The organism is Chitinophaga hostae (assembly GCF_018224885.1).
Taxonomy (GTDB): domain Bacteria; phylum Bacteroidota; class Bacteroidia; order Chitinophagales; family Chitinophagaceae; genus Chitinophaga; species Chitinophaga hostae.
Genome location: NZ_JAGTXB010000017.1, coordinates 57,672 through 173,014, shown reverse-complemented (window position 1 = coordinate 173,014; position 115,343 = coordinate 57,672). Strand labels below are relative to the sequence as shown.

At 46.9% G+C, this 115,343-nt stretch carries 104 protein-coding genes and 2 tRNA genes (1 of these 106 only partly in view); 62 read left to right on the top strand and 44 right to left on the bottom strand.

Going from position 1 to position 115,343, the window contains the following annotated elements; translation table 11 throughout:
* Positions 1–48: 48 nt before the first annotated feature.
* Both KE626_RS26215 and KE626_RS26210 read right to left on the bottom strand, forming a co-directional pair.
* On the bottom strand, positions 49–798 hold the full coding sequence (locus tag KE626_RS26215) for an XRE family transcriptional regulator (protein WP_211975985.1): 750 nt from the start codon (positions 796–798) through the stop codon (positions 49–51).
* 62 nt (positions 799–860) lie between these two features.
* Positions 861–2,006, bottom strand: a complete 1,146-nt coding sequence (locus tag KE626_RS26210; protein ID WP_211975984.1) for a TlpA disulfide reductase family protein — start codon at positions 2,004–2,006, stop codon at positions 861–863.
* Between the two features lie 85 nt (positions 2,007–2,091).
* Here KE626_RS26210 and KE626_RS26205 point away from each other — a divergent pair, with 85 nt between their 5' ends.
* From KE626_RS26205 to KE626_RS26155, 11 genes are all read left to right on the top strand, one after another.
* Positions 2,092–2,394 carry a hypothetical protein gene (locus KE626_RS26205; RefSeq protein WP_211975983.1) on the top strand — a complete coding sequence of 101 codons (303 nt, stop codon included), beginning with the start codon at positions 2,092–2,094 and terminating at the stop codon, positions 2,392–2,394.
* 69 nt (positions 2,395–2,463) lie between these two features.
* The gene (locus KE626_RS26200) at positions 2,464–3,252 is read left to right on the top strand and encodes a LuxR C-terminal-related transcriptional regulator (protein ID WP_211975982.1); all 789 of its coding nucleotides are present in this window, start codon (positions 2,464–2,466) and stop codon (positions 3,250–3,252) included.
* 358 nt (positions 3,253–3,610) lie between these two features.
* Entirely contained in the window at positions 3,611–4,219 is a 609-nt protein-coding gene (locus KE626_RS26195; RefSeq protein WP_211975981.1) for an RNA polymerase sigma-70 factor, read from the top strand.
* A gap of 94 nt (positions 4,220–4,313) precedes the next feature.
* Positions 4,314–5,327 (top strand): FecR family protein, encoded by a 1,014-nt coding sequence (locus KE626_RS26190; RefSeq protein WP_211975980.1) that lies wholly within the window; start codon positions 4,314–4,316, stop codon positions 5,325–5,327.
* Between the two features lie 42 nt (positions 5,328–5,369).
* Positions 5,370–8,852: a TonB-dependent receptor gene (locus tag KE626_RS26185; protein WP_211975979.1), complete on the top strand. Its 3,483-nt coding sequence runs from the start codon at positions 5,370–5,372 to the stop codon at positions 8,850–8,852.
* 19 nt (positions 8,853–8,871) lie between these two features.
* The gene (locus tag KE626_RS26180; RefSeq protein WP_211975978.1) at positions 8,872–10,479 is read left to right on the top strand and encodes a RagB/SusD family nutrient uptake outer membrane protein; all 1,608 of its coding nucleotides are present in this window, start codon (positions 8,872–8,874) and stop codon (positions 10,477–10,479) included.
* Positions 10,480–10,505: 26 nt separating this feature from the next.
* Positions 10,506–11,627 carry a SusE domain-containing protein gene (locus KE626_RS26175; RefSeq protein ID WP_211975977.1) on the top strand — a complete coding sequence of 374 codons (1,122 nt, stop codon included), beginning with the start codon at positions 10,506–10,508 and terminating at the stop codon, positions 11,625–11,627.
* A gap of 6 nt (positions 11,628–11,633) precedes the next feature.
* A complete protein-coding gene (locus KE626_RS26170; RefSeq protein WP_211975976.1) occupies positions 11,634–12,779 on the top strand; it encodes a glycoside hydrolase family 76 protein in 1,146 nt (381 codons plus the stop codon).
* 9 nt (positions 12,780–12,788) lie between these two features.
* Positions 12,789–13,859 carry a glycoside hydrolase family 76 protein gene (locus KE626_RS26165; RefSeq protein WP_211975975.1) on the top strand — a complete coding sequence of 357 codons (1,071 nt, stop codon included), beginning with the start codon at positions 12,789–12,791 and terminating at the stop codon, positions 13,857–13,859.
* A gap of 196 nt (positions 13,860–14,055) precedes the next feature.
* Positions 14,056–14,460 carry a carbohydrate-binding protein gene (locus KE626_RS26160; RefSeq protein WP_211975974.1) on the top strand — a complete coding sequence of 135 codons (405 nt, stop codon included), beginning with the start codon at positions 14,056–14,058 and terminating at the stop codon, positions 14,458–14,460.
* Positions 14,461–14,543: 83 nt separating this feature from the next.
* Positions 14,544–14,627: transfer RNA gene (locus tag KE626_RS26155), tRNA-Leu, on the top strand.
* Positions 14,628–14,765: 138 nt separating this feature from the next.
* Here the strand turns inward: KE626_RS26155 and KE626_RS26150 are convergent.
* On the bottom strand, positions 14,766–15,692 hold the full coding sequence (locus tag KE626_RS26150) for a helix-turn-helix domain-containing protein (protein ID WP_211975973.1): 927 nt from the start codon (positions 15,690–15,692) through the stop codon (positions 14,766–14,768).
* A 65-nt stretch (positions 15,693–15,757) separates the two neighbouring features.
* Positions 15,758–16,585: an SDR family NAD(P)-dependent oxidoreductase gene (locus KE626_RS26145; protein ID WP_211975972.1), complete on the bottom strand. Its 828-nt coding sequence runs from the start codon at positions 16,583–16,585 to the stop codon at positions 15,758–15,760.
* Between the two features lie 299 nt (positions 16,586–16,884).
* Here KE626_RS26145 and KE626_RS26140 point away from each other — a divergent pair, with 299 nt between their 5' ends.
* Entirely contained in the window at positions 16,885–17,577 is a 693-nt protein-coding gene (locus KE626_RS26140) for a helix-turn-helix transcriptional regulator (RefSeq protein WP_211975971.1), read from the top strand.
* An 80-nt stretch (positions 17,578–17,657) separates the two neighbouring features.
* Positions 17,658–18,050: a RidA family protein gene (locus KE626_RS26135; RefSeq protein ID WP_211975970.1), complete on the top strand. Its 393-nt coding sequence runs from the start codon at positions 17,658–17,660 to the stop codon at positions 18,048–18,050.
* Between the two features lie 334 nt (positions 18,051–18,384).
* Here the strand turns inward: KE626_RS26135 and KE626_RS26130 are convergent, their stop codons facing one another.
* Positions 18,385–18,774 (bottom strand): YybH family protein, encoded by a 390-nt coding sequence (locus tag KE626_RS26130; protein ID WP_211975969.1) that lies wholly within the window; start codon positions 18,772–18,774, stop codon positions 18,385–18,387.
* 145 nt (positions 18,775–18,919) lie between these two features.
* On the opposite strand from KE626_RS26130, the gene KE626_RS26125 reads away from it, so the two are divergent.
* Complete coding sequence (locus KE626_RS26125) at positions 18,920–19,270, top strand: winged helix-turn-helix transcriptional regulator (protein ID WP_211975968.1); 351 nt, start codon at positions 18,920–18,922, stop codon at positions 19,268–19,270.
* 502 nt (positions 19,271–19,772) lie between these two features.
* Here KE626_RS26125 and KE626_RS26115 read toward each other — a convergent pair.
* The 7 genes from KE626_RS26115 to KE626_RS26085 form a co-directional block, all read right to left on the bottom strand.
* Positions 19,773–21,170: an aspartate kinase gene (locus tag KE626_RS26115; protein ID WP_283093179.1), complete on the bottom strand. Its 1,398-nt coding sequence runs from the start codon at positions 21,168–21,170 to the stop codon at positions 19,773–19,775.
* Positions 21,171–21,341: 171 nt separating this feature from the next.
* The gene (locus tag KE626_RS26110) at positions 21,342–21,875 is read right to left on the bottom strand and encodes a hypothetical protein (RefSeq protein WP_211975965.1); all 534 of its coding nucleotides are present in this window, start codon (positions 21,873–21,875) and stop codon (positions 21,342–21,344) included.
* Between the two features lie 97 nt (positions 21,876–21,972).
* On the bottom strand, positions 21,973–23,058 hold the full coding sequence (locus KE626_RS26105) for an efflux RND transporter periplasmic adaptor subunit (protein WP_211975964.1): 1,086 nt from the start codon (positions 23,056–23,058) through the stop codon (positions 21,973–21,975).
* Positions 23,059–23,074: 16 nt separating this feature from the next.
* A complete protein-coding gene (locus tag KE626_RS26100) occupies positions 23,075–26,221 on the bottom strand; it encodes an efflux RND transporter permease subunit (RefSeq protein ID WP_211975963.1) in 3,147 nt (1,048 codons plus the stop codon).
* A 17-nt stretch (positions 26,222–26,238) separates the two neighbouring features.
* The gene (locus tag KE626_RS26095; protein WP_211975962.1) at positions 26,239–27,618 is read right to left on the bottom strand and encodes a TolC family protein; all 1,380 of its coding nucleotides are present in this window, start codon (positions 27,616–27,618) and stop codon (positions 26,239–26,241) included.
* A 28-nt stretch (positions 27,619–27,646) separates the two neighbouring features.
* Positions 27,647–28,825: a chromate transporter gene (locus tag KE626_RS26090; protein WP_211975961.1), complete on the bottom strand. Its 1,179-nt coding sequence runs from the start codon at positions 28,823–28,825 to the stop codon at positions 27,647–27,649.
* A 141-nt stretch (positions 28,826–28,966) separates the two neighbouring features.
* Entirely contained in the window at positions 28,967–29,809 is an 843-nt protein-coding gene (locus KE626_RS26085) for a chromate resistance protein ChrB domain-containing protein (RefSeq protein ID WP_211975960.1), read from the bottom strand.
* Positions 29,810–29,927: 118 nt separating this feature from the next.
* Here KE626_RS26085 and KE626_RS26080 point away from each other — a divergent pair, with 118 nt between their 5' ends.
* Together KE626_RS26080 and KE626_RS26075 are read left to right on the top strand one after the other, a co-directional pair.
* Positions 29,928–30,248 (top strand): hypothetical protein, encoded by a 321-nt coding sequence (locus KE626_RS26080; protein ID WP_211975959.1) that lies wholly within the window; start codon positions 29,928–29,930, stop codon positions 30,246–30,248.
* Between the two features lie 39 nt (positions 30,249–30,287).
* Positions 30,288–30,812, top strand: a complete 525-nt coding sequence (locus tag KE626_RS26075) for a hypothetical protein (protein WP_211975958.1) — start codon at positions 30,288–30,290, stop codon at positions 30,810–30,812.
* Between the two features lie 11 nt (positions 30,813–30,823).
* On the opposite strand, the gene KE626_RS26070 is transcribed toward KE626_RS26075, so the two are convergent.
* From KE626_RS26070 to KE626_RS26050, 5 genes are all read right to left on the bottom strand, one after another.
* The gene (locus KE626_RS26070; RefSeq protein ID WP_211975957.1) at positions 30,824–31,954 is read right to left on the bottom strand and encodes a TlpA family protein disulfide reductase; all 1,131 of its coding nucleotides are present in this window, start codon (positions 31,952–31,954) and stop codon (positions 30,824–30,826) included.
* A 110-nt stretch (positions 31,955–32,064) separates the two neighbouring features.
* Positions 32,065–34,416, bottom strand: coding sequence for an FdhF/YdeP family oxidoreductase (locus KE626_RS26065; protein WP_211975956.1), 2,352 nt, complete (start codon positions 34,414–34,416; stop codon positions 32,065–32,067).
* Positions 34,417–34,462: 46 nt separating this feature from the next.
* Complete coding sequence (locus KE626_RS26060) at positions 34,463–34,789, bottom strand: ArsR/SmtB family transcription factor (RefSeq protein WP_211975955.1); 327 nt, start codon at positions 34,787–34,789, stop codon at positions 34,463–34,465.
* Positions 34,770–35,222, bottom strand: a complete 453-nt coding sequence (locus KE626_RS26055; protein ID WP_211975954.1) for an SRPBCC family protein — start codon at positions 35,220–35,222, stop codon at positions 34,770–34,772. The genes KE626_RS26060 and KE626_RS26055 overlap by 20 nt, the downstream gene beginning before the upstream one ends.
* A gap of 100 nt (positions 35,223–35,322) precedes the next feature.
* Positions 35,323–36,399, bottom strand: coding sequence for a hypothetical protein (locus tag KE626_RS26050; RefSeq protein WP_211975953.1), 1,077 nt, complete (start codon positions 36,397–36,399; stop codon positions 35,323–35,325).
* Positions 36,400–36,666: 267 nt separating this feature from the next.
* Between KE626_RS26050 and KE626_RS26045 the strand changes: the two genes are divergently transcribed.
* Positions 36,667–38,280 (top strand): right-handed parallel beta-helix repeat-containing protein, encoded by a 1,614-nt coding sequence (locus KE626_RS26045; protein ID WP_211975952.1) that lies wholly within the window; start codon positions 36,667–36,669, stop codon positions 38,278–38,280.
* Positions 38,281–38,282: 2 nt separating this feature from the next.
* On the opposite strand, the gene KE626_RS26040 is transcribed toward KE626_RS26045, so the two are convergent.
* Positions 38,283–38,495, bottom strand: a complete 213-nt coding sequence (locus KE626_RS26040; protein WP_211975951.1) for a hypothetical protein — start codon at positions 38,493–38,495, stop codon at positions 38,283–38,285.
* A gap of 374 nt (positions 38,496–38,869) precedes the next feature.
* Between KE626_RS26040 and KE626_RS26035 the strand changes: the two genes are divergently transcribed.
* From KE626_RS26035 to KE626_RS25985, 11 genes are read left to right on the top strand one after another with little or no spacing between them, the layout of a single operon-like run.
* A complete protein-coding gene (locus tag KE626_RS26035; RefSeq protein ID WP_211975950.1) occupies positions 38,870–39,631 on the top strand; it encodes a polysaccharide biosynthesis/export family protein in 762 nt (253 codons plus the stop codon).
* Positions 39,632–39,643: 12 nt separating this feature from the next.
* Positions 39,644–42,010, top strand: coding sequence for a GumC family protein (locus KE626_RS26030; protein ID WP_211975949.1), 2,367 nt, complete (start codon positions 39,644–39,646; stop codon positions 42,008–42,010).
* A 1-nt stretch (position 42,011) separates the two neighbouring features.
* Positions 42,012–43,355 (top strand): flippase, encoded by a 1,344-nt coding sequence (locus KE626_RS26025; RefSeq protein WP_346344485.1) that lies wholly within the window; start codon positions 42,012–42,014, stop codon positions 43,353–43,355.
* On the top strand, positions 43,348–44,040 hold the full coding sequence (locus KE626_RS26020; RefSeq protein ID WP_211975947.1) for an FkbM family methyltransferase: 693 nt from the start codon (positions 43,348–43,350) through the stop codon (positions 44,038–44,040). Before KE626_RS26025 ends, KE626_RS26020 begins: the two co-directional genes overlap by 8 nt.
* 1 nt (position 44,041) lies before the next feature.
* Positions 44,042–44,689, top strand: coding sequence for a class I SAM-dependent methyltransferase (locus KE626_RS26015; RefSeq protein WP_211975946.1), 648 nt, complete (start codon positions 44,042–44,044; stop codon positions 44,687–44,689).
* On the top strand, positions 44,686–45,609 hold the full coding sequence (locus tag KE626_RS26010; RefSeq protein WP_211975945.1) for a glycosyltransferase family 2 protein: 924 nt from the start codon (positions 44,686–44,688) through the stop codon (positions 45,607–45,609). Before KE626_RS26015 ends, KE626_RS26010 begins: the two co-directional genes overlap by 4 nt.
* A gap of 13 nt (positions 45,610–45,622) precedes the next feature.
* Positions 45,623–47,023 carry a hypothetical protein gene (locus KE626_RS26005; protein ID WP_211975944.1) on the top strand — a complete coding sequence of 467 codons (1,401 nt, stop codon included), beginning with the start codon at positions 45,623–45,625 and terminating at the stop codon, positions 47,021–47,023.
* A gap of 24 nt (positions 47,024–47,047) precedes the next feature.
* Complete coding sequence (locus KE626_RS26000; protein WP_211975943.1) at positions 47,048–48,151, top strand: glycosyltransferase family 4 protein; 1,104 nt, start codon at positions 47,048–47,050, stop codon at positions 48,149–48,151.
* Positions 48,148–48,885: an FkbM family methyltransferase gene (locus KE626_RS25995; RefSeq protein ID WP_211975942.1), complete on the top strand. Its 738-nt coding sequence runs from the start codon at positions 48,148–48,150 to the stop codon at positions 48,883–48,885. The genes KE626_RS26000 and KE626_RS25995 overlap by 4 nt, the downstream gene beginning before the upstream one ends.
* Before the next feature lie 35 nt (positions 48,886–48,920).
* Entirely contained in the window at positions 48,921–50,318 is a 1,398-nt protein-coding gene (locus tag KE626_RS25990; RefSeq protein ID WP_211975941.1) for an undecaprenyl-phosphate glucose phosphotransferase, read from the top strand.
* Positions 50,319–51,566 (top strand): WcaI family glycosyltransferase, encoded by a 1,248-nt coding sequence (locus tag KE626_RS25985; protein ID WP_211975940.1) that lies wholly within the window; start codon positions 50,319–50,321, stop codon positions 51,564–51,566.
* Here KE626_RS25985 and KE626_RS25980 read toward each other — a convergent pair.
* The 3 genes from KE626_RS25980 to KE626_RS25970 all read right to left on the bottom strand — a co-directional run bounded on the left by KE626_RS25980 (position 51,561) and on the right by KE626_RS25970 (position 55,207).
* A complete protein-coding gene (locus KE626_RS25980) occupies positions 51,561–52,367 on the bottom strand; it encodes an FkbM family methyltransferase (RefSeq protein ID WP_211975939.1) in 807 nt (268 codons plus the stop codon). The two genes, KE626_RS25985 and KE626_RS25980, sit on opposite strands and share 6 nt — an antisense overlap.
* A gap of 130 nt (positions 52,368–52,497) precedes the next feature.
* Positions 52,498–53,856, bottom strand: coding sequence for an SMI1/KNR4 family protein (locus KE626_RS25975; protein ID WP_211975938.1), 1,359 nt, complete (start codon positions 53,854–53,856; stop codon positions 52,498–52,500).
* A gap of 64 nt (positions 53,857–53,920) precedes the next feature.
* Positions 53,921–55,207, bottom strand: a complete 1,287-nt coding sequence (locus tag KE626_RS25970; protein WP_211975937.1) for an LA_2272 family surface repeat-containing protein — start codon at positions 55,205–55,207, stop codon at positions 53,921–53,923.
* A gap of 11 nt (positions 55,208–55,218) precedes the next feature.
* Between KE626_RS25970 and KE626_RS25965 the strand changes: the two genes are divergently transcribed.
* Complete coding sequence (locus KE626_RS25965; RefSeq protein ID WP_211975936.1) at positions 55,219–55,854, top strand: 4'-phosphopantetheinyl transferase family protein; 636 nt, start codon at positions 55,219–55,221, stop codon at positions 55,852–55,854.
* A gap of 28 nt (positions 55,855–55,882) precedes the next feature.
* Here the strand turns inward: KE626_RS25965 and KE626_RS25960 are convergent, their stop codons facing one another.
* Positions 55,883–56,389: a DinB family protein gene (locus tag KE626_RS25960; RefSeq protein WP_211975935.1), complete on the bottom strand. Its 507-nt coding sequence runs from the start codon at positions 56,387–56,389 to the stop codon at positions 55,883–55,885.
* Between the two features lie 81 nt (positions 56,390–56,470).
* Here KE626_RS25960 and KE626_RS25955 point away from each other — a divergent pair, with 81 nt between their 5' ends.
* Genes KE626_RS25955 through KE626_RS25945 form a run of 3 tightly spaced genes read left to right on the top strand, consistent with a single transcriptional unit; the run spans position 56,471 to position 59,905 of the window.
* Positions 56,471–57,028: a GNAT family N-acetyltransferase gene (locus KE626_RS25955; RefSeq protein WP_211975934.1), complete on the top strand. Its 558-nt coding sequence runs from the start codon at positions 56,471–56,473 to the stop codon at positions 57,026–57,028.
* Between the two features lie 40 nt (positions 57,029–57,068).
* Entirely contained in the window at positions 57,069–57,866 is a 798-nt protein-coding gene (locus KE626_RS25950; RefSeq protein ID WP_211975933.1) for a helix-turn-helix domain-containing protein, read from the top strand.
* Positions 57,867–57,916: 50 nt separating this feature from the next.
* Positions 57,917–59,905 carry a M1 family aminopeptidase gene (locus KE626_RS25945; protein WP_211975932.1) on the top strand — a complete coding sequence of 663 codons (1,989 nt, stop codon included), beginning with the start codon at positions 57,917–57,919 and terminating at the stop codon, positions 59,903–59,905.
* A 103-nt stretch (positions 59,906–60,008) separates the two neighbouring features.
* Here the strand turns inward: KE626_RS25945 and KE626_RS25940 are convergent, their stop codons facing one another.
* The 3 genes from KE626_RS25940 to KE626_RS25930 form a co-directional block, all read right to left on the bottom strand.
* A complete protein-coding gene (locus KE626_RS25940; protein WP_211975931.1) occupies positions 60,009–60,494 on the bottom strand; it encodes a hypothetical protein in 486 nt (161 codons plus the stop codon).
* Positions 60,495–60,556: 62 nt separating this feature from the next.
* Positions 60,557–61,261: a LytR/AlgR family response regulator transcription factor gene (locus KE626_RS25935; RefSeq protein ID WP_211975930.1), complete on the bottom strand. Its 705-nt coding sequence runs from the start codon at positions 61,259–61,261 to the stop codon at positions 60,557–60,559.
* A complete protein-coding gene (locus KE626_RS25930) occupies positions 61,258–62,256 on the bottom strand; it encodes a sensor histidine kinase (protein WP_211975929.1) in 999 nt (332 codons plus the stop codon). The genes KE626_RS25935 and KE626_RS25930 overlap by 4 nt, the downstream gene beginning before the upstream one ends.
* Before the next feature lie 302 nt (positions 62,257–62,558).
* Between KE626_RS25930 and KE626_RS25925 the strand changes: the two genes are divergently transcribed.
* Together KE626_RS25925 and KE626_RS25920 are read left to right on the top strand one after the other, a co-directional pair.
* Entirely contained in the window at positions 62,559–63,380 is an 822-nt protein-coding gene (locus KE626_RS25925; protein WP_211975928.1) for a DUF3108 domain-containing protein, read from the top strand.
* A gap of 213 nt (positions 63,381–63,593) precedes the next feature.
* Positions 63,594–64,937 carry an MBL fold metallo-hydrolase gene (locus tag KE626_RS25920; protein WP_211975927.1) on the top strand — a complete coding sequence of 448 codons (1,344 nt, stop codon included), beginning with the start codon at positions 63,594–63,596 and terminating at the stop codon, positions 64,935–64,937.
* On the opposite strand, the gene KE626_RS25915 is transcribed toward KE626_RS25920, so the two are convergent.
* Positions 64,924–65,292: a winged helix-turn-helix transcriptional regulator gene (locus tag KE626_RS25915; protein WP_211975926.1), complete on the bottom strand. Its 369-nt coding sequence runs from the start codon at positions 65,290–65,292 to the stop codon at positions 64,924–64,926. The genes KE626_RS25920 and KE626_RS25915 overlap by 14 nt on opposite strands.
* A gap of 105 nt (positions 65,293–65,397) precedes the next feature.
* Between KE626_RS25915 and KE626_RS25910 the strand changes: the two genes are divergently transcribed.
* The 8 genes from KE626_RS25910 to KE626_RS25875 all read left to right on the top strand — a co-directional run bounded on the left by KE626_RS25910 (position 65,398) and on the right by KE626_RS25875 (position 72,695).
* Positions 65,398–65,865 carry a hypothetical protein gene (locus KE626_RS25910; protein ID WP_211975925.1) on the top strand — a complete coding sequence of 156 codons (468 nt, stop codon included), beginning with the start codon at positions 65,398–65,400 and terminating at the stop codon, positions 65,863–65,865.
* 138 nt (positions 65,866–66,003) lie between these two features.
* On the top strand, positions 66,004–66,384 hold the full coding sequence (locus tag KE626_RS25905; protein WP_211975924.1) for a VOC family protein: 381 nt from the start codon (positions 66,004–66,006) through the stop codon (positions 66,382–66,384).
* A 192-nt stretch (positions 66,385–66,576) separates the two neighbouring features.
* On the top strand, positions 66,577–67,245 hold the full coding sequence (locus tag KE626_RS25900) for a DUF1266 domain-containing protein (RefSeq protein WP_211975923.1): 669 nt from the start codon (positions 66,577–66,579) through the stop codon (positions 67,243–67,245).
* 51 nt (positions 67,246–67,296) lie between these two features.
* Positions 67,297–67,515, top strand: a complete 219-nt coding sequence (locus tag KE626_RS25895; RefSeq protein WP_211975922.1) for a CDGSH iron-sulfur domain-containing protein — start codon at positions 67,297–67,299, stop codon at positions 67,513–67,515.
* 169 nt (positions 67,516–67,684) lie between these two features.
* Positions 67,685–68,470 carry a PhzF family phenazine biosynthesis protein gene (locus KE626_RS25890; RefSeq protein WP_211975921.1) on the top strand — a complete coding sequence of 262 codons (786 nt, stop codon included), beginning with the start codon at positions 67,685–67,687 and terminating at the stop codon, positions 68,468–68,470.
* A 29-nt stretch (positions 68,471–68,499) separates the two neighbouring features.
* Entirely contained in the window at positions 68,500–69,264 is a 765-nt protein-coding gene (locus KE626_RS25885; protein WP_211975920.1) for an isocitrate lyase/PEP mutase family protein, read from the top strand.
* Between the two features lie 235 nt (positions 69,265–69,499).
* The gene (locus KE626_RS25880; protein ID WP_211975919.1) at positions 69,500–70,738 is read left to right on the top strand and encodes an outer membrane protein assembly factor BamB family protein; all 1,239 of its coding nucleotides are present in this window, start codon (positions 69,500–69,502) and stop codon (positions 70,736–70,738) included.
* A 52-nt stretch (positions 70,739–70,790) separates the two neighbouring features.
* Positions 70,791–72,695, top strand: coding sequence for a TonB-dependent receptor plug domain-containing protein (locus KE626_RS25875; RefSeq protein WP_211975918.1), 1,905 nt, complete (start codon positions 70,791–70,793; stop codon positions 72,693–72,695).
* 241 nt (positions 72,696–72,936) lie between these two features.
* On the opposite strand, the gene KE626_RS25870 is transcribed toward KE626_RS25875, so the two are convergent.
* From KE626_RS25870 to KE626_RS25850, 5 genes are all read right to left on the bottom strand, one after another.
* Entirely contained in the window at positions 72,937–73,716 is a 780-nt protein-coding gene (locus KE626_RS25870; RefSeq protein WP_211975917.1) for a DUF4397 domain-containing protein, read from the bottom strand.
* A gap of 18 nt (positions 73,717–73,734) precedes the next feature.
* The gene (locus tag KE626_RS25865) at positions 73,735–76,290 is read right to left on the bottom strand and encodes a TonB-dependent receptor plug domain-containing protein (protein WP_211975916.1); all 2,556 of its coding nucleotides are present in this window, start codon (positions 76,288–76,290) and stop codon (positions 73,735–73,737) included.
* Between the two features lie 20 nt (positions 76,291–76,310).
* Complete coding sequence (locus tag KE626_RS25860; RefSeq protein WP_249207693.1) at positions 76,311–77,300, bottom strand: cytochrome-c peroxidase; 990 nt, start codon at positions 77,298–77,300, stop codon at positions 76,311–76,313.
* Positions 77,301–77,469: 169 nt separating this feature from the next.
* Positions 77,470–78,114 carry a YceI family protein gene (locus KE626_RS25855; protein ID WP_211975915.1) on the bottom strand — a complete coding sequence of 215 codons (645 nt, stop codon included), beginning with the start codon at positions 78,112–78,114 and terminating at the stop codon, positions 77,470–77,472.
* A gap of 80 nt (positions 78,115–78,194) precedes the next feature.
* Positions 78,195–79,451, bottom strand: a complete 1,257-nt coding sequence (locus KE626_RS25850) for a peroxiredoxin family protein (RefSeq protein WP_211975914.1) — start codon at positions 79,449–79,451, stop codon at positions 78,195–78,197.
* Between the two features lie 534 nt (positions 79,452–79,985).
* Here KE626_RS25850 and KE626_RS25845 point away from each other — a divergent pair.
* From KE626_RS25845 to KE626_RS25810, 8 genes are all read left to right on the top strand, one after another.
* The gene (locus KE626_RS25845; RefSeq protein WP_211975913.1) at positions 79,986–82,187 is read left to right on the top strand and encodes a B12-binding domain-containing radical SAM protein; all 2,202 of its coding nucleotides are present in this window, start codon (positions 79,986–79,988) and stop codon (positions 82,185–82,187) included.
* A gap of 301 nt (positions 82,188–82,488) precedes the next feature.
* The gene (locus tag KE626_RS25840) at positions 82,489–83,031 is read left to right on the top strand and encodes a hypothetical protein (protein WP_211975912.1); all 543 of its coding nucleotides are present in this window, start codon (positions 82,489–82,491) and stop codon (positions 83,029–83,031) included.
* A gap of 31 nt (positions 83,032–83,062) precedes the next feature.
* Positions 83,063–83,701: a hypothetical protein gene (locus tag KE626_RS25835; RefSeq protein ID WP_211975911.1), complete on the top strand. Its 639-nt coding sequence runs from the start codon at positions 83,063–83,065 to the stop codon at positions 83,699–83,701.
* The gene (locus KE626_RS25830) at positions 83,671–84,450 is read left to right on the top strand and encodes a sensor histidine kinase (RefSeq protein WP_211975910.1); all 780 of its coding nucleotides are present in this window, start codon (positions 83,671–83,673) and stop codon (positions 84,448–84,450) included. Before KE626_RS25835 ends, KE626_RS25830 begins: the two co-directional genes overlap by 31 nt.
* Before the next feature lie 6 nt (positions 84,451–84,456).
* Entirely contained in the window at positions 84,457–85,092 is a 636-nt protein-coding gene (locus KE626_RS25825) for a response regulator transcription factor (RefSeq protein ID WP_211975909.1), read from the top strand.
* A 134-nt stretch (positions 85,093–85,226) separates the two neighbouring features.
* On the top strand, positions 85,227–87,581 hold the full coding sequence (locus tag KE626_RS25820) for an ABC transporter permease (protein WP_211975908.1): 2,355 nt from the start codon (positions 85,227–85,229) through the stop codon (positions 87,579–87,581).
* Positions 87,582–87,712: 131 nt separating this feature from the next.
* Complete coding sequence (locus KE626_RS25815; protein WP_249207692.1) at positions 87,713–88,501, top strand: ABC transporter ATP-binding protein; 789 nt, start codon at positions 87,713–87,715, stop codon at positions 88,499–88,501.
* Between the two features lie 15 nt (positions 88,502–88,516).
* Positions 88,517–89,266, top strand: a complete 750-nt coding sequence (locus tag KE626_RS25810; RefSeq protein WP_211975907.1) for an ABC transporter permease — start codon at positions 88,517–88,519, stop codon at positions 89,264–89,266.
* A 57-nt stretch (positions 89,267–89,323) separates the two neighbouring features.
* On the opposite strand, the gene KE626_RS25805 is transcribed toward KE626_RS25810, so the two are convergent.
* Positions 89,324–90,826 carry an arylsulfatase gene (locus KE626_RS25805; RefSeq protein ID WP_211975906.1) on the bottom strand — a complete coding sequence of 501 codons (1,503 nt, stop codon included), beginning with the start codon at positions 90,824–90,826 and terminating at the stop codon, positions 89,324–89,326.
* Between the two features lie 190 nt (positions 90,827–91,016).
* Between KE626_RS25805 and KE626_RS25800 the strand changes: the two genes are divergently transcribed.
* The 10 genes from KE626_RS25800 to KE626_RS25755 all read left to right on the top strand — a co-directional run bounded on the left by KE626_RS25800 (position 91,017) and on the right by KE626_RS25755 (position 100,172).
* Positions 91,017–91,100 (top strand) — tRNA-Leu (locus KE626_RS25800).
* A gap of 207 nt (positions 91,101–91,307) precedes the next feature.
* On the top strand, positions 91,308–91,610 hold the full coding sequence (locus KE626_RS25795; protein ID WP_211975905.1) for a hypothetical protein: 303 nt from the start codon (positions 91,308–91,310) through the stop codon (positions 91,608–91,610).
* A 656-nt stretch (positions 91,611–92,266) separates the two neighbouring features.
* Positions 92,267–93,376, top strand: a complete 1,110-nt coding sequence (locus tag KE626_RS25790; RefSeq protein ID WP_211975904.1) for an alpha/beta hydrolase — start codon at positions 92,267–92,269, stop codon at positions 93,374–93,376.
* Positions 93,377–93,388: 12 nt separating this feature from the next.
* A complete protein-coding gene (locus KE626_RS25785; RefSeq protein WP_211975903.1) occupies positions 93,389–94,258 on the top strand; it encodes a sialate O-acetylesterase in 870 nt (289 codons plus the stop codon).
* Positions 94,259–94,419: 161 nt separating this feature from the next.
* Positions 94,420–96,114, top strand: a complete 1,695-nt coding sequence (locus KE626_RS25780; protein WP_211975902.1) for an RICIN domain-containing protein — start codon at positions 94,420–94,422, stop codon at positions 96,112–96,114.
* Positions 96,115–96,571: 457 nt separating this feature from the next.
* Positions 96,572–97,393 (top strand): alpha/beta fold hydrolase, encoded by an 822-nt coding sequence (locus KE626_RS25775; RefSeq protein WP_211975901.1) that lies wholly within the window; start codon positions 96,572–96,574, stop codon positions 97,391–97,393.
* A 161-nt stretch (positions 97,394–97,554) separates the two neighbouring features.
* Complete coding sequence (locus KE626_RS25770; protein WP_211975900.1) at positions 97,555–98,280, top strand: pirin family protein; 726 nt, start codon at positions 97,555–97,557, stop codon at positions 98,278–98,280.
* A gap of 9 nt (positions 98,281–98,289) precedes the next feature.
* On the top strand, positions 98,290–98,601 hold the full coding sequence (locus KE626_RS25765) for a hypothetical protein (RefSeq protein ID WP_211975899.1): 312 nt from the start codon (positions 98,290–98,292) through the stop codon (positions 98,599–98,601).
* Positions 98,602–98,611: 10 nt separating this feature from the next.
* Positions 98,612–99,547 (top strand): ring-cleaving dioxygenase, encoded by a 936-nt coding sequence (locus KE626_RS25760; protein ID WP_211975898.1) that lies wholly within the window; start codon positions 98,612–98,614, stop codon positions 99,545–99,547.
* A 7-nt stretch (positions 99,548–99,554) separates the two neighbouring features.
* The gene (locus tag KE626_RS25755) at positions 99,555–100,172 is read left to right on the top strand and encodes an alpha/beta hydrolase (protein ID WP_211975897.1); all 618 of its coding nucleotides are present in this window, start codon (positions 99,555–99,557) and stop codon (positions 100,170–100,172) included.
* Positions 100,173–100,174: 2 nt separating this feature from the next.
* Here KE626_RS25755 and KE626_RS25750 read toward each other — a convergent pair whose 3' ends face one another.
* The gene (locus KE626_RS25750; protein ID WP_211975896.1) at positions 100,175–100,756 is read right to left on the bottom strand and encodes a Crp/Fnr family transcriptional regulator; all 582 of its coding nucleotides are present in this window, start codon (positions 100,754–100,756) and stop codon (positions 100,175–100,177) included.
* A 185-nt stretch (positions 100,757–100,941) separates the two neighbouring features.
* On the opposite strand from KE626_RS25750, the gene KE626_RS25745 reads away from it, so the two are divergent.
* Positions 100,942–102,552, top strand: a complete 1,611-nt coding sequence (locus KE626_RS25745; protein WP_211975895.1) for a sigma-54-dependent Fis family transcriptional regulator — start codon at positions 100,942–100,944, stop codon at positions 102,550–102,552.
* Here the strand turns inward: KE626_RS25745 and KE626_RS25740 are convergent.
* The 10 genes from KE626_RS25740 to KE626_RS25695 form a co-directional block, all read right to left on the bottom strand.
* Positions 102,549–103,184 carry a TMEM175 family protein gene (locus KE626_RS25740; protein ID WP_211975894.1) on the bottom strand — a complete coding sequence of 212 codons (636 nt, stop codon included), beginning with the start codon at positions 103,182–103,184 and terminating at the stop codon, positions 102,549–102,551. The genes KE626_RS25745 and KE626_RS25740 overlap by 4 nt on opposite strands.
* A gap of 8 nt (positions 103,185–103,192) precedes the next feature.
* Positions 103,193–104,557, bottom strand: coding sequence for a sigma-54-dependent transcriptional regulator (locus KE626_RS25735; protein ID WP_211975893.1), 1,365 nt, complete (start codon positions 104,555–104,557; stop codon positions 103,193–103,195).
* A 4-nt stretch (positions 104,558–104,561) separates the two neighbouring features.
* Positions 104,562–106,805: a tetratricopeptide repeat-containing sensor histidine kinase gene (locus KE626_RS25730; RefSeq protein WP_211975892.1), complete on the bottom strand. Its 2,244-nt coding sequence runs from the start codon at positions 106,803–106,805 to the stop codon at positions 104,562–104,564.
* Positions 106,806–106,821: 16 nt separating this feature from the next.
* Positions 106,822–107,517 (bottom strand): YoaK family protein, encoded by a 696-nt coding sequence (locus tag KE626_RS25725; protein ID WP_211975891.1) that lies wholly within the window; start codon positions 107,515–107,517, stop codon positions 106,822–106,824.
* A 26-nt stretch (positions 107,518–107,543) separates the two neighbouring features.
* The gene (locus KE626_RS25720) at positions 107,544–108,017 is read right to left on the bottom strand and encodes a Dps family protein (protein WP_211975890.1); all 474 of its coding nucleotides are present in this window, start codon (positions 108,015–108,017) and stop codon (positions 107,544–107,546) included.
* Positions 108,018–108,026: 9 nt separating this feature from the next.
* On the bottom strand, positions 108,027–108,458 hold the full coding sequence (locus KE626_RS25715; RefSeq protein ID WP_211975889.1) for a DoxX family protein: 432 nt from the start codon (positions 108,456–108,458) through the stop codon (positions 108,027–108,029).
* Positions 108,459–108,468: 10 nt separating this feature from the next.
* The gene (locus KE626_RS25710; protein WP_211975888.1) at positions 108,469–110,346 is read right to left on the bottom strand and encodes an amidohydrolase; all 1,878 of its coding nucleotides are present in this window, start codon (positions 110,344–110,346) and stop codon (positions 108,469–108,471) included.
* Positions 110,339–111,106: a M17 family peptidase N-terminal domain-containing protein gene (locus tag KE626_RS25705; RefSeq protein ID WP_211975887.1), complete on the bottom strand. Its 768-nt coding sequence runs from the start codon at positions 111,104–111,106 to the stop codon at positions 110,339–110,341. The genes KE626_RS25710 and KE626_RS25705 overlap by 8 nt, the downstream gene beginning before the upstream one ends.
* Before the next feature lie 18 nt (positions 111,107–111,124).
* Entirely contained in the window at positions 111,125–112,417 is a 1,293-nt protein-coding gene (locus tag KE626_RS25700; RefSeq protein ID WP_211975886.1) for an alginate export family protein, read from the bottom strand.
* Between the two features lie 122 nt (positions 112,418–112,539).
* Positions 112,540–113,172: an isochorismatase family protein gene (locus KE626_RS25695; RefSeq protein ID WP_211975885.1), complete on the bottom strand. Its 633-nt coding sequence runs from the start codon at positions 113,170–113,172 to the stop codon at positions 112,540–112,542.
* 346 nt (positions 113,173–113,518) lie between these two features.
* On the opposite strand from KE626_RS25695, the gene KE626_RS25690 reads away from it, so the two are divergent.
* Complete coding sequence (locus tag KE626_RS25690; RefSeq protein ID WP_211975884.1) at positions 113,519–115,048, top strand: serine hydrolase domain-containing protein; 1,530 nt, start codon at positions 113,519–113,521, stop codon at positions 115,046–115,048.
* 29 nt (positions 115,049–115,077) lie between these two features.
* Here the strand turns inward: KE626_RS25690 and KE626_RS25685 are convergent, their stop codons facing one another.
* On the bottom strand, positions 115,078–115,343 hold the 3' portion of the coding sequence (locus KE626_RS25685; RefSeq protein ID WP_211975883.1) for an SRPBCC family protein. 226 nt of this gene lie beyond the right edge of the window; the window shows 266 of its 492 coding nt (coding positions 227–492); its start codon lies beyond the right edge, outside the window; its stop codon occupies positions 115,078–115,080.

Here is a 115,343-nt window from a genome sequence, read left to right as displayed (position 1 = left end):
AATCAGTCTAATCCTGGGCAAAAAAAATTCCGCTGCATTGACTAAAAGCTAACCGCTAACGGCTGGCAGCTCCTTACTGATATACCCCACGAAGGTCCATATCTCCAGTACCTCCTCAATGTTTACGATCATGGTTTCGTAGTAGCTGTTCAGGGAATGCAACACCAGTGTTCCGTGTTGCTTAATTTGATTCTCTACTATTTTAAAAACAATTTCTTCTTCTCCGCCTTTCAATACCAGGATGCAGGCCGTGTTATTTTTTAAGTGGTGCCAGTCCTGCAGGTATTGGGCGATGATATGACTGCCATCGGGGATGGGATGCATAGAATCGCCGCTGATAGGAAACATGCGGATTGTTTTTCCTCGCGGCAGATCGGGCAGACTGAATTTCGGCAGCGCTGCAATAAAGCCAGGATCACTAAACCCGCTCCGGTAGCCTGCTCTGGCCCGGGCAGGCACATATTCCATATTCTCTTCGTTGCTGTTGTTGACCGTAATCGGTAAAATGCGTATATGCCTGCCCGTGAGGTCAACCGCTTTGCCGGCTTCCAGCTCTTCGAGTTGCGTTTCCGGGATCTGCGAAAGGTCTGTTTTGATCAGGATGTCCATATCGATTTTGAAAAAACCGGCAATCAGTACCAGGTCTTCCATGCGGGGATTGCGTGTTTTACCACTTTCCTGGGCGGTGATTTTGTTCCTGTTTAATCCCAGTAAACCGGATAAATGTTGCTGTGATATCTTTTTCCTTGTCCGTAATAATTTAAGATTAGCGGCCCAGTAAAGGGGCTGTTTGTCCATTCTTTATATATTTATAATATATTATATTTATAGTTAACAAGGACAAATGTAGGGCTTTTTACTCATTCTTTATGGAGTAAAAGGCTATTGAGTTGTTGCTGGAGCGATTCTCCGTGAAGGTCTTTATTAAAGATCATGCCGGTGGAATCGATCAGGTAATTCTGTGGGAGGAGTTTTATGCTGTAGGCTTTCGCGGCCTGGTTTTTATCAGTGGCAGGATCGGCGAGGTTGGTCCATACAAGGCTATCTTCCCGGATGGCCTGTATCAGGTAGGAGCGGTCGGCAGGAGGATCCAGTGCGATGCTGATCACGGTGAAGTTTTTATCCTTGAACTGTTTATAGGCTTCGCGTACATACTGATGTTGCCGTCTGCAAGGCTCACACCAGGAGGCCCAGAAGTCGAGTAATACGGTTTTACCCTTGAAATCGGACAGGCGTACGGGTTTGCCATTCATATCGGGAACCTCAAAATCGGGGGCGTCTGAGCCAACGGCAAGACTGCGTATCCGGTTCATTTCTTCGGCAAAGGACTTGCCTTCGGCGCTGTTGCGTACTTCGGCCGACAGTTTTTGAAAAAGGGGTTCAATCTGGTCAGGGTTTATTTGTACGCCTGCAACGTCTTCCAGGGCGAGCAGACTGAAATAGGAGTTCGGGTTTTCCGCGATATATTTTTGCAACAATAGTTTTTTGGCTTCGAAGGCAACCGCATATCGTTGATTTAATTTTTGCTGGAAATCCTTTTGAGCTTTTATGGAGGCAGGTGTTTTATTGTAGCTTTTCGTGATCTGGTCAATGGATTTGTTCACCGACCTCAGGGCCTCATCATACCCGGCTTCCAGCTCATTGGTAGGAGAAGTGATCCGGGCCTTGCTGATGTGTTCCCGGGCCTGCACTTTGATGGTGCCTTTTTCGAGGTAAAAGAGGCGGGTATCTGCATTTGCCGGCAGCTGCACGAAATCCGATATGCCCCCATGGGTATCCAGGATCAGCATGGCACGCATTGGTCCATCCAGGGTACCTTCAAAGCGGAACAGGCCATTATGTACTTCCGCGGAGTCTACTACCAGCTCCCTGTTGATGACTTTGTTCAGATACACTTTTGCGGGACCATCCAGTTTGGAGATTCTGCCGGTCACAATGTAAGTGCCGGGCTGTGCCTTAATAAATACCGGGCAGCATAACAGGGCTAAGATTGTTATTTTTTTCATAAGATACATATCTGCAACCGAATCTATGGACTAAATTTCTTCAATTCGTGTTCCAATCATTTGTTAATCAGTAATAACAAAATTTATGGCTAATCATAGCAAATCGCCACATATACTGAATACCTCCACCAACCTCCTGGGCTTTTGCCTGATTGTACTGACCTCCATAAAAGTGGCCGGTTTTAACCATGCCACCATTATTGATGATTGCACCGGGATAGCCGCTTTATTACTGATGGCGAGTTGCCTGTTATCATTTTTATCTTTAAAAAGTAAAAATGATAGCCGAAGCGAACGACTGGAGCAGATCGCAGATTATACCTTCCTCATTGCATTAATCTGCGTAAGTATTACAATTGTTTTTGTATCTTTTAACTTATTGACCTGACAACCCGGTTGCTTGTTATTGCATTGACAGGATATGGTGGTGTTCCTGCCGTGGTTTATTTATCTGTATATGTTGAATATCCAATTATACGAAGAGGCCAGAAAGATCTGGAAGGTAATGGCTGAAAGTAAGGACCCACCGGACCTTGCCATGGAGCCCGAAATCCAAAAGAAAGTGCTCCGTTTTTTCCAGGTCGGCGACTTTTATTACTTTATTTTTAACGCAGTAAGAGGAGAGTTTGAATATGTACATCCCGGTGTTTACGATATGCTGGGATATAACGCCAACGAATGTACGGTGGCAGGAATGATCAGTTGTATTCACCCGGAAGATATGGGATGTTTCCTCGATTTTGAGAACGCCGCCGTTGAATTCTTTGCCGCATTGCCGCCGGAAAAAATATTGAAGTATAAAGTACGTTACGACCTCCGGATAAAGAAAGCCAACGGAGAATATATCCGTATACTGCAACAGGTAACCCCTTTGCAACACAATATGGAGGGCGAGCTGCTCCGCACACTCGGCGTTCACACAGATATTACACATCTTAAACCATCCGGCCTCCCCGTACTTTCCTTCATAGGACTCGACGGTGAACCGTCGTACCTGGATGTTGCGGTAAAAACAGCATTCATCCCCACCAGGGAAATACTTACCAAAAGGGAAAAAGAAGTGCTCCGCTGTATGCTGGACGGCATGCCCAGCCGGGAAATAGCCACACATTTGAATATAAGTAAACAAACGGTAGATAAACACCGCAAGAATATGCTCAAAAAAACGGGTATCAAATCATCCGCGGAAATGATGGTGAGGGCCGTAAAGGAAGGATGGAGAACGGAACCGGATTTTAAGCGTTAGTTTGTTTTGCCCAGGATTAAACTGATTATGACGATTTACAGGATTTTTTCTTTTTTGATTTTATAAGATTAAAAAAGATACAAGCGAATTCTTGCCTATATTCTTTAATCTTTTAAAATCAAATTGTAATCACAATAAAAAAATCCTGTAAATCGTCATAATCAGTTTAATCCTGGGCAAGACAAACTTCCGGGCAGGGCAAAATCCCCCGGTTTGTTTTTGTAAATCCTTTTCTCTATTATTGTCTTTGTAAAAAGGGATCGGTCAGGTATACTCCCTTGTAGTCAACAACCAAATCGAAGCGGCAGTTTTCTTTTTTTTGTCCATAAAGCAAAAACGATTTAGCCAACACATGAGCATGGATGAGATTCGTGAATGGCAGATGCAAATAGCGCGTTATGATGATGAGCAGGCTTTTGCCCGCTTGTTTCGTCATATGTACGACCGTTTATTGCATTTTTGCACCAGGTATGTACACGTAAAAGAAGCGGCGGAGGAAATTGTATCAGACGTTTTTGTGAAACTCTGGAACCGTCGCGCCGAGCTGGAACGGGTAGCCAATCTGCAGGTATACCTTTTTGTAGCGGTGAAAAACCATTCCCTCAACTACCTCGAACAATACTCCCATCTCCGCATAGTACCGCTTTCCGGTTCAGACACGGCTGATCTGCGTAACAGCATCGACCTGGAACGCGACCTGGAATGGAAGGAGATGCGTTTTAAAATGGACCAGGTGGTGTCGGCGCTCCCGGCACAGTGCCGCCGTATCTTCCAGCTGATTAAAGAAGATGGCTTTAAATATAAGGAAGTAGCCGAAATTCTCGGGATCTCGCCCCGGACGGTGGAAACACAGCTTTTCCGGGCTATGCGCCGCCTGAACGAAGAGCTGGGCGCCATTGGCAGGAGCAAAAATGTGCTGCCCCCGCTCATTCTCTTGCTGGCATTGTCGTTTCCCGGGTTTTACTGATACCCATCTTTTCTTGCCCAAAAAAATATTTTTCCCCGCTGTAAGTAATTCTGTCTCCGCTGCCTGTCCTTCTTCCTGAACACGATTCCATTTTATGATAAACGAAGAACATTTCGTCTTACTGGTGACCCGTAAACTGGCCGGGTCGGCTACTCCCGCAGAACTGGCAGAGCTGGAAGCCCTGTTGGAACAGCACCCGGTATTAAAAGAACGCTACCATTATCTGTATCATTACGTGGAAGATACCCCGCACCTGGCGGCAGAAAATACCGAGCAGGCCCTGCAACGTACGCTGTCGAAGATAAAATCACAGCAAACGGCGATCACTTCTCCCGAAACAAAAATCAGGAAAATGAAATGGTGGAAATGGGCCGCCGCAGCAGCTGTATTGGTACTGGGCACCACCTTCTTCTACCTTAATAAAGGGAATCATGCTCCGCTGGCAGTCAGTCAGAAATGGGTGAAACGCAGTAATGGTAAGGCTACCCGGTCGTTTATAGAACTGGCGGATGGCAGCAAAATATGGCTGAACGCCGAAAGTATGCTAACCTATCCGGAGAAATTTAAAGGCGACAGCCGTGAGATCTTCCTGGAAGGGGAAGCCTTTTTCGATGTAGCCACCAATGCCAAACGCCCTTTTATTATACACCTGAAAAAAGGAACGATCAAAGTACTGGGCACCTCCTTTAATATCCGCGCCTATGAGAATGAACCGGTGCAAACGGCCGTGGTAACAGGTAAAGTAGCATTTATACCACGCTACGAAGGCGCCAAAAAGATCAGCGATACCATCCTGGTAACACCGGATGTAAAAGTAACCTATACTGCCAGCAGCGGCACATTGATCAAAGGCAATACCATCGGCGCGGAAGACAAGGCCTGGACGGAAGGCCGCCTGATATTCAGAAATGCCACGCTGGAAGAAATCGGCGCCAGTTTACAACGCAATTTTAACAAACAGGTGGAGTTCGAAGCCAATGCACCAAAACAATATCGTCTTACCGGCTCTTTCCATAATAATACGCTGGAAGACATCATGTACTACCTGAGTAAGTCAAAAGCATTCCACTACCGTATCACGGATTCAACATTAGTTATCGGAGAATAAAGCCAACACCAATATTAATTCATTTTTAATCACCACTACGTTATGAGAAAGGAACTATACAAGTCTTCTTTTCGTTCGCCTTTCGGGTCGCTGATAATCTGTTTATCGCTACTGAGCGTGCTGGACCTGCATGCGCAGGTGGCATACGCAGCAGGAACGCGGCGACAGGTACAGCACCAGCCGGCGAAAGAAAAGGAAAGACCGCCATCTCTCAATTACCTCGTCAGCTTGCAGGTAGAAAATGCAAGTCTCGCGCAGGTACTGGACAAAATCGAAGCACAAACCTCCCTCGTATTTGTATATTCAAATGATGATATAAAAGCTGCACAGAAAATATCCCTGAGTGTAAAGGAAAACAAACTGGATGATGTGCTGCAGATGATCCTGCTGCCGTTGGAAATCAACTACGAGCTGATCGCGAACAAAATTATCCTGAAGCGTATGGGCGTTTCCGTTATAGGGGAGCAGCAACAGGAAATCGTCATCACCGGCCGTGTAGTGGATAGTCAGGGAGAGCCTGTCCCCGGTGCTAATATCCGCCTGAAAGGACAAAGCATCGGGACTGTCAGCACAGCAGATGGTACCTATACGTTGAAAATTCCGGCCAACGCCGCCAACGGTGTACTGATATATTCTTCCGTAGGATATGTGCCTTCTGAAATATCTATCGCGGGCAGAACCAATATTGTTACCATGCTCAAGGTAGACTCCAAAGACCTTGGAGAGGTAGTGATAACAGCCTATGGTCAGCAGAAAAAAGGCCAGGTAACCGCCGCCATCAGCACTGTAAGTTCAAAGGATATTACCAGCAGACCATCGGTAAATATGTTCCAGGCCTTACAGGGACAAGCCCCCAACCTTATTATGCAACAGGGTACCGCGGAACCGGGCGCCGCTATGACCATGAACATCCGCGGGGTAGGCAGCTTAACCGGCAACGCACCACTGGTGATCATTGATGGTATACAGGCCGGCACTGCCGGTTTGCAGAACCTGAACCCTTATGATGTGGAAACGATCTCCGTATTGAAAGACGCAGCATCTGCCGCCATTTATGGCTCGCAGGCGGCTAACGGTGTTGTATATATTACCACCAAAAAAGGTAAGAAAGATGAACGCCCTTCCGTACAATACAATGGGATGTATGGCTGGCAAACACCCACTACGCTGCCACGGAATATGGAAGCATGGCAGTATATGACGCTGAAAAACGAAGCGCTTGTAAACTCCGGTAAAACGCCGCAGTATACGCCGGAAAATATTAAATACTGGCACGACCGCGGTTCAGAGCCATCGATGCTCTCAGAAATGATCCGTAAATATACGCCTCAGCAAAACCATAGCCTGAGCTTAACAGGCGGCGGTAAAAGCAGCAGCTACCTGTTTTCCATGGGCTACCTCGACCAGGGAAACATGCTGCAGAATAAATATGTACCGCAGGATTTCTTCTATAAAAGATATAATGCCCGTTTAAACGTATCCGTTGACGTTAGTAAGTATGTAAAAGTAAATGCCAACGCAGCCTATACCCGTTCCAACTTCCGTACGCAGGTAGCCGATATCGGCTTCCTGATCCGCGACGCCATGCGCGTGCCGCGTACCAATGCAGTAAAGGATTCCCTGGGAAACTGGGTAGTGCCTAACCTGACAAGTAACAGCGTTATTGCGCTGCTGGCCAACGGCGGTTATAATCTGAAAACCATCGATAACCTCATGGGCGGACTGGATGTGGTGATTACACCGGTAGATCATTTCAAGATCAACCTGAATGCTTCCGGCGTGTATAATATCGAGAACTCGTTTATCCGCACCAATAAATTTACCTACGCGCCTTACTATACTACGGCTACACCGCCCATGTATAACCAAACCAAACAGGAAGAATACAAGGATCTTACCACCAACGTATATGCTACCGCGGAGTATGAAAATACTTTTGGTAAACATTATGTAAAAGGACAGGTAGGTGTGCGCAGCGATGCCGTGGACGAACACTATGGCTTCCGCGCAGAGCGTTACGGCACCACCAACCTGGACCCGGACTGGTCTATCGGCGGCGGCTATATTCCCAAACCCGATGGCACTTACGACTATAAAGATATAGGCACCTATAATGATCTGACAAATCCCAACCTGTATGCGTTGAACTCTTTGTTTGGCCGTTTGAACTATGCCTATAACGATAAATACCTGGCAGAAATCACCTGGCGTTATGATGGATCTTCCAAGCTGGCGCCCGGCCACCGCTGGCAGTTTTTTCCCGCCTTCTCCCTGGGCTGGCGGCTCACAGAAGAAGCCTTCATGCAGGAGATTAAAGACAGGATAGGTAATTTTAAACTGCGTTACTCCTGGGGACAAGTGGGTAACTCCAATATTGGCGGATTCAACTACCTGTCCAGGGTATCTATCAACGGTGCTAACTATTCCTTTAATAATTCCATTGCACCCGGTAATACTTTTTCTACTTATAATGATCTGTTGAAATGGGAAATCTCTACCATGAGTAACTATGGTATTGATGCCGATTTCTTTAAAGGCAGGCTGACCGCCTCTTTCGATTATTTTAGTAAGATGACCGATGGTATTTACCTGTTCCAGACAGTACCAGGAACTGCAGGTACAGCGGCTCCGCTGGAAAACGTAGGTAAGGTAAATAACAAAGGCTGGGAACTGGCATTGTCGTATCGGGCTACCACCGGCGCTTTCCACCATACCTTCGGTTTTAACCTGGCCGACAACCTGAACAAGGTGATTAAATTCGGACAGGAATCCGTTCGCGGATCAGATGTGACCTTTATTGTAAAAGAAGGCTACCCGATTGCTTCTTACTATGGTTATAAATCTGACGGGTTATACCAGAACCTGGATGATATAAAGAACGCACCTAAAGTACCGTTTGCCTATAACCAACAGGTGATGCCGGGAGATGTGCGGTATATAGACCGGAACAAAGATGGGGTGATCGATGAAAACGACCGTTACATTTTTGGTAATCCTTTCCCGCGTTATACGTTTGGCTTTAACTACAGCGTAAGCTGGAAAAACTTCGACCTGAGCATGTTCTGGCAGGGAGTGGGTAAGAGAACCCAGTTCCTCCGCGGCGATATCGTAGAAGCATTCCATAATAACGAAGACCATGCAATGGTGCAGCACCTGGACCGCTGGACGCCCACCAATCCGAATGCTTCCTATCCGCGGGTAACCATCGGATCTGCCGATGCCAACAATTTTGCGTATTCCGACTACTGGCTGTTTGATACTAAATACCTGCGTCTGAAAAATTTCCAGGTAGGTTACAACCTGCCCCAATCATTGATGAGACGCGTGGGCATGCAGGGAGTACGGGTATATTTCACCAGTCAGAACCTGATCACGATTACGCCTAAACGTTTCCGCGAACTGGGCGTAGATCCTGAGTTTACGCAGTTTGATGATAAGCTGAGCATGACTAATTACAACGCCATTGCCGGGCGTAATTATCCTAATGCCGCTACGTTTGCCTTTGGTTTGGATGTAAAGTTTTGATGCCTAAACAATCACTTGTATGAAGAAATTACTTTTATCAATAGTAGTAGCCGCCGGGTTGTTTGGCTGTCGTAAGCTGGATCAGCCCATTACGCGGGAGTTTACAGAAACGGCTTACTGGCGCGATGCACAGGATGCCTTAGATGCCCTGACCGCTTGTTATGAACATCTTTCAAAAGATGATTATTTCTTTGGAGATGAAGCGCTGAGTGATAACGCCTATAACAGCGGGGTAGGTCTGCTGAATGTAAATGCAGTGTCAAACGGTGGCTATGATGGTGCCAATGGCCGTGTGGTAGATACCTGGCCTTATTATTACACTACGATCCGTCGTTGTAATACCGTTACCACCAATATAGACAGGGTGCCCAATATGGATGCCACGTTAAAGCGCCGCATCCTGGCAGAAGCTCGTTTTATCCGTGCCTATGCCTATTTCCAGCTGAGTGCCTGGTATGGCGATGTACCTTTTTATACGGATCTTATTTCTATAGAGCAGTCACGTACCATTACGCGCACCGATAAAAATACCGTACAACAGTTTGTATTGTCAGAGCTGGCCGATATTCAGAAAGACCTGCCCACCAACCAGCAGCAGGCGCAGAACGACCGTGGCCGCATTACCCGCGGCGCCGCAATAGCGCTCAGCGCACGCGTACACCTGTTCCGCAGCGAATGGCAGGCAGTAGTAACAGATTGTGAGCAGCTGATCAACAAAACCGATAACGGCGCCTATTCGTTGTTTGGCAGCTATAGCAACCTGTTTACCGTAGCCAATGAGTACAACAGCGAGGTAATCCTGGATCTGCAATATGGCGGGGCCAGAACCTACGACAAGCAACGGCAGTTTATGCCGCAAACCATCGCTGCGCTGAGAAGCGTGCTGGTGCCTACACAGGACCTGGTAAACGATTACATCATGACCAACGGTAAGGCCATTGGGGAAGCCGGTTCCGGTTATGATGAAAGTAATCCCTACGTGAACAGGGACCCCCGTTTTGAAGCGACCATCCTGCATCATGGTTCCAAAGTGACCGATTTCAGCGGAGCGGTGCAAACCATTCTTACGCAACCCGGATCCATACCCGCCACCAATACCGTGGATGACCAGGGCGCGTCTCCCACCGGCTACTACTTCTACAAGTACTACGATCGCGCGGCCACCAACTACTCCTCCGGTTTAAACCTTATTCTCATCCGTTACGCCGATGTGTTGCTGATGTATGCAGAAGCAAAGAATGAACTGGGGCAGATGAATGCCGCCGTGTGGAATCAGACTATACAGCCTTTGCGCGTTCGCGCCGGGTTTAATGATGCCGGCGCTACCCAGTTTAACACTGCGCTGAGCAAAGAACAACTGCAAACGGTGATACGCCGTGAAAGAAGAGCCGAGCTGGCCTTTGAAGGATTGCGTATCCTGGATATCCGCCGCTGGAAAACGGCTGATGTGGTGATGAACAGACCTGTAAGAGGTATTAAAGTAACGTCCGGCGCCTTTAACAAGGATCCTAACGGATATATTATTGTAGAGAACAGGTTATTTACAAATCCCAGGCATTACCTGTGGCCAGTGCCAACGATTGAACGCGATCAGAATAAAAATCTTTCACAAAATCAAGACTGGTAAACCTTCCACTTTAAAACTGTAATCACATGCAAAAATATTTAATCATCTTACTGAGTGTTGTATTATTTAGTTGCAAAAAAGACTACACGCTCAATACCAATATACAACCGGTAGCGAAGCTCACAGCTCCGCTGGATAATAAATACATTAAGCTGCAACCCACTACCAGTGCTACTGTCAGTTTTGAGTGGGATCAGGCCCGTGCGGAAGACGGTTCGCTGGTGATCTATGAAGTAGCTTTTGACAAGGAGAATGGTGATTTTTCAGCCCCGGTCGCAAAATTTTCATCTGATGGCGGGGGCGTACAAAACAAGCTCACGTTATCACATAAAGACCTGAACAGCATTGCTGGTAAGGCTGGTATCGCTTCGCTGGCTACCGGCAAATTGAAATGGACGGTGCTGGCAGCCAAAGGATATAATATCCAGAAAGCAGCAGAAACCAAAACCATTGAAGTAGAAAGACCTAATGGCTTTGCAGAAATTCCGACGGATGTATTCCTGACGGGCGAAGCAACAGAAGCCGGCGCTGATCTGTCGAAAGCGCTGAAGCTGAAGTCCACCGCGCCGGGGGTGTATGAAATTTATACATCTCTCAAAAATGGCAAATATCACTTTACAAACAGGAATACAGGAACACCAAGCGTTTACTCTCTATTGGGCACCGCTGTGAAGGAAGGGGGAGAAAGCCAGCAAACAGCCGGTACCAAAGTATATCGTTTACGACTGGATTTCAATAATGCTGCGGCTTCTGTAACAGAGTTGACATCCATAGGGCTGTGGTTTGCGCCTTTGAATAAGTTCCTGTTTGAAATTAATTACGCCGGCAACGGAACCTGGAGTATCAAAAATCAATTGATCACTTTTAAACAGGAATCGTGGGGCCGCGACGAGCGTTATAAATTCCGTTTAGCCGTTAAGGATAGTGACGGCGCTGCCGGTGAAGAGTGGTTTGGCAGCTCGAATGCGGATAATAATCGTCCTACTGCCACTACGCCGCTCAGCTTCTGGGAGCTGAAGTCTATTGCCGGTAACGACCAGTGGGGCTACTGCTATAAGTTCGCCACCGAAGCAGATAATAAGAACTGCGACATCAATGTATACTTTACCACCGACAAGAATTACACGCACGAAATCATTGTCAAATAAACAACTATGAAGATTTTACGCTTCTCTATATTGATACTGGCCCTGGGCTTCACTGCATGTTTGAAGGAACCTGTAGATGACGGCCCGGGTCCGGGCGCGGGCAAAGCACGTAACGTATACAACTGGCCGCAGATTGCCGACTCTTCTTTCCAGGGGCTGGTAAGCAATTTCTGGAACCAGGAAAAATACTTTAACCAGAACAGTGCAGGCGGCACTACTTTTAACTATTGGCCTAATGCGCATGCGCTGGACGTACTCACGGATGCGTATATACGTAAAAGTGATCCCGCCATCAAAGCGCGGATGGATGATTTACTGGCCGGCATGAAAGTAAAGAATGGTGGTACCTATATCAATCATTTTTATGATGACATGGAATGGATGAACCTGGCCTGTTTGCGCGCCTTTGAAGCTACCGGCGATACCCGCTACAAAGATGTGGCCGTGATATTATGGAACGACATCAAAGGTGGATGGGATGACGTATGGGGTGGTGGTATCCATTGGAACAAGGACAAGTCCAAAAACTATAAGAATACGCCGGCCAATGCGCCCGCCTGTATTATTGCCTGCCGGATGTACGGGATAACCCAGAACCCGGATGATATTGCCTGGGCTAAGAAAATATACGACTGGCAAAAAAGCACCCTGGTAGATCCGGTAACCGGCCTGGTATGGGATGGTATTAACCAGGACGGCAGCGGGCAGGTGACCAAAAACTGGAACTTCACTTATAACCAGGGCGTTTTTATAGGCGCCGGGGTTGAGCTGTATAAGCTCACCGGACAGAACATTTATATCAATGATGCGCTGAAAACGGCCAACAACGCGCTGGGTGGCACTTTTACCAATGCCAATATCCTGAAGGACGAAGGCGCCGGCGACGGGGGCCTATTTAAGGGTGTATTGATACGTTACCTCATGTTATTGATTACAGATGGAAGTATCAGCAGCACGGATGTTGCGAAGTACGCCGGTTTCCTGCAGCTGAATGCAGAAACATTGTGGCGGAAGGGAACTACCCGGCCGCAGGTATTATTTAATAAAGACTGGACCACGGTTGCCGCCAGCAGTGATCTGACTACGCAGCTGAGTGGCGCGATGCTGATGGAAGCTGCTGCCAGGTTAAAGAGTATGGGATTGCTTAAGTAACCAAAAGAGATGAAGGGGAGAAGAAGAACGATTGCTACCTTATGCTGTTTGCTGGCTGCCGGCGCTGTATTTGCCCAGCGCAACCGGCAAAGAGCGGAGGCGTTGCAAAGGGCGATCGATAAATATTTGTATGAGCGAAAAAGTGGGTTGTACATTCAAACCAGCGACCGTGCCATGAATCATAACCCCCACGCAGATCTGTGGGGCCTTTGCGGGATGGTACAGGCAGCGAATGAAATGGAGAAAATACATCCCGGGAAGATATATATGCAACCGGTGGTTGCAGCCATTAACCAGTATTATGATCCGATTCCGCCTGCGCCGGGTTATGCGTCTTATGTAGTAAAGGAAAGGCGGGAGGACCGCTACTACGACGATAATCAATGGATCGGTATTGCTTACCTCGACGCCTATACGCGCACGCGGAGGTATTGGTACCTGCAGAAAGGCGAGGAGATCTGGCGTTTTATGATGACGGGTTATGATACGGTGAGTGGTGGAGGCTTGTATTGGAAGGAAGGTGACAAAACAACCAAGAACACCTGTTCCAATGCGCCGGCCGTATTACTGGCGTTGCAGTTGTATGATGTTACGCGCAGGAAATCGTATCTCGACACCGCTATGCTGCTGTATAACTGGGTGAACAGGCATCTCCGTGATACCGATGGGGTGTACTGGGATGCCTTGAAGCCGGAGGAGAACAACCGTATTGATTCCGCGGCGTATACCTATAACACGGGCGCCATGCTGGAGGCAAATGTGAAGTTATATCGTATTACCAAAAACGCGCACTACCTGGAAGAGGCGAAACATATTGCAGCAGGAGGGTATCAGCGGTTTTTCAGTAACGGGCGGTTTCGTTCGTCGTACTGGTTTAATGCGGTGTTGCTGAGAGGCTATGTCGCTTTGTACAAAGCAGACAATAACAAAAAGTATATTAACGCTATGCAGGAATACGCGGATAAAGTGTGGGAGCACGACCGGGACGGCAATACCAATTTACTGGGTAATCGCCCTGAAAAGGAATTGCTTGGACAGGCGGGGATGATGGAAATATACGCGCGACTTGCCGGTATTTAATATTTAACGCTACACGAAGAGCCTGCAACGTTCCCGTTGCGGGCTTTTTTTTGTGCTGATTTTGGGAGGGACTGTTATTATTTTGCTATGATATTACATAATTCCTTAATTTTATGGTATTTATTATTAATTTATTGGCGGGAATAGTTATTCCTGTTAGTATATAAAATAGAAGAAGATAACCTATCCTATCCTTATGAGGCTGATGTTATTGCTGTTTTTTGTCGTCGTGTCGCTGCCTGTTTATGGGCAGACTGCTGCGCCGGCTGCAAAAAAAGGCAATAGGTCTACCGAGTTCCAGATGAAGGAGGGGAGTTACCTGAGTTTTGCGCAGGTGAATTTAAGTTTGGGTGAAATTGGCTTTCGGGTGGAAGTGGCATCGGAGCATAAAAAGAGTAATGCGCGGCTGGAGTTCCGGATCGACAAGCCCAAAGGAAAGATTATTGGTACGCTTGAAATTCCCTATACCGGCGACAGCACCTATGCGTTGAAGCTGACCGGTAACCTAAGGCATGCCGAAGGCGTGCATGACTTGTATCTTGTAGCAAAGGGCGCCCTGCCTTTCAGCATTACTTCTTTCGGGTTTATTTACAATTATTAATATAGTCGTTTACGTTATAGCAATATTTTTTTGGAAAGATGAAATAGGTGTGTATATTTGCAACCCCTGACACGATATCAGCTGCCCAGATGGCGAAATTGGTAGACGCACTGTGTTCAGGTCGCAGCGCCTGCAAGGGTGTGCTGGTTCGAATCCAGTTCTGGGCACTAGAAGCCTCTGTAAGTCTACGATTTACAGAGGCTTTTTCTTTTGTTAAAATCCCACTTTTTGCCGGTCATTGTCGTTCATTCCCTATTCAGTTAACCGGCGGCCGAAACTGCAGATGAACGCTCTCATTGGCCCCACTAGTTGCCGCAGAAAGATTTCCTGAATTCAAGTGGGGAAAGTTTGGTTTTGGTTTTAAATAATTTGCTGAATGATTGGGGATGTTCAAATCCTAAAGCGTAGGCTACTTCACTTACCGAGAGGCTGGTTGTAGAGAGTTTTTCTTTTGCTTTTTCAATGAGCCGATCATGAATGTGCTGTTGGGCGCTTTGGCCGGTTAGCGTGCGTAACATATCACTCAGGTAGTTCCGCGAAAGGTTAAGTTTTTCGGCAAGAAAAGCTACAGTAGGAATACCCTGACTTAAAGACAGCTCATCTTTAAAGTATGCCTCCAGAATTTCCTCTAGTCTTTCAAGTACACCGATGCTAGCTGCTTTTCGAGTCAGGAACTGCCGCTTATGGAAACGGTTGGCATAACTGAGAAGTAACTCGATCTGGGATACCATTACGTCCTGGCTAAAGTCATCAATGCGGCTGTTTAGTTCCGTTTCCATAAAGCTGAAAATAGCGAGAATAGTATTTTTTTCTTCTTCCGACAGGTGCAGTGTTTCATTGGTCTTGTAGGAGAAAAACCCGTATTGTTTTATCTTTTTGGCCAGTGCATAAGCTAAAAAGAAATCAGGATGAATGAGCAACGTGTATTGCGAGCATACCGCCCCGTCATGATCATTTCCGCCAATGATCTGTCCCGGAGCCGCGAATAATAAGCCTCCCTCATCAAAATCATAATACCCCTGGCCATATTTTAATTTACCGCTGAGCTTGGGTTTGTAAGCTATTTTGTAATAGGCGAGAACATGCTGACCGGGAAGTTTGATACCTTCAAGTGGCGCATGGGCCCCGTTGATGAGACTGATAAGCGGATGTTTGGGCTGGGGCAGGCCAAATAGCCGGTGTGCGTCTGTAAGTGAATCCAGTTTCAGTGGCTGGTTATCTTCCCTTTTCATAAATGCTAAATTAGGTTATAACCGGCCATTTAAAAAGCCTGACCGGTTATAAGGATTGATTAATTTCACTGAGCCAAACGAGAGACTTCGTCCCAGGCTTCCCAGGCGGCTATTCTGTCGGCATAGGCGGCTTTTAAACCCGGCAAATTATTACTGCCGAGATTAAAGCGAAGCGGTGGATTTTCGGCATCAACTATTTTAAATAGTGCCTGCGGTGTAGCTGTAGGGTTGCCTTTTTCCATACCTTTCATTCCCTCCATAAATTTTGCTATGAAATCTTTATAGGCTTCCATCCCGGTCAAAAACTTTGATAATTCCAGGCTGCCAAATTCGGTAGCGTAGGCTCCTGGTTCAATAATGGTTACCTTGAGGCCAAATTGTGCAATCTCTGCAGCCAGGCTTTCATGAATAGCTTCGAAAGCCCATTTCGAGGAGCAGTAATAGCCGAGGATCGGCAAAGTCAAATGGCCAAGGTTACTGGAAGTACCGAGGATATGGCCGAAACCCTGCTTGCGAAGCAGCGGTAAAGCTGCCTGAATAACGGTAACCGGGCCGATTACATTAGTTTCATACAGGGCGCGTATATCATCCGTATTGGCCTCCTCTATGGTGCTGATCAGCGGATAGCCCGCATTATTCAATACAATATCCAACCGGCCAAAATGAGCATGCGCTTTGGCTACAGCATCTTTTACCATTTCAGGGCTGGTGACATCAAGTTCCAGGGTTAACACCTGATTACCATACTTATCGTTAAGTGCAGCAATGTTGTTGAATGTACGGGCTGTTGCAACGACTTTATCACCACGTTCCAATGCCGCTTCTGTCCATATCCTTCCTAAACCGCGCGAAGCGCCGGTGATGAACCATACTTTATTTGTTTGCTTTGTCATAATGTTTTTTTATTGAAGCAAAGTTCAGAAAGAAGTATTTCGCTCTTGTAGCCTAATCATGGGTATTTGTAGGCTAATTACGGGTTTTACCCGACGCAATTGCTTTCAAACTTCAACTGCTAGAGATGTCCGAGGAATTGGATAATTGCTTCAGAATCAACAAAAACGGGCTCGATAATGTTCCCTTAGTGGGCACTTGGAAAAGGTTGTAGGTCATAGACTTGCAACCTTTTTTTATTTTTGCATTTTCTTCGCTTCCTGCTATCTATGAAACTGTCTTTGTACAAAACAGCATTAACATGAATGAAAACGATACCAACCGACTTTCACGGCTAACCGCTATCTTAACACAATTGCAGACAAAGCGATTGTTGACGGCGACCAGCCTTGCTGAAAAATTTAATGTCAATGTAAGAACCATCTACAGAGATATCAGGGCATTGGAACAGGCTGGAGTACCTATTCTTACAGAAGAAGGAAAAGGGTATACGCTGATGGAAGGCTATAAAATTCCGCCCGTGATGTTTTCTGAAAGCCAGGCCAATGCGCTTATTCTGGCGGAGCAACTGGTGCTGAAAAATAAAGACACTTCTTTTGTAAAAGATTACACCGAGGCTATCGATAAAATAAAAGCAGTGCTAAGGCAGCCGGAAAAAGACAAAGCCAACTTACTCGCTGACCGTACCCGTTTTGAGCAGAATATAAACAGGAAAAGAAACAGTAATAATATATCGCAGCTACAAAATGCGCTGACTAATTTTCGCCTGATAAAAGTGAAATACAGCAACGAACGAAATAAAGCCTCAGACAGGATCCTTGAGCCTTTTGCCCTGATCAGCACCAATGAAAATTGGCTGCTGATAGCCTGGTGCCGCCTGCGTAAAGCGTTCAGGTATTTCCGCCTGGATAGGATTACCAAACTTGAAATTCTTTCCGAAAACTTCCACCCGCATAAAATGACACTGCAGGAGTATTTTGATAAATATTACTAATTTTTTTTACCCCTGACATAAGGCTGTCGCAACCCCGTTTTAGGTTTGCACTATCAATAACAAATTAATAGTCAACAAAAATGGAAAAGCAGACTTTCGACCCTTGGGCATGGGGTAAAAACACTAATTCAGTACAAGCAATAGAAGTTAAAAATGTAGCAGGAACACTCTATTGTTCCGGACAGGTAGCGATAGATGCCAATGGCGTACCAAGCGGTGCGGACATGCGTTCACAGCTTATTCAAACTATTCAGAACCTGGAACAGCTAATCAGCGAATCAGGTTATGAGTGCAAGAACATTGCAAGACTGAACGTGTATACTACCTCTACACAGGAATTTTTTACAACCTGCATGGATGTGTATGTACCTTTTATCGAAAAGTACAGTATCCGGCAAGCCACTACCTTATTGGGTGTGAAAGAATTATTTGCTACGCTGACGGTAGAACTGGAGGCAACAGTAGTAAGATAAGCATTGGGTTAACATCTTAGAATAAAAGCCGGAGATCATCTCCGGCTTTTATTCTAAGATGTTGATGCTGGTTGTTTTAATGCATATGCATCATGTGGCAGACATATCCTCGGCATACTTCGATCAGGTTGATATCGCCAGGATCTTTAACTATTCTGATAATTCATTGCCTATTGGGTCAATTGCTTTTGAATAACCTGGTTTTGCAATACTATGTCGGGGGAACACGTAAAATGGGAGAAGATTCTTTGAATCCAGTTCTGGGCACTACAATGGACAAACCAGACAGATGCTGGTTTGTCCATTGTCTTTTTTGGAGCGATCCGTTTGTTGCCTATTTTATATTGTGTGGGTTGTCAATTACACAACGCCATATTCCATCTGTTCCTTTACGGACCACGTCTGTTGAAGTTCCTGAATATCTCGAAGGGTTTCCCGTCTCATCTGTATAGTCAACTGCCCAGTCAAGCACAAGCAGTGCAATATCTCCATTTATTAAGGTATGCCTTGTTGCCCCCGATATTTTTCCATTTAAAGCAAAATACGGTTCCAACGCGCTCTTCAATGCTGCTCCCCGGGCAATTTTACCCGGGCTTCCGGCGATAACAGCATCTTGCTCATAATAAGCGTTTATCAAATTGTCAACATTACCCAGGTTGTAGTAATGAATAAAAACCTCAGTTGTTTTATCCGGAGTTGTTGCTTTCGGCGTTTCCTGTATCATTGTATTTTTAATTATTAGTGAATAGATTTGGTATTATTTGAATAATATTGCTGAGGCCTCAATACATCAAAACTACTTACTTTTACTTTACATAATATAGTACTTTCCCAAAGTATAGTGTCTTTTTAAACTAAAATTTAAATATATGAAAGAAGCTTCAATAGAAGAATGTACACGCTCTATTCTCTCCATCAGGGATGTGTTGGATATTTTAAGCGGCAAATGGAAGCTGCCGATTCTTATGCTGCTGATGTTTGAAAAAAGAAGATTCAAAGATTTGCAAAATCATATTCCCGGCATTACTCCCAAAATGCTTGTCAAGGAATTACGTGACCTTGAAATAAACCAATTAGTAAATCGTACAGTTTACGATGCCTCACCTGTTTATATTGAATATGCTATAACTCCCTATGGAAGAACGCTCAAAAAAATAATCCTTGAAATGGAAGACTGGGGTAAAAAACACAGGAAAAGAATAATGGCGAAAACATCTTAGGAAATACATCTTATAAGGAGCAATGGAAGGATTGTGAGATGTGCGAGGTATTGGGAGACAGGTAATGCTATATCGCAGCAAGAGCAGGATCAGGGATGGGGATCCAAAGTAGTCATGAGAAACTTTGCAATTGCATGGCCTAAGTTGTCTGTTTTGAGCGACCACGATATGGAAAAAATTATGAATACAATTTGCAGCAGCCTGCTGCAAAATTACCATGGTTTCATATCTGTACGCTTCTTGATAAAGTGAAAAATCAAACGGAGCGGAATTTCTATGTATTGAAATAGTTGTAAGCAACTTCGATTAAAGCCCTTTCAGACCTTGGTTCACCAGGCGGGCTTTCGCTTTTCTTGACACAGGCATAGTACGATCAAGGCGATAGCAACAAATAGAGTGCCTCTCATAGTACCAGTTTGGGTTTAGTGTTATGGGCAGCAAACATTGTTATGGCTACTCGCGGTATCATAAATTACAAAACGATTTGGTGAAGTGAAATTTCCTACTGCCCCTGTTGCTCATCCCCGTTACCCACCGCTTTGTTTAGCGCAACGATAGCTGATCTGAAATGTTCCCGGGTAATAACGAACTGGAAATTGACCCTTCTTAAAGCTACTCCAACACTTAAAATATTAATATCGGCTTTAGCCAGAGCGGCAGTAGCTTTGGCTAATAATCCCTGCTGATCCATGTTAGAGCCCAGCAGGCAGACCATTGCAATAGGTTCAACGGTCACATGTTCATATTTTTCTTTCAGTTCCTTCAGTAACTGGTGATTCAAATCATTTTCCCAAATAACGATACTAATGCTGTTGGCGCTGGTCGCCTTAAAGGTATAGCTGATACCATAACGGGAAAATACCTGCATGATATCCAGATCGCTTCCTACTGCGCCTACCATTAGCGGGTCGTAGATATCTATGAGTAGCTGTTGGTCCGAGCCGGTAATAACCTCCACTCTCTTATGTTCGGAAACATAATTTTTGGTGATCAGCGTACCGGGGTGTTCCGGTTCAAAGGTGTTTTTGATACGAAGATTGATACGTGCTATCTCCAGCGGTTTTGCGGCTTTAGGATGAATCGCTTCCATGCCTACATCAGCCAGCTGGTCGGCGATATCGTAGTTGGTATAACCAACAGGTTGTACGTTTTCTATGCCCACCAATGCCGGATCGGCGGTTGACAGATGATATTCTTTATGGATAATAGCTTCTTCAGGTTGGAGCAGTTCAGCTATCCTGCTGAAGGTTACCTCGGAATAACCACGGTCAAATTCTCTCATGATCCCTTCCGTTCCCTTTACATATCCTGTTGCAATACACAGGCAGTTTTTAAGATCGATGGCCTCGAATTCCTCTTTGATACGCTCGTCGATTGTCAGTGAACGTCCATCTTCCAGTCCGCTCAGGTCTGCCAACGCAGCGTTAAGTGATTTGTTCCGCAGGATGTTTGTCAGTACAAAGGCGGAGTGACTTTCGCCTACTGAAGCCAGAATCTCCCGAACAGCCAGCAGAATGCCCTCATTGAGGTACCCCGAGGCCAGCATCGTATTGGCGCTATCGAGATAGGTGAGCACCCGGTTAATAATACCATCCGTTACTTCGTCGGCATGGGTAACATCCAGCCCGAGTGGTCCGTAATATGCATTCAGCTGTTTAAGGTGAAGTCTTACAGATTCAAGTGCCTTATGGTAGTCATTTCCCGTTGCGAACTGATGATAGGCGCCAGGGGCTTTCGTTTTTTTATTTTCCAGCAACAGGTTGGTAACCCCGGAAAAAGCAGAAACAACGAAAACGCGGTTGTATAGCCCATCACCGGAACGACCGTAATAAATGACATTGTCGATTACATCTTTTAGTGCACTCATGGACGTGCCGCCGATTTTTTCCACTGTTAGCATGCTGCGAAGCTATATAATTTATGAATGTAATAAAAGAGGTTGGTTGTCATCGCCGGTTCCATACTCCGGCCGGCCATTAAGCTGGCGGTAAATAATATGTAAAATAACGTGTTGATGGCTTCCGGGGAGTGGTATTTACTTATTGGGAGATTACGGGCCTGAATCGGAGGGCTATCGTTGCATATTACCCTGCACCGGGGAATATGCCGGGGCGTAAAAAGGAGAATAGCCGTTATAATTGCTTCTGCCAACGCCAACGCTACCGGAAATGGAGAATGTTTTGTCATTGCTGATATACATTACACCTATTTTTGCATCCGACCAGGCGGCAAAGTTGTTAGTCTGCATGAAGCCATTACCCTTGTTAATCGCAGGTTGATAGGGCATGTTGTAACGGAAAACAGCGGGTGTCATCGATACGCCTCCGAAGGCGAACAGGTTATTGGTCAATTGACGGTTTACCTGCAATGCCAAAGGTACCGACAGGAAGGAACTACTGCCTCCTCTAAATGCCACAAAGCCGGTGGAAACGCCGGCATATTTTGTAACAAACCATTTCTTATGGATATTGCCGGTATCGCTTACCTGCTGAGGATATCTGAAGGCAGGTTCTGCACCGTTCACAGCTCCGAAAGAGGGAGCTGTTTGTGCCTTTACAGCCATACCCGACATTAAAACAGCCGCAAAAAAGATTGTCCGTAACATAGGAATAAAGATAAGGATCCTTTTTTTATTTAAATGCTAACGGAATCACAATATGTAAAATAGTGGACCGGCGGCGAAGCTACCGGCGCCAATGGTGCTATTTTTTCAGGGTCCACAGGCCGGTACTGCCCGGCTTTCTCTCATCTGTTGCTTTTCTTAATAAAGTATCTCCGGCAGCGATATTGCCGAATATTTCCACTCCGGCATCAACGGTCATGCCCTGGCGAATATCCACCCATTCTGCTTTTCCTCCTTTAACACGGATAACAAATTTCTTTTCCTGTGTGGTAGCAACCGAGGAGAAGGGAACAATGAATGACGGTGTTTCCCGTGTCAGCGGAATTTTTACGTAACAAAACACGCCTGCTTTTAACCGGTGGCCGCTGTTGTCTACCTTAAACTCCCATAGTTCGGTACGGGTAGCGGGATCTATGGTTTCGGACTTGCGGGTAAGTGCGGCATTGAAATGTTCTGTAGGATATGCATCTACGCTGAATTCAATATTTTTAAGTCCGCTGGCGGCTGCTACGTATATCTCGGGAACGGCTACACGCAAACGCAACGTATGATTGTTTTGTACTGTCAGCAACATGGCATTGGTGCCGACCAGCGCCCCGGGATCGGCTTTACGGGTGGTCACCACACCATCAAAAGGAGCAATGATATAGAGATACCCGGATACCGCTTTGTAAGACTGCGCCTGCCTGCCGGCGGCCACAAAGGTGGCGCTGTCGGCCTGCATCTGGTTGCGGCTGCGCTCCAGGTCTACCGGGGCAACAATACCAGGTGTATTGGCCTGTGATGCGCGGTACAATCTTTCATAATTATCTTTACTGGATGCCCATTTCGATCTGGCGGCCTGCAGGGCAGCTTCAGATTCGGCCAGCCTGCTGTTAACTTCCGGGGCCTCGATCACTGCCAGCACCTGGCCTTTCTTTACACGGTCACCCATATCTGCTCTCATTTCTTTAACAAAACCCTGGACTTTGGCAAACAGTTCGGCATTTTCGTAGGGTAGCAGTTCGGCGGTAAAGGCTGCATTTTTTTTCAGTGTGTCCTGTTTCAGGATGAATACAGGCACGGTGTCTGCAGCCGGGGTATCGGTACCGGGAGCCTGCGTCTGTGATTGATTACCACAGGCGGAAACAATGAGCAGCAAAGAGAGGGAAGCGATTATCCGCATATGATTATTTGATATTTTATGATTGTTTGTCATAGTAAGCACTTTTTTCATCATCAGGATCGAGCGAAACATATTTGTACGGTTTTCTTCCAATCACCCACTGGTAAACATGCGGAAGAAAGAATAGTACACTGACGGAAGAGAATAATAAACCTCCTATTACTGCAATGCCAAGGGGTGCAGTTTGGTCGCCGCCTTCCGACAGGCCTGCCGCCATAGGGATCATGCCGGCGATCATCGCAGCGCTGGTCATCAGGATAGGGCGGAGACGATGCTCTGCAGCATGCAGCTGCGGGTTATTGTCGCCGTTTTTCCGGTGGAACTCAGCATTGGTAATGAAGAGTACAGCATTGGCAATGGCTACACCCACGGCCATAATCGTTCCCATGTAGGATTGTATATTTAAAGAGTTACCGGTAAGATATAAAAATAGCAGCGAACCGGCTACTACCGCGGGGATGATAGCAAGCGTGGTAAAGGCAATGCGGAACGATTGAAAGTACACAGCCATCACCAGCAGGATGGCCACGATGGCAATCAATAACCCAAACTGCAAACTGGTAAGGGTTTCCTGCAGTAGGGAAGGCTGACCGCGCAAAATGATTTTAGCGCCGTTGGGCAGTTGACCCATGCTGGCTATTTTTTCTTTAACCTGTTTAAATACGGTACCCGGATCCTGTTTGTGAATGTTGGCGGTGATGGTAATATAACGCTGTTGATTCAGCCTGTCATATTCCCCCGGCATGGTTACCCGCTTCCAGCTGGCAACCTCACTCAGGTAGTGCGTAGTACCATTGCCGCCGGAAACAGGTATGGCTTCCAGTTGGCTGGTGCTGTTCATTTTAAATTCAGGATACTGCACCTGTACCTGGTAAGCTGTACCCGTGGCTTTGTCCAGCCAATAATTGGGAGTGGTAAAACGACTGGAAGAAGTAGCGGCAACGGTAGACCGCGCAATCTGTTCAATGGTGAGCCCCAGCTGTCCTGCTTTTACGCGGTCCACTTCTAACCTGATGGCCGGATAGTCCATCGGGGTGGCTATTTGAAGATCGCGCAGGGAGGACATCGCAGACAATTTCCCCACGAGTTGTTCCGCCGTTTTTTTACCCTCTGCCAGGTTTTTGTTGACTACCGCAATTTCTATCGGATTGCTGCTGCCGAGGTTTAATACCTGCTCCACGATATCGCCGGGTTCGAAAGACAGCTTTACACCGGGGATCGATGCAATTGCCGCTGCTCTCAGCTGTTCCCGGAAGGTGGCGATCCGCATTACACCTCGTTTGAGCTTTATTTTCAGTACCGCTTCATGTGGTCCGCTGGTCCACAGATGAATGTAGTTTACAGGATAACTCGATGGCTGGGTGCCTATAAAAGCAGAAGTGATTTCCACATTGCCGTTTCCCGCAATACTGTCCGTCAGAGACAACAATTTCCTGGTGGCGTCCTCTGTTCTTTCAAAGCGGGTGCCAACGGGTAAACGCAGACGTACCTGCGCTTGTCCGCTATCGGTTTGTGGGAAAAGTTCGGTGCCGGTAAATATAAAAAGCAGTATCACCAGGCCCGCAGAAACGAGAAAAAATAACACGGTATCTAACCTGAAGCTGGCCTGCCGGCGCTCTCCGGCCGAAACATAACGCCGCTTTAACTTATCGAAAAACCCATCTTCCTTTCTTTCCTTTTCGGGTAATGATGGTTTGAATAACCAGTTGGCTGCTACAGGTACAAATGTTTGTGATAAAATAAAGGATGCGATCATCGCAAAACCTACAGCGAGCGACAAGGGCATAAACATCGCCCGGGGAACTCCATTCATGAACATGGCGGGAACAAACACCGCGAGGATACTCAGGAGTATTAATAGTTTTGGCCCCGCTATTTCTATGCTGGCATCGGCGATGGCGCGGGCTTTATTTTTTCCTGCTTCCATATGCCGGTGAATATTTTCTATTGTAACAGTGGCCTCATCTACTAAAATACCAACAGATAACGCCAGGCCGCCCAATGTCATAATGTTGATGGTTTGTCCTGTAAGATAGAGGAGGATGGCCGATGAGAGCAGCGCCAGCGGGATAGTCATAATAACGATGAGCGCACTGCGCCTGTCGCCAAGGAAAAGTAACACCATCAAACCGGTAAGGATGGCGCCCAGTCCACCTTCAAACAACAGGCTTTTTAATGAATTGATAACATAACCCGATTGATCGAATGCGTAGGTAACTTTTATATCTGATGGTATCGCCGCCTGCATATCGGGCAACGCGGCTTTTACCCGCTGCACCACGTCCCAGGTGGAAGCATCGGCTCTTTTAGTAACAGGAATATACACCGAACGCTTACCATTGACCAATGCATAACTGGTGGTAACATCGGCGCCCAGGCTTACATTGGCAATGTCTTTCACATAAACGGAAGGGCCGGCGCCCGTTTGCAGGGGCGTATTCTGAAGATCCTGCAATGATTCAATAACACTGTTTTGCGGCGTAATGTAGGTGGAGTCGCCAATGCGCACATTGCCGGCAGGTGCTATGGCGTTTGATTTTGCGATGGCTTGCACTACCTGGTCGGGGGCCAGGTTATAACTGCGCAGTTTATCCGGATCAAGGGTAATGAGGACTGTTTTCTGGTTGCCGCCAAAAGGTGGCGGCGCTGATACTCCCGGTAATGTAGCGAACATAGGACGAACGCGGAACAGGGCAAGATCAGATATTTCACTTAGTGAACGGCTGTCGGAACTAAATACCAGCTGGCCCACGGGAACACTGCCTGCATCAAAACGGGTAATGAAAGGCGGCACGGTACCGGGTGGCATGAACGCCCTGGCACGGTTTACATAACCCACTACTTCCGCCATCGCCTGGCTCATATCAGTGCCTTCATTAAATTCAATCTTAATGATGGCGGCGCCCTGTATGTTCCGGGAGTCGACCGATTTAACGCCGGTGATATAGAGGAAATGATATTCGTAGTAAGAGGTAACAAAACCTTCCATTTGTTCCGGTGACAGGCCCCCATAAGGCTGTGCCACGTAGACTACCGGTAAACCGAGACGTGGAAAAATATCCACCTTCGCCTGCCGGATAGAAAGGTAAGAGAAGAATACAATGGCAAATACAGCGACCAGTATAGTAACAGGATGTTGTAATGCCGAACGGATTAGCTTCATAGTGCTTGCTTATATCGTTATTTCAGGTTGTCTGTAAATGTTGTCAGCCGGCCATTTGCTATGGCAATATCCAACAGCGCCCGCCATGTCTGCAGATATGCAGCTGCTTCTCCTGTTTCCGCCTTCAGCAGATCGTACTGCCCCTGTATTAACCGCGTAAAGTCGATCAGCCCGCTGGCATAACTTAATGTCAGCCCATCATAGGCAAAACGGGCAGCCTGCGACTGTATCACCGCTTGTTTTGTTATCAGGATATTTTGATCGAAACTGTACCGGGCGGTTTCTTTCTGTTTTTGCAGGTTTAACCTCACCTGGTCCAGCTGTGCCTCATCTGCTTTGAGCATGGCGCTGTATTGCCTTTTTTTCAGTTGCACTTCTGAAAATTGCAGAATAGGAAAACTGATCTGCACACCGGCGCCATAATTTTTGCGGGAAAGAGACCAGCCATCGGCTTTATCAACGCTGCCGTCGGCGCCTACCCCGGAACCCCGGGCATAGGCATTGGCCCAGAGGTCCAGCTTGGGTCTCCATATACGGTTTACTTCTTTCAATGATGTTTCCGTTACTTCTTTTTTCACCTGGTAGTACTGGTAAACAGGATTGGCGGATGGGCCGGCAGTAGTGTCGGCCACCTGTGGTAACTGGCTAAGCAGTGTGGTATCTGCCAGCAACAGGTTTTCCGGCAGGTCGGGCAATCCTGTTAACCTGCTGAGTTCAGCAAGCTGCGCATAATATTGTCGCTGTACAATCAAGAGGTCTGTCTTCGCCTGGGCCAGTGCCGACTGAAATTGGGTGGTGTCTATTCCGGGGCGCAATCCTTCCCGGGTAAACACCAGTGATTGCTGTAAGCCGGTAGTTGTCCGCTTAATATTAGCCTGGTAGGTTTGCATCAGCTTTTGCAGGTATATGGCATCCAGGTAAACAGATATGGTGGCATACTGTTGACGGAACAACGCATCGTTGTAGGTACTGTTGGCCAGTTTATATTGTGCGGTGGCTTTTTCAATAGCAGCACTCCTTTGACCGAAAGTAAGCGGATTCCACTTTACAATGGCGCCGGCAGCGGTACCGGGCACCGGATCATAGATATTGCCGGCGGAGGGAGGACCACTGATAGGTAACATGAAACCGGGATAGCTCATGCCGGTAATATTATTGTAGGTAGCGTATCCTGCCTGGTACCCGATGTTCAGATCCGGCAACAGGGTATTTTTTGCCAGCTTTACATTATACTGACTGCTTTTCGCCTGTTCTTCATACGCCTTCATTTGGGGCAGGGAGGATTGCACAAGGGTAAGTACGTCTTTTATATGCAATGGTTTTTGTTGTGCATATGCGCTTAGAGAGCATATTCCGATACCACCAATGATTAATATCTTTCTATAACAAGCATTCATTCATCAGGTATTTATTACAAAACTAAATTTATGTATTTAAAAACGCTTTCAGTAGTAATCCTGCACCAGCCCCGATTACGATGATAACGGGTTCCGGTATTTTCCTGAATCTCCACAATATAAAGACTGTTAAGACTGCGAGACCGATTGTATATACATCTGTGAGCGAGCGTTTTGCCAATACAATCACAGCACCGGAAATGGCGCCAATAGCTGCAGCCGTGACACCGTCCACGAAAGCCTTGATACCAGGGTGTTTACCATATTTCCTGAAATAAGGTGCAGGCAATATAGTAAAGAGATAGCAAGGGAAGAAAGTGCCGAAGGCTGCTACGCAGGCGCCGGAAAAGCCAGCGGTCAGGAACCCGATAAACCCTACTGTAATTACCACCGGGCCAGGTGTAATCATTGCCACTGCCACCGCATCCAGAAACTGTTGCTCATTCAACCAGCCGTATTCCTTTACTACACCGCCATAGAGAAACGGTACAATGGCGAGTCCACTGCCAAACACAAAGGCCCCGGCTTTTGTAAAATACAAAAGTATTTGCCAAAGTGTTTTCCCGGAAGCAGCAGTGCTGATATTTAATATCAGGGGATGGATGAATAATTTAGATATTGTAGTTCCTTTATGCGGAAATGATAATTTGGTGGTGGTGGCTTTTAAAAGCCAGTAAAGTATTCCCGCGCCAAGAAACAACCCGATATTTTCGTTCTCCTGCCATACTGTGTAAACTGCAGCAATGATGTAAATAGCCATCAGCACTTTATTGCTGCCAATGGATTTACGGGTCAGTTTCCAGGCGCTTGTTCCGATAATGCCGATGACGGCGGCACCAACGCCGTAGAACACTGCCTGCATCCAGGGAATCCCCTGCCAGTGCACATACATAAACCCAAGTCCCAGCACCATGAGAAAGGAGGGTAGGACAAATGCCAGCCCTGCCAATGTGGCCCCCGGCAGGCGGTAATGAACATATCCCATGTATATTCCAAGTTGAGCCGCCAATGGCCCGGGGGCTAGTTGTGCCAGCGCCAGACCTTCTTTGTAATCTTCTTCACTGATCCATTGTTTATCTTCAACAAGATCGCGGTGCATATAACCGGCAAGGGCTACAGGGCCTCCGAAGCCCCAGGTGCCGAGTTTCAAAAAATAGATAACCAGGTCCCGCAGGCTATATGGCACTTGTGCTTTACTGCTGTTCATTTTCGGATAATGTTTGGCTCCATGTGTATTTTTTTCATTGCTGCTCGCAGCTAATTGATTGTATCGTATTGGATTTATAACTGCAAGTTGATACTATGGATATCCAAAAAATAGAACGAAAAATAAGGTTTGGTCTCTTTTTTACTTTTTTATTAATTCTTTTTTATAGATAGAAGGACTTTTGCCGGTATATTTCTTAAAAATCCTGGTAAAATGACTCTGATCTGAAAACCCGGTGAGATAGGCGATTTCAGTCAGGGAATGGCCGGTACCGGTTAGTAGTTGCACCGCTTTATCTATCCGGAGTTTACGGATATAATCACCAAAAGATAAATCATCAAAATACTTCGAAAACTCCCGGGATAAGTACGCAGGATGTACCTGGAGGGTTTCTGATAATCCTTTCAGGCTTAAGTTGAGATTAGTATCTATCTGATCCTGGATAATTTCTTTGAGTTCTTTGGCCCAGCCTGGTATTTTCCGGCTGTCTTTTTCCTGCTGAAGGAATTTTTTGAAAATATCGATCAGCTGGTCCTCAAAAGGTTGCTGGGTATGTTTTATATGCCGGAGATATTTAGCCCAGCTGTAAAGGGCGTCGTAGAGCATCATGCCTCTTTCCAGTAATGCCTGGTCATCGGGTTCGTTGTAAGCCAGGCCGGCGGAAATCGCCCATAGCCCGGCTGCCTGGCTTGCCAGGTCGTGACGGTCAGTATCCGCTCCACGTACAATAGGAGCCATTATCAGCACAGCAGGATCATCTATGTGGTGCTTTTTGATAATATAGTCAAAGGTGCACTGATCTTCGTAGTGGGTGTACTCAACGTCTACAATATCAAAAGGAATAGCGCCTTCGGCCTCCGCTCGTGGAATCACCTGCTCAAAGGGTACGTAAATAAACGTTGCATCCTTGTCCACAAATCTTTTTATTAACCATGGACAGGCGATCCTGTCGATCTTTGGGCGTTCACGGGTGATCCATTTCATAATAGCTGGTAATGATAAAGGACTGTAATTTAGTGTTGTTTCGGGAATTTACCTGCGGCAGGTGCTCTGCGGCCAACAGATATATCAATGCTTATAAGTACATTCGCCTCCCGGGGAGATGCAGCCTGCGGCTTCAGCCGCCGCCAGGTCCGCAGGACTTGCTGCTGCTTCGGCATTTACGCATCCCTTTAAAGATGTACGCCAGGCCGAACATATATTGGGCCCGGCTGCTTATGCTGCGTTAGCCCTGGAGTTATACGATATTGGAGATCAAAAAACCGGGGATGGTGAAGTTGCATGGGCCATTGAAAATGTAAATAATGAAACAGCAGGTTTGCTGGATAAAATGCCCGCACGTGAAAGCGGGAATAAAAGAATCGTGCAGTTACTGTTTCACCTGGATAATGGAATAAGGGAAAAATACAAACTACAGGATTAATGAACAGATAATTACAAGCTAAAATAAATCTTTATTGCTATGGATAGTAAAACTATTGTTACCGAACGTATCCGGAAGAAGTTGTCTGCTTCAAGAGCGAGCATAAGGTATTGGATACCTGGCACGTTGTTGTTGGGACTGATCCTTTGCGGGGGAAGCTATTTTCGCTACACACAAACAGGTATGCAGCCGGTTGGTTGGGTGGTAGGTGTTGGCATTGCGCTTTTGATCATCCCTCTTGCGCTGCTGGGTGTTGCTTTCAGAAGCAGGAACGATAAGCAATTGCTGGAGTTGGTAAACACACCGGAAAGGGTTGTATGGATTTATCAGCATATACTGAGAATGAATGGGGTGCCACAGGAAAGTATGATGATAGGAGATGACGCCGGTAAACTATACCAACTGCCCGTGAAGCGCAGGAATGGCGAAGATCCGTTGATGGACGCGCTGGTAGACGTATTTCCGGACGCCGTGCTGGGATTTTCGTATGAATTAAAAAAATTGTTTGGGAAAAATCCACAGCAATTCAGACAAGCAGTACAGCAACATAATGACCGGCGTTGATTGGGTAAGGTTTACTTACCCAATCGTTCAGAAAGTATTTCCCTCAATAGTATGAAATCGACGTCCCTTGTGATGGTATTGTTGTAAATAGTATGCCCGGTTTTATCCACCAGGTAGAGTTGTGGAATAGGATAAAATGCAAGCGCTTCCCCAAGGCGATTATCTCCAAATATTTGTGTCCAGTTCATGGAATGTTTTTCGAGCGCCTTTCGGAATGCACTGGAATCTTTATCGAGACTAAACGAAATTAACGTGAAGTCTGCACCGTTATATTTATCATTGATGGCTTTCAATCCAGGCATCTCTTGTACACAAGGGCTGCACCAGGATGCCCAAAGTTGTACCAATACGTACTTGCCACCGAGTTTAGACAGTTCAATTTTGTTGTTGTTGATATCCGTAACAGAGAAATCGGGAAATTTGCCATTGCTGCTAACGTTTATCTTATTTTGAATAATATTATGAAGATGAATGGCTGCTTTACTGTCTTTATAATCGGCTGATACAACATCCTTATATAACTGCATAAGACTGTCTGGTTTTAAAAAAATTGAGTGAACCGATTCAGTCAGCAAAGTCCAGAATGAGATGTATAAATCCGGGTATTGCCTGATAAATGCTATCTTCTTATAGCCTATTGAATCACCCAGTGCAAATGCTTTTTGCAAAGTATCCTGGTTGCTTCCAAATATATTTTTGTTTCTGAAGTAAAATGCAAAAAAGGCCTCTTCTTTTTCTTTTATAAATGATTGGAACATCTCTCCTCCCATTTCTTTATAGGGGATAGTATTGATGGATGTTTTTTCATCAATGGTATAATATTCCTTTATATCGGATAGAGGGCTGAGGTGCACTTCCGTACTTCCTTTCCTGAAGAAAGCGTATCTCATGATAGAACTGGTGTCGCTGGTTTTATATCCTATTGCAATATATCCGAATGGCGCAAATAATTCACCACGCCAGGAAAGGGTATCGGGGTTTATTTTGTGTTCCAGAATGCCGTCATGGACTGTAATGGAAAAGCCGTTTGATTTTAATGGTGCGGTAAAGGCGAATTTAATATATACTGAATCATTTGCTGCCGCAGAAAGACTTACCAGCAGAAAGAGTATACCTGCAGTGTGTTGTAGAAAATGCTTCATTTGTTAATAAATTAGTGTTATCAATAATTTACCGTACAAATATGAAGATTATCGGAATGCAGAAAATGTTAAAGTCAAATCAAGACAATAATAAGTTTCGACAATTATATTTATAACTGTTTTATCAGGTGATATATTTCGGGATTGTGTTTTTTGATTTTTATTTTAACGAATTTTGACGCCGGCATGTTACTTCCTTCAACCACATTATTGATAGCGACCAGCACATTTGTTTCCGGAAAATAGGTAACCGTGTTCCGCTCCGGTATGGCATAGGCAACGATGATAAACAGTGGCGCAATCCGCTCAATGCCGTTGTCATAGTTGAAGAGGTCTACTTTTTCGCCTGGCACAAATCCCGCTTCTTCGATGTCTTTTTGGTTCATGAATATAACCCGGCGCTCGTTTTTTATACCGCGGTACCTGTCATCCAAACCATATATGGTGGTGTTGAACTGGTCATGCGTACGGGTGGTGGCCATCATGTATTCATCCGGGGCAAGCGTGTTGTCGGGTATAGTCGTTAAGGTAAACGGAGCCCGGTCGCCGAATTCTTTCGTGATGAACTGGCCATCCCTGGCGGCATTTGGCAGATAAAATCCTCCCTTGCGCCGCACTTTGTTATTGTAGTCGTCAAAACCAGGGATACATTTTTCAATATCATCTCTTACAGCATCATAGCTCCCGGCATACCGTTGCCAGTTAACAACGGACCGGCTTCCCAATGTTGCCATTGCCATACGGCATACGATTTGCGTTTCGTTGATGAGATGGCGGGATACCGGCTCCAGTACCCCTTTTGATGATTGTACTACGCCCATTGAGTTTTCGGTGCTCACAAACTGGTGTACGCCGTTCACCATGTCGATATCGCTCCGGGAGTAGGTGGGGAGTATCAGCGCTTCCTGCCCGTGTACGAGGTGGCTTCGGTTTAGTTTAGTGGAAACACAAACCGTTAGTTTAAGCTTCCTCAGCGCTTCGGCGGTATAAGTGGTATCTGGTGTTGCGGATAAAAAATTGCCACCCATACTAAAAAAGACTTTCACTTTTTCTTCGTGCATTGCTTTAATCACCCGCACCACGTCGTATCCATGTTTACGGGGAGGTTCGAAGCCATAAAAGTCGCGTATAAGATCTAACTGTTCGTCGGTGGGCTTTTCATTAATCAGCATGGTCCGGTTACCCTGAACGTTACTATGTCCGCGGACCGGGCAAACACCTGCACCGGGCTTGCCAATACTTCCTTTGAGCAGCAATAAATTTACAATTTCCCTGATCATAGCTACCCCGTTGGGTTGCTGTGTGAGTCCCATCCCCCAGCAGAAGATGATCCGTTTTTTAAATGCCATCATCTGTGCTGCTTCATAAATGGCAGATTGCGGTATGCCGGATGCTGCTGCCAGATCTTCCAGTTTGTAATTGTCGAATTGCCTGGCAAAGGCATCGTATCCAACGGTCTTATCCAGGATGAATTGTTGATCAAGTACTTCTCCCGGTGATTTTTTTTCAAAATCAATCAGCAGGAGTGCTATGGCTTTTAAAAGTGCCATATCGCCGTTGATTTTTACAGGCAGGTAAAGATCCGCGAGTTTAACGCCACCGCCAATAATACCGCTTATTTGTTGTGGGTTGTGAAACCCCATTAACCCTGCCTCGGGCAGCGGATTAATGGCAATGATCTTCGCCCCGTTTTGTTTGCCTTTTTCCAGTGCGCTCATCATACGGGGGGCGTTGGTACCTGGGTTTTGCCCAATGATCACAATCACATCGGTATCGTAGAAATCCTCTAATGTAACCGTACCCTTTCCAATCCCGATCGTTGGCAACAGTGCCGTCCCGGATGTTTCATGACACATATTGGAGCAGTCGGGCATATTATTCGTCCCAAATTCTTTTGCAAAAAGCTGGTATACAAATGATGCCTCATTGCTTGTTCTGCCGGAAGTGTAAAATGCTGCTTCATCCGGTGTTTCCAGCGCATTCAGGTGACCGGCGATTTTTTTGAATGCTTCCTCCCAGCTGATGGGTTGATAATGCGTGCCGTTTTTCGGCATATACATGGGATCGGTCAGTCGTCCCATACGGCCTATCTGGAAGTCAGTTAACCTGGCAAGATCGCAGACCGCATTTTTTTTGAAGAATGCGGCAGTTACTTTTTTTGTAGTGGCTTCTTCTGCCAGCGCTTTGGCCCCGTTTTCACAATACTCGCCCAAAGGAGAACGCTCATCATCCGGATCAGGCCAGGCGCAGCTCGGGCAATCAAAGCCGTTTTTTTGATTCATCCTGAATAACGCCTTCATTCCCCTGACGGGAACACCCTCTTCAAAGAGATCACTGAAAGCAGCCATTACAGCTGGCACACCGGCAGCCCATTTTTCTACCTTGGTTAATTTCAGGTCTGATAGTTTATAGGGGTTTTCTGCGGAAGGCTCGTTTCTGTTTTTATCTTTTTCTTTTTCCATACCATTTACTTTATTGGTGAGTGGATGATGAAAATAAACAGTCGATTTATTTTTTTGCAGCCTTGTTATTTAACAGCGTTTCCAACTTCTTCATTTTCGATGCCCAGAATTTATCGTAATAGGAGAGCCACTCCTGCAATTCTTTGAATGCATCCTGCTTTAGTGTACAGTACCTTTCTCTGCCCATATCCTGGATAGAAATAAATCCTGCCGAATACAATATTTTGATATGCTTTGAAACGGCAGGGCGGCTCATGTCGAAGTTCTCCGCCAGGCTATTGATGGTTAAGCTGTCTTTTGAAAGTAGTCTTAACATCTCCCTTCTGCTCGGGTCAGCAATCACCTGGAATATGTCAAGTGTTGGTTGTGCCATTGGTTGCAGCATTTAAGCGTTCAGCGATCTTATGCAGTTTCTCGAGCCAGCCATCTATCAGCGCATTGTAGAGGTTGAGGTTTTCCGGTTGCGAAAAACCGTTATGCTCGAGGAAAACCTCAGTACCATTGTCTTTTGGTACCAGTCTCCATACAACAATAGACTCAAGCGTTATTTTACCATCTCCTGGTCCGCTTTTCCAGGAATAGGAAAGTCTTTTGAAAGGCACAATCTCCAGCACCCGGCAATAAAAAATCCCGTCGAAATCCAGGCTGGGTATAGGACCGGTTCTGAATTGAAAATCATATCCTATAATAGGCAGGAAATCGTTTTTCATCAGCCATTGTTCCATTAATTCAGGCTTTGTCAGGTAATCCCAAACCGCTTCGGGAGAATGAGAAAAGAAAAACTGGTGCTTGATGCTTTTTGTCATGATGTGTAACCCTTAAGTTACCCAAAGATATACGTAACTTTTGTGTTACAGAAATATATTTTGAAGAGAAGGGAATATTATTGGAAGAAGAAAAAACAGGTTAACTGATGCGGTAAGTGCTGACACTTTTGTCATCGGTAACATATAGCAAATCGCTTGCCTCCGCATAGCCGTTTATCTTCAGGTTTGCATCGCTGAATAATAACCGGCCATCAGTCGATACCAGGACTACGCCGGCATTTCCGCCAAACAGCAGGATAGCGTCCAGGTGTTTGAGGTAGTGCATATTCGCCTGCAAAATATCCGGCCCGGGTATTTTAATTTTTCTCGCGGGTTCATCAGCGTCACTATCTACGTTGTAAAAATGGATTTCCCAGGGATCATCTTTAGCAGCGCCTTCTTCGTCATCGCTGTAAGGATGATAGGTCACTGCAACGGTGGCGTTATCTATCCAGCAAACGCCGCGGTTATTATGTTCCCAATAGTTGACACGCTTATCCCTGATGCGGGGATTGCTGATAAAATCCGCTACCTCATATACATTATACAGGTCGCTGGAACCCCAAACCCATCCTGCACTGAGGAACCGGCTATTGTTGGGCGACATATACAGCTTTCCGAAGAAGTAATCATAGGCAGAAGGCCAGGGGAGCTTATTAGCTTCTTCCACTGTTTTATAGAATTCGATATGACTTTCCTCCGCAAATTCTTTTATCAATGATTTGGCTGCGGTAACGACCTGTCGTGTATCCAGGTTCATGATTTGCAGGTGGTTCCAGGCTACTGCATAAACAATATATGGCACATTCAGCTGATCGCGGAACAGCGCCACAGGAAAGCGTGATATGCTTGCATGGTAGTCTTCCCGCCATAGATGAAGGCCGGTATATTTACCGGGATAGTGTACGTAGCCATGTCTTTTGTAATCATTCACCACAACTACTATATCGTCCATTGTATAAATGGTGCTGGGGGCAGCGATATCAAACCCGCCATCCTGGTATCCCATGCTGCTTTCAACGGAAAAAAGGTGCTTTGCTGCTGTTTCCCCGGCTTTTTGCCTCACTACATTGCCGGAACTCAAGAGCAGTACGTATTCATCCGGCGCTGATAAGCTGGCGGCAACAATGCTGGCATCGGATGTTGATATTATCTCCTGGATGAACGCTAATTTCATTTACTTTAGTTATTACCGTGGCGAAGCTATAGGAAATTTGACAATTTGCCCGTTGTAATCATTTGCCTGTTCTCCATCTTTCCCGACACAAAATTGACATAACCCGTTAGAGGGATTCCCCATATTCGCCGTTTTAATAGCAGTACCTATTTGCTGAACTTCGCCTGCATCACACTATTGGAGGAAAGTAAACCATATCCCTGTACCTGTCTTTATTATCCTTATGCCTTTAAATGATCATCATCAAGTTTAACCAAATCTAATCTTATGAAAAACCTGAAATCCCTGGTACGTTTTATTGTTCCCATTTGTCTGGTAGTGGTAATCGTCGCTGTTCTGGCTCCGGGTTGCAAAAGGCCCGGAGGCAATGATTCGCCGCACCATGAACCGGATGGTGCGGCTGGCAATGGCTGGCCATCGCAGCCGCCTGTCAGGATCTGCGGGAATACCAAACTCCTTACCGGGCCCGCTTCGCCGCCGGCAGGCGCTGTGGTGGTACCGGCGGGGAATAACAGTAAATTTAATTTCAGCCGTGCCGGTGTTACTTTCTGGTTTGCTACGGGCATACATACACTGGGTACGGAAGCGTTCAGCCAGATTATACCGGCTAATAATTCCACCTTTATCGGAGGTCCCGATGCCATCCTGGATGGCCAGCATAAAAACAATTATGCTTTTACTCAGAGAGCCACCAATGTCATCATCCGTTACCTTACCATACGCAATTTCGTAGCGCCGTTGGATCAGGGAGTGGTGAATCATGACGCGGGTAATAAATGGACAATTGAGTATAACACGATTCATAACAACGAAGGAGCAGGCCTGATGGCCGGTCCTAATAATATTTATCGCTACAACTGCATAAAGGACAATGGTCAGTATGGTATTAACTCCTGTTGCGGCACCGAAACCCACGAGGTGGAAAATTTTGTGCTGGATCACAATGAAATTGTTGGGAACAATACGGGCGACTGGGAAAAGAAAATTGATGGCTGCGGCTGTACGGGTGGTGTCAAATTCTGGATTAACAAGAACGTGACCGTTACCAATAACTGGGTGCATGATAATCGGGGTACCGGGCTATGGCTTGATAACAACAATCGCGGCTTTATCATTGAAAGTAACTACATCAGCGGCAACGATGGGTTCGGGCTAATGATAGAAGCAGGGTACGATGCCAGGGTACGCTTTAATAACTTTCAGAAAAATGCGATCGTTTTTGGTCGTGAAAGCGCCGCTAAGGGCGATAACTTCCCCGTACCCGCCATATATATTTCCGAGGCGGGCAGTCCCCCGGGCTACGCCTTAAAAACCTCGCCCATGCTGATCAGTAATAATAATTTTGAGAACAACTGGGGTGGGGTAGTATTATGGGAAGATGCTAACCGCTACAGTGGCTCTTCCGGCAATACGCATGTGGCAGGGACTATAAAAATGAGAAGCCTGTACGATGATTCACCCTGTAAATCCGGTCGCCCCGATGTGATCCCCGGGGGCGTGGCGGATAAATTCATCTGCCGGTGGTCAACCGAAAACATCGTGGTAGAAAAGAATGAGTTCAGGATCGATAAGGCCGTTATCGGATGCGCCGGCGGCAATTATTGCGGGATCAACGGTATCTTTTCAGAATATGGTACCTATCCTGAGTTTAGCGGGTACCAGATTCCCTGGCGCATTACTTTTCAGCAGAAAAATATCTTCCGCAACAACCATTATTACGGTGACTGGCGGTTTGCAGGCTTCGAAACATCAAAGCCGGATGGCTCCCGGGTAACATGGGCCGAGTGGACAGCCCCGGCGCCCCCGGTGCCCAAAGAGTTTACAGATGATAACCGCCCTAATACTTTTGGGCAAGACCAGGGAAGTACTTATAGGAAATAATTTCAAATCGGCGGCCTGTCATGGCCGCCGGTTTTAGATGACTTATCTGCCGACAGCGCTTCCCAGCCACTCCAAATTTCCTCCCAAACTACTCCAAAAAACAGCTCCGCCTGGCTGGACGCACTCAATAATTGTGTTGCCACATTGAAAGCGCTAAACATAGCTGTTATTCCCGTATAACCCCCACGGATACACACTTTTACCTGTCTGTTCATTTTGTTCATTTTATTTTACGGGTATTCATTTTATCCTTTCGTTATTCATCGCATTTCCATGCTCATTTTGTTGTTAACTTTCTCATACTGAAAATCTAAGACGAGCTATTTAAGAATAATTTTTGAGAATTAATATCCAATGGAACACCCTGAACGCTATCTGTGATTATCTGAGAAAACCATTTGGCATACAGACCTGCAGCACCGTCCTTGAAAAACCAGTTTAAATCAAAGAAGAAGTACTTCAACCAAACAACGCCGGGATTATATGAGGAATATATTAATACTGATCATCCCGCCCCATTTTTATAGTCACAACGCTATAAGCGGTATTACATTAAAAACCTTATCAGCATAGCTAAATATTATTTGGTATGGGATATAAGCTCCAGTTTAGGATCATGCTGCTGTTGTTGCTATTGTCAGCGTGTTCGGCTACAAAAAAGATTACCTATTTTAATGACATCGCCGCCAGCAGTGGCATAGATTCGGTCAACCGCTACCCGCAACTCAAAATACAGCCGGGCGACGTTTTACAGATCACTATCACCACCCTTGATAAAGACATTTCCCTGGTGCTGAACCCCAATCCGGGGAACGCCGCCGGTACCAGCGGCGGATTAACAGAACAGGGCTACCTGGTCGACAGCGCCGGCAATATCACCCTGCCCATCGCCGGAACGCTGAATGTAAAAGACAAAACCACCGCCGTCATTAACAGCGAAGTAGGAGCGATACTCGGGAAAACCATCCGCAACGCCTACGTTTCTACCCGCCTGGTTAATTTCAAGGTATCCGTACTGGGAGATGTGGCGCATCCCGGATCATTCCGTATACCGGCAGAAAGAGTGTCCCTGCTCGACGCCCTGAGCATGGCCGGTGATATGAACGCCACCGCCCTCAGAAACGATGTTATGGTGATCCGTGAAGTGAATGGAATAAAGCGTTATACATCTCTCAACCTGAACGACAGCAAAACACTTTCTTCTCCCTACTATTATCTGGCAAATAATGATGTCATCTATGTAAAACCAGGACCTAACAGATTGTTCCCGTCGTCCCGTACGGTGCAGTTACTACCAGCTATTATCAGTGCAATTTCACTGGTAACGACTATCATCCTTCTCAGTAAATGATAAATCGACAACATGAGCCTACATAAAGCAAATAATAACAGGAATAATATTATTGATCTGGACGACTTGTTCCGGAAGATAATATTTCATTGGCCGTTATACCTCATCGTTGTAGCACTGGCCGTTTCCGCCGGATTGCTTTATCTCCGGTACAAGCAACCGATCTATATGTCCAGCGCACGGCTTTACCTGAAAGATGAAAAGAAAGGAGGCGGCAGCGATGAAATGGACGCCCTCAAATCATTGTCGCTTTTTAACAGCGGCAAGAATATGGAAAACGAAATGGAAGTCCTGCAATCCCCCATACTACTGGAGAAGGTGATCAGCAACAATAACTTCAACATTCGCTACTACATAAAAAGAAGCATCCGGAACGAAGAGAAATACGGGAACGCTCCATTGGAATTACACGCCGTTTCCGGAAACCCGACAGTCGGTAATTATACATTCCATATCACCATGAAAGATGCCCGGCTGGATATTAAAGCCATGCCCGGCAATATCGACTCCACCGTCAAACTCTCCGTTGCCGCCGGCACTCCCTTTGGCATAGGGAAGGATACCTTCGTTATCAATACCCGCCCCGATATCCGCCTCGCCGCTACTGATATGGTAGAAATCAAGGTAGACTCCGTGATGGAAATGGCCTATAAAGTAGCCGAAGATATCAGCGCCGCCCTCGTCAACAGGGATGCTACCGTGGTAATGGTCACCTATAAAGATCCGGTGGCAGAAAGAACGGCAGATTTCCTCAACGCCCTGCTTAATAACTATAACGAATATACGCTGAACGATAAGAACAAAGTGGCCATCAAAACCATCCAGTTCCTCACCACCAGGATCGACTCGCTCAAGGAAGAACTGGGGCTGCTCGAAAGACAGGAAGAAACCTTTAAGGTGCAACGCGGTATCACCGATATTGACGCTGGCTCCAAACTGGCGCTGGAACAGGTAAAAGAAGCAGATATACATCTGAACGAAGCCAACCTCCAACTATCTGTGGTAGACCAGGTGGAGAATTACATTAATAACCCCGCCAGCGGCTATCCCTTTGCCCCGGTTACCACCAGCGTAGACCAGACATTGACTTCCATGATCAACCGCTACGAGGAATCGCTGCGGGAGAAAAAGCGCCTCTCCCTGTCGCTGCTCCCCACCAGCGAAATTATGCAGAACCTCGACGGGCAAATAAATGACGCCAAAAACACGATCAAAAACTATATCAACGGATACCGCCGCAATGCCGGCATTGTACAACAGAAAACACAGGCAAAAGTAAACGAGATCCAGGGAAAGATCGCCAATATTCCCGCCTACGCAAGAGAATATATCAATATCAAAAGACAACAAGGTGTTAAGGAAAATCTTTACCTGTACCTCCTGAAGAAAAAGGAAGAAGCGGCCGTGACCTACGCCGGTAACGTTACAGACAATAAAATCATCGCGCCGGCCTTTATTCCCGATAAACCGATTTCGCCAAAAAAACCGTTTATATTCATCAGCTTTATCGCCATCGCTGTTGTTGCCGCCAGCGTGTATGTATACGTAAAATATTTCCTGAACCCCAGGATCCTGAGCAGGAAAGAAATTGAACAGGTGTTCGACCTGCCGGTGATCGCAGAAATATACCAGCAGACGGAAGGTCTCGCCGATTTTTCACTCAGCAACAAATCTGTGCTGACAGAACAGATCTTCAACCTGCGTACCAACCTCAAATTCCTGCTATCAGATCATAAAGGCCCTTCCACTATTATGCTTACCTCCAGTTTATCCGGTGAGGGTAAAACATTTCTTTCCGCCCACCTCGCCAATTCACTGACGGTGAGTAACAAGAAAGTGGTACTGGTAGAAATGGACCTCCGCAAGCCCAAGCTCTCCGGGTTCCTGGGCATGGACTACCGTACAGGGATCACCAATTATATTGTTGGAAATAAAACGGTAGACGAAATTATCCGCCCCGTACCAGGTACTGAAGGACTGTTCCTGGTGTCTTCCGGCTCTATTCCTCCCAATCCTATTGAAATGATCGAAGGGCAGCGGATGCTCACGCTGCTGAATATCCTGAAAGAGAAATTCGATTATGTGATCATCGATACTTCGCCCGTGGGCATTGTTTCGGATGCCAAGAGCATTGCACCTTACACCGATTGTACCCTTTTTGTGGTACGGTACAATTTTACATTGAAGTCAAAATTAATGATGGTTGCTGAGAGCCTGAATGGTGGCCTTTTCCGGAAGAAGGGAATTATATTCAACGGTATAGAACAGGACTCTTTCTATCCTTATTACTATTACGACCAATATTCTTACGATTCAAACAATGCCAGGAAAAATACCTGGATTTCTATCGTCAAAAAAACTGCCAGGAGAATTGCATAACGTGTTTGAAAATAGCGTTTGGCTGCTCGCTGATAAGCTCAGTAAGCTGTTTCCGGGTATCCTTGTACTGGCCCTGCTGGCCAGGCACCTGGGACCGCAGGAGTTTGGCATATGGAGCTATGCCGTTGCATTAACAACGATTATAGGAACGGTAGCGATACTCGGAATGGATAAGATAGCGGTAAAAGAACTGATCACCGGGCAAAGCTCTCAGCCCGTTACGGTGTCTACTGTCATCTTCATGCGTATCATGGCTGCCTTGTGCTGTATGCTCATTAGTATACTGATAGTGGTGCTCACCCGGCCACAACAGCCGGTATACCTGTATTGTACGTTCTTTTCTTCTTTTACAATATTGTTCCAGTCTTTCGATGTACTGGATTATTTCTACCAGGTAAAAAACAGTATCAGAACAGTGATCATTCCTAAAGTGTCCGTATTTATCCTGTTTTGCCTTATCAAAACTATCCTGATCCTGCTGGGTGGCTCGCTGCCGGCTTTTTTATGGGTATCGGTACTGGAACTGCTGGTCACCTATTCCATCATCCTGTGGAAATATCACCGGCAATATGCATCCGCGGCGTTTTCAAAAATAAACTTTCATTTAGCTGCCAGGTTGCTGAAACAATGTTCCCCGCTCATTTACTCCAGTGTATTGGTAGTATTATTTATAAAAATAGACCTGTTGCTGCTGGATTATATGAGCAGTGCCACGGCGCTGGGTAACTACGTGGTGGCTGCCAGGATATCTGAACTCTGGTATGCGCTGCCAACCGTGATAGCTACAGCCATGCTGCCCGGATTGATCCGGAAAAAGGAAGAAAATCCTGCTGCATACCGGGAGAGCCTGGAAACATGGATTCGCTTATCCTGCTGGCTGAGCATAGGCATTGCTGTCTTTATAACGTTATCATCTCCCTTTATCATTGGGCTGCTGTATGGTCCGGCCTATGTATCGGCGCCGCGGATACTGCGGATACACATCTGGGCCTGCATACCGGTATTTATCGCAGCAGTAGTGGTACAGTATCTTTTTGTGGAGGGCAGGTACCACCTGTTTGTATATGGCAATGCCGCCGGGTTACTGGTGAATGTTGCTGTTAATTTATGGCTGATTCCCGCCATGGCGGGAACCGGCGCCGCCATTGCCACCGTAGCGGCTTACACCACCGTTTACAGCGTGATGGTATGCCTGGATAAAAGCAGGGAGAGCTGGAAGCTTACCAGGAAAATGCTCCATCCGGGGCATTTATACGATGATGCAAAAAAGGTGCTCAGGGGTCTGAAACATTTCCTGGGAGGGGTTTTATCATTTCAGTCAAGTAATCCGCTGCCCAATGAATAAACTGAAAAATATCGTGAAAAATGTTGCCGGCCGGCTGTTCCCTCAGTTCCGGTATGGCGTGCTGGCATATAGTTCTGAAGGGGAGGACCTGATTTTGCGGAGAATATTTGATGACAAGAAAAATGGTGTGTATGTAGACGTGGGGGCGCATCATCCCTTCCGTTTTTCCAACACCTATCTTTTTTATAAGATGAACTGGAGAGGTATCAACATTGATCCAAGCCCGGGGTTCCGGGTTTTGTTTAATCGCTACAGACCTCATGATATTAACCTGGAAATGGGCGTGTCACTGGAGAAACAGGAGCTGTGCTACAGCATTTTCAATGAACCCGCGCTGAATACTTTTTCTGCCGATAAAGTGAAGGAATACACACAGGTGATGAGATATAAGGTGATTGATGAGAAGAAAGTAGCCACGTGGCCATTATCCGAGATCCTGGACAAATACCTGTCAGACGCCACCGCCATTGATTTCCTCACCATAGATGCAGAAGGACTTGACATCGATGTGCTGCGGTCCAACAATTGGGACAAATACCGCCCTGCCTATGTGCTGGTGGAATCAAAACCTTTTGAACTGGCGCCGGACAGCGGTAACGAAATATCTGCATTCATGCAGGATGTTGGTTATCGCATTTTCGCGAAAACGTATTATACCTATTTCTTTAAAAGAACGGAGTCGTAAGATGACGCAGTCAAAATTATATGTACAATATGGGAGCGGTCCTTTTTCAGCGCCTGAAGGCTGGAAAAACTTCGATTCGTCGCCCACACTGATGTTGCAGCAGTTGCCCGTGGTGGGTAAATTGTTGAGACGGAAAATGCATGTGGCCTTTCACCGCGATACCCTGCAGGGAGATATTCTGAAAGGGTTGCCCGGTATAGAGCCGAACTCCTGCGACGGAATCTACTGCTGCCATGTGCTGGAGCATTTGTCCCGCAGGGATTGTATCCTGGCCATTAAAAACAGCTATCAGCTGCTGAAGCCGGGCGGCTGTTTCCGCTGTGTGGTGCCGGACCTGGAAAGCGCTGCGAGGAATTACCTGGATGGTCTTGGACAGCAGGACCATACCGCTAATGTGAAGTTTATGGAAGAAACCCTGCTGGGCAGGGAAGAACGTCCCCGTGGCGTGAAGCAGTTGGTGCAGCTGGCATTTGGAAATAAGGAACACCTGTATATGTGGGATGCCGTGTCACTCACGCATGCCTTCCGGGCTGCCGGGTTTAAAGATATCCGGCAATGCAGTTTCAACGACAGCCATGATCAGATGTTCGTGCGGGTAGAGGAAGCAACCAGATTTGATAACGCCGTAGCATTAGAGGCAACAAAATGATGTTACAGACACCTATCCTATTATTGGTTTTTAACCGGCCGGAGCAAGCCCTCAGCGTACTGGAACAGATCAGACAGCAACGGCCGGAACGGCTCTTTATCGCGGCCGACGGACCCCGGCCGGGCAAAGCAGGAGAGGAACATCTCTGCAGGGAAACAAGGAAGGCACTGCTGGAAGGAGTAGACTGGTCCTGTGACGTGCAAACGCTTTTCCGCCCAAAGAACCTTGGTTGCGGCAAGGCGGTAAGCAGCGCGGTGAGCTGGTTTTTTGAATGTGTGGAAGAGGGGATCATACTGGAAGATGATTGTGTTCCTGACCCTACCTTTTTTTCGTTTTGTGAAGAGATGCTGGCGCATTACAGAACAGACCCTGATGTGATGCATATCAACGGCAGCAACTACCAGGAAGGGAAAAAAAGGGGAAAGGGATCCTACTATTTTTCAAGGTATGCGCATGTATGGGGTTGGGCCAGCTGGCGCAGGGCATGGAAACAATATGATTTTACATTGGAACGGTATAAAGACCGGCCCACCGCAGGCCTTAATCCCATGTTGCAGCAGGAGTTCCGGCTTATGCTGGAGAAGAGAATAGATACCTGGGATATACAATGGTTTATGGCCGTATGGTTTTCGGAAGGATGGGTGATTACGCCAAATGTATGCCTGGTGAAGAATACGGGCTACGGGAGAGGGGCTACACATACCAGCCATCCCCCTGGATGGTTTAAGAAGATAGTGTATGGTGCCATGCCGGTTATCACGCACCCGGCAAAAAAGAAGATCGATACGGCGGCAGACAAGTTTGTGGCTGATACAGTATACGCAGGCAGTGGCATGTATGTTTATTTAAAAAAAATAATAAGAAGCCACCCATTGCTTTACAAAATATGTAAACGAATAGCAGTGGCGCTTCCCATTTGAAAAAAAATGTTAAATGGAAACAGGATATAGCATCCTTCAAAGCTCAAATTTTTTCGTGGAATGCTTCAGGGAGCTGATGCCCCTGGTCGTTGCCGCTACTTTGCTATACCTGTACTATAAAAAGAAGATCACCATCATAGATGCCCTGTTGTATGCTTTTGCTACGGAAGCCTATACGATGTTGTATATAGGGCCTACTTTCACCGCCACATTATTTGTCAGCGTATTTATCCTGGTAGAACAGGCGCACCTGCTGGTTACAGGACGCCAGCAAATCAAAAGGGAATACCTGTTTATCCTTCTGCTGCCGTTTCTTTCCCAGATAGCGGTCATGCTGCTGACCCAGTTATACAAGGATCCCTTTTATTATCCTAATGGCAGTAACGCCGCCTTCTATACACGTCCCCTTTATTTTTACCTGAAAACCTATCTTCCGCTGTTTGCTATCGGGGCAAAGATTGTACAGGATAAGGACGCACTTTCTTTCGAAAGCTTCCTGTCTACCATGAAGCGGATTGCCAGGATCTCGTGTTTTATTGCCCTGGTACAGATCGCCGTGCAGGTGATTTTCAGAAATGCGGAGCTGAGTGAATTGCTGGGATTGCAGCACCGGTACCTGATTGCGGGTATTAACGGTCCTTTGGATGTAAGGGTGCAGGCATTATTTTCGGAGCCAAAAACTTTCAGCGCATTTCTATCACTGGCTATTCCCATCTTCATGAGGGACCGCAATTACCGGATGACCTTTTTCGCGTTTGTGATGGCGGTGCTTACTTCATCACAAACATTCTGGGTGAATATATTGGCCGCTTCATTGTTGTTTACCGCTTTCGGGAAAATTTCCGCTGTGCGGATAAAAATAGTCGGAACGCTGGGTATCATCGTCGGCTTATTCATGGCCATTGCATCTTCCAAAGAATTACTGTTAAAGCATTACATGAGTAACCGCAACGACCCGGTTTACAGGGCGATTTTTGAAAGATCCGCTTATCGTTATGATAATGAAATATGGCAGAAGAATAATATCATTATGGGTATTCCGCTGCAACGCGATATGGAACTCCCCGTTGTTGATTTTTTGAAAGATGAGCCTTACTTACTGTGGACGGGCTATGGCGCGGGTAACAGTACATTTATCCCTACCAGGTATTTTTTCGGACAGTTGACTTATCAGAACCGTGTAGCGGGTGTGGGAGGCCATAACCTCAATATGCGATGGTTCTTTATCCTGGCGGAGTTTGGCGCCATATCGCTGTTGTTTTTCTTTTTTATTCTCACAAAAACAGACAAACATATTACCCTATTCAATAAGAATTACCTGGCTTATGTAGCCACGTGTTTTTTCTTTAGTCAGATTGATCTGTTTTTTTTAATTGTTGCCCTGTTAAGTGCTTATGGCGATAAAGAGGAATGAGCCATGTGGTATTAATTATGAATGATGGAGTTATATCTTGATAATATCGTGTTTACCATCCAGAAAGCTGGCGGCGTATCTGTGTACTGGTACGAGCTGATAAAAGGCATTCATGACAGTGGTCTTGATGTACATTTTTTGAATACCCGGTCATCTTCTCCCAACATTTTTGAGCAGAAGATCAACTATAATAATTTTCGTTGTATCAGGGAAAGCAGCATTCCTTCCCGCTGTTTGCGATATCTGCCGTTGCAACGGAAATTGCCTGAAGCGGCTGTTTTTCATAGCGGTTACCTGCGGGTATCGCCGCAGCAGAATGTGGTGAATATTTTAACGGTGCATGATTTTGCACATGAACGAAAGCTGGCAACGCCTTTCCCGCGCGGATTGGCCAATACCACCCAGAAAGCTTACGGCCTCAAAAGAGCCGATGGTATTATCTGTATTTCGGAGAGTACCCGGAAAGAGCTGTTGCATTTTTACCCGGCAACGGCAGATAAAAAGATCAAAGTCATCCATCACGGAATAGCGGATGATTTTTATCCGGCAGATAAAAGCCGGCCGCCGGTATGCACGCTTCCGCTGGATCTGCAGCAAACCTATATTTTATATGTAGGGGCAAGAAACAAGTACAAGAATTTCAAGGTGGCGATAGCCACTATGCAGCAGTTGCCGGAACACTACCGGTTGGTAGTAGTAGGAGGGGAACCATGGGGTATGCAGGAAACGGAACAGCTGGAAACCTTGCTCCCCGGCCGCTACCAGCTGTTGCCGGTTGTTTCTTCGGCCGACCTGAACGTGTTGTATAACTACGCTTTCTGCATGCTGTATCCATCCGTATATGAAGGATTTGGGTTTCCCCCGGGAGAGGCCATGAAAGCAGGTTGCGTGGTAGTGTCTTCCAATTTTACGGCTATTCCCGAAGTAGTAGGACAGGCAGGTGTGCTGGTGGATCGCGCAGAACCTGCCGCATTTGCCGGCGGCATCCGGAAACTTGAAAATGCGCAGTACAAACAACAAATGATCGATAAAGGATTGAAACAGGCAGAAATGTTTACCTGGCAAAAAACGGTACAGGAAACACTGGCATTCTACCAGGATTGTTGGAACCACAAATTTTTGAAATGAATATATTTTTCAGAATTGCCGATGCAGCCAAAGTAATTTTTCATACACGAAAAGGAATTTCCTTTATCATGAAAAATGGCGCTTCCATCGCGTCTACCCAGGTGCTTCATAATTGCAGGCATTATATACCTGAGCTGAAAACGGTGTTGGACGTGGGCGCTAATAAAGGACAGTTTGCACTGGCTACTGCCTGGCAATACCCGGCAGCAAAAATATATGCTTTCGAACCGGTGCCGGGTACCTTCAAAACACTGCAGCATAACACACGCAGGGTCCCCGCCGTACAAGCCTTTAATTATGCGCTCGGAAGTGACGACGGTGTGATCGACTTTTTCTCCAACGCCTATTCCCATGCCAGTTCTGCACTGCAGGTATCGGCCTTGCAACGGGAACTGGTACCGCGTACAGCAGATACCTTTTCTATAAAAGTAGTGGTGCGACAAATGGACAACGTGCTGAAAGATCTTTCCCTTACCTCTCCAACCTTGCTAAAGCTGGATGTACAGGGATTTGAGAAAGAAGTATTACTCGGTGCAGCACATAGTCTGCAGCATATCGATTACCTGCTGTTCGAAACCTCTTTTGTGGCTATGTACGACGGAGAACCCTTATTTGATGAAATGCATGACTATGTAAAGAAGCTGGGCTTTGAATTTATCGCACCTGTCAGTTTTTTACAATCGGGAACCCTACAGATCCTGCAAATGGATCTGCTGTATAAAAGAAAATCGTAGACGGTTATAATACTAACGTTTGCAAATTGATCTATATGAAAACGCCTTTGAATTATGCGGGAATACTACGGATAGCAGCCGACTGGCTGGTATTGGCAGCGGCTTATCTGCTGGCTTATGAGTTCATCAGTATGCGTTATGGCGTACCTTTTGATACCCTCACTGTGCAGATATTATTTATCGACATGCTGGTATGGCTGGTGGTAGGCTTTTATCTCCATCTGTATGATGATTTCAGGTCCAGGCCATTCTCCTTTGAGTTTGTGGCGATCCTCAAAACCCTCCTCCTCAACACCGGTATACTTACGTTCGTGTTCTTCTATGGGTACAAGTACTTTCCCTATTCCAGGACATTTGTATTCATTTACACTGCGAATATTTTTATCGGGATGACCATAGCAAAATTCCTGGTCAAAAAATTTATGCTGAAAATCTGGTCCCATGGCTATAATTCGAAGAATATCCTGATTGTGGGCACAGGAGAAGCCGGTCTTAATTTTCATCAAACCATTACGCAAAATGATCATTTCGGCTACCGGTGCATTGGGTTTGTAGATGATCATTCGCATCCTTCGCTGAACGGTAATTACCTGGGCCGGTTGTCCGAAATAGAACATATACTGGATGCGCATGAAATCGATGAAGTAGTAGTGGCGCTGTCTGACCAGTCAAAAGAACAAACGGAGAGCATCATCCTGGCAAGCGAAAAGGCTACCAAGCGGGTAAAAATCATCGCCAGTTTCTATCAGCATTGCACTTCTACAGTGAGTATGAGTTTGTTTGGGCCGTTTCCGCTCATCACGATCCGTTCTTCCCCGCTCGACGAACCAAGGCATCAACTGATCAAACGGGTATTTGATATTTGTTTTACGCTGGTATTGCTGATCACCTTTTCCTGGCTGTTTGTGCTGATCGCTTTGCTCATCAAACTCACTTCACCCGGACCTGTTATTTATAAACAGGAGCGATGGGGATTGAAAAAAAGCAGGTTAACCTGTTATAAATTCCGTACTATGAGATCAGATGCTGCTGCCAGTGAGGGAGGCGCTTTCGCCGCTACCATGCCCGGCGATCCAAGGGTAACACGGTTGGGCAGTTTCCTCAGGAGAACCAGCCTGGATGAACTGCCGCAGTTTATTAATGTGCTGAAAGGAGATATGTCGTTTGTAGGCCCGCGGCCCCATGCTACGCTGATGCACCTGGAACTGAAAGATACCATCCAGCATTATATGCTGCGGCACCTGGTGAAACCCGGTATTACAGGCTGGGCCCAGGTAAACGGCTGCAGGGGCGAGAACCATAAAGCCGGGCAGATGCAGCGGCGTATCAACTTTGACCTCTGGTATATTGAAAATTACAGCTTCTGGCTCGACTGCCAGATCATTTCACAAACGTTGGTCAACCTCGTCAAAGGAGACAAAAATGCGTATTAAATGAGGCGGCGGCTACTTTTAATCACCGGTAATTTTTCCCCCGAATTGAACGGCATAGGGAAGTATAACGGGGAAATGATCCGCTGGCTGGCAGCAAAAGGGTACGAATGTACCGTGATCACCTCTTATCCTTACTACCCCCAATGGCGGGTTCAATCTCCTTATAACAATAAAAAATACAGGTATACCCGTGAAAAATGGATAGATGGTGAAGGGCCCATTGACTTTGTCACCATTTACAGGTGTCCCCAATATATTCCTATATCACCTTCGGGTGCAAGAAGGGTACTGCAGGACATGAGCTTCTTTTTTTCTTCCGGATGGAAATTATTGCAGGTACTGTTTTCCAGGAAATTTGATGTGGTCATGACGGTATCTCCATCGTTCCAGCTGGGATTGCTGGGTGCTTTTTATAAGCGCGTAGGTCGGGCTAAATTTATATATCACATACAGGACCTGCAGATTGAGGCCGCCCGTAATTTGAATATGATACGATCGAAATGGCTGATCAGGCGGCTGTTCGGGGTAGAAAAATTTATACTGACGAGGGCAGACGTGGTAACCAGTATTTCCGAAGGAATGATCAGGATGATAAAAGAGAAGGCCGGCAAAGATATCAGCTCGTTTCCCAATTGGGTAGATCTGCAGCGATTTTACCCGGTTATCGACAGGGCCGCCTTAAAGATAAAATCCGGTTTTGGGAAAGACGATAAGCTGATACTTTACTCCGGTGCGTTGGGCGAGAAACAGGGGCTTGAATCTATTTTATATGCAGCAGCCGTATTAAAACACCAGTCTTCCATTAAGTTTCTTATCTGTGGCTCCGGCCCGCACAGGGGCCGGTTACAGGCACTGGCCGAAAGCCTGGAACTCCCTAATGTGTACTTTCTCCCATTACAGCCTGTGGAACATTTCAACGATTTTCTCAATATGGCAGATATACACCTGGTGATCCAGAAAAATGAGGCGAGCGAACTGGTGATGCCATCAAAACTGACAACCATTATGGCGGTGGGCGGAATTGCCATCATTACGGCGAATGAAGGCAGCTCCCTGTATGAACTGGTAAAGCAACATGAAATGGGACTGTTGATTAACAGCGGTGATGATGCGGCATTGGCTGCGGCTATTGACCGGGCCGTAACAACGGACCTTTCCGGTTTGGCAAGGAACGCGAGGAATTATGCTGCTACCTGTTTGTCGAAGGAGGAGATCATGACCAGGTTTGAAGCGGTGTTGAGATCATGACATTTTTTTTATTGCCACGATGTTCTGAAAGGAGAAGATTTCAAAATGGGTGGATTTATAAGTGCCTAAAGCTTTCAGCCCGTCGGGCAGTAACCTGTAGAAATCATATCCCGGGAGGAGGTCTACAATATCTTTAAAAAAAGTTTTGGAGATGACATTCATCTCGTTGAATTCTATTTGTATAATTTCCGCCAACCCGCGCTGAATGGTTTGTTTTGCCCCTTTTAGTACGGAGAGTTCATGCCCTTCGGTATCAATTTTTAACAGGGCAATCCTGGAAATATTTTCGAGTGCTACAAATTCATCAATAGTTGTTATTTCTATGGGCAGTTCTTCTGCTTCGCCATGGTGGAGTTGTTCAATCACTTCCCGGTACATGCTGGCGTGTTCGGAACCGCCGTTGCCGGAGTAATCATAGATCATAGCGCTGGATGAAACTTCCCCGGCGCCTTTAAACACAGGTGTGAACTGGTATTCAATAGCGGCCAGTTCCAGTTTTTTGAACGCTACCGGATGTGGCTCAAACGCAAACAGGGGCAGGGAAATGCCGTTTTTCCTGAGCATCACCGAATAGTCGCCTACGTTGGCGCCGATGTCGAGGATGGCTCCCGACAATAATTTTTTCCGGGAGATAAGATACCTGAGAAATGCTTTTTCTCCGGATACCGTACTGTTTTCATGATTCCTGATACCAAGGCCAAACATGCTCAGTTTGTAAACAAACAAATGCATCGGATAAAGCGCCTTACGGACGAATAAAAAAACATAGACTCTTTTTAAACCACGGCCGAGTTTTTTCATGATGGAGCTTGATGTTTAGGGCTGGATAACACGTAGGGTACCGGATAATAGCGACGCTAATAAAGATAGGGAGAAAACATGGCTGGTGGGCTGTTCATTTTATTCATTCCGATGTGTTCAGGCAGCTAAGTTATTCTCCTGGTAGCTGTTTTCTCAATTCAGGAATGGTGAGCCCCATCTCCGCCAGCCGTTGGCCGAGATTCGATAGTATATAATCCTGCTCTGTGGGGAATCTTTCCAACAGTTTTTTATACGCCGGCAGCAATCTATTATCTGTTATGCCATGGAGTGCCTGCAGCGCCATCAGTATTACGTGAGGGGAGCTGTCATCCAAACCACTGATGAAATCGCTGAGGTAAGCGGCTTTGTGCGGTAGCTGACCAAGCGTATAGAACGCGGTGGCCCTGATGGATTCATTGTCGTTTTTTGTCGCAGGACTAACCAGGGGCCCGTAATCTGCCGGGGCAGCTACCAGCAGGTAGGTACAAAACCGGAATGTTTCTCCGTCAGAGATATGAGCAATATTCTTTTCAATGATGTCCCGCCATTCGATGCTTTTATCTTTGGCATACCAGTAAATAAACTGGAAAACGGCTAACAGGTCAACGTCGCAATACGCTGCCAGGTAGGGTTTGGCCAGTTGATAATTATGGCGTGTCAGCATTTGAAGCAATAGCTTTTTGCACCCGCCGGTGGCCAACTGGTATTCTTTTTCAAGCAGGCGAATGATCCCGTCAGGAATGTTTTGTTTGGTGAGCATGGCGCTCAGGCAATGTTGCCTGGTGTTGTCGTCATTGGCCGACTGGTATTTTTCCAACAAACCTGTTACGCTTCCTCCCATGGTATATCCAAACCAGCTGGGGGTATCCAGGATAAGGTCGCCCGAAATAATTTCATCCAGCCAGCGTTCATACCAATCCAGGAAAGTATCTTCAAAGGTGAAAGAGGGACGCTGCCGGTCCATATCAATGTTGACCACCTTCCCGCTATGGGGGCCATTAAGGACCAGTCCGTGCAGGTAGGTGCATCCTTGTGAGCCCAGTGGAAGGATACCTGCATAAATTTCGCCCGTGGCGGTGTCGAATTCCTCGTCGGACATATCATCGTTTTCAAAAGGGATGATCATCTCCGTCCAGGTACCGGCAGTAAGTCCCGGGTATATTTTTACGGGTTCGCGGAGGTATTTTTCGGGATGGCTGGTTAATTCATCGGTTCTTTCCCCCAATGGATAAATGCCATAAAAAGGCCCCGCTGCCGAATCTGCATAGGATTTCCCGCCATTGCCGAATTGAAGGAGGAATGCGCTGAAACTACCGGGAACGGATATATGATATTTTTCTTCGAAGGCGGTGAGCTCTTGTTGGGTCAGTGGTTTATTGATGATGTACCGGTGCGAATCGGCGCCGAATACTTTTCGTCGCCGGTCTTTTTTCCTGGCGGCAACAAACTTTTCTTTGATCCTTTTTACCTGTTCCTCATATTGTTGCATATGCTAAGCTATTGTAAGTCTTCCTGCCAAAATTAAATTTTTTTGATCAAAAGCAGTGATTCAACTACCCGCCGGTTTTATGCCTGCTGGTAAACTGCCAGTTAATAAAAGGCAGGGAACGCCGTTCATTCACATTCCATAATCCCAGCTGAATGCCCCTGAGCCTTGTAGCTTTGTTGTAAATGCCTACCTGTATACCTCTGGCCACAGTGGCCCTGTTACGGATAAGCGAAAATTGCAGACCATCTGCAACGTAGGCGAAGTTATTAAAGCCGGTAATGCAGATGCCACTCATTTGGTCAACAACCGTGGTGATGCCGCCCACACTGATTCCACGAACACGATAATTGCCTACAGTAGCCAATACCCCCACATTTATCCCGTTGAGCGTGGTGCTGTAATTGTTTTCAATAGCGGTGTGGTAGTAGCCAAGGCTATCGGGGTAGCCTGCATTCCATGCACCGCGTATCAGCACAAAAAGCATGATGGGATTTATTTCGAGGTTAATGCCGTTTACTTTCAGGCTGTCTCGCTCATTAATGTCATCGCCCTTCATACTTTCTGCCCAGGCTCCTAAGGCAAGTCCGTTTATTTCATCAACACTATTGGGGGTAAACCAGGCAATATTCTTTTTTTTGTACGGATGGCGTAACATGCCCACTTCTTTTTTGGGAGCCGCGGGTGCGCCTTCATACCAGTAAAGTTTTCCGTTTTCTTCATATACCCAGGCCGCCCCGCTGAGTGCATAGTAAGGAGTTAGCTCATACGAGGCTGAATCGTTGGTATGAAGCTTTGCAAATTTCGCAGGAACAACGCGCGGTGTGGCGGCGCTTTCAAAAATGCCTTCGTAGTCTTCAAAATGGAGGATGTTGCGTTCTCCTGCGCTCATCAGTTTAAGATTGGTATAGGGAACAGCTATCGTATCCAGCGTGCTGAAATTTTTGGCGGCGATGTGCTCATTCAGGAAATTGGTAAAGAGGAGCGTATCTCTTTTTACGCTGAGCAGGCGGCCATTTATCGTTATTTTATTCTTCAGCAAAATATGATAGATACAGTTTTCATAGAGGTAGAATCCCGTGGCGCTGAAAGAAAACATATCCTGTTTGAGTTCAACCGGGTGTCCTTTCTTCAGCAATAAAAGTGTCCAGGAGCTGTGCTGCCGGCCGGTGGCGGGCTGCATCAATATCAATGTCAGAAAAAGCGGGATAATACTTTTGTAAAACAAGCGCAGAACAGGCATAGGTAACGATTGAATATCGAATGTAATGAATATCGGGCAGCATTTATCTTCCAGGAACCGGTAGCAGCCCCGGGGATTCCGGGAGGTTTTTAAAATTAACGGTATTTGCATATTTTTAACGGGTGTCTATCTATATCTGTTATACAAGTTTTGAAAATCAGCTGCCTCACGATAGGTTTGCTGCGTTGTTAGCCGCCGTACCGGCAGATGTCAGCCGCAAAGTCCGTGCATATCGGCGCTGGCAGGACGCGCATGCATCCTTGCTGGGGAAGCACCTGTTAATAAAGGCGATGTCGCATTTCAGCAAATCTGCATTGCTGGATAAGCTGCAATATACCGCTACCGGCCGCCCTTACCTGGATGGCGCTTTGGATTTTAATATTTCGCATGCCGGTAACCTCGTTGTTTGTGCGGTGAGTTCCGATGACCGCATCGGAATTGATCTGGAAGAAGTGAAGCCCGTGGAGTTTTCGGATTTCAACGGCCTGTTTACAGGGAAGGAGTGGGAGGATATCCGTTCCGCTGCCGATCCGCTGGCGCAGTTTTACCACTATTGGACCATCAAGGAAGCAGTGGTGAAAGCGGATGGTGTTGGTATTTCAGAACTCAACACTTTAACCGTTCTCAATCACGAAACGGCGCAATTGCTGGACACCACCTGGTATCTGAAAAATATTCCCCTGGCAGCGAAATATGTCTGCCACCTGGCCACCGCAGTGGCCGCACCGGATATAACCATCGAAGAAATAAGCCTGTAAATGAAAAGCAGGCATAGCATGCCGCTGTTTACCCCGTAATTTCCCGGATATCGGCCAGGTGATGATCATCGTGTTCCGCAACAAAATATGCCAGGTCAATAATCCGCATGGGCGTTTTTAACCGCGGGTGCAGTGCCGTTCTCTCCAATGCTTCTTCCGGCAACTGGCGCAGCTGTTTTACCAGTTGCTCACGCTGCTCCCTGAACCGTTGCCATAATACGGCAATATCGGTGGCATTATGATTGGCGGTATGGGTTTGCTGATTGGTTAAATCGGCCACCCGGAGTTCGGGTAACCCGTTTACGAAATCGTCGAATCGGCCGGACCACAGGGGTTCCATATCTCCCAGGTGTCCTACCTGTTCTTTAACCGACCATTTATCATTTAGTTGTTGGGTTTGCAGGGTTGGCGCCAGTAACCGGGTCATCTCTTCCACGCGTGCCGGGGTACCACTTAAACGCTCAATGATGGTGGGCATCCGGCCGTTATCTGCTATCGCAGGAAATACTCTTTCAAACCAGGCGGTTCTTTTCATGGTGAATCGTTTTTACCGATGCTAAGGTATTGGTTTTTGACATATGTTTGCAGGAGACAAAAGGCAATAACGGCATCGCTTATGAAGACATTTACAGCATCGGTATTATCTCCGGATGGGATTGAACATTTACTGGCATTGCAAAAAAATAACCTGGTTCAGCACATCACTGAGCAAACAGCGAGGACGCAGGGTTTTCTTACATTTGAATATACCGAACCTATCCTCCAAAGAATGATGGCCGACATGCCGCAACCGGTGCTGCTCGACGGCAGCGTACTCGCCGGTTACGCACTGGCTACATCAACCGGCGCAGGAGAGGAGATCACGCTGATGCGCCCATTGGTGGTGATGACACAGGACCTGGAACTAAACGGACGCCCGCTGTCGCAGCTGCGCCATTATTTTATGGGACAGATATGTGTGCGGGAGGGCTATCGCGGTCACGGTTTGTTTGACGCGTTATATAACAGCCATAAAGACCTGTTCGCCAACGACTATGATTGTATTGTTACTGAAATTGCGGCCGATAATCTCCGTTCCCAGGCAGCCCATGCCAGGGTGGGGTTTCAAACGATTCATACCTATAACGACGGCGCCACTACCTGGCATGTGGTAGCGTGGGACTGGCGGCAGTAGTGTTGGTACAGCATGGCACATCGTTATAAATTATTCAGGTATGGGCATTATTCTATCACCGGGTCATTACTTTGGAAAGGAACAGCAGTTTAACGAGAATGCCTCGTTTAAACTGAATATTACTGCTTACCAGCCAGGGGTACATATCGCCGACCACTACCATGAAAATGCCTACCTGAGTTTGTTGATCAATGGTCATTATGAAGAAGTAAATAAAAAATCCAACGCGGAAATAATGCCGGGGGAAGTATTGTTCCGGCCCGCCGGGTATCGCCATGCCAATCACTTCCAACAAAGCGGAGGGCGTTGCCTGAACATTGAATTCAAACAAACGGGGTGGCAGGAAGTAGAATGGCGCACGGTAATGCCTGCTGCGATGACCGTTTACAAAGCTGGTACATTCGACTATTTATACCGCCTGTTATATTTTTTTTCGCAGGATCCGGAAATGAGCCTGTCGGAAGAATATATTTTCAGCTGGTTGTCGGCGCATTCCGATAGTCATATACCACTTCGTTTACCCTGGTTGCCACAGGTAAAGGCTATCCTGGAAAATGAATTTGATACGCATCATACCATTAAATCCATTGCGGCCAGGGTATTTGTACACCCCATTTACCTGGCGCGTGCTTTTAAAGAAAGAGAGGGAATGACCATTGGCGAATACCAGTTGAAGATGCGGGTACGGAAAGCCATGGCTTTGCTTTTTACCACTACGCTTCCTGTTACGGACATTGCGTTTGCCGCGGGTTTCACAGATTCGTCGCACCTGGTCAGGTCGTTCCGCTTTTTTTACCTGACTACTCCCCACCGTTTCCGGGCATTACTAAAAAGTTAATCCGGTACCATTTTTATTAACACCGGCGCTGTTACTTTGTATAAAAAAACATGCGTCGTTTCATCGCCTATATATGCCTTCTTTGTCCCCTGTTTTTATCCGCCCAGCGTCACGTAGATTATCAGCTGCAGGTGCATGCCGACTTGCAGAAAAAGACCTTCGCCGTGCAGGGCGGACTTTCGTTTGAAACCGAAGCCGGATCGGCCGATTCTGTTGAAATCACCCTCAGTAAAGGTGTGGGGCCGGTGAAGCTGGCATTACAGGGGGCCAGCGGCCGTATGGATACCAGCCTGAATGCCGGCGGAGATATTGTTTACTGCTGGCGGTTTGAGCGCCCTCTGCCCGCCGGAACGCCGCTGCAATTTACGTATGCCTATGACCGTGGGAGCGCGCCCACTTTTCAATATTATCTCGACAGCAACTTCTGTATGGCAGGCGGCTATGGATCTTCCTGGTATCCGCAGGTAGTGTCGCACGATGCCGACAGCAGCGGAAGTACGGCCCGCGCCACCGGTACCATTACGGTAACTACCGCGGCCAATCTGATGGCGGTAATGGCTGCCAGTACAGCAACGATTACTAAAGCAGCAGGCGCTAACACCTGCCGGTTCCAGTATAGCCAGCCTGACATTTTTTCCCTGTACATCGGAAATTATTCAAGACAGGAGTACAAAGGCAACCGCTCATTTTATACGTATAGTCTCAGTAAAGCGATCGATGGCGATGACCTGTCTCGCAAATCCTCGACAGTGCTCGATTTCCTGACCACGCAATTTGGTCCCTTGTCTATCCCCAATTTTTCTGTCATTGAGTTCCCGGACTATGTTTCAGAACTCACCGGTATTGGCGGCGCCAGTATCCTGGGCGGTGTGGTGATGCCTACCGGTGCGCTGCGGCAGTTTAACTATGCACTCTTTGGCCACGAAATTGGCCACCAGTGGTGGGGCAACAAAGTGCGATCCAGGGGCAACAGGGGAGAAGCCATGTTGTCTGAAGGACTGGCCCAGTATGGCTCGCTGCAAACGGTTTATCATTTCGACAGCACCCATGCGATGGACTATCGCAAAACAGGCTACCCCGGCTATATCCGGGAGCAATGCGGGCTGGGCTACCTGAAAAATCTTGCAGCGGGAAACGACCAGCCGCTTTCCGCCCTCTCCGACGAAAATGGTCATATTATCGGCGACAGCAAAGGGTTCCTGGTACTGGATCTGCTGTCGGCCACCATTGGGAAACCCGCATTTAATAAAGCACTGCAAACCATTGGAGAAAAATATAGCCATGAAGGTGTTACCTGGGAAGATTTTTTGCAGGAGATGGAAAACGCACATGGCCGGTCTTTGCAGTGGTTTTATCAGCAATGGTTCGAAAGACAGGGAGCTCCTTCCTGGCAAAGCAGCTGGACACAGCAGGCCGGCAAACTACAGCTCAGTATTACGCAAAAAGACAGCAGTTACCGGTTGCCACTCGAGGTATTGATCACTTATACCAATGGCACTACTTCATTGCAGCATATCGATATTCATGATCGTACCAGCCAGGTTCAACTGCCGGTAAACGGCACTGTTACTGCTGTTCAGCTTGATCCGTATTTTAAGGTGCTGCATTGGGATGATGAACTCGCACCCATTGCAATGGCCCAGGCCAAAGTAGTGAAAGTAGTCAACCTGCGTATACAACAGAAAAATACGGAGGCCATTGCACTCGCGCAATCTTATTTAAAAGCAGGTATTCCCGATGATGTTTATGGCGTAGAATTTACCCTGTTATACCAGCTGGGGCGCATAGCTGCTGTGCAAAATAAACCGGATGATGCGCTGGCATATTACCAGCGGTCTTTACAGTGTGCATCACGTGCGACGGACCTGTTGGCCTATACTTATTATCGCATTGCGCAGCTTGCCGCCGCAAAGAAGGATACCGTGCTACTGCAATGGGCCTGCACCAATGCAGTAAAGGCCGACAGGCTCAATAATAAAACCGACGGTATGGAAGCAAAAGTGGCGCAACTGCTGGCTACTGCTGCTGTAAAAGCCTGATGCAGCGAATAGATCCCGTAAAGGCGATAACGCAAAGCAGCCATATTCCGCCACCGATGTCTCAAATACCATAATGATACCGTTTAGGTCATCTTTCCCGCTGTTAGTGGTTGGTACTGTGATACCGCAGCTCCACATGATAAACGCCATTCCTGTATTTACGGGTATAGATGCCGGTAATGTTACGATACGCTGCAGCGCCGCCGGTAATAGGAAAGTCGTGATCTGGGGCAATGGTGTCGCCCGGGGTGAGGTTGAACACACCGGTAGCGGTAATGGTACCATCGGGGAACCGGAATACCGTAGTGGTAACGCAATCGTATTGACCGCTCCCGAGGTTTAAATACATACTGGAGAATACGTCCTGCGTGACGGAATCTTTTCCGCTGCCATGGCAGATGGCCAGCGCCTGCTCTATAAAGCCTTTATATACGCCGGGACTGGCCTGCTGGTAATTATACAGGGTGTCGAATTGCTTCTGGATATCAGCTTGCTGGTAGTTCAATGAAATGACAGTCGGACCGGCAGGATGGTGTGGTCCGCAGGCCGCGAAAAGCAGGAGGAGACTCAGGCTGGAAATGGTTTTCATAGCTGATGGTATAACACAATAATTTTCTTCTAAAGATATCAATTTCCCTTCATCCCTCCCCGTTATAAAAACCGCTGCCGGATAAGTTCCATAAAAGCTCCCCGGAATTTTTCGCTGAGCGGAATGCGTTTACCGGCAATAAAGAGGTGATTCTCCTCCACCTTGTCAATCCGGCTGGTGTTGACAATATAAGAATTATGCACCCTGATAAAGGGTGGCCCCATCTGCGCGGCTATATCCTTCAAGCGTTTGTACGCAAGGGTTTCTCCCTTAGTCGTTACTACCCGTACATATTCTTTTTCGCCTTCAAAATACAGCAGTTCCTGCAGGCGTACCTGTTGTAATGTTTTTCCTGATTTTACAAAGAAGTAGTCTTTCTCCGCTGCAGGTGTCTCCTCTGCACGGGAATGCATAAACGCTGCATTTATTTTTTGCTGCGCGGCAAGGAAACGTTTGAGCGTGATAGGCTTGAGGAGATAGTCGATGGTTTGGAAGTTGTAACTGGCAGCGGCATGTTCCGTGTAGGCGGTGGTAAATACAATTTTCAGGTCCTTTGGCAACAGGGACGCCAGCTCCATGCCGTCGAGCTGGGGCATGTTGATGTCCAGGAATATGAGGTCTGCTTTACCGGTTTTCAGGAAAGCCAGCGCCTCGAGCGCGTTGTAGCACTTGGCGAGCAGCTGCCAGTCGGTGGTTTGAGTGATGTGCAGCTCCAGCAGGTTCACTGCATTGGGTTCATCATCAACTATGATACATTTCAAACTCATAAGGGAACAGATAAGTGAGCTGTAAAATGAGTGGTGGTCCTGTTGGTCTGCAGCGTATAGTCGTTGCCGTACAACAGGGTAAGCCTTTTCCGTAGATTGTCGATACCGGAGCCATGGGGCGGGATGGCGGAAGCATGTTCCGGTAAACTGTTGGTGGTAGTGAACAGCAAGCGGTTATCCTGCTGGGTCAGCGATATGTCGATCACATTCTCCCGGCTCGTTTTGTCTATGCCATGTTTAAATATATTCTCTACAAAAGTCATCAGTAACATGGGTGGGATACTGTAGGTGCCGGGAATGTTCTGCGTAAAGCGAAGCAGGATGTCGTGCCGGATGCGGATCTTCTCCAGTGCAATATAGTTTTCGAGAAAATTTATTTCGGCGGATAGATTTACCTGGTCTTTAGGGCTTTCATCTACAAAATACCGCATGATCTCAGAGAGGCGCTCTATCAGTATCGCCGTTTGCGGCGCCTCCCGGTAGGCTTCATAGTAGATGTTGTTGAGCGTATTAAACAGGAAATGCGGTTGTACCTGCGATTTGAGCAGGTTGAGTTCTGTCTTTGTATTTTGTAATAGCAATGCGGCGGTCTGCTGTTTCAATGAAAAGTAGGTGATGGCCATTCTGAATACGAAGCTGAGCAGGAACAGCAGCGGAATGCCTGCCATATACCGGAGTATTATCGACCAGGTAACCGGTTGGGGCATGTCGGTAAACCACGCATTATAAATACCGCTCATCACAAATGCCCTGGCCAGGCCAGCGGCGGGCAGAAATAACAAAACACCGGCGATATATTTTGTGATATCACCTTTGGCGTACAGGCGGGGATACAACCAGCTGATATTACCATAGATCACCAGCGCATAAAAGAGTAGGTTGAGCAAAGAGAAAACAGCCGCCTGCTTAAAGCCATCTTCCGGCAATAAGGAGAAAAACATCATGAAAAGAACAACCAGCCATAGCAGCCATTGTACACGGGTGCTGGTTGTCATGTTCCGGGGAAATTGCATGCCCCAATTTACGAAGGTTTTGAACTTGTTGGACGGGTAAAAAAGCAGGGGAGCGACGTTATTCAATGCATGAGGGCTATTATTCCATCAATCAGCCGTTATTTTCAATCACAGCCATTAACCGTGGAGAATATTGCGGTAAGGCCCCAACGTTTAAAATATACCTGCGTTCGTTGAATACATTTTTTAAGAAGAAGAAAACCCGGAATCTTTGATGGCCAGATGTTTCCCGGCATGCTGAAAGCCGGGGGCCTCCATTATTCCACCTAAATCATCCAATACGTATGCGTCTCCGCTTAACTATTTTCAACATCAAACAGGTATTTTTACCGGTAACAGGTTTGTTGATCCTGCTTGCCACCGCCACATATGCGCAGGTGGATACCATTGATCAGCGCCATCAACGGTTGAATACCGCCTTCCTGAAACCCGGTGTAAGACAATACCTGGTCTACTTCCAGCTGCCAACGCGTAGCAATATGCTCAGCCTGAGCCTGTGGGTGCGGGAAATAGAAAAAACCAACAGGAATAATGTGCCGGTATTCAAAACTACCCAGCACTGGTACAGTGAAGATACAGCCAGGTACGCGATGTTTACCTCTTTTAACACGGTATCAGACTTTTCTCCGTTATTCCATGAAGAAATAAGAGGAAAAGACCGGAAGGCCTATAACTGGTCAGCACAGGGCGTTGCCGGCGATAGTGGGCCCGATAACAAGGCGGCGGATTTTAAATTCGATTTTGACCGTCCCAATTATAACTGGCATCTCGATATTGAAACCTTTGAGATGCTGCCGCTGGCGAAAGGAAAAATCTTTGAGATCAATTTCTATGATGCAGGCCTGGATACCCCGAAATATGTGCGCTACCAGGTTACTGGCAGTGATGTGCTGCAAACACTGAACAATCAGGCTGTTGACTGCTGGAAATTATTTACGGAAGGAGAGTCCCCCCGGGGGCATTATACGCAGATTTTCTGGATCAGTAAAGCCGGGCATGAATTGCTGAAGGAAGAAGACAGTTTTGGCGGCATGTTCCGGTATAAAATAAAACTCCCGGGTCTGACACCTTACCTGGACGAGCGTTTTGTAAAACAGGCAAAGTAGTTGCTGCCTGATAACTATCAAGCCCTGTTGCCGGAAAGCATATCCGGTAACAGGGCTTTACTATGTTCACTAGGTCTGGCAGAAAATACCTGTTAGTCAGAACTTTTTTTCTCCATAATCGTTATAGGCTGTATAGCCGGCTGCATGGCACAGGAAGCGCCTGTTGCAACCGAACGCATTTTATTCAACCACCATTAAAAAGACAGTTAAAAGATGGACATACAACAATTTGAGGACAAGGGCCTGGCACATTACTCCTATGCTATCTACAGTGAAATACCCAACGAAATAATATTAATAGACCCCTCGAGGGATTTGGCTCCCTACCTGGCCTATGCGGCATCATTAAATGCCAGGATCAGCGCTGTTATTGAAACACATCCGCATGCCGATTTTATCAGCGGGCACCTGGAGCTGCATGAAACCGTTGGGGCAGTTATCTATTGCTCCCGGCTGGTGGGAGCGGGGTATCCGCATACCGGGTTTGATGAGGGAGATCACATCGTGCTGGGCGACATCGTAATCAGGGCGCTGAATACGCCCGGGCATTCGCCGGATAGCATCAGTATTGTGCTGGAATATGCCGGGGAAGACAGGGCCGTGTTTACAGGTGATACGCTGTTTATTGGTGACTGTGGCCGGCCGGATCTGCGGGAAAACGCGGGGCATATTAACGCCGGCAGGGAAGCTTTGTCGCGCATGATGTATCACTCCCTGCGGGAGAAGCTGATGACGCTGGCAGATGATGTACTCGTATACCCGGCGCATGGTGCAGGTACGCTTTGTGGTAAATCGCTCAGCGATGCCGACAGCAGCACGATTGCTGCGGAAAAGGTCAGCAACTGGAGCCTCGACGACCTTACCGAAGCAGACTTTGTAAAAGAGCTGCTATCCATGCAACCCTTTATTCCAAAGTATTTTCCTTACGATGTAGATATGAACAGGACGGGGGCGCCGCCGTTAGGGCCTTCGCTGGCGAAGGTGCCGGTGGTGCAGGATATGGCTGTTTTCGACAAAAATATTATCATCATTGACACCCGGCCGCAACAATTATTTAAACAGGGGCATGTGCCCCATGCCATCAACCTGCAGGATGGCGGAAAATTTGAAACCTGGCTGGGAAGTATTGTTGCGCCGGAAGAGCCTTATTACCTGCTGGCTGCCGATGATGCTGCATTGCAACAGGTGATCAGGAAAGCAGCAAAAATCGGCTATGAACCGGCTATAAAGGCGGCGGCTGTTTTTACAACAGGATCGGCCACCATCGCAGCTATGCCGCTGACCGATTTTAAAGCCCACCCGGAGCATTATACGATTGTGGATGTGCGGATGGCCACAGAGTCGGAAGAGTATAAAATATTTGACCAGGCGATTTCCATTCCGCTCGACGAGCTACGGGAACGTGTACACGAAATTCCAACCGGTAAACCGGTGGTTGTTCATTGCGCAGGCGGCTACCGGAGCGCTGCTGGCAGCAGTATTATAGCAGGTGCTTTGAACGAACAGGTCGCTGCCTATGACCTGGGAGAGGCTGTTAGCGAATTCAGAGCTGTATAGCGGTATGCCGGGGCTGTTTATGGGCCAGGTGTTGCACTCCCCATTCATATAGCGGCATAACGGCTGCCAGCAGGGATAAGCCTGTTTCGGTAAGACTGTATTCCACCCTTGGCGGTATTTCTGCAAATATTTCACGAGTCAATAATTCATCACGTTCCAGCTCCCTGAGCTGGTTGGCCAGCATCTTCCGGCTAATGCCGGGTAATTGTTTTTCCAGCAGGCTAAACCTGTTCACACCCTGCGATACCAGGTGTACGATCAACGGCTTCCATTTGCCGCCGATCACATCCAGCGTGAGGGCCAGTGGACATAACACCGGCGGGTATATTAACGCGTTTGACAGTTCTTTTTTCATACGGACTGATTTAAGCCAGGTAACCACAAAAGTGGCTAAGTGAGTTTTTGGTTACCTATGGGGACTATCCCCGGTAAGCAACAACTTTGCAGAAAATTATAAATAATGAAAACACTGCAAAGATCCACTTTTTTTACCATCCTGTTATTAGTACTGACATCTGTTCATCACGCTTACGGCGCCTTTGTTTATCAAACGCCCTGGCGTTTACATGTTTTGTTTATCGCCGTCCCGGTCGGCATATTGGTATACCTGCTGGACCGGCTCATGGAAAAATACCCCGGTAACCAGGTGATCCGGGTGTCACATCTGCTCGCCATACTGCTGTTTCCCTTGCTGGTAATAGGTTTGTACGAAGGCGTATATAACCACATCGCTAAAAATATTGTTTTTTTAGTAACTGGCAATAATTCTTTTTTCCGGTTGCTGTTCCCGCCGCCGGTTTATGAAATCCCGGATAATTTGGTGTTTGAGTTCACCGGTGTTTTACAGGGCTTGGTATTTTACCCGTTGTTAAAGCGTTTTATGAAGATGATGAAATTCAATATGTCTTCCCGGCAACAAAATATATAACAGGTCATTGTCACAATACACCCCTTCTTTTGCCTTGTTTGCACCCCTCACTACTGCTGAAATGATGTTAACTTTAAAGTGACGTCTTTATTGAACAGGCCGCTGTGGCCTGTATTTTTCACCAGAAAAATTATAGGTATGTTAAAGAACTCAAAAGCCTTCAGTGGATTTTCAGCAAATGATCTGCAACAGGCAAAAGATTTTTATCAGCAGAAATTGGGGCTCGAAGTGGAGGACAATGGCCAGGATATGCTGACATTAAAACTGGCCGGTGGTAACAATGTTCTTATCTACCAGAAACCCAACCATCAACCGGCTACTTTTACCGTGCTTAATTTTCCTGTAAGCAATGTAGAAGAAACAGTAGATAAGCTGACGGCACGCGGCGTGGAGTTTTTGCAATATGAAGGCGAAATAAAAACAGATGCCAAAGGTATACACCGCGGGGAACCCGGGCCCGTGGTGGCATGGTTTGCAGATCCCGCCGGTAATATACTTTCAGTAGTTGCCGACCATTAAAATAAATGATAGTACCTGGCAGGATGCCGTTGTGTATTGCACACAACGGCATCTTTGTTTTATTATTTGATTTGTTTATCAGCAATAATTTTTTACTTTCAGTACGTTAATCAAGAGAATGTATCATGTTTGTAACATGCCCGTAACCTGTATTCTTTAAAACCTCATACGTAAACATCAAAAAAGGAAGTAATGAACAAGACAATTTTATCTGCTGCTGCCATCGCTGCGGCTATTACCTTTACTGCCTGCGGAGATGGCGGTAAAACGGGTGGCGACAGCACCTCCACGGCTACCACATCTGCAAAAGACAAGGAAGCAGTAAAAGATGATAAACTGAGCGGCTTTATGCTGGGCGGTATCTATTTTATCAACGGATACGGCGGACAGGAAGAAGTCAGCAAAAGGATTACAACAACAGATAAAAAGGAACTTGTCAGCTCGTATAAAGAGATCCTCGAATTCCCGTTTCAACCCGAGGACGCTGCCGGTGCGCAAAGCACGCTCAAACAGGCCTGGGATATAAGCGATAAGGAAAGCCTGATAAAAAGCCTCGATAAGTTGTCGGCAGGAGATCCCCAAAACCCGCACCGCGCCTGGGATTACGCACGCCTGGTGAACAATGCCTGTATGGGCTATGCCGCAGGCTACCTCACCAAACCGGAAGCAGAAAGATTTATTGCCGCCACTTTGCCACTCGCCCGTAAGGAGTTTAAAACGTGGGATGATTATTTCGCCGACTTTATGGAAGGCCGCAAAACATGGGGCGGTGATGAAAGCCGCAACAAAGAATTTGAAGACCTTGCAAAGGCCATCACCAAAGGGGATAACAATATTTACCAGTTGCTGCCGCTGAATTAAAGCAGCATTCATATAGTTTTCCTACTTTTGCCGGCTAAATAAGGAAGATTTATGGCTACTAAGATTACAGTTAACAACAACGGTTCACTAAGAATTGAGGGTGAATTCGAAATCGTCGACAAAAATGGCAACCCTTATGACCTGGGTGGCCGGGAAGCAGTAGGGATCTGCCGTTGCGGACTTTCTGCCAACAAGCCTTTTTGTGATGGTTCTCACAAAGGACATTTTGAGCATGATGCCGTTGCTTTCGCTTTACCGCCAAAGAAATAGCCAACGCTCCCCATATTTACAGGCTCCTGGTACCGGCATCAGCCGCTTGCTCAGGGGCCTGTTTTTATTTTACCCCGGTACTATCTGATATGGTCGATATTGGAAGAATTGTATCTGTTTTTACAATATAAATAATTGCACTTTTGTAAGATATTATTTATTGTAACTTATGCAGATCAGATTTTTCCAGGTAGATGCGTTTACCAACCAGCCGTTTAAAGGCAACCCGGCAGGCGTATGCCTGCTGGAAAGTATGCCGGAAGACCATATCCTGACATCCATTGCAGCAGAAAATAACCTGGCCGAAACCGCGTTCCTGCTGCCGGAAAACGATGGCTATCGTCTCCGCTGGTTTTCTCCGCTCGTGGAGATCCCGCTTTGTGGCCATGCCACATTGGCCAGCGCCCATGTGTTATGGGAAACCGGTATCATCCCCGTTACCAGCACCATTCCTTTTTATACGATGAGCGGATTGCTGACCGCCACCCGCCACAACGACTGGATAGAGCTGGACTTCCCTGCCCGCAACAGCGAACCAGCCGTTTTGCCGCAAGGATGGGAGAGCATGTTTGACGACAATGTGGTGAATGTGGCGTATAGTGTAGACCGTTACCTTGTGGAACTGGCGTCAGCAGCTGCCGTAGCGGATTTTGCACCGGATAAACGGTTGCTGGCAACCAATAAATGTGTGATCACTGCCCGGGGAGCCGCCGGCTCGCCATACGATTTTGTTTCCCGCTTTTTTGCCACACCCATAGGGATAGATGAAGACCCGGTAACAGGTTCCGCGCATTGCAGCCTGGCGACGTATTGGGCTGCCCGCCTGCATAAGAACGAATTCTTTGCTTACCAGTCCTCACAACGGGGAGGAGAACTCAAAGTTATACTACAGGGCAACCGCGTATTACTCCTGGGTCAGGCCATTACCGTTATTGAAGGAACGTTTCGGATTTAATACGCTGACTATTACATAAAACCCGGTATATGAACAATTACGAATTATTCAAAGCACTGCATTACCAGGATACCCCATTGCTGCTGGGCAACGTCTGGAATGTGGCCAGCGCCCGCATCCTGGAAGACAACGGCATTTCCGCACTCGGTACCTCGAGTTCCGCTATCGCTGATACATTGGGGTATGAAGATGGTGAGCAGATTCCTTTTTCAGAATTGCTTTTCGTCATCGGAAAAATAGCCCGTCATGTAAAGGCACCCTTATCGGCAGATATTGAAAGAGGCTACAGTGACGATCCTGCCGTAGTGGTAAAGCATATTGAGCAACTGCACGATATCGGCATAGTGGGCATTAACCTGGAAGATGCTGTTAACAGGATCATACAGCCTGTGGAGGAATTCCGCCGTAAACTTGGCTTTATCAGGAATGAACTGGCTCGTAAAAATATTCCGCTGTTTATCAATGCAAGAACAGATACCTACTTATTAAAAGTACCGGATGCGTTGAACGAAACATTGTTGCGGATCAAGGCATATGAAGAAGCAGGGGCTGATAGTATTTTTGTGCCTTTTGTCCGTGACCTCTCCGATATCCGGCAGATAACCGCCGCAACCGCATTGCCGGTAAATGTGCTGTCCATGCCGGAGCTGCCTTCTTTTAATGCGCTGGGGGAAGCAGGTGTAAAAAGGATCAGTATGGGAGGTAGCGTGTATCGCTCGTTAAATGATCATCTGAAAAAAGTAGTGTACGACATCGGGGTAGCAGGATCGTTTGCCGGAATATTTCCATCCTGAAAAATAATAAGACAGGCACACTCTCCGGGGTGTGCTTTTATTTAAATACCCAATAGCCCAGTGCGAGCCACAGCAGCCCTTTTATAAGGAAGAAAAGAAAACCCCAGAAGCCGATTTTTTTCAGCCACCTGATGATTTGTGCTTTCCTGTTATTGCCGGTATTCATAGCGCGTCAAAAGTACAGATTTTTTGGATAGATAAATGTATCTTAACCGGCAAATTTATATCCTGCCTTATGAAATTATTATCCTGTTTGATCGTCTGGTTTGTTATACTGCAGCACTCCATTACCGCGCAACAGCTGGGCCGCTCCGCCAGCCGCGCTAACCATACTGATACGAAAGATATTGCAGACAAGCCTGCTGTAAAATGGCAGTTTAAAACCGGGGGCAGCGTAGTGTCGTCACCGGTAGTCAATGGCCGCTATCTTTTTATCGGATCGGCCGATTCCTGTATGTATGCGCTGGATCGTAACAGCGGGCAACAGCTTTGGAAGTATAAAACCGGTGGCGCGGTAAACGCCACGGTAGCCTGCGACAGCACAGCCGTATTTTTTATGAGTGAAGATGCTCATTTTTATGCGCTGGATATGCATAGCGGGAAGTTGCTGTGGACATTCACAACCATAGGTGAACATGCGATCGATCCCTGGGATTATTTTCTCTCCTCCGCAGCTGTAGAAAAGGGTATTGTATACACCGGCAGTACAGACGGACATATTTATGCGCTGCAGGCAGGAACCGGTAAGCTGTTGTGGAAATACCGGACAGGCGGCGCAGTGCATGCCGCTCCCACGGTAGTGGAAAACACTTTGCTGGCAGGGAGTTTTGATGGAATCTTTTATGCCCTCAATACCAGTAATGGTGCTTTGCGCTGGAAATTTGACACCATGGGAGAAAGATATTTTCCATTGGGGGAAGTGCAGTTTCACGCAGTGGTGGCCGACAGCTCCGTATACTTTTGTTCCCGCGATTATAATGTGTATGCACTGCATCTCCGCACTGGCAAAGGACTATGGGTGTATCATGAACCCGGCAGCTGGACCAGCGTGCCCGGTATGGCCGGAAACCGCCTGCTGGTATCTACTTTCGATACCCATCGCGCCCTGGCTTTTGACGCCTATGGCAACCTCGAATGGAAGTCGCCTGCTCATCTGAATGTTTTCAGCAGTATTGCCACTACTAACGCATACGGCTATATGGGAAGTTTGGGAGGCCGGCTTTTCAAAATGAACCTGCGCACCGGCGAGAGTACAAGCATTTTTCAGACAGCGGCTTCCAAACAAACGGAAGGACGTTTTTTTGATTCGGCTACGGGCGAACTTTTCCCGGATCTGATGGCGAGGTACAAAAATGATTACATAAAAATGTATGCGGATTTCCTGGATATGGGAAGTATCCTGTCCACTCCCTGGCTGGAAGACGGTATGCTCTTCCTGGGCAGCACAGATGGATACGTATACGCTTTGCAATAAAGACAATGATTAAATACGTACTTTTGCGCTCTTTTAGCAATGTTTTTTAAAGATGCGTGTAGCAATTTCGAGTAACAAAATACTTTTCTCCCTGTTCCTGGGCCTTTGTGGCGGCGCTTCTGCGCAGAAAAGAACAGACAGCTCCTTTATCAACCGCCAGCTCGATGAGGTGATTGTAGAGGAAAACAGGCTGGCAGCCCCGGTGAAGGCTGTAAACCGTAACATTACCATTATTACCCGCAAACAGATAGAAGCGATGCCCGTATCCTCTATAACGGAGGTATTGGCGTATGTGCCAGGACTGGATGTAAGACAGCGTGGCCCCGAAGGCGTTCAGGCCGATATAGGGATCGATGGCGGCACTTTTGACCAGACCCTGGTCCTGCTTAACGGGGTAAAGATTACAGACCCGCAAACAGGCCATAACATGATGAATCTGCCGGTATCGCTGGCAGATATTGATCATATAGAGGTTTTAAGGGGTGCTGCGGCCCGTATTTACGGCATCAATGCCCTGAATGGCGCCATCAACATCATTACCCGTAAAGCCAGGGAAAGCGGTATCACAATCAATGGCAGCGCGGGCAGCAGCTTCAAAAAGAACGAAAATAGCAATCTCTACGGGGCCTACAGTGCCGGCGCCAGCGGTTCACTGGTAAAAGGAGGCAACAGTCATTCCTTATCCGTAAGCCGTAACCAGGGAAACGGTTATTGTTACAATACGGCGTACGACAACTACCGCGCTCTTTACCAGGCGGCTTTTAACAACGATTCCCTGCACCAGTACCAGGTGATGGCCGGGTTCATAAATAATGGATTTGGCGCCAACGGCTTCTATGCAGCTCCCGGTGACCTGAACTCCGAAGAAACCGTAAAAACTTTCCTGGCAGCCGTGAGCAATACCTCCCGCATCCGGCCCAATTGGGTGATGACGCCACGGATCAGCTACCGTTACACAAAAGATGATTACATTTATATAAAACCAGATCAATACCGGAACCTGCATAACACAGATATATTGGGCGCGGAGCTCAACAATACCTTTACCACAGGCATCGGTACCTTCGGCGCAGGCGTGGAAGGCAGGTATGAGCATATTAAAAGTACCAGTTTGGGCAACCACGAAAGAACCAACCTGGGTATTTCCGGTGAATATAAATCTATCGCCGATCGCCGCTTTAGCTTTACACTTGGTGGTTACCTCAACTATAACTCTTTTTATGGCTGGCAGTTTTTCCCGGGCGCAGATGCGGGCTTTAATATTACCCCCGACCTGAAACTCTTTGCCAATGCAGGTACGGCACAAAGACTGCCTACCTACACGGATCTTTATTACAAAGGAAAAGGGATTATCGGTAACGAACACCTGGGACCGGAGAAAGCCGGTTATGCAGAAGCGGGTATCCGCAAGTTCAGTGGAAAATTTTCCTATAGCGGCTCTGTTTTTTACCGGCAGATCAGCAACTTTATAGATTACGTAAAAGATACCGCCGGTGTTGCCAACCCCGCTACGATCAACTGGCAGCCGGAAAATTTCCAACGGGCCAATATGACGGGTTTTACGTTGAATGCCGGCTACAGTACTGTGCTGCAACCGAATTGCCTGTTTAACAGTTTCGCGGTAAATGCCGGCTATAATTACCTTTCACCGTCGTTTAAAGGAGATGCGCTGACTACAAAGATTTCCCGCTACGTGATAGAGAGTTTAAGACACCAGTTTACCGCCAATGTGCAGACAACATTGTTACATCATTTCAGCGTTTCGGCCGCAACGCGCTACTGCATGCGCATTAACTATAAAGACTATACGCTGATCGATGCGCGTATTGCGTACAGGCAATCACGTTACCAGGTATACGCAGACGCCGGCAACCTGCTGGACGTTACTTACGTGGAAGCCGGCGCGGTTGTGATGCCCGGCAGATGGGTGACGGTAGGCGCAAGCTTCAAATTGTAGGAAGCGGAGGGGAACGCCTTCGGCGTTTGTCTTTGACCAGGATTAATATGATTATGATGATTATAATGATTTCATTTCTTTTTTTGAAAGAAGCTAACTTCTCTTCCTAATGTGTTTACCAACAGGATAAAGACATGGATCCGAAAAAGCTAAAATCAGTTCAATCATCATAATCATATTAATCCTGGTCAAAGACAAACGCCGAAGGCGTTCCTCTCCGCTCAATCGCTTTTACCTTCGGCTATTGCACAATAACGCTCCCGTAGATCAGCCCCTTGGCGTCTTTCCGGATAAATACGGTATAGATCTTTCCTGCTTCCAGGTTAATGTTGGTCAGACCCTGTTGCTGTATGGGCAAAGGCGCTGCATCTTCTCCCGCCCGCACAATTAATGAAATCGTACCTGCGTTTACGTTAGTGAACGGCGCGCTGTCGTAGGCAGCTCCCTGTAAATTGCTGCCGCCTGCGCTGCCATAAGTAATGGTATTATAAAGCGTGGTTTCCGTACCCTGCTGCTGTAGTCTAACGCTCACGCCGGCGATGCCGGCAGCCAGGTGTACGAAGCGTAGTGCGGCTTTACCGGCAGCGGGGGCGGAGAGGTTATCATAAAAGAGCAGGAGGGTATCTTTTGCCGCATCATTTTTGGAGGGTGCCGCAAACACTGTATGGTAGTATCCGGCAATAGGACCGTTAGGACCGCCTGAGGCGGTATAGGCGGCGCTGTTGCCAAACTGCCGCGATGCCTTATAGGCAGTGCCGCTGCCTTCCGTAAAATTGATCTGTACATTACCGAAGGTAGTTGCCACATACGGAGAGGCCGCGCCCGGCGCCACGGCATCGGTGGTCACTTTTTGGGTGAAGGTCCAGAACTGGATACCTGCAGGGGCGGTACGGGCGTTCACAAAACGTATATTGGCGGAAAGTGGTGGACGGTCACCGGCATTCACATCCAGGTAATCCGTTTTATGGCAGGCGCTGAAAGCGATGATGCTGCTGAAGAATAGAAGCGTATTTTTTTTCATGAAAACATGTTTTAAGGATTAGAAACGCGCATATAACCTGGCAAAGGGCTGTATGCCTGCACTGCCGTTCTGTATCCCTACAATAGAAGGATTGCGCAAACCGGAAATAGCTGCATCCGAATAGTCGCCCAGCACATTGAAAGCATTGTTAACGCCCACTGTTACCTGCACCGCTTTGCTGATATGATAGCCTATGGAGAAATCTGTTACCCAGATGGGTTTCAGCTCCTGGAAATAATAACCGGGCGTGGGGAAATTGGCGTTGAGCGCCGAGGCGGTGGTAACGGAGCCCAAGTAAATGGTACGCGCCAGGAAGGTAAACTTCGGTGTATGCAGTATGGCCTGCAACGTTATTTTCTGTTGCGGAATATTGGTGGTAACCCGGGCTTTTTCTGCTTCGCTGAAAATCACATTTTTGTAAAGCGCCAGTCCTTTCGGCGTGTTTACAGCAGTAACCTCGTTCTTTACAAAGTTGCCGCCGGCGAGCAATTGCAGGCTGTTTTTGTGTAACGGTATCTTGTAGGCGCCCGTAAACTCAATTCCCTGGGTGCGGGTGCTGAAGGCGTTATAAAAGAACTTGGCCTGCGTGGTACCGGTTTGCAGTAATAAAGCCCTCACGTCGGCCGGCAGGTTAACGTCGTTAGCGGAGAAGTTGCCCGTATTGCCCACCCTGTTTTTGATGTTGATGAGATAGGCATCCACACTCAATTCCACATTGGGTGCAGGCTGGGAAGTAATGCCGGCGGTATAACCAGTAGATTTTTCCGGTGTGAGGGAAGGAATGCCCAGTGCCCTTGTGGCAGCATTTTTATTAGATGCAGTTACCTGGTCAATGGCGCGTCCCTGCTGGAAGCTGGTGGAGGTTTCGGTATAATAGAACTGTGCGAGGTCCGGCGCGCGGAAGCCGCTGTTGGCCGATCCGCGGATGCTGAGCCAGGGCGCAAAGCTGTAGCGGGTGGCAATTTTGCCGGTAGTTACATTGCCGAAGTCGGAGAAGTTTTCTGCCCGCAGCGCGCCCGACAGGAGCCATTTTTCGGTGATGTTCAGCTCAATGTCTGCATAACCTGCTACAATAGCCCTGCTTACATTTACTTCATTGGATGGCCGGAACCCGGCATGGATCTGTGATCCGGGCGACAGCCCGTTCAGCGCGATCAATCCCCCGTCGGCTAAATAGGGAACGCCGCCAACAGTGGTATCTACGGAATAAATAGTACGAAGGTCTGCCTTGCTATAGGAAGCTTCTTCTCCTGCAATGATCTGGTAGGTTTCTGTGCGGTATTGTGCGCCAAAAGCCAGGTTGAGGCCATGTAATACGGTATTGAAGTAGCGGCTGATATCCAGGCTGGCGGTATTCTGGGAGGCGTTGTATTTGCCGGCATCGAAGGTGGTAGGGCTTTTGGCGCCCATGCTGGCATTCAGCGAGTTGCTGATAACATTGCCGAAATCATTTTTGCCGTATACATTGGATACGTCGAGGTTCCAGGCGCCGGCGCTGGCTTTGAGTCCAATGGCAATGGATTTATCGGTAATGCTGTTATCCATGGCGGGAAGAAACCCGTCGGGATACAGGGAAGTATTGTTACGCTCTGTCCAGCCCGGGAGGCGGTATACGGCTGTGAACTGCGAGTTGCGGTGACTGATACCGCCAAAGGCATATACTTCTGCATGATCACTAACGGGAATGGCTGTATTAAAAAACAGCAATGCATCTTTAGCTTTGTTGGAACCTCCGCCGCGCTGGTCAAAATAATGCCGGTCTATGCCCCTGCTCCTGAGGATGGCGTCGTCTATTTCTTTTGTATAAATATTATCATAACCACGGGTGTTGGCGCCGCCGCCGTAGATAGGACCATTGTAAAGGCCTGCGTCGTCGCGGCCCGGTGGCAGGGCGATGCCTTGTGTGGCAAATTCGGCGGTGGCGTTGAGGTATCCGCCTTTGGAACCAATTTTTACGCCGTAGTTGATATTAGAACGGGTGGCAGCGCCATCGCCTCTGCGCCGGATGCTGCCCGTAGTGGTAACGATCACATCGCTGGTTTGCTTCTTCAATACAATGTTGATCACCCCGGCAATGGCGTCGGAGCCATATTGCGCGGCGGCGCCATCACGCAGTATTTCGATACGCTCAATGGCGCCTGCGGGAATCGAGTTCAGATCATAGCCGGTAGCGCCGTTACCCAGGCCGCCCCAGTTAACATTGGAGCTTTTATGACGGCGTTTGCCGTTTACCAGTACCAGCAACTGGTCTACGCCAAGGCCTTTCAGCTGCGCAAGACTCAGCGCAGAGCCTGCGTCGCCGGCATTGGAGCCATTCACCGAATGAAAAGAAGGGGATATATATTGCAGCAGCTGTGTGATACTTGTTTGCGGAGCTGCTTCCTGCAATGATTTAATATCGATGATGTCTACGGGTACGGGTGAATTCAGCCTGGTACGGTTGGCGCTGCGGGAGCCTACAATCTGTATTTCACCCAGTTGTTGGGTGGTGTCTGTCAGGTGTTTGTCCTGCGCTGAAAGACCGACAGAAAACAACAGCAGGGGAGAGATGACCGGCAGTATAATTTTTTTCATGCCTTGGTTGATTTTTATGGTTAGTGATGGGCGATTTTAAAGCGGTCGTCGGTAAGTGCTACCAGGAAGGCTTCCAGGTCATTCATTTCTTCGTTGCTCAGGTTGAGTGGTTTGTTGAGCGACAGGTCCCGGTTAATGCCATCCTGTACAATGTGATTGGGTTCATTATAATAGGCAATAACTTCCTTTAATGTTTTGAACATACCGTTATGCATATACGGAGCGGTAACGGCCACGTTGCGCAGACCAGGCACCTTGAAAAAACCTCTATGGGTGCTGTCTTTCGTGGCTTCAAACCGGCCGGCGTCTTTCAGGGAGGTACCGTTATAGAGACCGATGTTTTTGAAACGGTCGGCCGTAAAATCTTCTCCCGAATGACAATTATTGCAATTGGCTTTACCAATAAACAACAGGCGGCCACGTATAGCCGGCGGCGAGAGTGCGTTGTCATCACCGGCGATGTAGCGGTCGTACGGACTGTTGGCGGTTTCCAGGGTGCGCTCAAATGCCGCGATAGCCTGGAGTATATTTTTACCGGTAGCCGGACTGTTAAATACCTGTTGAAAGTAAAGCCGGTAGCTTTCATTTTCGTTCAGGCGTTGTACGGCTTCTTCAATGGGCAGTCCCATTTCATCCGGGTTGATAATAGGTTGCAGGGCCTGGTCTTCCAGGGTGGCGGCGCGCCCGTCCCAGAAATAGTTGGGGCGGCCGGACAGGTTGGTGATGCCTGGCGTATTTCTTTTGGTGGGCGTATGATGAATGCCTTTGCTGAAGGCGATGGTATCCGCAAACCCGAACTGTGGAATGTGGCAGGACGAGCAGCTCAGGCTGCGGTCTTTCGACAACAGCGGATCAAAGAACAGTTTTTCTCCCAGTGCGGCTTTGCCGGAGGGATCGCCCGGTTGCGGGCTGGTATTGAATCCCGCAATGATGATGACGGCGCAGAGCAGGCCCGTTAAAATGAATATCATTTTTCTCAGCTTCATGGTGGTAAAAATTATGGAGGACATAACATGCCCGGTAGCAACAAGGGGTTGCAGAAAAATTGTTGGTCGACTAAAAATTTGTGTTGCTGTAAGGAGGCTGTAAAAAGAAAATGGCTATTGGCATTCCCGGGAGCATGGGCGGGAGTGCCCGTGCTCCCCAGGAATTATTAATGGGGTAGTAAAAATGAACGAATTATTTGGCGTTTGCCACCAGTACCACATCCAGGTCAAAATCATCGTAGATGGCTTTGTCGCCGATGCCTTCAAAGAAGCTCTTGGAACCGTATTTAATGTTGTATTTGGTACGATCTACTTTAATGGCCGCTTTGGCGGTAAGCTTATTGCCGGCAACGGTTACGGTTGCGGGAAAAGTTACCGGGTTGGTGATGCCTTTGATAGTAAGATTACCGGTTACCTCGTAGTTACCGCCGCCTTTGGATGTTACGCTGGTGGTGGCAAAAGTAGCTGCCGGGAATTTTTCTACAGAGAAGAAGTCCTCGCTTTTCAGGTGTCCGAGTAACTTGGCGTTGGAGCCTTCGTCTTTGATATCTGTTACAGCAATGCTGCGGGTATCCAGTGAAAAGTTGCCACCTTTCAGCACGTTGCTTTCTACTTCCAGTTTGCCATCGGCCAGGTTGATGGTACCCTGATGTTGCCCGGTAACTTTTTTACCGGTCCAGCTCAGTTTACTTTCTTTTACATCTACCTGGAAAACAGTTGCTTTTCGGCTGGTAGCGGCTTTGGTTGGTTTTTCTCCTTTGTTGACAGTAGCAGGTGTAGTGAAGGACATCAGGAAGATGGAGCCTCCAATAAAGAACAGAGATGCTAATCGTTGCATATGTGTGTGTTTAAATTTGGTGCTAATTTAAGATGGGCCGGCGGATTAGCGTTTACGAGATCCGGAAATAAATGTTAAAATTATTTTTCTGCGATCAGCTCGTCCAGGTCATGGTTCCATTTTGCCACATAATCTTTGTAGTACTGACCTGTTACTTCACCGGTATAGCCTGTGTGTATTTGTCTTACTTCTCCCTTACGGTCAATGATAATGGTGGTAGGGAAGGCCATCATGCGATTGAGTGCAGGCAGTTTCTCTGACGCCACTTTTTTATCAGCAATACCGCCAAAAAGAATATCATATTCGATGTTGTATTTTTCTTTCAGCTTGCCCAGGGTATACTTTGCATATTCCAGGTCATCTTTTTGTTCAAACCCAATGGCGATGGCTGCTACGCCCCGGTCTTTGTTTTTGTTGTACCAGGGCGACAGGAAAGAAGTTTGATCGGTGCAATTAGGGCACCAGGTACCAATGATTTCCACGATCACCACCTTGCCCTTGTATTTGTCGTCGCTCAGGGAAACGTTGTGACCATTGAGGTCGGGCAGGGTAAAGTCGAGTTTTTTATAACCTTCCTTCAGGTAGGTGAGTTTGTAGGGATCCGGCAGTTCCGCTGCTGCATTTTTTTCGCCGTCGAATTTGATGTTGTTATAAATGCCCAGGCTGATTTCGCCGGTAAGCGACTTGTCATCGTTCACCTTACCTTTAATGTAGATGGGGCTTGGGCCTGTAAACCCTGACAGCTCAAACTCGTCGCCATGAACTGTTCCTTCCAGTTCGCGGCTATCGCCTACCACCGACATCACAACGCCGGTGAGTTTATTGCCTGTTTGTTTCAGCAGTCCGATCCTGTTAGGGGTTGGTTCCTTACTGTAAATTTTCAGGTCCCATTTACCGCTGATGTCGAATGCCGGTGCGGTTTCCGTGCCGGGTTCCGCAAAACGGTAGCTTTGCCCGTGTTCCGCAGTAAAAGGTAGTGCGTTGCCGCGGAAGTTGGGTACCAGGCTTCTGTATTCGCCTGAAATTTTACCATCAGACTCAATATGTGCTACCAGGGCGGCGTCGTAGGTATTCATCTTTATAAATAAAGAATCGTTGCCCAGGCGCTGTACATGGAAGTTATCCCGGCGTGTACCGTTGATCAGCGTAAAAGTGGCGTGCTCAGGGTCCTTGCCTTTTAATTCAAAATTAAAGGGCACCTGGGATTCGCTGAGCGTAAATACACCGCGCCAGATACCTTGTTTTACAAATGGTTTTTTAGGGGCAGCAAAGGAGTCGTTGCTGAATAGTCCTGCCACCATCAGGCCGGTTAAAAATAAATGCTTATGCGTTTTCATGGTTGTATATTATTGGTTGAACAATGCAAGTCTATGCCGGTCCTGGTGGGGCGACTAAGCGATGCTACAAAATAAAACTGGTGGTGAATACTGATGGAGTGGTGGCTTTTATCAGTGGTGGTAGGGCAAAGATAAAAGGGACTTTTATTATTTCCAAATAAAAGTCTATAAATTTTGTGGACTAATGCAGCGGAGGGGAACGCCTTCGGCGTTTGTCTTGGGGCAGGATTAGATTGATTATAAAGATTAGGATGATTTTATTTCTTTTTTAAATTTAATCATAAGGACCTTATAAAAGCGCTCGCTGATGGTAAATAAACAGCAGAAAAAAGAGAATAAAAATCAGAAAAATTATCATCATTTTCCCGATACTAAAAGCATTCAGGAAAAAAGAAGACTCCAATATGAAAAAGAAATAAAATCATCCTAATCTTCATAATCAATCTAATCCTGCCCCAAGACAAACGCCGAAGGCGTCCCCCTCCGCTGCATTTCCTCAAAAAAGAACTATTTTCGCGGTTTAAACCACCTGTTTTGCGTAATTCTGTTTTTTTAATAACACCACCATTTACCCAGTTGAACACGCCATACCCGGCCACTGCTTACCTGAAAGGATTTCTGAATACAAAAAATATTACTTCCTTCCAGGCTGACCTGGGTATTGAAGTGACGTTGCGTTTATTTTCAAAACGGGGGCTGGAGCAGTTGTTCGCACGTATTGCGGCAGCGCCGCCGGTGGCGGCTTCTGAGAATATCAGCCGCATGCTGGTATTACAGGAGGATTATATACAAACTATCGACGCAGTCATTTTATTTTTACAGGGAAAGAATCCCACCCTTGCACATCTTATCTGTAAAAGAGACTATTTACCGGAAGCATCGCGTTTTGCACAACTGGACGACCTGAACTGGGCTTTCGGTTCCATGGGTACCCAGGATAAGGCAAAACACCTGGCTACCATGTACCTGGAGGATTTATCGGATCTGATCATGGCCTGTGTGGACCCTCACTTTGGATTTAGCCGGTATGCAGAGCGGCTGAGTCGCTCTGCCAATAGCTTTGACGAATTGTACGATGCCCTGCAGGCAGATTATACTTATATAGACACGCTGCTGACTGATTTACTGGCGGAACATATGGAGCAGGTACAACCGGCCATGGTAGCCATTTCGGTGCCGTTTCCCGGTAATCTGTACGCTGCATTGCGTTGCGGGCAATGGGTGAAACAACATTACCCTGCGGTGAAAATAGCAATGGGTGGCGGGTTCCCCAATACCGAGCTGCGCTCGCTGGCGGATGTCCGGGTATTTGAATTTGTGGATTTTATTACGCTGGATGACGGAGAGGCGCCCATCGAGAACCTGCTGCTGTTCCTGGAGGGAAAGAAAACTGCGGAGGAGCTGAAACGTACTTTCCTGCTGAGCGATGAGCAGGTGACTTATGTAAACAGCAAAGCCACCCACGATTATAAGCAGGCCCAGCTGGGTACACCGGACTATAGTGATCTGTTGCTCGATAAATATATTTCCGCCATCGAGGTGGTAAATCCTATGCACAGCCTTTGGAGCGATGGCCGCTGGAACAAGCTGACCATGGCGCATGGCTGTTATTGGGGTAAATGTACTTTCTGTGATATTTCGCTGGATTATATAAAGATCTATGAGCCTGTCACCGCTTCGCTGTTGTGCGACCGTATGGAAGCTATCATTGTGCAAACGGGACAGAACGGGTTTCATTTTGTGGATGAAGCCGCGCCGCCTGCGCTGATGCGGGCATTAGCACTGGAAATCATCCGTCGTAAGCTTACCGTGAGCTGGTGGACCAATATACGGTTTGAAAAAAGCTTTACCCGTGATCTTTGCCTGTTGCTCAAAGCATCGGGCTGTATCGCCGTTTCCGGGGGGCTGGAGGTAGCCTCCGACCGTTTGCTGGGGTTGATACAGAAAGGGATCACTGTGGCCCAGGTAGCACGTGTAAACCGCCATTTTACGGAGGCTGGCATCATGGTGCATGCCTACCTGATGTATGGTTTTCCTACGCAAACGGCCCAGGAAACCATCGACGCGCTGGAAATGGTGCGGCAGATGTTCCAGGCGGGGATCTTACAGTCTGCCTTCTGGCACCAGTTTACCATGACGGCCCACAGTCCTGTGGGACTGGAGCCCGCAAAATTCAATGTACAAAAGGAAACCGACGAAACCGGGACTTTTGCCAATAACGATATCTTACACATTGATCCCAGCGGGGCAGATCATGAAACGTTTAGCTACGGACTGAAAAAGTCGCTGCTCAATTTTATGCATGGCGCCTGCCTGGATTATCCGCTGTCGAAATGGTTTGAGTTTAAAGTGCCCAAAACATCGGTACATCCGGACTTTATCACCAATGCGCTGATGGAGGAAGAAGCCGGTACCGTTAAACCGACTTCCAAAGTGGTATACCTTGGCAAACAACCGGCCATGGAGATCATTACCAAATCAAAGAAGGGGAGTACCTGGGAAATGTCTTCCCTGACCTTCCAGGGTAAAAAGGAAAAAGTGAATATCAGCGTACAACCGCCGCAGGGTGTGTGGTTAACAGGCATGCTGCAACAGCTGTCGGTGGCCAACCCCAAAACATATACCCTGCAGGAGGTAAAAGATAGCTACGAGGCTGCCGGACTGGATGATTTTGAGCTCTTCTGGGATAATAAGCCGGTTAACACCCTGCATAAGCTGGGGCTGTTGAAATTGTAGGGGAGCGCCTTCGGCGCTTGTCTTTGGGCAGGATTAGATTGATTTTGATGATTAAGATGATTTTAGTTTTTCCCTTTTATGATCCTTTACTTGCTGGCGAATCAATCAGAAAAACAAGTAAGCATCTTTCAAAAAAGAAATAAAATCAGTACAATCATCAAAATCAATCTAATCCTGCCCAAAGACAAGCGCCGAAGGCGCTCCCCTCCGCACCAATAACTTTCTCCCCACCCCGGGGATTTTCCCGGTATCAGTCATGAGGAAAAAGTCAAATATTTGTTTCCACTAAACTGACCACACAATGAGCGATCAAATGTCCCTCACCGGCTACGGTTGTGATAACCAGGGCCACCTGAATCCTACTCCCGAACAGCTGGACTACAACATGCCGTTCACCTCTGATCCGCAAACCTTTGGGATGCCGATTACTGTTGGCGCCTATTTTGGCATGCTTAACAACTTTTATTTGTTGCTGTTGAGCAACCCGGCGTTAAAAGCTGCTTTCCAGGGTAATTATTTTGTAGATTTCAGTAAAGCGTCGCTCCTGCGTATACTCAGCCAGGAAGGTTGTGAGTATATTCGTTTTCACTTTGCGGTACCGGAAGCAGACCAGAAGATCAGTCTTTCTGCAGAAGGGCTTAACGTTGTCCGGGAGCAGATAGGGTATGCGCAATTGCTGGATAAAGCCACCAACAATAATATGTTGCCGGCTACCGGCGATCCGAAAATTGAGGAAAGGGGTAATGGGAAGCTTCCGCTGCCTCCGGCGTTAAAGCATTTGTTTGAGCTGTTGAAGGCACAGGGATCTCCTTTCGCTACTGCCGACCTTGACCAGATAGTATAGTTTCAAAATGGACTTTTAAATTGATGTGCCGATGAACGGATGGGTTTATGCTTATTATGTTTTACTGGTAGCCTGCTTTATTATTAGTTTGTTTCACCTGGAACACAGGGAAGTGAAAATATTAAGCGTGCTGTTGGGGGTGTCTATTATTACGGAAGTGATAGTGGAGTTAATCGGCACAGAAGGTTTAGGTTTTTTTATAGTGTATCATTTTTTTGTGGTGCTGGAATATAGTCTGATTACAATTATTCTCCGATCGGGAATCAGGGATTATCGCTGGCGGTTATTAATGGGTGTTTCGATTTTTGTTTTTTGCTTCGTATCCCTGTTTTACAGCTTTGTATTGGGAGGATGGCATGCCTTTCCGGGCATCAATATCACCATAGAAAGCTTCCTGGTTATTTGCTGGTGCCTTTTATCCTTTTTTTCTATAACCCCGGATAGTGAAGCGTCTATATTCCGGCACCCTGTTTTTTGGTTAACCCTTGCTTTTTTTATTTATTTCGCGGCTTCGGTGAGCGTAAATGCCTTTTATAACCTGTTATTGGAGAACGACACTACCAGGGCCAGGCATTTTTTCGCCGTTTTAAATTCATTATCCAATTACCTGTTGTATATTATGCTGATAAAAGGCGTCGTATGCTTCCGGTCAAACAGGATCTCTTTGTAGCTGTGATTTTTATTTCATTGTTGGTCACTATCATGGGACTGGTGGTGGTAGCGGCAGTGATTAGTTATAAAAAGAAGCAGGATGCTTATTTACATCAGCTTAAACTAATGAAAGAAGATTACGACAAACAGCTTATGTGGTCCCAGATTGAAATGCAGGAAGAAGCCTTTGCCCACCTGGGGCAGGAGCTGCACGACGATATAGGCCAGTTGCTGAGCAGTACCAAGCTCCTGATAAATGTTACCCAACGGAGCATGAACGAAATTCCGGATACCCTGCAAACAGCTGAAGAAACCCTGACTACGGCCATTCAACACCTGCGGGCACTTTCCAAATCATTCAGCCGTCAATGGCTGGATCAGTTTAGTTTGATCGAAAACCTGAAGGCAGAAGTAGAACGGATCAATACCAGCAGAGCGATAGAAGTCAAGTTTACCCATGAGATGATGGTATTGCCCCTGCAGGCAGAGCCACAGATCATACTCTTTCGTATTATACAGGAAGCGATACAAAATTGTATCAAACATGCCCGGCCGCAGGTAATTGATATCAGTATCCGGGAAGCAGCGCAACAATTGATACTCATTATCGCAGATGATGGCTCCGGCTTTGACAAAGCGGGCATGTCATCCATCGGTATGGGTATCCGCAATATGCAGCATCGCACCAACCTGCTTGGAGGCGATATCCGCTGGGAGGTAACTACCGCGGGTGGCACAGCTGTATTGATCACATTACCCCTAGAATAATTTTGTATGAACATCAATATTGGTATTGCAGACGATCACCAGCTTTTTCTTAAGTCACTCAGCTTGCTGATCAGTGGCTTTAGTGGTTTTCAGATTGTAGCAGAAGCTGTGAACGGAAAAGAGATGCTGGACAAACTGGCCCAGCTGCCGGCTCAGCCGGATATCCTGTTACTCGACGTTAATATGCCCGTGATGGATGGCGCCAAAACCACCGAAGCGGTGCTGAAGTTATATCCCACCGTGAAAGTGGTGGCCTTGTCGATGAAAGATAATGACGCCACGATCATTGAAATGCTGAAAGCCGGTTGCTGTGCCTATCTCCTGAAAGATATCCATCCAACAGAACTGGAAAAGGCATTAACGGAAATCTATAACACCGGCATTTATTACAACGATGCCTCCAACGTAAATTACCGCCGCCTGCTGCTGCAGTCGGAGCAGAAACAAACGCTCACCGACCGGGAAAGGGAATTCCTCAGTCTTGCCTGCAGCGACCTCACCTACAAAGCCATCGCCGCTAAAATGAATGTCACCGAAAGAACGGTAGACGGTTACCGGGAGATATTATTTAACAAACTGAATGTACAGAGCCGCACCGGTATGGTGCTGGAAGCCCTGCGAAGACAACTCGTCACGTTATAATGTCCAGAATCGGACATCCTGTTTCCGATTCCGGACAATTGATTAATTGCCATGAGCAATAAGCGCCTGGTAATCATATGATGCATTAGCTGGCATTTTGTTTGGCGCGTTTGTTCCCTTATCAATCCACGGCTATGCTCAGAAGTTATTTCAATATTGCTCTTCGCCACCTCCGTAAAAATAGGGGATATAGTTTGTTGAATATTGCCGGGCTGGCTACCGGTATCGTTTGTGCGGCGCTTATTGGTTTATGGATAGAAGCGGAGCTGACCTATAACCATGATATACCGGGGTATAAAAATTTATACCTGGTGAGGGAAAATCAAACCTATGATGGAAAGACAGATACTTACAGAGCTACGCCCGGGCCTATGGCAAAGGCTTTGCCGGGAGATATTCCGGGTATAGCAAAAACAGCCCGTTCAGGTGGCAATTCCCGGGAACTTTTTTCCGATGGAAAGAAGACCATGAACATAAATGGCTGTTATGCCGACGCCAACCTCATGTCCATGCTGTCGTTGCAGTTGGTGCATGGTAATGCAGCGACTGCGTTTCAGCAGCTGAATTCGCTGGTGATCAGCGAAGAAATGGCCACTGACTTTTTTGGTAAACAAGACCCGGTCGGTAAAACGCTGAAGGTGAATAACGGCAACGACTATATGATTACCGGTGTATTTAAGGCGCCTCCTGAAAACGGATCTTTTCAATTCCAGTGGCTGGCTCCTTTTGACATAGAGGAGGGGCGGCAGGCGTGGTTAAGGCGATGGGATGCTAATGGTATACAAACCTACGTGCAGCTGCAGCCAACAGCAGATCTGGCGGTGATCAACAGGCAGCTGAAAGGATATTTAGCCACAAAAGGTGATATATCAACGGAATGTTTTTTACAGGCAATGGACGACTGGCATCTCTATGATCAGTATACAGACGGGAAACTGTCGGGTGGCAGGATCCAGTATGTACGTTTATTCAGCCTGATAGCCGGCATTATTTTACTGATAGCCTGTATCAACTTTATGAACCTGGCCACCGCCAATTCTGAAAAAAGAGCCAGGGAAGTAGGCGTGCGTAAGGTGATGGGCGCCGGAAAAGGGCGGCTGCTGCTGCAATTTATGGCGGAGTCGGTATTGATGGCTTATGTTGCAGTGGGAGTGGCATTGTTGGCATTATTGGTGGTGTTGCCATTGTTCAATGCAGTGGTGGGAAAACAGTTATCCCTGGATTTATTTAACCCCCTGCATATCGTTTTATTATTGCTTATAGGATTAATAACAGGTGTGGTAGCCGGTAGTTACCCGGCGCTGTATCTTTCTTCGTTTAACCCGGTGGGTGCATTGAAACAGTTAAAGGCAAGGGGTGGCAGCGCTGCCGGTTTTATAAGAAGAGGGCTGGTGGTAACCCAGTTTACTGTAAGCATTGTACTGATCATCAGCACCGTCATCGTGTATCAACAGATACATCATGTAAAGTCGCGTAACCTGGGCTTTGAAAAGGACCGGCTGATATCAGTAGTTCTGCAGGGAGAGCTGGGAAAGCATTTTGACGCGCTTGTTCACGACCTCCGTCAAACCGGCCTGGTAGCCGATGCAGCGCTTAGCCAGTCGCCCATGCTGAATATCTGGTACAATATGGGAGGTTATTCCTGGAAGGGCATGGATCCATCAAAAGATGTGTTGGTTACTTACAATGGGGTGAGTCCTCAGTATATACACACCATGAATATGCGCCTGGTGGCCGGGCGGGATTTTTATGAAGATGCCCGTGCAGACAGTAACAGCGTCATCATCAATCAGTCCATGGCAGCGCAGATGGGCGCCGAAGGGCGGGTAGGAGGAATCATCCGGCATAGTAACCGGGCATATAATATAGTAGGCATCGTTGGAGATTTCCTGTATAATAACATGTATGTGAACGGTGCACCTTTCCTGTTGTACAGCAATGCGGAGTATCCGGGTTATATCAGTGTGCGTTTTAAACAGGATGCGGATATCAGCAAAGCGCTGGCGCAGACAGAAAAAATATTTACCCGCTATAACCCCGCTTATCCTTTTGAATACGCCTTTACGGATGTAGAATTTACGAAGTTCTTTAACGAAGAAGCGCTTACCGGTAAACTCGCCGGTATTTTTGCCAGCCTGGCGATCTTTATCTCCTGCCTGGGTTTATTCGGTTTAGCCGCCTATACAGCGGAGCGCAGAACCAAGGAGATAGGTATCCGCAAAGTAATGGGCGCCTCTGTAGCAGGACTTACAGGTCTTTTGTCGCGGGAGTTTATGAAACTGGTGGCGGTGTCCTGTTTGCTGGCTTTCCCGGCCGCCTGGTGGCTGATGAACAACTGGCTCAATGAATACGCCTACCGCATTACTATCAGCTGGTGGATCTTTATAATAGCGGGTATATTGGCGATGCTGATAGCGCTGGCAACAGTGAGTTACCAGGCATTAAAGGCAGCGCTGGCGAACCCCGTCAAGAGTTTGAGGGCAGAGTAAGTACACTATTGCCTGTTTACCGCTATAACACCTCCGTTGGCCGCTTTTTCCGGGGCATTCACCTTTTTCCCTGCTGTGATCAGCCGTGTTGTTGTATTTTCGATCGTCAATTTGAACCAAACCTGTTTTAGATGATCAATCAACAACCGATGCCTGATCCTATCCTGGAGGTAAAGGAACTGAATGTTAGTTATGGCGCTTTCCAGGCAGTGAAGGATGTTTCCTTTGGGGTATATGGTGGTGAAATATTTGGGCTGCTGGGGCCCAACGGCGCCGGCAAAACGAGTACGCTCAGTGCTGTTGAAGGTTTGTTACACCCTGTTTCCGGTACCGTTACGGTAGCGGGTTTTGATACCCGGGAAAAACCCTTGCATGCCCGCGCCAATATGGGCGTACAGTTACAGGCTACCAGCTTTCAACCCGAACTTACCATCGCAGAAATCATTCGTCTCTTTGCCAGCATATACGGCGTGGATCTGCAGGATGATGCAGTAAAGCGGAAACTGGCAGAGATCAGTCTTGAAGAAGCCGCCGGCAAAAAAATCTCCCAGCTATCCGGCGGACAACAACAGCGGGTATCGCTGGTGATTTCCACTATACATGATCCGCAGCTCGTGTTGCTCGACGAACCTACTACCGGGCTGGATCCGCAATCGAGACGACAGCTATGGGAGCGCATGGAACATTTCCGTAACAACGGTCATGCCGTGTTGCTCACTACCCATTCCATGGAAGAGGCGGAAGCGGTATGCGACCGCATTGCTATCATTGATCACGGGCGTATTATTGCGATCGATACGCCGGAGGCGCTGATAGAAAAGCACCGGCATGATCCGGAAGTATTGAAGGTGGTGCGTAAGGGGAAAGTAACCCTGGAAGATGTATTTATTGGTTTAACCGGTACGGCTGTACGTCCCTGATAAAAAGCTTACATGATGGAAACAAGGATACCAAAAAATTCTGCCGTGATGGCTGCCCTGCTCCGGGCCGACTTCACCACGCTCTGGCGTAATCGCCGGTCTTTCAGGCTGGTGCTGATTGTGCCGTTAATCATATTGATTTCATGGAAAGGACTGATTGATAAACTGGGTGGTGTATTTGTACTTTCTTCCTGTATTACCATCGGGCTGACCAGCATCGGGCTGATGGGGTATTCCAATAGCATCGCGCGCGACCGCGACAGGGGCGTATTCCAGCGTTTGAGGGTAGGCCCTGTTTCGGCATGGACAATTATGATAAGCCGTTTATCGGTACAGATAGCGATGATTGTGTTGATGACGGTATTGGTTTTTGTGGTAGGTTATTTTGTAGATCACATACAGATATCTCCCGCCGGATATGCAGCCGGGTTGTTGATGTCGATGCTGGGAGGAGCCGTGTACCTGGGTTTGGGGCAGGCGATCGTAGGACGGATAAAGAATCCTGATACCGTTAACTCCACCACGCGACTGGTTTACTTTGTGTTTATTATGATAGGTATGTTTGGCGAGTTTGGGGTATTGGGAGAAGTGATAGAAAAGCTGGTGATCTGGTCGCCCTATGGTGTGGTAAGAAAAGTGCTGGCAGCAAGTCTTGCGCCGGCAACCTGGAGCCTGGAAACTACCTGGGCGCTGCTGGCGTCCATTGGATATACAGCGGTTTTCGTTATACTGGGAGTGAAATGGTTTAAATGGGAGAGTAAGTAACGCGTATTGTATTTTGGGGAGATGGAGTACGCTCCATCTCCCCAAAATAACAAATATTTACTTAGCCGCTTTCAGTTTTGAATTGATAAATTCCCATTCGTTGATATGTGCATTGCGGTGTTCTTTCTTTACAATAGCATCAAATGCGGGGATCATATCGGGATGAGATGCCGCTATGTTATGTTCTTCTGATTTATCTTTCGCCAGGTCATATAATTCCCAGGCCGCATCGGGATTTTTCTTCAGGCCATTTTTTATAGCTTTCCACTGTCCCATACGGATGGCCACTGCGCCACCTTTCTCCGGATATTCAAAATAGATATATTTCCTGCTGGCCTGTTGACCATGTTTGCCGGTCATTTCCGGTAACAGGGAAATACCATCGTTCGCGGGAGCTTTTATACCTGCTATATCCGCAAACGTAGCCATCATATCATATTGCACACCTGGCAGCTCAGATGTTTTGCCGGCAGGAATTTTTCCCGGCCATCTGGCAATAAGCGGTTCACGGATACCGCCTTCATAGAGATCCATTTTAAACCCTCTAAGACCGCCGGTGCTGTTAAAGAAAGCGGGATCCACGCCACCATTAAACGTGGTGCCGTTGTCGCTCGAAAACATGATGATCGTATTATCGTCCAGCCCCATGCTTGCAACGAGATCCATGATAATACCGACTTGTGTATCAAGGTAAGTGATCATCGCCGCATAGGCCGACAGCGGATATTTATGTGGCGTATAGCCTTGCTGTCCGTAATACGGCTTTTCATTAAACTGCCCGATATACTGTTTCAGCGCACTATCCGGCACTTGCAGGGACACATGTGGTATCGTATACGGAAGATAGAGGAAGAAAGGGGACGACTGATGCGACTTGATAAACCGCGTCGCTTTTTTTGTCATTTCATCTACTGCATAATCTTTTCCTTTGTAGTATTCGAAATCATTATCGGTAGCGGCTTCCGGCTGCAGTGGTTTGTGTACGTTGATGTATTGGTTATGCAAACTATCGGCTTTGCCGTTTTCCCAGAGATGGCTGGGATAGTAGTTATGCGCCTGCTTCTGATCGAGATAACCATAAAAATAGTTGAAGCCCTGCTTATTAGGATCTCCGCTGCTGTATTGCATTCCAAGGCCCCATTTACCTACCGCAGCCGTGGTGTACCCCGCCTGTTGCAGCATACTGCCAACAGTGATGGTGCCTTCAGGTAAGGGCATTTGTCCGCCTTCGAGCGAATCGGGGAATCCTCCCATTTCATAATTGCCCCTGATATATGAATGGCCCCCATGACGCCCGGTGAGCAGCATACAGCGTGCCGGCGCACAAACCGGTGTGCTGGTATAAAACTGGTTGAAATGAATGCCCTCTGCCGACAGCCGGTCAAGATTCGGCGTTTTTATTTTTTGCTGGCCATAAGGCCCTGTTTCAGCATATCCCAGGTCATCGGCATAAATAAATATGATGTTGGGTTTTTGTCGGCCGGCGGCAGACTTTTTGCTTTGTGCAGCGCTGATACCAGGCAGCGCGGCTAAAGTGAATAAAAGGATTTGTTTTACCATAACGATCAAATATTTGCGTCAAGATAAAGTAGAATATTTACTGTGACCGCATTTATTGCGCAAGCGTTTGCGTATGGTCATTTATGGTTACCGTGTTTTTATGTGATGGTGTTGCTGAAAAAATACTGCGGTGAAATTTTGGAAAAATGGACGGGGTGTGTATATTTGCAGCCCTGACACAATATCAGTTGCCCAGATGGCGAAATTGGTAGACGCACTGTGTTCAGGTCGCAGCGCCTGCAAGGGTGTGCTGGTTCGAATCCAGTTCTGGGCACGTAATAGGTTGTAAGTATTTGACTTACAACCTATTTTTTTGTGTCAATGTCGTTTTTGTACGCTTTTACCTGAATGAATGACACGCCCTTTATACCAGCAACCTTTCCCACTGATGTTTCTGGAAACGCATACCTAATTTTTACCTCTGAGGAAAATCCTGTTTACAATTAACCATCATTTATGGAGCGTTATAGAAAAATTATACTTGTCATTTCGACAATTATTTTTTACTTTACAAAAAAACGATCAATACGCTGTACCAAAAATGGATATCATTGGCAGGCACTCGATAACCCAGGTTGATTCCACGGCCCGGCATTACGGTTGGGCGTTCGCGTTTAGGAGGGGCACCATGAAAGGTAAGCGGATTGAGAAGGTTCAAGATTTTATAGAGCTGGCTGAGAATCGTATTGCAGACAACCTCAATGCAAGAAAAATAAGTTTTGAAGGCATGGCTGCATTAAGCACGGAATTGGATACATTCTCAAGTGATGAAAATACAAGATAGCAGAAGAACTGGTTGCAGATCAGGGTATTTCTGTGAGCAAGACCTGTAGATTGATTTACTTTCCACGTTAGAAATTTCTACTTCTGTATCCGCAGGAATGACAGCGCTTTAATTGAGGCGCTTCAGTTACTTCTATTCAAACACACCTAATATGGCTTTCGTAAACTTCTCGCTTATTTGCGGCAGGCAGGGCATCGCAGGATTCACAAAGGAGTATACCATGTATACAGGTTCCCTCATCTCAATAAGCTAAAGAAGTTAAAACCCAGCGCACCAGCTCATATCATGCAGCCATTGGAATAACAAACCAATGTTAATGCTACGTGGGATACAGATGAGAGGCAATTTGACAGGCAGGTCATGAACGAGCACAGTGAAGGAAAAACTAAAGTCCGTATAGGCGTGCCGTTATCAAAGCTATTTATATTTTAAAACCCTTTCCAGATGACAAAAAGCGGCTTCCTGTTCCTTCTAATCGGCGTTATAATGCCAATTTAAAAGGACTTGCGGAATTAATAAAAACCTGTGTACACGTACCAACAGAAGGACTCTCGCCGCTTCTGCGTAACAAAAGGCACCAGTTTATGCTGTTCCCGGAATACCGCAAAGTGTCAAAGGAACCAACAATAAATTCCAAATAGAAAAATGAGTTTACTATGAACAGAAAAGTAAGAACCCTCACAATCGCATTTGCTTTTTTAACCGGCGCGGTAGCAGCGCAGGAGGTAAAAGATGATTTTAAACCCTCAATTTTTAACCAGTCGGGCCAGCTATACCCCCAGGTCAACTCGCAGGGGTATGCCAGGTTTAAAATAAAAGCTCCTATGGCGGACAGTGTAAGGGTAAGTTTGGGGCTTGGTGGCAGTGGGGGCACTATCCTGGCTAGGGATGCCGACGGTTTTTTTATAGGCACCACCGCAGGGCCCATGGATGAAGGGTTTCATTATTACCATGTAATGGTAGATAATGGTATGTTCAATGATCCCGGCGCGCTTAACTTTTATGGTTCTACCCGTTGGGAAAGCGGCATAGAAATACCTGCGCAGGATCGCGACTTCTACGCGTTAAAAGATGTGCCGCATGGCCAGGTATCACAGGTATTGTTCCCTTCAAAAAGTACCGGCATTACCCGCAGGGCTTTTGTGTACACCCCTCCGGATTATGAGAAGGATATGAAAAAACATTATCCTGTTTTGTACCTGCAACATGGCTGGGGCGAGGATGAAACCGCATGGAGCAACCAGGGTTTTGCTAATTTGATTATGGATAATCTCATTGCCCATGGCGAAATAAAGCCATTCATTATTGTAATGACTTATGGCATGACCAATGAAATTAAATGGGGCGGAATCAGAAATTTTAAAATCGATTCTTTTCAGACAGTCCTGGTAAATGAATTGATTCCTTACGTTGATAGTCATTTCCGCACATTGCCAGACCAGCTAAGCCGGGCTATGGCAGGGCTTTCTATGGGTGGTATGGAAACAAAAAAGATTGCCTTGGCCAATCCCGGTGTATTCTCCTATTATGGGCTTTTAAGCGGAGGTACTTTTGCGCCGGACGATTTAAAAACCGATCAACAAAAACCTAAACTGGTGTTTTTAAGTTGTGGCAGCAAAGAAAATCCAGCGAATGTAAAAAAGGCTGCCGATGAATTGAAAACAGCGGGTTTTAACGCTGTATCTTATGTGTCGCCGGGAACCGCGCATGAGTTTTTAACATGGAGAAGAAGCCTGAAAGCAATGGCGCCATTGCTTTTCAGGTAAAAAATGTAAAATATGATAAAAGAAAAAAGAAGCTATTTTAACCTCAGGCTGATCGCTCTTATTGCGGGTATATGTATAACCACCGGGCTATTTGGCCAGGACAAAAATTTTCATATTTATCTATGCCTCGGCCAGTCAAACATGGAGGGAAACGCAAAGGTACAGACCATTGACAGCGCAGGTATCAGCGACAGATTTAAGGTATTGGCTGCGGTAGATTGCGACAACCGTGGCCGAAAAATGGGTAGCTGGTACACCGCTGTGCCTCCACTTACGCGCTGCTACACAGGTCTTAGCCCGGCAGATTATTTCGGAAGAACGATGGTTGAAAATCTCCCCGAAAAAATAAATGTGGGTATAATCAACGTTTCAGTAGGCGGGTGTAAAATTGAATTATTTGATGAAGACAGTTGTGCCTCCTACGCGGCACGCCAGCCTGAGTGGATGAAGAATATGATTAAAGAATATGCCGGTAACCCGTACCAAAGGTTGGTAGAAATGGCAAAACTGGCTCAGAAAAATGGCGTCATCAAAGGCGTTTTATTACATCAGGGGGAATCCAATAATGGAGATACGTTATGGCCTCAAAAAGTAAAGAAAGTATATGACCGCCTTTTAAAAGACCTCAACCTCGACGCAGAGAAAGTGCCGTTAATTGCTGGTGAGTTGGTTCCCGAAGACCAGAACGGATCCTGCGCCGGTATGAATAAAATTATAGGCATGCTTCCTCAAACTATTCCTACGGCACATATTGTTTCATCCGCAACATGCGAGGGCGTAAAAGACAGGCTGCACTTTAGCGCTGCCGGATACAGGGAACTGGGCAAACGATATGCGGCTGTTATGCTGGAGCTGATGGGTAAAAAAATCACGGCTGAATAAGTATGATTTTTCCCTGAAACTTAATAATAGGATTACATATTTTATGAGCGGTAAGTGAGGCATTCGTTGTTAGTTAGATTTTTTATGGTGCAATGATTGGGTAGCACCTGGTTTATTACAGAAATTTTATGAACCCCTTTACAAATAAAAAACTCTTACAAATGAAAAGAACAATTGCCATTTGTTTGATCGCCGGATCAATACTGTTTTCGTGCGGTAAACCACATCAACTAGAAAAAATAAATAACCCCAGGAACGTATCCGCAGTGGTTCTCCAAACGCCCACTGCAACAAAAGCCACACCTGCGTTGCATGTGGAAGGGCGCTATCTTAAAGATTATTGCGGAAACAACGTATTGTTACACGGAGTTGCCATGACGCCAAGCCCATGGTTCAACGGATGTGCCTCCGGAAACTGCCGTTGGAATAATTACGATATCCAGGGATGTCTTTCCTATAATTTTGCTGTAATGGACCGCCTTACAAGTACGGACGACGGTTTTTATCTTAATTATATAAGACTCCATATTGACCCTTATTGGACAAATGACCCCGGTGCGCCAATTCCAGAGAATGATATTTCCCGTTTTAATTATAATCGCCTGGTCACCTATACAGATCAGGTGATCATCCCTCTGATTAACCATGCAAAATCACGGGGAATGTACGTGATTTTACGGCCGCCTGGCGTTTGCCCTGGTCGCATCGCCGTAAACGATGCCTACCATGCATATCTTACTACTGTATGGAATTTTCTTTCCCAGCATCCCGCGCTAAAAAATGCTGAGAATGTGATGTTTGAAATAGCGAATGAACCTGTAGAGATCCTGGGAACCAATGGGGTATGGGGATCGACGGGCGCGCCACATTTCGAAGCATTACGTAACTTTTTCCAGCCAATTGTAAATAGTATTCGCAATAATGGCGCACAGAACGTTTGCTGGATTCCGGGTACCGGATGGCAATCGCATTACCAGGGCTATCCTAATTATCCGATCACCGGTGGAAATATAGGCTACGCTGTTCACATTTATCCGGGCTATTGGGGTGGAGTAAACAATTATACCGCGTTTCAGGCCGCATGGGATATTAATGTAAAACCCGTTGCGAACATAGCTCCGATAGCAATAACAGAAACTGACTGGTCGAACGGCTATGGCACCTTTGGACAAGGAATCACCGGCACTGCTCAGGGAAATGGCTTTGGAGCCAATCTTAAATATATTACAGATCAGTCCGGCAATGTCAGCTGGAATCTGCTGGGGCCGGAAGACCTTATCAATGAGGGCGACCCGCAAGGGGTAACCGCGTTTAACAACGATTGGGAAGCGTGCGCTGCTCCGTGTAAGCAATGGTTTGCAGCATATGCATCGTCAAATATACCATCGGTTTCATGCAGTACCGGGGACCTGCAAAATAATACAGTATATGAAATTGAATATTTGCAGGACCCAAGCAAAGTGTTAGAACTCCAGTACGGCAATGATACAAATGGAGGCGTGCTGCATCCCTGGGGGCGTAACGGGGCATCCGCGCAGCGCTGGAAAGCGATAGCTACCGGCAACGGTTATTGGCGGTTCGTTTCGCTCGCAAGTACATCCGGAAGGTGCATTGACCTTGCCAATGGCGCAACCGCCAATGGAACTACAATCAGGCTTTGGGATAATTACTCAAACGACGCCCAGGCATGGAAGATTACAAGTACCGGCAATGGATACTATAAAATTACGTCTAAGCTAAATATGGCAAAGGCCTGGGATATTTCTGGTTGCACCCTCAATGGGAGCAACGGTTTACAGCTTTACGATTTTCTGCAGAGCTCCTGCCAGTATGTTCGTTTCGTCAGGATAAATTGAGAAATGAAATAATGCTTTTTAATATAACAACAGTCCGGTAGTTTTCCTCAAAAGTCATTATATGGAAATAATATACTTAATAGTGAATTTAAGGAAATCGAGGCTTTTAAAACATCCAGTATGTCCTATCTGGGTACTAGAAAAGGTTGTAAGTTAATGAACGCTTGTAATTCTCTCGTTATCTAAATTTCAGATTATTTATTTGAGATGAAAATCCGACAGTGTTACCATATGTGGAATCTACTCCGTTGTATTACGCTTCCCCGGTCCGTTTATTAAACTAGATTAATCCCAGTTCTTAATATAGGTTATTGGCGATAGTTATTTAAAGCATGAGTTTTGTCTTGTCATTCGAAGCAAGTATTAAAGAATGATGCTGACTACCTGCGGACTTATTATTTGCTCGTTAGACGGAAACCCATACTAAATTATTAACTATCATTTAAACTCAAAAAACATGAACAAGATCACTGTTAAAGACGGTACCGAAATTTATTACAAAGATTGGGGAACCGGTCAACCCCTTGTTTTCCATCACGGCTGGCCATTGTCCAGCGATGATTGGGATGCTCAGATGATTTTTTTCCTGAACCAGGGCTTTAGGGTTATAGCTTTCGATCGCAGAGGCCATGGTAGGTCCAGCCAAACTGCTATTGGTCATGATATGGATACTTATGCATCAGATGTAGCGGAGCTGGTGAAAGCGCTCGATTTGAAAAATGCAGTGCATATCGGGCATTCAACAGGTGGAGGAGAAGTGATCCGTTATGTAGCAAAACATGGAAAGGGCCGCGTCGCTAAAGCTGTGCTCGTGAGCGCCGTTACGCCGATCATGGTAAAGAACGAAAATAACCCCGACGGTGTTCCGCTGTCTGTATTCGATGAAATACGAGTGAATACGGCCACCAGCCGTCAGCAGTATTTCCAGGATTTTACCGTTCCATTTTATGGTTACAACCGGGAAGGCGCTAAAAAATCACAAGGTATCATGGACAACTGGTGGCGTCAGGGCATGATGGGAGCCATTAAGGCGCATTATGACTGTATTAAGGCTTTCTCAGAAACAGACTTTACCGAAGATCTTAAAAGCGTTGACATCCCGGTATTGGTGATGCATGGCGAAGATGACCAGATTGTACCCATCGCTACTACCGGTGTGAAGGCAGCCCAGCTGCTGAAGAATGGCCGTTTGATTTCCTATCCTGGTTTTCCGCATGGAATGCCCACTACGGAAGCGGCTACAATTAATGCAGACCTGCTGGCCTTTATTAAAGAATAATAATTAAAGTGATCATTTGCAACCAATGGCCAGGAGTTACTCCTGGCCATTGGTTTTTGAGGAACCCCCGAAATCTTAACATAGATTAACCCGGTTTCTTAAACTGGTTCATAGGCAGAAGGGGCGATATAACGGAACTTTGTTTTATAAATATAAAGTCGATGGCACAGTATATTCTTCATAAAGCAGACACCCGCGGACATGATCATCATGACTGGCTGGATAGTCGGAAAACATTCAGTTTCGGCGATTATTACAATCCCAGGAGAATGGGTTTTGGCGCACTACGGGTGCTGAATGATGACACGCTGCCCGGTGGAAAAGGATTTGGACTACACCCACACGATAATATGGAAATTATCAGTATTCCATTGAAAGGAAGTCTCAGACATGAGGATTCAGCAGGAAACAAAGCGATAGCCGCCGCAGGAACTATCCAGGTAATGCACGCCGGCAGTGGCCTGTTTCACAGTGAATACAATAATAGCAGTGATGAGATAGCTGAGTTCCTCCAGATTTGGCTCTATCCGGAAGACCTGAATACGCCGCCCCTATATACATTGGGAGAGCTGCCACATCATGAAGGAAGCAACCAGTTGTATACGTTTATCGGGCCTGATAATCCCAACGGCATCTCTGTTCGCAAAGATGTATGGTTCGGCATCGGGTATTTCGATTACGGCGTTTCATTTGCTTATCCGGTACATCAGCCAGGCAATGGCGTGTATGCTTTCGTGATAGATGGCCGTTTCTCCGTCGATGGAAAGGAACTTTCAGCCAGGGATGGACTGGGCATATGGGAGTCTGACAGCATTGAAGTAAAAGCGCTGAGTGACAGTGCCCGCCTGTTGATAATGGAGGTACCCATGATCATTAACCCGCAATAATTTATTGCTATGGACAATCACTTAAAACTGCTCGCTGTTGGATACGATCCTGCTATTATGCAGGTGGTAGGGCGACTACTGAATAGTCATACCGGCTGGAATGGCGTTGTGGCGCTTACAAGGGAAGAAGGACTGGAAAAATTACAGCGTGAAAATTACGATGCCCTGTTGCTCTGCGTGGGCGTAAGTGCCGACGACGAAAAAACATTTCACAGGGCCATTAACTATCATCATTTGCCAACCATCATTATCAGGCATTACGGCGGCGGTAGCGGACTATTAGAAAATGAGGTGCGTGCCGCACTCGATCATCAACAATAAATGTAAAACTATGGGAAAACAAATACAGGGTCTTCATCACATTACTGCTATTGCAGGTGATGCCCAACGCAACTATGATTTTTATACCGGTGTACTTGGACTCAGAATGGTAAAGAAAACCGTCAACTTTGATGATCCGGGCACTTATCACTTTTATTATGGTGATGAGCATGGTACCCCTGGCACCATCCTTACCTTCTTCCCATGGGGAAATATTGCTTCAGGGCGGGCTGGGACAGGCATGGCTACCGAAATAACCTATGCCGTACCGGAAGGCAGCCTGGATGCATGGAAGGAACGCTTATCCCGTTTTAACGTGCCTTTCTCCGACATAAAAGAACACTTCGGCGAACCTTATCTTGCGTTTACAGATCCCGATGGCCTTAACATCAACCTGGTTGTACCCAAAACACCGGATACCAGGACGCCCTGGCAAACAAGCGAGGTAAAGGCAGATATGGCAACAAGAGGTTTCCACAGCACTACTTTATCGCTGAAGGAAATAGATGCCACCGCTGAGGTGTTGACAGACATATTCGGTTATCGCCTGCTGGCCCAGGAAGGAAACCGCTACCGCTTTATCACCGACACGGTGCAGCAGGCTGGTATCATTGATTTGCTGGCATTGCCGGATGGACAACGCGGTTTAAATGGCGCCGGTATCAATCACCATGTGGCCTTCAGGGTAGCCAACGACGTTATCCAGATGGAATACCAGGAAAAGGTGTCAGGTAAAGGGCTGCAAATCACGCCCAAAATTGACAGGGACTATTTCTTTTCCCTATATTTCAGAGAACCGGGTGGCGTGTTGTTTGAAATCGCGACGGACAATCCAGGCTTTACAGTAGATGAGTCGCCCGACAAGCTGGGCACCGGTCTCAAACTTCCCAAACAGTATGAGCCGGCCAGGGGCGAGATTGAAAAATTATTACCGGTATTAAAATAATCCTGACATGCATAAAGAAAATATCATTACTGGCGCAAAGCCGGTGACGGAGGCTTCAAAGGCATTGATTATGTTGCATGGCCGGGGTGCATCGGCGGAAGATATCCTGTCGATGGCTAAATGGTTTCCCGTCAGCGACTATGCACTACTGGCGCCGCAGGCGACCAATCATAGCTGGTATCCGCAGTCGTTCCTCGCCCCGCCGGCGGAGAATGAGCCATGGCTTTCTGCTGCGCTAAGCCAGCTGAAAAACATGACAGATAAATTGCAACAGCAGGGGATTGCGTCGGAGCATATTTATTTCCTCGGGTTTTCCCAGGGGGCATGTCTTGCACTTGAATTCATTACCAGAAATGCGGTAAGATATGGAGGCGCTGTTGCTTTCACGGGTGGGTTGATCGGTGATCGGATATATCCGGAGAACTACCACGGAACGTTTGATGGCATGCCTGTCTTCATCGGTAGTTCCAATCCCGATTTCCATGTGCCCGTGCAACGGGTACATGAATCGACTGCCATCTTACAAAAGATGGGTGCCCGGGTTACGGAAAAGATCTATGATAATATGGGACATACAATCATCGAAGATGAGATCAGGCAGGCCAATGAACTGATATTTAGCTGATGCTATTTCTTTTTGTGCATCGCGCTTCTCACTTTGCTCAGAAATTCCGGCGATACCCCCAGGTAACGGGCTATCTGGTTCTGCGGTACACGTTGTACCACCTGGGGGTACTTTTCGAGAAAAGCGAGGTACCGCTGTTCTGCGGTTTGTGAAACCAGGCTGTGGAAACGCTTCTGCAAGGCGAAGAGCGATCGTTGTATCAGCAACCGGAACAAGGTCTCAAACTTTGGTATTTTTTGATACAGCGCTGCTTTGCTCTTATGGTCAACGACCAGCAGCTCACAATCTTCCAACGATTCGATGAACATATTGGAAGGCGTCTGCTCCGTAAAACTGTATGGGTCGCTTACCCACCAGTCTTCTATGGCGAAGGAAAGTATCGTTTCCGTACCATCATCACTCAGGTAATACGTACGGATGCAACCTTTGACGATATACGCTTCAAAGTCGCAGATCTCGCCATCCTGTAAAAGATAAGTGCGTTTTCTCACCCGCCTGAATTTAAGCAGGGAATGAAATAGTTGCCGCTCTTCCGGCGTCAGCGATATGATACGGTCCACGAATTGATCAATCTGTTCAAACATAGTCTGTTAAAGATAGGTTATTAGTACTTGCGTTCTTTCCCATTTCCCGGTAAATACGCGACACCCGTTAGTCAAACCATGTACCTGAATTTAATTTGTTGATTTTCAATATTAAGTGGCAGTTTGATGAAAATGTTATTTTACGATATATCGTAATTTTATGAAAGCTTTTGTATTATTGCATAATGAACACAGACAGTGCTAACAAAGATGAATTTGAAACCCTGCTTTGTTTTTCCAAAGCAATAGCTGCTGCCAGGCACCGCTCCGATCTTTGGGAAATCGTTAATGAACAATTGCTGGAAAATATTGGCGCCAACTATTATACGCTTTGCCTGATCAATGAAGATGCCGTTACTCACTCGCCATTTCTATATAGCCCGAAAAATAAAATAAAGACCGTTACAGGGGAAAGCCCGGTGATGCTTCAGCAACATACCATTCATGACGGGATATTTGACAAGGCCATTGAGGAGGAAGAGCCATTGGTGTTCAATATGCAAAGCCTGGTGCGTAGAAAAGGAATTCCTACCTATATCATACACTGGTACAACGCCGGCGTGAAGGAGATCATGCTGGTCAGGATTTGTAATGGAAAGGAGCCTAAAGGGGTGCTGTATCTGTATGCGTTGAACGCAGGCGTTTTTTTACAAAGCCGGTTCAGTTTTTTCAAAAGTATTGCTGATCAATTAGGAACAGGTATTTCCAACATACTCGCCAACGAAAAAGTTGAATTACAATTGGAAGAAATCCGGAAGTACAAGACCCGGCTGGAGCAGGAGAACAGTTATCTGAAAGAAGAACGAAGGAAGGATAAACAGCTTACAGGCAAGGCTATCGGTAAGTCGGCCGCCATGCAGAAAATATACGATCTTGTTTCAAAGGTGGCGGCTTCAGATGCTACCGTATTAATCCTGGGAGAAACAGGTACCGGAAAGGAATTGATTGCGCACCAGGTACATGATGCCTCTCCGCGGCGCGACAAACTGATGATCAAGGTAAACTGTGCTGCCATTCCGGCCAACCTGTTGGAAAGCGAATTGTTTGGCCATGAGAAGGGCAGTTATACAGGCGCCCTGGAGAAGAGAATCGGCAAGTTTGAACTGGCCAATAACAGCACGCTTTTCCTGGATGAAATCGGGGAACTGCCGCTGGAAATGCAGGCGAAATTATTGAGGGCATTGCAGGAAAAAGAGATTGAAAGAATTGGCGGAAAATCGGTGATAAAAGTGAACGTGCGCATTATCGCTGCTACCAATAAGAACCTGGAGGCGGAGATTGTAGCCGGCCGGTTCAGGAGTGACCTGTATTACCGGCTGTGCGTATTTCCAATTTCCTTACCGCCATTGCGGGAACGCAGAGAGGATATACCGGACCTGGTTTCTTTTTTTATCGAAAAATATGCGGTCAGCAGTGGCAGAAAGATAAATGGTATTGCCCCCAAGGCATTGGAGAAGTTAAAGGCTTATTTCTGGCCGGGAAATATCCGGGAGTTGGAGCATTTAATCGAAAGAACGGTGTTGCTTACTGCTACCGGAACTATTACAGAGGTTAGCCTGCCCGCCAGGAATAAAATGCTGTTCGCCTCACAGGACCCTGAAACACAGGTACGTCCATTGGCAGACGTAGAACGGGAACACATCCTGAAAATGGTGAGGTTGTCGAAAGGAAAGGTATCCGGACCCAATGGTGCAGCGGCTAAGTTGCAGTTACCGTCTACCACGCTGATCTCAAAAATGCAGAAGCTGGGTATCAGGAAGGAGCATTTTATTGATACGGGAAAAGACCGGGATTAAAGCAGGTTGGCCGTAGGGGAGGCAGATAAGTCCAGTTTGCGGGAAGTGAACGCCCAATATGTCCAGAGACCGGCGCATAGTATTAACGCACCTCCAGGCCAGTAAAAGGAAAGTAAAAATGCGGATAGATGCACTGGTATGCCATACTGATAGTTTCTCCTGATTTTTTTAATGGCATCCGTGCTGATTTCCGGTCGTAGTAACGCCTTGTTCCGGCTGGCAATACCCCATAATAAATTAAAAGCAAGGTTAATCCATACGAACAGGCCGGTGTAAATCGCTACAGCTACCGTTGCGGATGGGGTGCTATAGTACCTGGCCAGCAAAGCGGTGGGATAGGAGATACATGTGGCCAGGAATAGAATGAGCCCATTGGCAAACATCAGGGGAGTGTTGCGCCGGTAGATCTGCTTAAACATCTTGTGATGGTTGACCCACATAATGAAAATACTGAAAAAGGACAGGCTGAAAGCGAGGAAGGAAGGCCACTGCGCCAACAGGCTGTTCATCAGGACTTCCCGGTTGTTATTACTTTCTACTGCCGGAATGTGCAATTCCAATACCAACAGGGTAATGGCGATTGCAAATACGGCATCGCTGAATCCTTCTATTCTCGCCGTTTCTTTTTCCATGTAGTGGGTTATTTATAGTTGGTTTTTATACCCAGTTTTTTCATTTTTGAATACAGTGTTTGCGCAGATATGTTGAGAATGTCTGCAGCGCCCATACTTCCGGACACCCGGCCATTACAGGCTTTCAGGACTTTCATAATATGCGCTCTTTCCATTTCTTCCATTGTTTCCAGCTTCTCTGCTGTTTGCTGGAGTGACAGCTGGGTGACTGGAATTTCTATTGCATTGATTTGTTCGCCGGATGCCAGGATAAACTGTCGCTCCAACACATGTTCCAGTTCCCGGATATTGCCTGGCCAGTCGTATTGGCGGAGTGTTTGCCAGGCGTCCTCGCTAAGGACGGGCATTTTTTTGCCGGTGTTGTCTGCGAATTTTTTAAGGAAATAAAGCGCCAGCGGGTGGATATCTTCTTTGTGTTCGCGCAATGGTGGCAATGCAATGGGAAATACATTGAGCCGGTAGTATAGATCCAGCCGGAATTTTCCTTCCGCTACTTCTTTTTCCAGGTTCCTGTTGGTAGCTGCAATCACGCGCACATCTACCTTAATCAGCGGACTACCGCCCAGCCTTTCTATTTCTCTTTCCTGGAGTGTACGGAGCAGCTTTACCTGTGCATCCAGCGGAAGTTCCCCGATCTCGTCGAGGAAAATGGTGCCGCCATGTGCTTGCTCAAATTTACCGGTACGTTTTTGAACAGCTCCCGTAAACGCGCCTTTTTCATGGCCGAATAATTCCGATTCCAGCAAGGTAACGGGCAGGGCTGCACAGTTGACGGTGATAAACGGTTTATTTTTCCGGAGAGAATTTTTATGAATGGCGCGGGCAAAACGTTCTTTGCCAGTGCCGCTTTCGCCCAGCAGCAATACAGAGGTATTGGTGGAGGCCACTATTCGCGCCTGGTCCTGCACTTTTTTCATGGCATCGCTATTGCCGATGATCTCAGGATCAAACATTGTTTCCGCAGGTGTGGAAGGCGCTTCCCTGATCATACCGGTTTCCACGCCACGACGATAGCGGGCAATGTCGAGCATTACGAAAAGGTCCCGCTCACGGAATGGTTTTACCAAAAAGCCATGGGGCTGGGTAGCTTTGGCGGCTTCCAGTGTCTGTTGGTTGGTATTGGCAGAAATGTACAGAAAGGGGATATGAAGCTGCAACAATTCTTTTGCCAGTTCAATGCCATTGGTAGGTGTTTTGAGGATGATGTCGAGCAGCACCCAGTCGGGCTTTCTCTCTGTAATCAGCGCCCGGGCCTGTTCTACGGAAGCTGCGATACCACAAACATCGTAACCGCCTTTCGTCAGCATCATTCTCAGATCATTGCCTACGATGAACTCATCCTCTACGATCAGTATTTTTTCTTTGTCAGCCATACTTTTAGTTTATGGGGTTGATTGATCTTGCTAAAAACAGTACTTGTATAGAAACGCCTGCCGGGCCGCTTTTAATATTGAAAGATCCCTCCAGCTGTTCTGCCAGCCCTTTCATGAGGCTCATCCCCAGTGATCGTGATTCTTCCGGAACAAAGTTGTCCGGTAGTCCAATACCATTATCTGCAATGATAAGCGAGCAATATTGTGCTTCATCTTTTTTGCAGGTGATAGTCACGGCGCCTTTCCGGTTGCCGGGAAAGGCGTACTTGATGGCATTGCTGACGGCTTCATTCAGCATCAATCCTAGTGGAACGGCCTGCACTACATCCAGCAGCATCACATCGCTGTTGATGGAGAAAGATATCCTGGGGCCGCTGTCAAAGCTTTCCTGCATAAAACCGGTCAGTTCCCGGATATACCAGTCCATATTGATAGCGCCGAGGTTGTCTGTATGGTACAACCGCTGATGGATCAGCGACATGGCATACATGCGGTGCTGGCTGTTTTTGATAGCGGCGATGGCATCGGCATTGTCGAGGTACTGCGACTGGGTATTCAACAGACTGATGATGATCTGGAGATTATTTTTTACGCGGTGATGTATTTCTTTCAACAGCCATTCTTTTTCATCTACCAGCTTCTTTAGCAGCTCATTTTGTGTATTAATAGCTTCCTGCTGTTTTTCCAGCCGGAAAGTGGTTTTTTTCTTCAGCCGGTACCTGTTGTACAACAGTGCCAGGATAAGCAACAGCATGCAGATACCTCCCATGATCACGTTACGGAATACCCTTCCTTTTTGTAAGGACACTTCCTGTAAGACACTTTTCTGGGTCAACAACTGGATGTCTTTATCTTTTCTTTCTGTTTCGAATTGTAACCGGAGCACATCCAGTTGTTTGCTTTGGTTGGTGCTGGTCACGGAATCGGACAATTGTTTATAATGCTGGAAGTAGGTGATGGCAGCGGACAGATTGCCCAGCGCCGAGTCGTTACGGAAAGCGAGATACGCTGCTTCTGCCTGGCGTACCAGTCCCGCAGGCACTACTTTCATATCTTGCTGGTAATCCCTGATGTATTGGGCTGCATCGCTGAAATGGCCGGCTTCCTGGAGGTAGAAGGCCACTGCCAGTCGAATCGCCTGGATAATTCCTTTGCCGGCACTTCCTTTTTCAAGAATGGTTTTTAGTTTTTCATAATGGGGCGTAGCTTTCGACAGCGTATGAAGCGCAGCATAGTCTTTCAGGTAACTTATTTCAGCATGGATGATGTCATTTTCTTCAAGGCCCGGACCTGATTTGTAGAAGGCATATAAGGTATCCAGACTCCTGTTGTATGCTCCCTGGTCCCGCAAGGCATCAGATATATTCAGCAGCATGGTTCTGACAGTGCCGCTATCGTGAAGCCCTCTTGCATGGGCAAGTGCTTTATCAAAATAATCGAGTGCCTGATCATAGTAATGTACGCTATAGTAGTTTAATCCAACGCGGTTGTAAATGGTGGCCATCAGCGGCCCCTGTTCATTTAGCTTTTCGGCAGTTTCTACTGCCAGCAGGTTGTAGCGCAGGGATTGCACAAAGTTGTTGGATTTGTGGTATACTTCTCCTAAAATAGAATACAGGCCCTGTAATCTTGGGTATCCTTTCTTTTTATAAATGGACAGCGCTTCTCGGAGTACCTCTTCTGCATGAATATAATCTCCGTTTACCTGTAGCAGATCTCCGATAAACTCTTTCAGACAAGCTGCAGACAATTCATCACCGGTTTTCAAATAGATCGCAGCTCCCTGCTGATACAGTTCAATTTTGCGGGAAAGATCCTGTGCTTCATTGGAGTAAGTACCTCCCAATTCAAGAATGGCCTGTGCTTTTTCTAATTCAGTGCCATATTGGGCCAACAAGCGGAGGGCTTCTTCACTGCTGTTTCTGCCCTGACTGGCATGTCCTGATTCCCGGAAGGCCTTGGCCCGCAGCAATTTGCTTAGGCCAAGCCCCCTTAGGTAATTAGTTTGCGTGCTTCTGGCTTCCATTTGATCTGCCATGCGAAAGGCCATGTTCATGTCTTCTTCCCGGGATTCCGGTTTGTCGAGGAATGCTTCGCCCACACGCAGCATCCGGGCAATGGTGGCGGTATCCGTCTGGCTATTCCGGAGCAGCTCATTAGCCTTTTTAACGTCAATGTCTGACTGGGCACGTGTGTATACCGGCAGCAGCAAGCATATAAATAACACCTTCCACCGGGAATTGATCATGAATTGTAGCATAGGTTTATCCTTCCGATTTTTGTGCGGACGCTTCGCCCTGCAGGTAACATACTACGATGGCCACACCGGGTAGTATCATGGCGCTTAGCCCCACCTTGCGGGAAAGAAGGGCGCCAACAATACAACCGGCCAGGAAACCGCCAATGGTGACAGCTTGTTTTTGCAGGCCAGACAGGGAAAGCTCATTTCCGGATATACCTTTCCGGATGATATTTCCAAGGTCCAGTGCGGCCTGTGTAACATTGCCGGTCATCATCGTAGTAGGACCGTATGTTTCTTTGGCAAAAAGTTTTCCGAAAGCATTCTGCAAGCCCATTCCCAGCACTGTCGCCATCACTATGACGTATGTCACCAGCTTGTCTTCCCATGTGGTTAAAAGAGGCAGGAGGAACGCTGCTAATCCGCAGACCATCAAAATTAGGCCTTCTATCATCAAAATCCGGTATTTTTTGAGAGATTTTTCTGCCAGCCAGCCGCCCATCATGACAGCAATGATAAATACCGGAAAGGTGATCAGCTTAATCCATGCGGCAGCATGGGTGTTTCCGGAAGATACCTGCGCGGCAAACACAATGAAGTTGCCGGTAACATGGGCGGAGAAAATGGAATCGCCGGATACAAAGGTGGCGGTGTCACAATAACCCGCTACCCATGCCAGCAGAAAGGTGACCCAGTTGATACTATGTTTTTGTTCTATCATGCCAGTGATCTGTTTATGTGGACAATTTATTCCAGATGTGCTCTCAGCATCCAGGCCATTTTTTCATGCGTTTCCATCAGTCCTGTGATATAATCACTGCTGCCCGCATCATGGAATGCAGCAGCATAACCATTAATGTTTTCACGCAGGTGTATAAGTATACTTTCATGGTCATGCAGCAGGTCTTTGATAAAACCGATACCGTCGTTTTTTTCCCGGGTCATTTCAGTGAGATGGGTAAGAGACAGGAATTCTTTCAGCGTAGCCGGTGGAAAATGGCCAAGGGTACGGATTCGTTCAGCTATGTCATCTATTATCTCCTCCAGTTGTTGGTACTGGCTTTCAAAAAACAGGTGTTTGTTATGAAAATCAGGCCCGGTTACACACCAGTGGGCTTTACGCGTTTTGGTATACAAAATAAATTCATCTGCCAGTATTTTGCCGAGTGAGTGGGCTACAGCAGCGAGATGTTCTTGTTTAATTCCAATGTTGACTTGCATGTTGAAAATTTAGAAAAGGTGATATAAGAATTGTACGTCGATAGAATAGCGTCCGGGGCCCAGCACCAACAGCAGTAAAAGCGACAGGGTGTACATGTAGGGCACATCCCGTATCTCCGGACTGTCGGCCCGGTGTACGATAAAATAACCAATGGCCGTTACACCAATGGTAGGCAGAATGGCGAGCCGGGTTACCAATCCCAGGGCCACCAGGAATGGAACGACCGTGTCGGAAAAGGTGGCTACCAGCCCATTCAGCTGCTCCGGCAGGTGCAATGGATTGGGAACGTGTTCCCGCTGGCCGTTTTCCAGGCGGAATTTTTTCATGCCATGTACCCGGAACAACTCAAAGGCGAGTAATACCCGGAAGGCCAGCAAAGCATAGTTGTTGACGGCACTTCCGGCATCTGAATAGAGTATATGGCTAATGATTTCGTTCATAAAAGAAAGTTTAGAAAGCAAAACAAGAACAACCAAATACGCCCCAGAATGCACTATAGTTATTAACAGGAATATTACTTAGCCTCGCTGTGTTATGCTCATGCCCGTGAACATTGCAGCTGCCGGCACAGCAATGTATCTGGCTGGCAACAGCCGCTGTTATTGGTGCAACACGGTTTTTTGCATCAGCATAATAGCCGCCGAACTGTTTCACCGGCGACCATTCGGGCAGAACGGGAATAGGAGCGGGGGAGAAAGGGGAAAATTCACCATTGCCAAACACAATTTTTCCACCTACGATGGTTAATACAGATTCGATGTATTTGATCGCGTCTTCCCGCACTTCAAAAAAGTCGGCATCGAGTACGGCGAGGTCGGCGAGCTGTCCGGCTTTGATACAACCCTTGGTATCCTGTTCCCCGGAAAACCACGCGCTTCCCCGGGTGTATAATTCAAGCGCTGTTTCCCTGCTCAGTTTAGTGGCATTATCATACAGTTGCAGGCCTCCTATTGTTTTGCCGGCAGAAAGCCAGTATAGCGCAATCCATGGATTGTAGCTGCTTACACGGGTAGCATCTGTACCTGCGCCCACCGGCACGCCCGCCTGCAACATTCGTTTTACCGGCGGCGTATGCGCGGCGGCTGTTTTTCCATACCGGTCGGTGAAGTATTCTCCCTGGAATGCCATCCTGCTTTGAATGGCGAAGCCGCCGCCCAGCGCTTTTACGCGGTCAATGTTCTTTTCATCAATGGTTTCGGCATGGTCAAATATCCAGTGGAGGCCGTCGAAAGGAATATCCCTGTTCACTTTTTCGAAGACGTTCAGAAAGCGGGTAATGCTTTCATTGTATGTGGCGTGCAGGCGGAAGGGCCAGCGGTTTTCCACGAGGTGACGCACCACTTTTTCCAGGTCAGCTTCCATGGTTTCCGGCAAGTCGGGCCTCGGTTGCAGGAAGTCTTCAAAATCAGCGGCGGAGAATACCAGCATTTCACCGGCGCCGTTGTGCCGGTACATGTTATCTCCCTGGTGGAGTTTTACAGTACTGGTCCAGTGGCGGAAGTCTTCCAGTTCCTGTTTAGGTCTTTGCGTAAAAAGATTATAGGCAATGCGTACAGTGAGTTGTTGTTTTTGATGAAGCTCGCTGATCACCTGGTAGTCATCGGGAAAGTTCTGAAATCCGCCGCCTGCATCAATCACACTGGTGATGCCAAACCTGTTTAGTTCCGTCATAAAATGACGGGTAGAGTTGACCTGGTGCTCGAAAGATAGTTTCGGTCCCTTTGCCAGTGTGGAATAGAGGATCATGGCGTTGGGACTCGCAAGTATCAGTCCTGTGGGCTCCCCCTTGCTGTTTTTTTCAATCACACCGCCGGGAGGCGCCGGTGTGTCTTTGGTAAAGCCTACTGCCCGCAGGGCCGCATGGTTCAGGAAGGCACGGTCGTACAGGTGCATAATGAAAACAGGCGTATCCGGTGCGATCGCATTGATTTCTTCCAGCGTGGGCATTCTTTTTTCTGCAAACTGATGTTCAGTCCATCCGCCTACCACTCTTACCCACTGGGGAGAAGGGGTGATGGATACCTGTTTTTTCAGCATGGCCAAAGCATCGGCAAGGGAAGGAACGCCGTCCCACCTGAGCTCAAGATTATAATTCAGGCCACCGCGAATGAGGTGAATATGAGAGTCGTTCAATCCCGGAATTACGCGCTTCCCCTTAAGGTCTATCTGTACAGTTCCGTCCACGCCGTATTGCTGAAGAATGGTTTTATCATCGCCTACGGCAACGAATTTGCCATCGCTGATGGCTATGGCGGTAGCCCGTGGCTGGGATGGATCTACTGTATGTATCTTTCCATTGTATAAAACGATGGCTGCTGTTTTATTCATGAGATGGTGTTGAATGATTGAAGGATGCAATAGCTGCCTGAATGCCTTCTCCGGCAGTTTCAAAAAAGGCAGGTCCGGCCAGCAGGACGGCTTTAATGACTGGTTTGGCGGAGGCAAGGTGATGTTGTTGCAGGTAACGTTGTGTGCGATTGGCGTTGATGATGCCTTTGGTAACATTACCAGCTACCAGCGCAGTAGGTGAGTCGATGCCGGCGTCTTTGATATCACTGGCAAACGCAAAGCTGGTAACGCCCATATTATTGGCTTCCCGAAGCGCCATTGCGCCTACGTTGATCATCATGTCAGCATTGAACTGATGGCGGTCGCCAAGGCCAATCAGCAGCAGCCTGGGCGCTTTCAGTGCACCTTTAGGAGGAGTGATCAGCAATGTTTCCAGGTAATGCCCTTCGAACTTTCCAGTTTTTCTCAACTCGGTGATCTGTCCTTTTAGCGCCTGGTCAAGATGTACCATCCCGTTGAGCGCTGCCGGTAAAGCCGGGGGATTAAAAATATCTCCCTCAGTATATTCAAACACGCAGGCTACCTGTAATGGTGCAACAGCGGCGCCAGGCCCCTGTACAAGCCCTGCAATGGATATTCCCTCCATTTTGCCCCATACTTTTGCAGTACCTATGGGTGTAGTTTTAACTGCATCTCCTGCATGCTGGCCCATAAGTGAAACAGCCTGCAGCAGGAGAAAGGAGGCACTCATAAAGGTGATGAGTGTTTTGCGATAGCGGGTAATGAATGTATTCTTCATGGTTTATCTTTTTTTATGCTAAAATTTGAAACTGAGCCTGGTGTTGATGAACAGGCCGTCCTTTGAGGCGGGCGTCATATCCCGGATAAAGGCGCCTGGCTGGAAATATTGAATGCCGGAGTTGAATGAGATAAATTTGTTCACACTGTACACAATGCTGGCGAGATAGGCGGTACCGATATGCCTTTCAGCAGATGCAGCCCCGGGAAGATTAAATCCTCCACTGGGTCGGTAGATACCATCCTGGAGCGAGTATCGCCAGTTGAGTACTACATCCGCCTGCGCCATTATCTTTTTACCGATATTGATAGTGGCATAGGGGTGCAGATCTATGAGGTTTACAGGACCGATTTGCGGACTGAAACCGAAATATCCGCCCTTGGGATAAAGCGGGTTGAAAGACTGAAGGCTGCCATCTCCTTTATGCCGGTCTCCTGAGATATAGTCATTACGTAGACTGATTGCCGGTTTCCCGGGAATGTTTTCAAACAGGTAACCTGCTTCAACAGAGGCTGTCCAGGCATTGATATGACCATTTCCAAAGGAGCCGAATTGCCAGGCGGCTTCGAGGTTGTAAATAAATCCCCCGCCGTACCGCCATATCCTGGTGCCCAGGGTATGACGCAACTCGCGTTGGAGGCCTTCTTCGAACAAGGACCGGTCACGCTTAATGCCTATGTAATACAGGTCAATATTGGGAAAAGCGGGGATAATTATCTTACTGTATAATCCCCAGAGATTTAATGTTTTGCCCGATGTATTATCAAAGACGCCGGTGTTGATGGTATCTGCCATCATCGCAAATCCATCGATACTCCAGTGGCGGGTGGAGTACATCAGTTTAGCTCCATCGAAATACAACCGGAGGTTAGGTCCTTCTCTGACGGAAATCAGCCGCCCGCTTCCATAATCAAGTTCCTGCCTGCCGGCGCGGAGAATAAGTTGCTTCTCTTTTCTTTTAATGATAGCAGCGTCAACGAAGAGGTTTTGTATGTTCAAATGGTCTTCATCGATAGGGCGGGGACCATTTTTTCTCCCCGTTTCCCATGCGCTTCTGATTTGTGCAAAAATTCTGAACCGCTCATGCAGGTGAATGTCTGCATGAAGATCATAACGTTGCAGCAGAAAACGATTGTGCCCAATGCCCAGCCTGCCCCAGTCTTCGTTGTTAAAATCGACATACTCCATCCTGGCAGCTCCTCCAAATGAAACATAGGCGCTGCCATCTTTGGATAGACGATTATATTTTACTTTCCGGTAGCAATTGCCGGTGGAGTCTTTGAGGAAGGAATAGTCTTCGTCAAAGCGCATTAGTTTAAAACTTTGTCCTGCTGTCCGGATAACAGATGAAAGACAAGCTATAACAAGTACGGTTATACGAACGGGACGGAGGAGGCTTTTTACGGGCAATTGGAATGGTTTTTAGGAGATAGTTAGTGTTTCAGCATATTGTGGGCATAATGGATACCGATACCGTAAGCGCCGCCATATTTTTTCATCAGATCAGTAACCGCCTTGTAGGTTTCCTGGCGGGCCCAGTCACGTTGCAGTTCCAGCAGGTATTGAACGGAAGTCATCGGTTTTACGCCGGCATGTACCATTCTTTGAACCGCCCGTTCATGGGCTTCGGTGCTTACATCGCCACAGGCATCGGTGATAACATATACATCATAGCCTTCGTCGAGTGCAGATAAGGCCGGGCCTACAATGCAAACGCCTGTCCACAGACCGGCCATTACCAGTTTCTTTTTTCCTTTTCCGATGATTGCTTTGTAAGCCGCTTCATCTTCCCAGGTATTCATGGACGTGCGGTCAATATAGCCGGATGTTGCCTTTGGATAGCATTCTTCAATTTCAGGAAATACAGGACCGGAAAAGGATTCTTCCGCTACAGTGGTCACCACTGTGGAAACATTAAATATCCTGGATGCACCGGCAATAATAGCTGCGTTGGTTCTCAGCTCACTTAAAGCAATGCTTTTAGTAGCAAAGCCCATTTGGCCTTCAAAGTCGATTAAGATAAGTGCATGATTGTCGGGAGACAATAAGTGGGTAGATGGTTTCATTTTAAAAGTTTGCTCCCGCTGAGGCAATTCAGGTGCCTGTTTTTAAGTATTTGATAATTAATGTATTATGTTTATTTCCAATAAATTATTTTTTACGATATTTCGTAAAATTATGAAAGGGAAACATAAAATTTACGAGCATTGGATTTACAAGCAACGTCATTTACCGATAACGATTATCTATATTAGCTACTTCCCGCCCGGGAATTAATTTTTACGAATAGCCACGAATGGAACTGCTCCGGCGATGTTTTCGTATATGCGACGCCGATGGATCAAATACAAAATAAATATCTAAATTGTAAGAGTATTGGAGATTTGTAAAAAGACAAATGAATTGTTATCTATGCGCAGCTTCAGTTATAAAAAGAATACTTTGTTGCTACTACTGTTCTTTAAAACAGTGCTTGTTTTTTCTCAAATAACAAAGGCCCCTGCATCTGAGATGCCAGAAACTTTTTCTGTTGCCGTACCGGAGGAAGAAGGGTTTTCCTCAAAAGGATTAAGTGAGATATTTACTTATATAAAAGAAAAAAAAGTAAATATCCATAGCCTTTTAGTTATACGGAATAACAAGATTGTACTTGATGCCTATTTTTATCCTTTTCGCCCCGATTTGCGGCATGACATAGCATCTTGCACAAAGTCAGTAACATCCCTGCTTATTGGCATAGCCATAGATAAAGGTTATATAAAGAATGAGGATCAATTGGTTTCATCATTTTTCCCGGAGATCAAACTAACAGGCAAAGGTTTTGAAACATTGTCAATTAAGGACCTGCTCACCATGACCTCGGGTTTTGATTGCGGCTCTTCAAATGAAGATAGTCTGTTCAATGAATTATTTCCATCCGGCAATTGGCCGGAATTTATTTTCGATATTCCTTTTGTTGCTGACCCCGGGCGGCAATTCTCTTATTGCAGTTGTAATTACTACCTGCTGGCTGAAATTATTCACCGGGCCACCGGTTTATCTCCTGAAAATTTTGCTAAAAAATACCTCTTTAATGAGCTGGGAATAAAGTCTTTTTATTGGTCGAAAAATAATCAGGGTATTAATTACGGTTGGGGCGACCTTGCCCTGAGGCCATATGATCTTGCTAAAATTGGCCAGCTATTGTTAGACGGTGGTAAATGGAATAATAAATCCGTTGTTTCCGCAGATTGGATAAGGAAAGCCAAATCAATGAACACAGTATTTTCAAACGGGAATGGCTACGGATATGGTTTTTGGATTGAAAAGGGGGATAGCTACAATGCCGAAGGCAGGGGCACGCAAAGGGTGCATATCGATTCCATCAACAATGCAATTGTTGTAATTACAGCAGGAGGGCTGGAGGAAGATGAAAAAGAACAGATTGGTGATCTTATTGGTAATGCGCTTCACGCGGATAAAAAATTGAAAAGTGATCCAGTGGCCTTTAAGAACTTTAAAAAGAGGCAACGTCAAGCGGCAACAGCGCTTATTGATTCGCCTGTGCATATTTCCGGCACTACTGGAAAAGAGAAGTTGTTTAATAAGTCGATCATTTTCCCAAAGAATAGTTTAGCTATTAATAGTGCCGAAATTATATGGAAGAAAGGGAATCTATCTCTTATGTTAAAGCAAACCGGGGAACAAACCGTTATCTATCCTTTGGGCATTGGTGCCGCATATAAATTTTACAAGGATGCCGGTTCAGGCCACCTGTATGCGTTAAGAGGATATTGGAAGACCGGAAATGAATTTGAGATCGAGTTTAATATGCTATCTAAGATTAATAAATATTTGATTGATTTTAAAATTGGGGATAGTGGGAACGAGGTTTTAATTAAGGAGGGGACTCATAAAATCAATGAAGTTTTTCCCGTGTCAATAATGGCCTTCCGACTATAATCGGAAGGCTTTTTTGTTAAGTTGTGAAGTCAGCTGGTAAAGATAGCAGCCATCTTTTCTATACTTTGTTCCAAACCAATTTGTGCAAAGTTGCTGATGGTACCAAACTCCGCGTACTCGGTAACAGTCATTTCCGTTTTACCATCTGCCACTTCTCTGAAAGTCACCACAGTTTTAATGTCTACCGGAAAATCGGGCGGCATACCCACTTTCACAGGATCTGTTTTGTTGCCCTCACTATCAGATAAGCTTTGAACAAACTCAATTATTTTCAGCGGAACAATTTTTTTATACT

Bases quoted from the DNA above. Each gene is read 5' to 3' on its own strand.
- KE626_RS25955 (WP_211975934.1), top strand. From the start codon at position 56,471: ATGAAGACATTTACAGCATCGGTATTATCTCCGGATGGGATTGAACAT.
- KE626_RS26060 (WP_211975955.1), bottom strand. From the start codon at position 34,789: ATGGCACAACCAACACTTGACATATTCCAGGTGATTGCTGACCCGAGC.
- KE626_RS25945 (WP_211975932.1), top strand. From the start codon at position 57,917: ATGCGTCGTTTCATCGCCTATATATGCCTTCTTTGTCCCCTGTTTTTA.
- KE626_RS25935 (WP_211975930.1), bottom strand. From the start codon at position 61,261: ATGAGTTTGAAATGTATCATAGTTGATGATGAACCCAATGCAGTGAAC.
- KE626_RS26050 (WP_211975953.1), bottom strand. From the start codon at position 36,399: ATGAAATTAGCGTTCATCCAGGAGATAATATCAACATCCGATGCCAGC.
- KE626_RS26195 (WP_211975981.1), top strand. From the start codon at position 3,611: ATGGATGAGATTCGTGAATGGCAGATGCAAATAGCGCGTTATGATGAT.
- KE626_RS26055 (WP_211975954.1), bottom strand. From the start codon at position 35,222: ATGACAAAAAGCATCAAGCACCAGTTTTTCTTTTCTCATTCTCCCGAA.
- KE626_RS25725 (WP_211975891.1), bottom strand. From the start codon at position 107,517: ATGATAGAACAAAAACATAGTATCAACTGGGTCACCTTTCTGCTGGCA.
- KE626_RS25810 (WP_211975907.1), top strand. From the start codon at position 88,517: ATGGAAACAAGGATACCAAAAAATTCTGCCGTGATGGCTGCCCTGCTC.
- KE626_RS25760 (WP_211975898.1), top strand. From the start codon at position 98,612: ATGGGAAAACAAATACAGGGTCTTCATCACATTACTGCTATTGCAGGT.
- KE626_RS25875 (WP_211975918.1), top strand. From the start codon at position 70,791: ATGCGTGTAGCAATTTCGAGTAACAAAATACTTTTCTCCCTGTTCCTG.
- KE626_RS25770 (WP_211975900.1), top strand. From the start codon at position 97,555: ATGGCACAGTATATTCTTCATAAAGCAGACACCCGCGGACATGATCAT.
- KE626_RS26045 (WP_211975952.1), top strand. From the start codon at position 36,667: ATGAAAAACCTGAAATCCCTGGTACGTTTTATTGTTCCCATTTGTCTG.
- KE626_RS25730 (WP_211975892.1), bottom strand. From the start codon at position 106,805: ATGATCAATTCCCGGTGGAAGGTGTTATTTATATGCTTGCTGCTGCCG.
- KE626_RS25870 (WP_211975917.1), bottom strand. From the start codon at position 73,716: ATGAAAAAAAATACGCTTCTATTCTTCAGCAGCATCATCGCTTTCAGC.
- KE626_RS26135 (WP_211975970.1), top strand. From the start codon at position 17,658: ATGGAAAAGCAGACTTTCGACCCTTGGGCATGGGGTAAAAACACTAAT.
- KE626_RS26115 (WP_283093179.1), bottom strand. From the start codon at position 21,170: ATGCTAACAGTGGAAAAAATCGGCGGCACGTCCATGAGTGCACTAAAA.
- KE626_RS26125 (WP_211975968.1), top strand. From the start codon at position 18,920: ATGAAAGAAGCTTCAATAGAAGAATGTACACGCTCTATTCTCTCCATC.
- KE626_RS25970 (WP_211975937.1), bottom strand. From the start codon at position 55,207: ATGCAAATACCGTTAATTTTAAAAACCTCCCGGAATCCCCGGGGCTGC.
- KE626_RS26070 (WP_211975957.1), bottom strand. From the start codon at position 31,954: ATGAAGCATTTTCTACAACACACTGCAGGTATACTCTTTCTGCTGGTA.
- KE626_RS26105 (WP_211975964.1), bottom strand. From the start codon at position 23,058: ATGCGGATAATCGCTTCCCTCTCTTTGCTGCTCATTGTTTCCGCCTGT.
- KE626_RS25940 (WP_211975931.1), bottom strand. From the start codon at position 60,494: ATGAAAACCATTTCCAGCCTGAGTCTCCTCCTGCTTTTCGCGGCCTGC.
- KE626_RS25920 (WP_211975927.1), top strand. From the start codon at position 63,594: ATGGACATACAACAATTTGAGGACAAGGGCCTGGCACATTACTCCTAT.
- KE626_RS26000 (WP_211975943.1), top strand. From the start codon at position 47,048: ATGGAGTTATATCTTGATAATATCGTGTTTACCATCCAGAAAGCTGGC.
- KE626_RS25780 (WP_211975902.1), top strand. From the start codon at position 94,420: ATGAAAAGAACAATTGCCATTTGTTTGATCGCCGGATCAATACTGTTT.
- KE626_RS26185 (WP_211975979.1), top strand. From the start codon at position 5,370: ATGAGAAAGGAACTATACAAGTCTTCTTTTCGTTCGCCTTTCGGGTCG.
- KE626_RS25700 (WP_211975886.1), bottom strand. From the start codon at position 112,417: ATGCGCTTTGACGAAGACTATTCCTTCCTCAAAGACTCCACCGGCAAT.
- KE626_RS25975 (WP_211975938.1), bottom strand. From the start codon at position 53,856: ATGCAACAATATGAGGAACAGGTAAAAAGGATCAAAGAAAAGTTTGTT.
- KE626_RS26170 (WP_211975976.1), top strand. From the start codon at position 11,634: ATGAAGATTTTACGCTTCTCTATATTGATACTGGCCCTGGGCTTCACT.
- KE626_RS26065 (WP_211975956.1), bottom strand. From the start codon at position 34,416: ATGGAAAAAGAAAAAGATAAAAACAGAAACGAGCCTTCCGCAGAAAAC.
- KE626_RS25740 (WP_211975894.1), bottom strand. From the start codon at position 103,184: ATGGAAAAAGAAACGGCGAGAATAGAAGGATTCAGCGATGCCGTATTT.
- KE626_RS25715 (WP_211975889.1), bottom strand. From the start codon at position 108,458: ATGAACGAAATCATTAGCCATATACTCTATTCAGATGCCGGAAGTGCC.
- KE626_RS26180 (WP_211975978.1), top strand. From the start codon at position 8,872: ATGAAGAAATTACTTTTATCAATAGTAGTAGCCGCCGGGTTGTTTGGC.
- KE626_RS25745 (WP_211975895.1), top strand. From the start codon at position 100,942: ATGAACACAGACAGTGCTAACAAAGATGAATTTGAAACCCTGCTTTGT.
- KE626_RS25885 (WP_211975920.1), top strand. From the start codon at position 68,500: ATGAACAATTACGAATTATTCAAAGCACTGCATTACCAGGATACCCCA.
- KE626_RS25710 (WP_211975888.1), bottom strand. From the start codon at position 110,346: ATGAATAAAACAGCAGCCATCGTTTTATACAATGGAAAGATACATACA.
- KE626_RS25720 (WP_211975890.1), bottom strand. From the start codon at position 108,017: ATGCAAGTCAACATTGGAATTAAACAAGAACATCTCGCTGCTGTAGCC.
- KE626_RS26090 (WP_211975961.1), bottom strand. From the start codon at position 28,825: ATGAACAGCAGTAAAGCACAAGTGCCATATAGCCTGCGGGACCTGGTT.
- KE626_RS26205 (WP_211975983.1), top strand. From the start codon at position 2,092: ATGGCTAATCATAGCAAATCGCCACATATACTGAATACCTCCACCAAC.
- KE626_RS26080 (WP_211975959.1), top strand. From the start codon at position 29,928: ATGCAGCCTGCGGCTTCAGCCGCCGCCAGGTCCGCAGGACTTGCTGCT.
- KE626_RS25915 (WP_211975926.1), bottom strand. From the start codon at position 65,292: ATGAAAAAAGAACTGTCAAACGCGTTAATATACCCGCCGGTGTTATGT.
- KE626_RS25805 (WP_211975906.1), bottom strand. From the start codon at position 90,826: ATGGTAAAACAAATCCTTTTATTCACTTTAGCCGCGCTGCCTGGTATC.
- KE626_RS25835 (WP_211975911.1), top strand. From the start codon at position 83,063: ATGAACGGATGGGTTTATGCTTATTATGTTTTACTGGTAGCCTGCTTT.
- KE626_RS26085 (WP_211975960.1), bottom strand. From the start codon at position 29,809: ATGAAATGGATCACCCGTGAACGCCCAAAGATCGACAGGATCGCCTGT.
- KE626_RS26020 (WP_211975947.1), top strand. From the start codon at position 43,348: ATGAATAAACTGAAAAATATCGTGAAAAATGTTGCCGGCCGGCTGTTC.
- KE626_RS25815 (WP_249207692.1), top strand. From the start codon at position 87,713: ATGATCAATCAACAACCGATGCCTGATCCTATCCTGGAGGTAAAGGAA.
- KE626_RS25880 (WP_211975919.1), top strand. From the start codon at position 69,500: ATGAAATTATTATCCTGTTTGATCGTCTGGTTTGTTATACTGCAGCAC.
- KE626_RS26150 (WP_211975973.1), bottom strand. From the start codon at position 15,692: ATGAAAAGGGAAGATAACCAGCCACTGAAACTGGATTCACTTACAGAC.
- KE626_RS25765 (WP_211975899.1), top strand. From the start codon at position 98,290: ATGGACAATCACTTAAAACTGCTCGCTGTTGGATACGATCCTGCTATT.
- KE626_RS25830 (WP_211975910.1), top strand. From the start codon at position 83,671: ATGCTTCCGGTCAAACAGGATCTCTTTGTAGCTGTGATTTTTATTTCA.
- KE626_RS25785 (WP_211975903.1), top strand. From the start codon at position 93,389: ATGATAAAAGAAAAAAGAAGCTATTTTAACCTCAGGCTGATCGCTCTT.
- KE626_RS26110 (WP_211975965.1), bottom strand. From the start codon at position 21,875: ATGTTACGGACAATCTTTTTTGCGGCTGTTTTAATGTCGGGTATGGCT.
- KE626_RS25865 (WP_211975916.1), bottom strand. From the start codon at position 76,290: ATGAAAAAAATTATACTGCCGGTCATCTCTCCCCTGCTGTTGTTTTCT.
- KE626_RS25930 (WP_211975929.1), bottom strand. From the start codon at position 62,256: ATGACAACCAGCACCCGTGTACAATGGCTGCTATGGCTGGTTGTTCTT.
- KE626_RS26040 (WP_211975951.1), bottom strand. From the start codon at position 38,495: ATGAACAGACAGGTAAAAGTGTGTATCCGTGGGGGTTATACGGGAATA.
- KE626_RS25775 (WP_211975901.1), top strand. From the start codon at position 96,572: ATGAACAAGATCACTGTTAAAGACGGTACCGAAATTTATTACAAAGAT.
- KE626_RS26010 (WP_211975945.1), top strand. From the start codon at position 44,686: ATGATGTTACAGACACCTATCCTATTATTGGTTTTTAACCGGCCGGAG.
- KE626_RS25820 (WP_211975908.1), top strand. From the start codon at position 85,227: ATGCTCAGAAGTTATTTCAATATTGCTCTTCGCCACCTCCGTAAAAAT.
- KE626_RS25890 (WP_211975921.1), top strand. From the start codon at position 67,685: ATGCAGATCAGATTTTTCCAGGTAGATGCGTTTACCAACCAGCCGTTT.
- KE626_RS25900 (WP_211975923.1), top strand. From the start codon at position 66,577: ATGAACAAGACAATTTTATCTGCTGCTGCCATCGCTGCGGCTATTACC.
- KE626_RS25950 (WP_211975933.1), top strand. From the start codon at position 57,069: ATGGGCATTATTCTATCACCGGGTCATTACTTTGGAAAGGAACAGCAG.
- KE626_RS26130 (WP_211975969.1), bottom strand. From the start codon at position 18,774: ATGATACAGGAAACGCCGAAAGCAACAACTCCGGATAAAACAACTGAG.
- KE626_RS26145 (WP_211975972.1), bottom strand. From the start codon at position 16,585: ATGACAAAGCAAACAAATAAAGTATGGTTCATCACCGGCGCTTCGCGC.
- KE626_RS25995 (WP_211975942.1), top strand. From the start codon at position 48,148: ATGAATATATTTTTCAGAATTGCCGATGCAGCCAAAGTAATTTTTCAT.
- KE626_RS25690 (WP_211975884.1), top strand. From the start codon at position 113,519: ATGCGCAGCTTCAGTTATAAAAAGAATACTTTGTTGCTACTACTGTTC.
- KE626_RS26030 (WP_211975949.1), top strand. From the start codon at position 39,644: ATGAGCCTACATAAAGCAAATAATAACAGGAATAATATTATTGATCTG.
- KE626_RS26175 (WP_211975977.1), top strand. From the start codon at position 10,506: ATGCAAAAATATTTAATCATCTTACTGAGTGTTGTATTATTTAGTTGC.
- KE626_RS25910 (WP_211975925.1), top strand. From the start codon at position 65,398: ATGAAAACACTGCAAAGATCCACTTTTTTTACCATCCTGTTATTAGTA.
- KE626_RS25705 (WP_211975887.1), bottom strand. From the start codon at position 111,106: ATGAAGAATACATTCATTACCCGCTATCGCAAAACACTCATCACCTTT.
- KE626_RS25850 (WP_211975914.1), bottom strand. From the start codon at position 79,451: ATGAAAACGCATAAGCATTTATTTTTAACCGGCCTGATGGTGGCAGGA.
- KE626_RS26075 (WP_211975958.1), top strand. From the start codon at position 30,288: ATGGATAGTAAAACTATTGTTACCGAACGTATCCGGAAGAAGTTGTCT.
- KE626_RS25860 (WP_249207693.1), bottom strand. From the start codon at position 77,300: ATGTCCTCCATAATTTTTACCACCATGAAGCTGAGAAAAATGATATTC.
- KE626_RS25980 (WP_211975939.1), bottom strand. From the start codon at position 52,367: ATGAAAAAACTCGGCCGTGGTTTAAAAAGAGTCTATGTTTTTTTATTC.
- KE626_RS25855 (WP_211975915.1), bottom strand. From the start codon at position 78,114: ATGCAACGATTAGCATCTCTGTTCTTTATTGGAGGCTCCATCTTCCTG.
- KE626_RS25825 (WP_211975909.1), top strand. From the start codon at position 84,457: ATGAACATCAATATTGGTATTGCAGACGATCACCAGCTTTTTCTTAAG.
- KE626_RS26160 (WP_211975974.1), top strand. From the start codon at position 14,056: ATGAGGCTGATGTTATTGCTGTTTTTTGTCGTCGTGTCGCTGCCTGTT.
- KE626_RS25755 (WP_211975897.1), top strand. From the start codon at position 99,555: ATGCATAAAGAAAATATCATTACTGGCGCAAAGCCGGTGACGGAGGCT.
- KE626_RS26035 (WP_211975950.1), top strand. From the start codon at position 38,870: ATGGGATATAAGCTCCAGTTTAGGATCATGCTGCTGTTGTTGCTATTG.
- KE626_RS26005 (WP_211975944.1), top strand. From the start codon at position 45,623: ATGGAAACAGGATATAGCATCCTTCAAAGCTCAAATTTTTTCGTGGAA.
- KE626_RS26095 (WP_211975962.1), bottom strand. From the start codon at position 27,618: ATGAATGCTTGTTATAGAAAGATATTAATCATTGGTGGTATCGGAATA.
- KE626_RS25925 (WP_211975928.1), top strand. From the start codon at position 62,559: ATGCGTCTCCGCTTAACTATTTTCAACATCAAACAGGTATTTTTACCG.
- KE626_RS25990 (WP_211975941.1), top strand. From the start codon at position 48,921: ATGAAAACGCCTTTGAATTATGCGGGAATACTACGGATAGCAGCCGAC.
- KE626_RS26140 (WP_211975971.1), top strand. From the start codon at position 16,885: ATGAATGAAAACGATACCAACCGACTTTCACGGCTAACCGCTATCTTA.
- KE626_RS25750 (WP_211975896.1), bottom strand. From the start codon at position 100,756: ATGTTTGAACAGATTGATCAATTCGTGGACCGTATCATATCGCTGACG.
- KE626_RS25985 (WP_211975940.1), top strand. From the start codon at position 50,319: ATGAGGCGGCGGCTACTTTTAATCACCGGTAATTTTTCCCCCGAATTG.
- KE626_RS26190 (WP_211975980.1), top strand. From the start codon at position 4,314: ATGATAAACGAAGAACATTTCGTCTTACTGGTGACCCGTAAACTGGCC.
- KE626_RS25895 (WP_211975922.1), top strand. From the start codon at position 67,297: ATGGCTACTAAGATTACAGTTAACAACAACGGTTCACTAAGAATTGAG.
- KE626_RS26200 (WP_211975982.1), top strand. From the start codon at position 2,464: ATGTTGAATATCCAATTATACGAAGAGGCCAGAAAGATCTGGAAGGTA.
- KE626_RS25960 (WP_211975935.1), bottom strand. From the start codon at position 56,389: ATGAAAAGAACCGCCTGGTTTGAAAGAGTATTTCCTGCGATAGCAGAT.
- KE626_RS26210 (WP_211975984.1), bottom strand. From the start codon at position 2,006: ATGAAAAAAATAACAATCTTAGCCCTGTTATGCTGCCCGGTATTTATT.
- KE626_RS26015 (WP_211975946.1), top strand. From the start codon at position 44,042: ATGACGCAGTCAAAATTATATGTACAATATGGGAGCGGTCCTTTTTCA.
- KE626_RS26165 (WP_211975975.1), top strand. From the start codon at position 12,789: ATGAAGGGGAGAAGAAGAACGATTGCTACCTTATGCTGTTTGCTGGCT.
- KE626_RS25735 (WP_211975893.1), bottom strand. From the start codon at position 104,557: ATGGCTGACAAAGAAAAAATACTGATCGTAGAGGATGAGTTCATCGTA.
- KE626_RS25790 (WP_211975904.1), top strand. From the start codon at position 92,267: ATGAACAGAAAAGTAAGAACCCTCACAATCGCATTTGCTTTTTTAACC.
- KE626_RS26215 (WP_211975985.1), bottom strand. From the start codon at position 798: ATGGACAAACAGCCCCTTTACTGGGCCGCTAATCTTAAATTATTACGG.
- KE626_RS25695 (WP_211975885.1), bottom strand. From the start codon at position 113,172: ATGAAACCATCTACCCACTTATTGTCTCCCGACAATCATGCACTTATC.
- KE626_RS25905 (WP_211975924.1), top strand. From the start codon at position 66,004: ATGTTAAAGAACTCAAAAGCCTTCAGTGGATTTTCAGCAAATGATCTG.
- KE626_RS25840 (WP_211975912.1), top strand. From the start codon at position 82,489: ATGAGCGATCAAATGTCCCTCACCGGCTACGGTTGTGATAACCAGGGC.
- KE626_RS26100 (WP_211975963.1), bottom strand. From the start codon at position 26,221: ATGAAGCTAATCCGTTCGGCATTACAACATCCTGTTACTATACTGGTC.